Annotated in this window: 123 protein-coding genes, 2 tRNA genes and 1 other RNA gene; 82 read left to right on the top strand and 44 right to left on the bottom strand. The window is 67.7% G+C overall.

Going from position 1 to position 110,601, the window contains the following annotated elements:
• The first annotated feature begins 11 nt into the window (after positions 1-11).
• Genes ybeY through JOF42_RS12845 form a run of 4 tightly spaced genes read left to right on the top strand, consistent with a single transcriptional unit; the run spans position 12 to position 3,595 of the window.
• A complete protein-coding gene (gene ybeY, locus JOF42_RS12860; protein WP_056307252.1) occupies positions 12-470 on the top strand; it encodes an rRNA maturation RNase YbeY in 459 nt (152 codons plus the stop codon).
• Positions 467-1,762 (top strand): hemolysin family protein, encoded by a 1,296-nt coding sequence (locus tag JOF42_RS12855; RefSeq protein ID WP_210098197.1) that lies wholly within the window; start codon positions 467-469, stop codon positions 1,760-1,762. The genes ybeY and JOF42_RS12855 overlap by 4 nt, the downstream gene beginning before the upstream one ends.
• Positions 1,755-2,651, top strand: a complete 897-nt coding sequence (gene era, locus JOF42_RS12850) for a GTPase Era (protein ID WP_343849474.1) — start codon at positions 1,755-1,757, stop codon at positions 2,649-2,651. Before JOF42_RS12855 ends, era begins: the two co-directional genes overlap by 8 nt.
• Positions 2,651-3,595 (top strand): quinone oxidoreductase family protein, encoded by a 945-nt coding sequence (locus JOF42_RS12845; protein ID WP_210098195.1) that lies wholly within the window; start codon positions 2,651-2,653, stop codon positions 3,593-3,595. The genes era and JOF42_RS12845 overlap by 1 nt, the downstream gene beginning before the upstream one ends.
• Here JOF42_RS12845 and JOF42_RS12840 read toward each other — a convergent pair.
• Positions 3,592-4,230 (bottom strand): hypothetical protein, encoded by a 639-nt coding sequence (locus JOF42_RS12840; protein WP_210098194.1) that lies wholly within the window; start codon positions 4,228-4,230, stop codon positions 3,592-3,594. The two genes, JOF42_RS12845 and JOF42_RS12840, sit on opposite strands and share 4 nt — an antisense overlap.
• A gap of 196 nt (positions 4,231-4,426) precedes the next feature.
• Here JOF42_RS12840 and leuA point away from each other — a divergent pair, with 196 nt between their 5' ends.
• Complete coding sequence (gene leuA / locus JOF42_RS12835; protein ID WP_210098193.1) at positions 4,427-6,181, top strand: 2-isopropylmalate synthase; 1,755 nt, start codon at positions 4,427-4,429, stop codon at positions 6,179-6,181.
• A 74-nt stretch (positions 6,182-6,255) separates the two neighbouring features.
• Here the strand turns inward: leuA and JOF42_RS12830 are convergent, their stop codons facing one another.
• A complete protein-coding gene (locus JOF42_RS12830) occupies positions 6,256-6,951 on the bottom strand; it encodes a trimeric intracellular cation channel family protein (protein ID WP_210098192.1) in 696 nt (231 codons plus the stop codon).
• Positions 6,952-6,985: 34 nt separating this feature from the next.
• On the opposite strand from JOF42_RS12830, the gene recO reads away from it, so the two are divergent.
• Both recO and JOF42_RS12820 read left to right on the top strand, forming a co-directional pair.
• A complete protein-coding gene (gene recO, locus JOF42_RS12825; protein WP_210098191.1) occupies positions 6,986-7,732 on the top strand; it encodes a DNA repair protein RecO in 747 nt (248 codons plus the stop codon).
• Entirely contained in the window at positions 7,729-8,532 is an 804-nt protein-coding gene (locus JOF42_RS12820) for an isoprenyl transferase (RefSeq protein WP_210098190.1), read from the top strand. The genes recO and JOF42_RS12820 overlap by 4 nt, the downstream gene beginning before the upstream one ends.
• Here the strand turns inward: JOF42_RS12820 and JOF42_RS12815 are convergent.
• Positions 8,472-9,086: a P-loop NTPase family protein gene (locus JOF42_RS12815; RefSeq protein ID WP_210098189.1), complete on the bottom strand. Its 615-nt coding sequence runs from the start codon at positions 9,084-9,086 to the stop codon at positions 8,472-8,474. The two genes, JOF42_RS12820 and JOF42_RS12815, sit on opposite strands and share 61 nt — an antisense overlap.
• A 53-nt stretch (positions 9,087-9,139) precedes the next feature.
• On the opposite strand from JOF42_RS12815, the gene JOF42_RS12810 reads away from it, so the two are divergent.
• Positions 9,140-9,832 (top strand): DsbA family oxidoreductase, encoded by a 693-nt coding sequence (locus JOF42_RS12810; RefSeq protein WP_210098188.1) that lies wholly within the window; start codon positions 9,140-9,142, stop codon positions 9,830-9,832.
• Here JOF42_RS12810 and JOF42_RS12805 read toward each other — a convergent pair.
• Together JOF42_RS12805 and JOF42_RS12800 are read right to left on the bottom strand one after the other, a co-directional pair.
• Positions 9,829-10,578, bottom strand: coding sequence for a phosphotransferase (locus JOF42_RS12805; protein ID WP_210098187.1), 750 nt, complete (start codon positions 10,576-10,578; stop codon positions 9,829-9,831). The two genes, JOF42_RS12810 and JOF42_RS12805, sit on opposite strands and share 4 nt — an antisense overlap.
• 40 nt (positions 10,579-10,618) lie before the next feature.
• Positions 10,619-11,113, bottom strand: a complete 495-nt coding sequence (locus JOF42_RS12800; RefSeq protein ID WP_056307270.1) for a glutathione peroxidase — start codon at positions 11,111-11,113, stop codon at positions 10,619-10,621.
• Between the two features lie 59 nt (positions 11,114-11,172).
• Here JOF42_RS12800 and dusB point away from each other — a divergent pair, with 59 nt between their 5' ends.
• From dusB to JOF42_RS12775, 5 genes are all read left to right on the top strand, one after another.
• A complete protein-coding gene (dusB, locus tag JOF42_RS12795; RefSeq protein ID WP_210098186.1) occupies positions 11,173-12,327 on the top strand; it encodes a tRNA dihydrouridine synthase DusB in 1,155 nt (384 codons plus the stop codon).
• Positions 12,317-13,711: a deoxyguanosinetriphosphate triphosphohydrolase gene (locus JOF42_RS12790; RefSeq protein WP_210098185.1), complete on the top strand. Its 1,395-nt coding sequence runs from the start codon at positions 12,317-12,319 to the stop codon at positions 13,709-13,711. Before dusB ends, JOF42_RS12790 begins: the two co-directional genes overlap by 11 nt.
• Positions 13,711-15,579: a DNA primase gene (dnaG, locus tag JOF42_RS12785; RefSeq protein WP_210098184.1), complete on the top strand. Its 1,869-nt coding sequence runs from the start codon at positions 13,711-13,713 to the stop codon at positions 15,577-15,579. Before JOF42_RS12790 ends, dnaG begins: the two co-directional genes overlap by 1 nt.
• 36 nt (positions 15,580-15,615) lie before the next feature.
• Positions 15,616-16,389 (top strand): ATP-binding cassette domain-containing protein, encoded by a 774-nt coding sequence (locus JOF42_RS12780; RefSeq protein WP_210098183.1) that lies wholly within the window; start codon positions 15,616-15,618, stop codon positions 16,387-16,389.
• Between the two features lie 97 nt (positions 16,390-16,486).
• Positions 16,487-16,562 (top strand) — tRNA-Asn (locus tag JOF42_RS12775).
• Between the two features lie 146 nt (positions 16,563-16,708).
• Here JOF42_RS12775 and JOF42_RS12770 read toward each other — a convergent pair.
• On the bottom strand, positions 16,709-17,224 hold the full coding sequence (locus JOF42_RS12770; RefSeq protein ID WP_210098182.1) for a septum formation family protein: 516 nt from the start codon (positions 17,222-17,224) through the stop codon (positions 16,709-16,711).
• 121 nt (positions 17,225-17,345) lie between these two features.
• Positions 17,346-17,912, bottom strand: a complete 567-nt coding sequence (gene def, locus JOF42_RS12765; protein WP_210098181.1) for a peptide deformylase — start codon at positions 17,910-17,912, stop codon at positions 17,346-17,348.
• A 61-nt stretch (positions 17,913-17,973) separates the two neighbouring features.
• On the opposite strand from def, the gene JOF42_RS12760 reads away from it, so the two are divergent.
• A complete protein-coding gene (locus JOF42_RS12760) occupies positions 17,974-18,972 on the top strand; it encodes a DMT family transporter (protein ID WP_210099203.1) in 999 nt (332 codons plus the stop codon).
• A gap of 10 nt (positions 18,973-18,982) precedes the next feature.
• Here the strand turns inward: JOF42_RS12760 and pgl are convergent, their stop codons facing one another.
• The 6 genes from pgl to tkt are packed head-to-tail and all read right to left on the bottom strand — an operon-like array spanning position 18,983 to position 27,082.
• A complete protein-coding gene (gene pgl / locus JOF42_RS12755; protein WP_210098180.1) occupies positions 18,983-19,768 on the bottom strand; it encodes a 6-phosphogluconolactonase in 786 nt (261 codons plus the stop codon).
• A complete protein-coding gene (locus tag JOF42_RS12750; protein WP_210098179.1) occupies positions 19,768-20,703 on the bottom strand; it encodes a glucose-6-phosphate dehydrogenase assembly protein OpcA in 936 nt (311 codons plus the stop codon). The genes pgl and JOF42_RS12750 overlap by 1 nt, the downstream gene beginning before the upstream one ends.
• Positions 20,700-22,250 carry a glucose-6-phosphate dehydrogenase gene (zwf, locus tag JOF42_RS12745; RefSeq protein WP_210098178.1) on the bottom strand — a complete coding sequence of 517 codons (1,551 nt, stop codon included), beginning with the start codon at positions 22,248-22,250 and terminating at the stop codon, positions 20,700-20,702. Before zwf ends, JOF42_RS12750 begins: the two co-directional genes overlap by 4 nt.
• A gap of 22 nt (positions 22,251-22,272) precedes the next feature.
• Complete coding sequence (locus tag JOF42_RS12740) at positions 22,273-23,880, bottom strand: glucose-6-phosphate isomerase (protein WP_210098177.1); 1,608 nt, start codon at positions 23,878-23,880, stop codon at positions 22,273-22,275.
• Positions 23,877-24,989, bottom strand: coding sequence for a transaldolase (gene tal / locus JOF42_RS12735; RefSeq protein WP_210098176.1), 1,113 nt, complete (start codon positions 24,987-24,989; stop codon positions 23,877-23,879). Before tal ends, JOF42_RS12740 begins: the two co-directional genes overlap by 4 nt.
• On the bottom strand, positions 24,986-27,082 hold the full coding sequence (gene tkt / locus JOF42_RS12730; protein WP_210098175.1) for a transketolase: 2,097 nt from the start codon (positions 27,080-27,082) through the stop codon (positions 24,986-24,988). The genes tal and tkt overlap by 4 nt, the downstream gene beginning before the upstream one ends.
• Before the next feature lie 347 nt (positions 27,083-27,429).
• On the opposite strand from tkt, the gene JOF42_RS12725 reads away from it, so the two are divergent.
• On the top strand, positions 27,430-28,344 hold the full coding sequence (locus tag JOF42_RS12725) for a heme o synthase (protein WP_372443576.1): 915 nt from the start codon (positions 27,430-27,432) through the stop codon (positions 28,342-28,344).
• On the opposite strand, the gene JOF42_RS12720 is transcribed toward JOF42_RS12725, so the two are convergent.
• Positions 28,290-28,748, bottom strand: a complete 459-nt coding sequence (locus JOF42_RS12720; protein WP_210098174.1) for a hypothetical protein — start codon at positions 28,746-28,748, stop codon at positions 28,290-28,292. The two genes, JOF42_RS12725 and JOF42_RS12720, sit on opposite strands and share 55 nt — an antisense overlap.
• An 86-nt stretch (positions 28,749-28,834) precedes the next feature.
• The gene (locus tag JOF42_RS12715; RefSeq protein ID WP_210098173.1) at positions 28,835-29,944 is read right to left on the bottom strand and encodes a COX15/CtaA family protein; all 1,110 of its coding nucleotides are present in this window, start codon (positions 29,942-29,944) and stop codon (positions 28,835-28,837) included.
• 233 nt (positions 29,945-30,177) lie between these two features.
• Between JOF42_RS12715 and sufB the strand changes: the two genes are divergently transcribed.
• The 6 genes from sufB to JOF42_RS12685 are packed head-to-tail and all read left to right on the top strand — an operon-like array spanning position 30,178 to position 35,394.
• On the top strand, positions 30,178-31,596 hold the full coding sequence (gene sufB, locus JOF42_RS12710) for a Fe-S cluster assembly protein SufB (RefSeq protein ID WP_053096457.1): 1,419 nt from the start codon (positions 30,178-30,180) through the stop codon (positions 31,594-31,596).
• Position 31,597: 1 nt separating this feature from the next.
• On the top strand, positions 31,598-32,803 hold the full coding sequence (gene sufD / locus JOF42_RS12705) for a Fe-S cluster assembly protein SufD (RefSeq protein ID WP_210098172.1): 1,206 nt from the start codon (positions 31,598-31,600) through the stop codon (positions 32,801-32,803).
• A complete protein-coding gene (locus JOF42_RS12700; protein ID WP_053096453.1) occupies positions 32,800-33,126 on the top strand; it encodes a non-heme iron oxygenase ferredoxin subunit in 327 nt (108 codons plus the stop codon). Before sufD ends, JOF42_RS12700 begins: the two co-directional genes overlap by 4 nt.
• Positions 33,127-33,897 (top strand): Fe-S cluster assembly ATPase SufC, encoded by a 771-nt coding sequence (gene sufC, locus JOF42_RS12695; protein ID WP_210098171.1) that lies wholly within the window; start codon positions 33,127-33,129, stop codon positions 33,895-33,897. It abuts the gene before it with no gap.
• A gap of 10 nt (positions 33,898-33,907) precedes the next feature.
• Positions 33,908-34,237, top strand: a complete 330-nt coding sequence (locus tag JOF42_RS12690; protein ID WP_105672990.1) for a metal-sulfur cluster assembly factor — start codon at positions 33,908-33,910, stop codon at positions 34,235-34,237.
• A 2-nt stretch (positions 34,238-34,239) separates the two neighbouring features.
• Positions 34,240-35,394, top strand: coding sequence for a MalY/PatB family protein (locus JOF42_RS12685; protein ID WP_210098170.1), 1,155 nt, complete (start codon positions 34,240-34,242; stop codon positions 35,392-35,394).
• Positions 35,395-35,427: 33 nt separating this feature from the next.
• Here the strand turns inward: JOF42_RS12685 and JOF42_RS12680 are convergent, their stop codons facing one another.
• Entirely contained in the window at positions 35,428-36,015 is a 588-nt protein-coding gene (locus JOF42_RS12680) for a TetR family transcriptional regulator (RefSeq protein ID WP_210098169.1), read from the bottom strand.
• Between the two features lie 55 nt (positions 36,016-36,070).
• Here JOF42_RS12680 and JOF42_RS12675 point away from each other — a divergent pair, with 55 nt between their 5' ends.
• The 6 genes from JOF42_RS12675 to JOF42_RS12650 all read left to right on the top strand — a co-directional run bounded on the left by JOF42_RS12675 (position 36,071) and on the right by JOF42_RS12650 (position 40,885).
• Positions 36,071-36,658 carry a biotin transporter BioY gene (locus JOF42_RS12675; protein WP_210098168.1) on the top strand — a complete coding sequence of 196 codons (588 nt, stop codon included), beginning with the start codon at positions 36,071-36,073 and terminating at the stop codon, positions 36,656-36,658.
• On the top strand, positions 36,648-37,340 hold the full coding sequence (locus tag JOF42_RS12670; protein WP_307803603.1) for an energy-coupling factor ABC transporter ATP-binding protein: 693 nt from the start codon (positions 36,648-36,650) through the stop codon (positions 37,338-37,340). Before JOF42_RS12675 ends, JOF42_RS12670 begins: the two co-directional genes overlap by 11 nt.
• Positions 37,337-37,930 carry an energy-coupling factor transporter transmembrane component T family protein gene (locus JOF42_RS12665; RefSeq protein WP_210098167.1) on the top strand — a complete coding sequence of 198 codons (594 nt, stop codon included), beginning with the start codon at positions 37,337-37,339 and terminating at the stop codon, positions 37,928-37,930. The genes JOF42_RS12670 and JOF42_RS12665 overlap by 4 nt, the downstream gene beginning before the upstream one ends.
• Positions 37,931-38,054: 124 nt before the next feature.
• On the top strand, positions 38,055-38,561 hold the full coding sequence (locus JOF42_RS18235) for a CHY zinc finger protein (protein WP_307803602.1): 507 nt from the start codon (positions 38,055-38,057) through the stop codon (positions 38,559-38,561).
• Between the two features lie 74 nt (positions 38,562-38,635).
• Entirely contained in the window at positions 38,636-40,234 is a 1,599-nt protein-coding gene (locus JOF42_RS12655; protein ID WP_210098166.1) for an ABC-F family ATP-binding cassette domain-containing protein, read from the top strand.
• A gap of 36 nt (positions 40,235-40,270) precedes the next feature.
• The gene (locus tag JOF42_RS12650) at positions 40,271-40,885 is read left to right on the top strand and encodes a pyridoxamine 5'-phosphate oxidase family protein (protein WP_210098165.1); all 615 of its coding nucleotides are present in this window, start codon (positions 40,271-40,273) and stop codon (positions 40,883-40,885) included.
• A 6-nt stretch (positions 40,886-40,891) separates the two neighbouring features.
• Here the strand turns inward: JOF42_RS12650 and JOF42_RS12645 are convergent, their stop codons facing one another.
• The 4 genes from JOF42_RS12645 to JOF42_RS18230 are packed head-to-tail and all read right to left on the bottom strand — an operon-like array spanning position 40,892 to position 43,004.
• Entirely contained in the window at positions 40,892-41,704 is an 813-nt protein-coding gene (locus tag JOF42_RS12645; RefSeq protein WP_210098164.1) for an SURF1 family cytochrome oxidase biogenesis protein, read from the bottom strand.
• Positions 41,701-41,895: a hypothetical protein gene (locus JOF42_RS18305; RefSeq protein WP_259162709.1), complete on the bottom strand. Its 195-nt coding sequence runs from the start codon at positions 41,893-41,895 to the stop codon at positions 41,701-41,703. Before JOF42_RS18305 ends, JOF42_RS12645 begins: the two co-directional genes overlap by 4 nt.
• Positions 41,892-42,248: a DUF3099 domain-containing protein gene (locus JOF42_RS12640; protein ID WP_210098163.1), complete on the bottom strand. Its 357-nt coding sequence runs from the start codon at positions 42,246-42,248 to the stop codon at positions 41,892-41,894. The genes JOF42_RS18305 and JOF42_RS12640 overlap by 4 nt, the downstream gene beginning before the upstream one ends.
• 51 nt (positions 42,249-42,299) lie before the next feature.
• Positions 42,300-43,004 (bottom strand): DUF4190 domain-containing protein, encoded by a 705-nt coding sequence (locus tag JOF42_RS18230; protein ID WP_307803601.1) that lies wholly within the window; start codon positions 43,002-43,004, stop codon positions 42,300-42,302.
• A 134-nt stretch (positions 43,005-43,138) separates the two neighbouring features.
• Between JOF42_RS18230 and JOF42_RS12630 the strand changes: the two genes are divergently transcribed.
• Positions 43,139-43,846 (top strand): beta-ketoacyl-ACP reductase, encoded by a 708-nt coding sequence (locus JOF42_RS12630; protein WP_056516934.1) that lies wholly within the window; start codon positions 43,139-43,141, stop codon positions 43,844-43,846.
• A 14-nt stretch (positions 43,847-43,860) separates the two neighbouring features.
• On the opposite strand, the gene JOF42_RS12625 is transcribed toward JOF42_RS12630, so the two are convergent.
• From JOF42_RS12625 to glgC, 3 genes are all read right to left on the bottom strand, one after another.
• A complete protein-coding gene (locus JOF42_RS12625) occupies positions 43,861-44,559 on the bottom strand; it encodes an alpha/beta fold hydrolase (protein WP_210098162.1) in 699 nt (232 codons plus the stop codon).
• Between the two features lie 32 nt (positions 44,560-44,591).
• Positions 44,592-45,227 carry a phosphoserine phosphatase SerB gene (gene serB, locus JOF42_RS12620; RefSeq protein ID WP_210098161.1) on the bottom strand — a complete coding sequence of 212 codons (636 nt, stop codon included), beginning with the start codon at positions 45,225-45,227 and terminating at the stop codon, positions 44,592-44,594.
• A gap of 61 nt (positions 45,228-45,288) precedes the next feature.
• Entirely contained in the window at positions 45,289-46,530 is a 1,242-nt protein-coding gene (gene glgC / locus JOF42_RS12615) for a glucose-1-phosphate adenylyltransferase (RefSeq protein WP_210098160.1), read from the bottom strand.
• Positions 46,531-46,599: 69 nt separating this feature from the next.
• On the opposite strand from glgC, the gene glgA reads away from it, so the two are divergent.
• The 3 genes from glgA to JOF42_RS12600 all read left to right on the top strand — a co-directional run bounded on the left by glgA (position 46,600) and on the right by JOF42_RS12600 (position 48,936).
• Complete coding sequence (gene glgA / locus JOF42_RS12610; RefSeq protein WP_210098159.1) at positions 46,600-47,784, top strand: glycogen synthase; 1,185 nt, start codon at positions 46,600-46,602, stop codon at positions 47,782-47,784.
• Positions 47,785-47,801: 17 nt separating this feature from the next.
• Positions 47,802-48,587, top strand: a complete 786-nt coding sequence (locus tag JOF42_RS12605; RefSeq protein WP_210098158.1) for an ABC transporter ATP-binding protein — start codon at positions 47,802-47,804, stop codon at positions 48,585-48,587.
• 91 nt (positions 48,588-48,678) lie between these two features.
• The gene (locus JOF42_RS12600; protein ID WP_028501712.1) at positions 48,679-48,936 is read left to right on the top strand and encodes a type B 50S ribosomal protein L31; all 258 of its coding nucleotides are present in this window, start codon (positions 48,679-48,681) and stop codon (positions 48,934-48,936) included.
• Between the two features lie 74 nt (positions 48,937-49,010).
• On the opposite strand, the gene JOF42_RS12595 is transcribed toward JOF42_RS12600, so the two are convergent.
• The 3 genes from JOF42_RS12595 to JOF42_RS12585 are packed head-to-tail and all read right to left on the bottom strand — an operon-like array spanning position 49,011 to position 52,598.
• Positions 49,011-49,292, bottom strand: a complete 282-nt coding sequence (locus JOF42_RS12595; RefSeq protein WP_210098157.1) for a hypothetical protein — start codon at positions 49,290-49,292, stop codon at positions 49,011-49,013.
• A 53-nt stretch (positions 49,293-49,345) separates the two neighbouring features.
• Positions 49,346-50,593 (bottom strand): alpha/beta fold hydrolase, encoded by a 1,248-nt coding sequence (locus tag JOF42_RS12590; protein WP_210098156.1) that lies wholly within the window; start codon positions 50,591-50,593, stop codon positions 49,346-49,348.
• Position 50,594: 1 nt separating this feature from the next.
• Positions 50,595-52,598 carry a DUF262 domain-containing protein gene (locus JOF42_RS12585; RefSeq protein ID WP_210098155.1) on the bottom strand — a complete coding sequence of 668 codons (2,004 nt, stop codon included), beginning with the start codon at positions 52,596-52,598 and terminating at the stop codon, positions 50,595-50,597.
• Between the two features lie 173 nt (positions 52,599-52,771).
• Here JOF42_RS12585 and JOF42_RS12580 point away from each other — a divergent pair, with 173 nt between their 5' ends.
• The gene (locus JOF42_RS12580) at positions 52,772-53,545 is read left to right on the top strand and encodes a hypothetical protein (protein ID WP_210098154.1); all 774 of its coding nucleotides are present in this window, start codon (positions 52,772-52,774) and stop codon (positions 53,543-53,545) included.
• 188 nt (positions 53,546-53,733) lie between these two features.
• On the top strand, positions 53,734-54,237 hold the full coding sequence (locus JOF42_RS12575) for a DUF3145 domain-containing protein (RefSeq protein ID WP_053096393.1): 504 nt from the start codon (positions 53,734-53,736) through the stop codon (positions 54,235-54,237).
• Positions 54,238-54,378: 141 nt separating this feature from the next.
• Here JOF42_RS12575 and yczR read toward each other — a convergent pair whose 3' ends face one another.
• Positions 54,379-55,782 (bottom strand): MocR-like transcription factor YczR, encoded by a 1,404-nt coding sequence (yczR, locus tag JOF42_RS12570; protein ID WP_210098153.1) that lies wholly within the window; start codon positions 55,780-55,782, stop codon positions 54,379-54,381.
• A 95-nt stretch (positions 55,783-55,877) separates the two neighbouring features.
• On the opposite strand from yczR, the gene yczE reads away from it, so the two are divergent.
• Positions 55,878-56,534, top strand: a complete 657-nt coding sequence (gene yczE / locus JOF42_RS12565) for a membrane protein YczE (protein ID WP_210098152.1) — start codon at positions 55,878-55,880, stop codon at positions 56,532-56,534.
• A gap of 70 nt (positions 56,535-56,604) precedes the next feature.
• Here yczE and JOF42_RS12560 read toward each other — a convergent pair whose 3' ends face one another.
• The 6 genes from JOF42_RS12560 to aceE all read right to left on the bottom strand — a co-directional run bounded on the left by JOF42_RS12560 (position 56,605) and on the right by aceE (position 64,239).
• A complete protein-coding gene (locus JOF42_RS12560) occupies positions 56,605-57,843 on the bottom strand; it encodes a beta-ketoacyl-[acyl-carrier-protein] synthase family protein (RefSeq protein ID WP_210098151.1) in 1,239 nt (412 codons plus the stop codon).
• 90 nt (positions 57,844-57,933) lie between these two features.
• Positions 57,934-58,182: an acyl carrier protein gene (locus tag JOF42_RS12555; RefSeq protein ID WP_017202249.1), complete on the bottom strand. Its 249-nt coding sequence runs from the start codon at positions 58,180-58,182 to the stop codon at positions 57,934-57,936.
• A 69-nt stretch (positions 58,183-58,251) separates the two neighbouring features.
• Positions 58,252-59,253 carry a beta-ketoacyl-ACP synthase III gene (locus tag JOF42_RS12550; protein ID WP_210098150.1) on the bottom strand — a complete coding sequence of 334 codons (1,002 nt, stop codon included), beginning with the start codon at positions 59,251-59,253 and terminating at the stop codon, positions 58,252-58,254.
• Positions 59,250-60,170 carry an ACP S-malonyltransferase gene (locus JOF42_RS12545; RefSeq protein WP_210098149.1) on the bottom strand — a complete coding sequence of 307 codons (921 nt, stop codon included), beginning with the start codon at positions 60,168-60,170 and terminating at the stop codon, positions 59,250-59,252. The genes JOF42_RS12550 and JOF42_RS12545 overlap by 4 nt, the downstream gene beginning before the upstream one ends.
• A 105-nt stretch (positions 60,171-60,275) precedes the next feature.
• Positions 60,276-61,481: a PucR family transcriptional regulator gene (locus JOF42_RS12540; protein WP_210098148.1), complete on the bottom strand. Its 1,206-nt coding sequence runs from the start codon at positions 61,479-61,481 to the stop codon at positions 60,276-60,278.
• 31 nt (positions 61,482-61,512) lie between these two features.
• A complete protein-coding gene (gene aceE, locus JOF42_RS12535; protein WP_210098147.1) occupies positions 61,513-64,239 on the bottom strand; it encodes a pyruvate dehydrogenase (acetyl-transferring), homodimeric type in 2,727 nt (908 codons plus the stop codon).
• A gap of 154 nt (positions 64,240-64,393) precedes the next feature.
• Between aceE and JOF42_RS12530 the strand changes: the two genes are divergently transcribed.
• Positions 64,394-64,466 (top strand) — tRNA-Val (locus JOF42_RS12530).
• Here JOF42_RS12530 and JOF42_RS18300 read toward each other — a convergent pair.
• The 4 genes from JOF42_RS18300 to JOF42_RS12515 form a co-directional block, all read right to left on the bottom strand.
• Positions 64,426-64,761, bottom strand: coding sequence for a DUF6510 family protein (locus tag JOF42_RS18300; protein WP_372443575.1), 336 nt, complete (start codon positions 64,759-64,761; stop codon positions 64,426-64,428). The genes JOF42_RS12530 and JOF42_RS18300 overlap by 41 nt on opposite strands.
• Positions 64,761-65,486: a ferredoxin reductase gene (locus JOF42_RS12525; RefSeq protein WP_210098146.1), complete on the bottom strand. Its 726-nt coding sequence runs from the start codon at positions 65,484-65,486 to the stop codon at positions 64,761-64,763. The genes JOF42_RS18300 and JOF42_RS12525 overlap by 1 nt, the downstream gene beginning before the upstream one ends.
• Positions 65,483-66,073, bottom strand: coding sequence for a molybdopterin-dependent oxidoreductase (locus JOF42_RS12520; protein ID WP_210098145.1), 591 nt, complete (start codon positions 66,071-66,073; stop codon positions 65,483-65,485). The genes JOF42_RS12525 and JOF42_RS12520 overlap by 4 nt, the downstream gene beginning before the upstream one ends.
• Positions 66,074-66,221: 148 nt before the next feature.
• Positions 66,222-66,728, bottom strand: a complete 507-nt coding sequence (locus tag JOF42_RS12515) for a hypothetical protein (RefSeq protein ID WP_210098144.1) — start codon at positions 66,726-66,728, stop codon at positions 66,222-66,224.
• A 199-nt stretch (positions 66,729-66,927) separates the two neighbouring features.
• On the opposite strand from JOF42_RS12515, the gene JOF42_RS12510 reads away from it, so the two are divergent.
• From JOF42_RS12510 to JOF42_RS12335, 36 genes are all read left to right on the top strand, one after another.
• A complete protein-coding gene (locus JOF42_RS12510; RefSeq protein ID WP_281070751.1) occupies positions 66,928-67,785 on the top strand; it encodes a sigma-70 family RNA polymerase sigma factor in 858 nt (285 codons plus the stop codon).
• Positions 67,786-67,902: 117 nt separating this feature from the next.
• Entirely contained in the window at positions 67,903-68,763 is an 861-nt protein-coding gene (locus JOF42_RS12505) for a flagellin N-terminal helical domain-containing protein (protein ID WP_210098142.1), read from the top strand.
• A gap of 104 nt (positions 68,764-68,867) precedes the next feature.
• A complete protein-coding gene (fliD, locus tag JOF42_RS12500; RefSeq protein WP_210098141.1) occupies positions 68,868-70,235 on the top strand; it encodes a flagellar filament capping protein FliD in 1,368 nt (455 codons plus the stop codon).
• 41 nt (positions 70,236-70,276) lie between these two features.
• Positions 70,277-70,693 (top strand): flagellar export chaperone FliS, encoded by a 417-nt coding sequence (fliS, locus tag JOF42_RS12495; RefSeq protein ID WP_245340800.1) that lies wholly within the window; start codon positions 70,277-70,279, stop codon positions 70,691-70,693.
• Positions 70,694-70,699: 6 nt separating this feature from the next.
• Entirely contained in the window at positions 70,700-70,978 is a 279-nt protein-coding gene (locus JOF42_RS12490; protein WP_210098140.1) for a hypothetical protein, read from the top strand.
• A 109-nt stretch (positions 70,979-71,087) separates the two neighbouring features.
• Positions 71,088-71,435, top strand: coding sequence for a flagellar basal body rod protein FlgB (locus JOF42_RS12485; RefSeq protein ID WP_210098139.1), 348 nt, complete (start codon positions 71,088-71,090; stop codon positions 71,433-71,435).
• Complete coding sequence (gene flgC / locus JOF42_RS12480; RefSeq protein ID WP_210098138.1) at positions 71,432-71,824, top strand: flagellar basal body rod protein FlgC; 393 nt, start codon at positions 71,432-71,434, stop codon at positions 71,822-71,824. The genes JOF42_RS12485 and flgC overlap by 4 nt, the downstream gene beginning before the upstream one ends.
• Positions 71,824-72,144 carry a flagellar hook-basal body complex protein FliE gene (fliE, locus tag JOF42_RS12475; protein ID WP_210098137.1) on the top strand — a complete coding sequence of 107 codons (321 nt, stop codon included), beginning with the start codon at positions 71,824-71,826 and terminating at the stop codon, positions 72,142-72,144. Before flgC ends, fliE begins: the two co-directional genes overlap by 1 nt.
• Positions 72,144-73,784: a flagellar basal-body MS-ring/collar protein FliF gene (gene fliF / locus JOF42_RS12470; protein WP_210098136.1), complete on the top strand. Its 1,641-nt coding sequence runs from the start codon at positions 72,144-72,146 to the stop codon at positions 73,782-73,784. Before fliE ends, fliF begins: the two co-directional genes overlap by 1 nt.
• A complete protein-coding gene (gene fliG / locus JOF42_RS12465; protein WP_245340799.1) occupies positions 73,781-74,863 on the top strand; it encodes a flagellar motor switch protein FliG in 1,083 nt (360 codons plus the stop codon). The genes fliF and fliG overlap by 4 nt, the downstream gene beginning before the upstream one ends.
• Before the next feature lie 134 nt (positions 74,864-74,997).
• Positions 74,998-75,639: a FliH/SctL family protein gene (locus JOF42_RS18225; RefSeq protein ID WP_210098135.1), complete on the top strand. Its 642-nt coding sequence runs from the start codon at positions 74,998-75,000 to the stop codon at positions 75,637-75,639.
• A gap of 2 nt (positions 75,640-75,641) precedes the next feature.
• Positions 75,642-76,964 (top strand): FliI/YscN family ATPase, encoded by a 1,323-nt coding sequence (locus JOF42_RS12455; RefSeq protein WP_210098134.1) that lies wholly within the window; start codon positions 75,642-75,644, stop codon positions 76,962-76,964.
• Positions 76,961-77,386, top strand: a complete 426-nt coding sequence (locus JOF42_RS12450) for a hypothetical protein (protein WP_210098133.1) — start codon at positions 76,961-76,963, stop codon at positions 77,384-77,386. Before JOF42_RS12455 ends, JOF42_RS12450 begins: the two co-directional genes overlap by 4 nt.
• On the top strand, positions 77,383-77,733 hold the full coding sequence (locus JOF42_RS12445) for a hypothetical protein (RefSeq protein WP_210098132.1): 351 nt from the start codon (positions 77,383-77,385) through the stop codon (positions 77,731-77,733). Before JOF42_RS12450 ends, JOF42_RS12445 begins: the two co-directional genes overlap by 4 nt.
• The gene (locus tag JOF42_RS12440) at positions 77,730-79,061 is read left to right on the top strand and encodes a hypothetical protein (protein ID WP_210098131.1); all 1,332 of its coding nucleotides are present in this window, start codon (positions 77,730-77,732) and stop codon (positions 79,059-79,061) included. The genes JOF42_RS12445 and JOF42_RS12440 overlap by 4 nt, the downstream gene beginning before the upstream one ends.
• A gap of 12 nt (positions 79,062-79,073) precedes the next feature.
• The gene (locus JOF42_RS12435) at positions 79,074-79,523 is read left to right on the top strand and encodes a flagellar hook capping FlgD N-terminal domain-containing protein (protein WP_210098130.1); all 450 of its coding nucleotides are present in this window, start codon (positions 79,074-79,076) and stop codon (positions 79,521-79,523) included.
• Positions 79,524-79,553: 30 nt separating this feature from the next.
• On the top strand, positions 79,554-80,720 hold the full coding sequence (locus JOF42_RS12430; protein ID WP_210098129.1) for a flagellar hook protein FlgE: 1,167 nt from the start codon (positions 79,554-79,556) through the stop codon (positions 80,718-80,720).
• 123 nt (positions 80,721-80,843) lie between these two features.
• Positions 80,844-81,059 carry a flagellar FlbD family protein gene (locus JOF42_RS12425; protein WP_210098128.1) on the top strand — a complete coding sequence of 72 codons (216 nt, stop codon included), beginning with the start codon at positions 80,844-80,846 and terminating at the stop codon, positions 81,057-81,059.
• 2 nt (positions 81,060-81,061) lie between these two features.
• A complete protein-coding gene (locus JOF42_RS12420) occupies positions 81,062-81,862 on the top strand; it encodes a motility protein A (protein WP_210098127.1) in 801 nt (266 codons plus the stop codon).
• Entirely contained in the window at positions 81,859-82,668 is an 810-nt protein-coding gene (locus JOF42_RS12415) for an OmpA/MotB family protein (RefSeq protein WP_210098126.1), read from the top strand. Before JOF42_RS12420 ends, JOF42_RS12415 begins: the two co-directional genes overlap by 4 nt.
• 4 nt (positions 82,669-82,672) lie before the next feature.
• Entirely contained in the window at positions 82,673-83,590 is a 918-nt protein-coding gene (locus JOF42_RS12410) for a flagellar motor switch protein FliM (protein ID WP_210098125.1), read from the top strand.
• Complete coding sequence (locus JOF42_RS12405) at positions 83,590-84,246, top strand: FliM/FliN family flagellar motor switch protein (RefSeq protein ID WP_210098124.1); 657 nt, start codon at positions 83,590-83,592, stop codon at positions 84,244-84,246. The genes JOF42_RS12410 and JOF42_RS12405 overlap by 1 nt, the downstream gene beginning before the upstream one ends.
• Before the next feature lie 3 nt (positions 84,247-84,249).
• The gene (locus tag JOF42_RS12400; protein ID WP_245340798.1) at positions 84,250-84,672 is read left to right on the top strand and encodes a flagellar biosynthetic protein FliO; all 423 of its coding nucleotides are present in this window, start codon (positions 84,250-84,252) and stop codon (positions 84,670-84,672) included.
• 127 nt (positions 84,673-84,799) lie between these two features.
• Positions 84,800-85,636, top strand: a complete 837-nt coding sequence (gene fliP, locus JOF42_RS12395; RefSeq protein WP_372443555.1) for a flagellar type III secretion system pore protein FliP — start codon at positions 84,800-84,802, stop codon at positions 85,634-85,636.
• The gene (gene fliQ, locus JOF42_RS12390; protein WP_210098123.1) at positions 85,636-85,911 is read left to right on the top strand and encodes a flagellar biosynthesis protein FliQ; all 276 of its coding nucleotides are present in this window, start codon (positions 85,636-85,638) and stop codon (positions 85,909-85,911) included. The genes fliP and fliQ overlap by 1 nt, the downstream gene beginning before the upstream one ends.
• A complete protein-coding gene (locus tag JOF42_RS12385; protein WP_210098122.1) occupies positions 85,911-86,672 on the top strand; it encodes a flagellar biosynthetic protein FliR in 762 nt (253 codons plus the stop codon). Before fliQ ends, JOF42_RS12385 begins: the two co-directional genes overlap by 1 nt.
• Positions 86,669-87,772: an EscU/YscU/HrcU family type III secretion system export apparatus switch protein gene (locus tag JOF42_RS12380; RefSeq protein ID WP_210098121.1), complete on the top strand. Its 1,104-nt coding sequence runs from the start codon at positions 86,669-86,671 to the stop codon at positions 87,770-87,772. Before JOF42_RS12385 ends, JOF42_RS12380 begins: the two co-directional genes overlap by 4 nt.
• Positions 87,773-87,820: 48 nt before the next feature.
• The gene (locus JOF42_RS12375) at positions 87,821-89,887 is read left to right on the top strand and encodes a flagellar biosynthesis protein FlhA (protein WP_210098120.1); all 2,067 of its coding nucleotides are present in this window, start codon (positions 87,821-87,823) and stop codon (positions 89,885-89,887) included.
• 70 nt (positions 89,888-89,957) lie between these two features.
• Positions 89,958-90,224 carry a carbon storage regulator CsrA gene (gene csrA / locus JOF42_RS12370; protein ID WP_307803600.1) on the top strand — a complete coding sequence of 89 codons (267 nt, stop codon included), beginning with the start codon at positions 89,958-89,960 and terminating at the stop codon, positions 90,222-90,224.
• 143 nt (positions 90,225-90,367) lie between these two features.
• Positions 90,368-90,829 (top strand): flagellar export chaperone FlgN, encoded by a 462-nt coding sequence (flgN, locus tag JOF42_RS12365; protein WP_259162952.1) that lies wholly within the window; start codon positions 90,368-90,370, stop codon positions 90,827-90,829.
• Between the two features lie 7 nt (positions 90,830-90,836).
• Complete coding sequence (gene flgK / locus JOF42_RS12360; RefSeq protein WP_210098117.1) at positions 90,837-92,243, top strand: flagellar hook-associated protein FlgK; 1,407 nt, start codon at positions 90,837-90,839, stop codon at positions 92,241-92,243.
• Positions 92,244-92,260: 17 nt separating this feature from the next.
• Positions 92,261-93,148: a flagellar hook-associated protein FlgL gene (gene flgL / locus JOF42_RS12355; RefSeq protein WP_210098116.1), complete on the top strand. Its 888-nt coding sequence runs from the start codon at positions 92,261-92,263 to the stop codon at positions 93,146-93,148.
• Positions 93,145-93,540: a flagellar assembly protein FliW gene (locus JOF42_RS12350; RefSeq protein ID WP_210098115.1), complete on the top strand. Its 396-nt coding sequence runs from the start codon at positions 93,145-93,147 to the stop codon at positions 93,538-93,540. Before flgL ends, JOF42_RS12350 begins: the two co-directional genes overlap by 4 nt.
• 73 nt (positions 93,541-93,613) lie before the next feature.
• Entirely contained in the window at positions 93,614-94,129 is a 516-nt protein-coding gene (locus JOF42_RS12345) for a hypothetical protein (protein ID WP_210098114.1), read from the top strand.
• A gap of 232 nt (positions 94,130-94,361) precedes the next feature.
• Positions 94,362-94,676, top strand: coding sequence for an HU family DNA-binding protein (locus JOF42_RS12340; protein ID WP_210098113.1), 315 nt, complete (start codon positions 94,362-94,364; stop codon positions 94,674-94,676).
• Positions 94,677-94,847: 171 nt separating this feature from the next.
• Positions 94,848-95,651 carry a sigma-70 family RNA polymerase sigma factor gene (locus JOF42_RS12335; RefSeq protein WP_210098112.1) on the top strand — a complete coding sequence of 268 codons (804 nt, stop codon included), beginning with the start codon at positions 94,848-94,850 and terminating at the stop codon, positions 95,649-95,651.
• A gap of 36 nt (positions 95,652-95,687) precedes the next feature.
• Here the strand turns inward: JOF42_RS12335 and JOF42_RS12330 are convergent, their stop codons facing one another.
• Positions 95,688-96,776: an AAA family ATPase gene (locus JOF42_RS12330; RefSeq protein WP_210098111.1), complete on the bottom strand. Its 1,089-nt coding sequence runs from the start codon at positions 96,774-96,776 to the stop codon at positions 95,688-95,690.
• A 130-nt stretch (positions 96,777-96,906) separates the two neighbouring features.
• Here JOF42_RS12330 and JOF42_RS12325 point away from each other — a divergent pair, with 130 nt between their 5' ends.
• Positions 96,907-97,287, top strand: a complete 381-nt coding sequence (locus JOF42_RS12325; protein ID WP_210098110.1) for a hypothetical protein — start codon at positions 96,907-96,909, stop codon at positions 97,285-97,287.
• 19 nt (positions 97,288-97,306) lie between these two features.
• Here the strand turns inward: JOF42_RS12325 and JOF42_RS12320 are convergent, their stop codons facing one another.
• Positions 97,307-98,140 (bottom strand): putative endonuclease domain-containing protein, encoded by an 834-nt coding sequence (locus JOF42_RS12320; protein ID WP_210098109.1) that lies wholly within the window; start codon positions 98,138-98,140, stop codon positions 97,307-97,309.
• 103 nt (positions 98,141-98,243) lie between these two features.
• On the opposite strand from JOF42_RS12320, the gene JOF42_RS12315 reads away from it, so the two are divergent.
• Positions 98,244-99,134, top strand: a complete 891-nt coding sequence (locus JOF42_RS12315) for a TIGR01777 family oxidoreductase (RefSeq protein ID WP_210098108.1) — start codon at positions 98,244-98,246, stop codon at positions 99,132-99,134.
• A 23-nt stretch (positions 99,135-99,157) separates the two neighbouring features.
• Here the strand turns inward: JOF42_RS12315 and JOF42_RS12310 are convergent, their stop codons facing one another.
• Positions 99,158-99,922, bottom strand: a complete 765-nt coding sequence (locus JOF42_RS12310) for an SDR family oxidoreductase (RefSeq protein ID WP_210098107.1) — start codon at positions 99,920-99,922, stop codon at positions 99,158-99,160.
• A gap of 100 nt (positions 99,923-100,022) precedes the next feature.
• On the opposite strand from JOF42_RS12310, the gene JOF42_RS12305 reads away from it, so the two are divergent.
• Positions 100,023-100,859 carry a helix-turn-helix transcriptional regulator gene (locus tag JOF42_RS12305; RefSeq protein WP_210098106.1) on the top strand — a complete coding sequence of 279 codons (837 nt, stop codon included), beginning with the start codon at positions 100,023-100,025 and terminating at the stop codon, positions 100,857-100,859.
• On the opposite strand, the gene JOF42_RS12300 is transcribed toward JOF42_RS12305, so the two are convergent.
• Entirely contained in the window at positions 100,831-101,766 is a 936-nt protein-coding gene (locus tag JOF42_RS12300; RefSeq protein WP_210098105.1) for an isoprenylcysteine carboxylmethyltransferase family protein, read from the bottom strand. The genes JOF42_RS12305 and JOF42_RS12300 overlap by 29 nt on opposite strands.
• Before the next feature lie 23 nt (positions 101,767-101,789).
• Positions 101,790-102,629: an aldo/keto reductase gene (locus tag JOF42_RS12295; protein WP_210098104.1), complete on the bottom strand. Its 840-nt coding sequence runs from the start codon at positions 102,627-102,629 to the stop codon at positions 101,790-101,792.
• Between the two features lie 22 nt (positions 102,630-102,651).
• Between JOF42_RS12295 and JOF42_RS12290 the strand changes: the two genes are divergently transcribed.
• The 4 genes from JOF42_RS12290 (at position 102,652) to rnpB (ending at position 105,947) form a co-directional block, all read left to right on the top strand.
• Positions 102,652-103,074 carry a YchJ family protein gene (locus JOF42_RS12290; RefSeq protein WP_307803599.1) on the top strand — a complete coding sequence of 141 codons (423 nt, stop codon included), beginning with the start codon at positions 102,652-102,654 and terminating at the stop codon, positions 103,072-103,074.
• 34 nt (positions 103,075-103,108) lie between these two features.
• On the top strand, positions 103,109-103,840 hold the full coding sequence (locus JOF42_RS12285; protein ID WP_210098102.1) for a zinc ribbon domain-containing protein: 732 nt from the start codon (positions 103,109-103,111) through the stop codon (positions 103,838-103,840).
• Between the two features lie 25 nt (positions 103,841-103,865).
• Complete coding sequence (locus tag JOF42_RS12280) at positions 103,866-105,560, top strand: bifunctional 3'-5' exonuclease/DNA polymerase (RefSeq protein ID WP_307803598.1); 1,695 nt, start codon at positions 103,866-103,868, stop codon at positions 105,558-105,560.
• 30 nt (positions 105,561-105,590) lie between these two features.
• Positions 105,591-105,947, top strand: an RNA gene (gene rnpB / locus JOF42_RS12275) — RNase P RNA component class A.
• Between the two features lie 27 nt (positions 105,948-105,974).
• Here rnpB and JOF42_RS12270 read toward each other — a convergent pair.
• Together JOF42_RS12270 and JOF42_RS12265 are read right to left on the bottom strand one after the other, a co-directional pair.
• The gene (locus JOF42_RS12270; RefSeq protein ID WP_245340796.1) at positions 105,975-107,168 is read right to left on the bottom strand and encodes a tyrosine-type recombinase/integrase; all 1,194 of its coding nucleotides are present in this window, start codon (positions 107,166-107,168) and stop codon (positions 105,975-105,977) included.
• A 5-nt stretch (positions 107,169-107,173) separates the two neighbouring features.
• Positions 107,174-107,947: a hypothetical protein gene (locus tag JOF42_RS12265; protein ID WP_210098101.1), complete on the bottom strand. Its 774-nt coding sequence runs from the start codon at positions 107,945-107,947 to the stop codon at positions 107,174-107,176.
• Between the two features lie 121 nt (positions 107,948-108,068).
• Between JOF42_RS12265 and JOF42_RS12260 the strand changes: the two genes are divergently transcribed.
• The 4 genes from JOF42_RS12260 (at position 108,069) to JOF42_RS12245 (ending at position 110,569) form a co-directional block, all read left to right on the top strand.
• Positions 108,069-108,269: a helix-turn-helix domain-containing protein gene (locus tag JOF42_RS12260; RefSeq protein WP_210098100.1), complete on the top strand. Its 201-nt coding sequence runs from the start codon at positions 108,069-108,071 to the stop codon at positions 108,267-108,269.
• Between the two features lie 316 nt (positions 108,270-108,585).
• The gene (locus JOF42_RS12255; RefSeq protein WP_210098099.1) at positions 108,586-109,185 is read left to right on the top strand and encodes a hypothetical protein; all 600 of its coding nucleotides are present in this window, start codon (positions 108,586-108,588) and stop codon (positions 109,183-109,185) included.
• Positions 109,185-109,496, top strand: a complete 312-nt coding sequence (locus JOF42_RS12250; protein WP_210098098.1) for a hypothetical protein — start codon at positions 109,185-109,187, stop codon at positions 109,494-109,496. Before JOF42_RS12255 ends, JOF42_RS12250 begins: the two co-directional genes overlap by 1 nt.
• Before the next feature lie 239 nt (positions 109,497-109,735).
• Complete coding sequence (locus JOF42_RS12245) at positions 109,736-110,569, top strand: helix-turn-helix domain-containing protein (protein ID WP_210098097.1); 834 nt, start codon at positions 109,736-109,738, stop codon at positions 110,567-110,569.
• The last annotated feature ends 32 nt before the right edge of the window (positions 110,570-110,601 follow it).

The following is a 110,601-nucleotide window of genomic DNA, read 5'->3' as shown; positions in this document are numbered from 1 at the left end:
CGAGCACAGCCATGATCGAGATCAACAACGAGTCGGCGATCGACGTCGACGAGACCGTGCTGCAGCGGCTCACCGATTTCAACCTCGCGCAGATGCACGTGAGCCCTGACGCCGAGGTCGCGATCGTGCTCGTCGACGAGGGCGCCATGGAGGCTCTCCACGTCCAGTGGATGGACGAGCCCGGTCCCACCGACGTGCTCAGCTTCCCGATGGACGAGCTGCGCCCCGGCACCGAAGACCGCCCGACGGCCCCCGGGCTGCTCGGCGACATCGTGCTCTGCCCGCAGGTCGCCGAGGCTCAGGCACAGGCAGCCGGTCACACGCTGATGGACGAGCTGATCCTCCTCACGACCCACGGGCTGCTGCACCTGCTCGGGTTCGACCACGCCGAGCCCGACGAGGAGCGCGAGATGTTCGGACTGCAGAAGGAGCTCATCCAGGGCTTCGCCGCGGCTGAACGTCGACGATGACCGCTGCCTTCCTGCTCGCGGGCGCCGTTCTGCTCGTCGCCTTCGGCGGTCTGATGGCGGCGATCGATGCGGCTTTCGGTGTGACCTCGCGCTCCGACATCGAGGAGATGGGGCTCGAGGGACGCAACGCCCGGCAGTTGACGCGCATCGCCGCTGACCCCGACGCGCACGTCAACGCGGTCGCGTTCATCCGAGTGCTCGCCGAGACCGCAGCCGCCGTGCTCGTCACGGTGGCCTTCAGCATCCTGTTCGAGAACATCTGGTGGGCGATGCTCGCCGCGGCCGTTCTGATGACCGGAATCAGCTTCGTGCTCGTCGGAGCGAGTCCGCGCTCGTTCGGTCGTCATCACTCCGAGGGCATGCTCCGAGCCAACGCTCCGGTCGTCCGCGGGCTGCGCATCATCCTCGGACCACTCGCGCAGGGCCTCGTGGTGCTCGGCAACCGGGTGACCCCCGGGCGCGGACGCAGCTCGTTCACGTCGGAGGAGCAGCTGCTCAGCATGGTCGACGAGGCGGCGTCGAACGACCTCATCGAGGCCGACGACCGCGATCTCATCCACTCCGTCTTCGACTTCACCGACCAGTTCGTGCGTGCGGTGATGGTTCCCCGCACCGAGATGGTGACGGTCGACGCGACCGCCACCACGAGCGAGGCGATGACCCTGTTCCTGCAACGGGGTGTCTCGCGCATGCCGGTCGTCGACGACGACGCCGACGACGTTGTCGGTGTCCTCTACCTCAAGGACCTCGTGCTGTTCGCCTTCCGAGACGAGAACGCGTGGCGCACGGCATCCATCCGTCCCATCTCGCGCCCGGCGACCTTCGTGCCCGAATCCATGCGCGCGGAGACGCTGCTGCAGCAGATGAAGCGGGATGCCGTGCACGTGTGCCTCGTGATCGACGAGCACGGCGGGATCTCGGGGCTCGTGACGCTCGAGGACCTCATCGAGGAGCTCGTCGGCGAGATCTCGGACGAGTACGATCAGGTATCCGCAGAAGTGGTCGAGCTCGGTGACGGACGCTACCGTGTGAGCTCCCGCCTCTCGCTCGAGGACGTGGGAGACCTGTTCGGCCTCGAGCTCGAGGACGAGGACGTCGACTCCATCGGCGGACTTCTCGGCAAGGCTCTGGGGCAGGTCCCACAGCCCGGTTCGACGGCGACCGTCGAGGGGCTGACGCTCACCGGCGGAGCCTCCCGAGGACGAGGACGCGGAATCGCGACGGTGTTCGTGGAACGTGCGGCACACGACGCGGATGACACCGCAGACGAGAGAGACGGAAACGATGACTGAGCAGACACGGAGCGGGTTCGTGACGTTCGTGGGGCGCCCGAACGTCGGCAAGTCGACTCTGACGAACGCGCTGGTCGGCGAGAAGATCGCGATCACGAGTGAGAAGCCGCAGACGACCCGCCGGGCGATCCGCGGGATCGTCAACCGCCCCGAGGGGCAGCTCGTCATCGTCGACACCCCGGGCATCCACAAGCCCCGCACGCTCCTGGGCGAGCGTCTGAACGATCTGGTCGAGCAGGTGCTCGGCGACGTCGATGTGATCGGTTTCTGCGTGCCGGCGACCGAGAAGGTCGGTCCTGGTGACCGCAGGATCGCGGCCTCACTCGACGGATACCGACGGGCGAAGAAGATCGCGATCGTCACGAAGACCGATGCGGCCGGCCGCGATGACATCACCGAGCGGCTCATGGAGGTCGATGCGCTTCGCGAGGACTGGGATGCCGTGATCCCGATCTCCGCGCTCACGAATGACCAGCTCGAGGTGCTCGCCGACGAGGTACTCTCGCTGATGCCTGAAGGGCCTGCGCTCTACGGCGAAGGTGTCACCACCGATGAGTCGGAGGAGGACCGGATCGCGGAGATGATCCGCGAGGCGGCTCTTGACGGCGTCCGTGACGAGCTCCCGCACTCGATCGCTGTCGTGATCGACGACATCGCACCGCGCGAGGGCACAGACCTGACCGACGTGCATGCGTCGATCGTGGTGGAGCGCGACAGCCAGAAGGCGATCATCATCGGGCACAAGGGCAAGCGCCTCGCCGATGTCGGACGTCGTGCACGCGTCGGCATCGAGGAGCTCCTCGGCACTCGCGTGTTCCTCGGACTGCACGTCAAGGTCGCGAAGGAATGGCAGCGCGACCCGAAGCAGCTCGGACGTCTCGGCTTCTGATGGCGCGGCACTGGATCGCCACGTCGTGGGGCTCGCCGGATGCGTGGCAGTTCGTCGAGTACGAGGTGCCCCGGCCCGGTCCGGGTGAGGTGACGATCAGGATCCGCGCGTCGGGCGTGAACCCTGCGGACGCGAAGCATGTCGCGGTTGAGCGGGCGGGCGCCGACCTTCCCGTGCCCATCGGCTATGAGATCTCCGGCGAGATCACAGCGCTCGGACCGGACACCCTGATCGGATCCGGATCCGCGCAGATCGGCGACGAGGTCATCGCGTTCCGGGTGAGCGGAGGTTATGCCACCGAGATCACCATCCCCGCGGAGAAGGCCTTCGCGAAGCCGTCGCCGCTGACCCACCCGGAGGCGGCGAATCTCCTTCTCGCCGGCACCACGGCGGCCGAGATGCTCGCCGTGACGAGAGCCGTGCCCGGCGAGACGATCCTGGTGCACGGGGCGTCCGGCGCGGTCGGGGTGAGCGTGCTGCAGCAGGCGGCGCGTCGCGGCATCCGCGTGATCGGCACTGCGAGTGAGGCGAGGTTCGACGTCGTCCGTGCCTTCGGCGGCCTTCCCGTGCACTACGGACCGGGCTTGGCGGACAGGGTCAGAGAGATCGCCGCAGGCGCGGAGGTCTCTGCCGGGCTCGACGCCGTCGGCACCGACGAAGCGGTCGACGTGTCGCTCGAACTCGTCGCCGATCCCGGTCGCATCGTCACGATCGCCGCCCCGACGAGAGCTTCGTCCGACGGCATCCGGTGGATCGCCGGCTCGATGCCCGACAGTGCTCGCTTCCGCGATGCCGTGCGGGGCGAGCTGGTTGCGCTGGCGCAGTCGGGGGAACTCGTCGTCCCCGTGGCGCAGACGTTCGCGCTGGAGGATGCTCCGGCGGCGCTCGCCCTGCTCGCCGAGGGACACCCCGGCGGCAAGCTCGCGCTGATCCCGTCGGACTAATCGATCTCACGCAGCGCCGAGGTGACGATCACCACGTCGTCGCCGTACTCCGCGTCGAGCGCATCCTGCAGCGTCCCGTCATCCCAGACGACGTTCACCCAGACGTAGCCGCGCTCGATCCAGAGCGAGAGCGCCTCGCGACCGAGGGACGACGCGAGTTCGTCCTGGATGCGGGCGAGGTCTGCCTCCGAGCTGGTGCCGTCGACCCCGCCTGCCGGGTCCTCCGGACGGATGGGGTCGTACAGCGCGAGCATGATCGGCGGGTCTGTGACCGTGTACCGGTCGCCGTCGAAGGTGCCGTACACGGCGTAGGTGCCCCACTGTGTGTCTCCGCTGGTCTCACTGCCGTCGACGCCCTCCCACGTCCACCCGTCGAGCGGGATGCCGGTGCACTGGGGAGGGTACGACTCGGCGACGGCACCGAGACACAGCTGCGCGTCTCCCGCCACATCGAGAACCGTGCCCGTCCCGATCACTCGGCCATCCGGAGGTGCGGCACCCGAGATGTCGCCGGTCGACGAGGCGGAGCTCGTCGGGGCGGGGGAGGAACCTGGCCCGGCGGCGCATGCGGCAAGACCGAGCACCCCCGCGAGGGTGGCGGTGGCGAGAAGCATGCGACTGTGCGATGTGCTCATGCATGACAGTGTCGCGCGTGGCCGGATCGTCTCAGGAGCGGTCGGAGCGGTTCCGCATCCCTGCTACCATGGCCGCATGCCTTTCGGCGGTCTGCTTCTTCTTAGCTGCCGCGACGAGTCCTAAAGCTAGGGCCTTCCTCGTCGCGGCGCTTGTGTTGGCCCGTTCACATTTCTGACGAAGAGAAGAAGCCCCATCATGCAGAACACTCAGCGCCCGTCTGCGATGCCGATCCACAAGTACCGGCCGTACCACGAGCAGATCACCGTCCACCTGCCTGACCGCACCTGGCCCGACGCCCGTATCACCGAGGCTCCCCGCTGGTGCGCCGTCGATCTGCGTGACGGCAATCAGGCGCTCATCGACCCGATGTCGCCCGAGCGCAAGCGCGTCATGTTCGAGCTTCTCGTCAGCATGGGCTACAAGGAGATCGAGGTCGGATTCCCCTCGGCGAGCCAGACCGACTTCGACTTCGTGCGACAGCTCATCGAAGAGAACCTGATTCCCGACGACGTCACGATCCAGGTGCTGACCCAGGCTCGTGAGCACCTGATCGCCCGCACCTACGAGTCGATCGCCGGAGCGAAGCAGGCCATCGTGCACCTGTACAACTCGACCAGCGTGCTGCAGCGCGAGGTCGTGTTCCGCACCGACAAGCAGGGCATCATCGACATCGCCCTCGAAGGGGCGCGCCTGTGCCGCCAGTACGAGAAGACGATCCCCGACACGCAGGTGTACTACGAGTACTCGCCTGAGAGCTACACGGGCACCGAGCTCGAGTTCGCCGTCGACGTCTGCAACCAGGTGATCGAGGTCTTTGAGCCGACGCCCGATCGCAAGGTCATCATCAACCTGCCGGCGACCGTCGAGATGGCCTCGCCGAACGTGTACGCCGACTCGATCGAGTGGATGAGCCGCAACCTCGCCCACCGCGAGAACGTCATCCTCTCGCTGCACCCGCACAACGACCGCGGCACGGCGATCGCGGCGGCCGAGCTCGGCTACATGGCCGGCGCAGATCGCATCGAAGGATGCCTGTTCGGCAACGGCGAGCGCACGGGCAACGTCGACATCGTGGCGCTGGGCATCAACCTCTTCACACAGGGCATCGACCCGCAGATCGATTTCAGCGACATCGATCAGGTCAAGCGCACGGTCGAGTACTGCAACCAGCTGCCGGTGCCCGAGCGCAGCCCCTGGGCCGGAGACCTGGTCTTCACCGCGTTCAGCGGATCGCACCAGGATGCGATCAAGAAGGGCTTCGAGGCGATGGCCGCGCGCGCCGACGCCGAGGGCGTGACGGTCGACGACATCGAGTGGGCCGTGCCGTACCTGCCCGTCGACCCGAAGGATCTCGGTCGCTCGTACGAGGCCGTGATCCGTGTGAACTCGCAGTCCGGCAAGGGCGGCGTCGCGTACCTGCTGAAGGCCGACCATGCGATCGACCTGCCGCGCAAGCTGCAGATCGAGTTCTCGGGCGTCGTGCAGACGAAGACCGACGCCGAGGGCGGCGAGGTCACCAGCGAGCAGATCTGGTCGATCTTCAACGACGAGTACCTTCCTGCCGCCGACACCGAGGCCAAGTGGGGCCGGTTCGAGCTCCTCTCGACGCAGACCCGTAGCGACATGTCGGGCGACGTGGTGCTCGATGTGACGCTGCGCGACGACGACCAGCAGGTCGCCGTCGCCGGAAACGGCAACGGGCCGATCGCCGCATTCATCGAGGTGCTGCGCGCCCAGGGCTTCGACATCACGCTCTACGACTACGTCGAGCACGCACTCAGCGCGGGTGGCGACGCGCAGGCCGCTGCCTACGTCGAGCTGCAGGTCGGCGACCAGCGTCTGTGGGGCGTCGGCATCGACGGTGACATCTCGACCGCGTCGCTCAAGGCGATCGTCTCCGGGGTCAACCGCTCGATCCGCACCCGCCAGCAGGAGCTCGCCGCGGTCTGAGCCTCCGAATGAACGAACGCCCCACCCGTTGTCGGGTGGGGCGTTTCGTCTGCCTCGCTGACGACGGGCTGTGGTCACTCGGCGCTGGGCTTGATGATCGGGATCACGCCGGTCTCGGCGGCGACCTTGCGACGGTAGATCCGGCGCTGCTCGGGCAGGGAGACGTCGAAAGTGACCGCGAGGATGCGGATGACGCTCGTCACGGCGATTCCGATGACCGCCGCGAGCGTGATAGGCATGCCGAGGGCGACCGCGATCACGATGAACGTGCACCCCGCGCCGGCGGCCACGGCGTACAGCGAGCCGACGTGCATGATCGCGGTCGGCAGCCCCATCAGCATGTCGCGGAGCACGCTGCCCCCGACCGCGGCGCAGACGCCGATGAAGACAGCAGGAACCTCGGGGATGCCGAAGGCGAGCGCCTTGCTCGTGCCGAATGCGCCGAACATCCCGATGACGACCGCATCGAGCACGACGATCGCCGTGTTCAGTCGGGTGAACAGCCCGGCGAGGAGCATGCCGAGCAGGGCTGCTCCACCGGCGGTGACCAGATACCACTGGTTCTGCAGCGTCGCCGGAGTCTGACCGAGCAGGATGTCGCGGATCAGACCGCCACCCATGCCGATCATGATCCCGATGATCGCGACGCCGAGCCAGTCGAGCCGTCGCTGCCCTTGGAATCCCGAGGCGAACATCGCCCCCTGGACGCCACCGAGGCCCACGCCGAGCAGGTCCGCCCAGAGCGGAATGATGAAGAGCGGTTCGGTCACGCCCCTATTCTCCCGCACGGAGGATAATCGAACGGTGCCCACCTACCGAGACGAAGCGGTGATCCTGCGCACCCACAAGCTGGGTGAGGCGGATCGCATCGTGACGATGCTGTCTCGGCGGCACGGCAAGATCCGCGCGGTCGCCAAGGGGGTTCGGCGCACGTCGTCGAAGTTCGGCTCGCGGCTCGAACCCTTCATGGTCGCCGACGTGCAGCTGTACCAGGGCCGCTCGCTCGACATCGTGCAGCAGGCCGAGTCGCTCGGCTCGTACGGATCCGACATCGCGGCGCACTACGACCGGTTCACCTCAGCGAACGCGATGGTCGAGACCGCCGACCGGCTCAGTGACTCCGAGGCGACGCCCGACCAGTACCTGCTGCTCGTCGGCGGGCTCCGCGCGCTGTCTCGCGGCGAGCACTCCCCGCGGAGCATCCTCGATTCCTATCTGTTGCGGGTGATGGCACTGTCGGGATGGGCCCCGTCACTCGGGGACTGCGCCCGATGCGCAGCTCCCGGACCGCATACCCACTTCGTCGGTCAGCTCGGCGGGGCGGTCTGCGTGAACTGCGCGCCCGCAGGCAGTCCGAAGGTCGCCGAGAAGACCCTGTCGCTCCTGCGGTCGCTCATGGCCGGTGACTGGAGCGTGATCGACGCCGCACCGCACGCCGACAACGCCGCAGCATCCGGTCTCGTCGCCGCCTACGCCCAGTGGCACCTGGAGCGCGGCATCCGTTCGCTCTCGCACCTCGTCGCCGACATCCCCCGAGAAGGAGCACGGTGAGCCCCAAGCCCTACACGCACAAGGACGCGGTGGCGTACCGCCCGCTCGACTGGACGGGTGTGTACCCGCCCGTGTTCCCGGCCGTGCCCGAGCACGTCGCGATCGTCATGGACGGCAACGGGCGCTGGGCGAACCGTCGGGGCCTGAACCGCATCGAGGGGCACAAGGCGGGGGAGGAGGTGCTTCTCGACGTGGTCGCCGGTGCGATCCAGGCCGGCGTGAAGCACCTCTCGGTCTACGCCTTCTCGACCGAGAACTGGGCGCGGTCTCCTGAAGAGGTCCGGTTCCTGATGGGGTACAACCGCGACGTGCTGCACCGCCGACGCGATCAGCTCAACGAATGGGGCGTCCGGGTCCGCTGGGCCGGCCGCAAGCCGCGTCTCTGGGGCAGTGTCATCAAAGAGCTGCAGCACGCGGAGCAGCTCACCAAGGACAACGACGTGCTCACGCTCACCATGTGCGTGAACTACGGCGGGCGCGTCGAGCTCGTCGACGCGATGCGGTCGATCGCTGCCGACGTCGCGGCCGGCAAGGTCAAGCCGAACGCGATCAGCGAGAAGATGATCCGCCGCAACCTGTACGTGCCCGACATGCCCGACGTCGACCTGTTCGTGCGCAGCTCAGGAGAGCAGCGCACCTCGAACTTCCTGCTGTGGCAGGCGGCCTATGCCGAGATGGTGTTCCTCGACACGCTCTGGCCCGACTTCTCGCGCGAGGAGCTGTGGCGCTCGATCGGCATCTATCTGTCGCGCGACCGTCGCTTCGGCGGGGCGATCGACACGCCTGACGCTCCGGCCTGAGCGCGAAGCCACCGTTCGGTCTCACGAGGGTGACGCAGTCGCACGATCGTGAGGTGCGGGTGGCGCTCTCGTCGGAGGGGCATCTGGGTCGCCCAGAACATGCGCGTCTTCTTCTGCCACGCGAGGATGCTCCGATCAGGATCCCTCGTGGTCAGAAGCTGCCACACCGGCTTCTCGACATTCCCGTTGTACATCTCGGTACGCAGGATGCTGCGGCTCAGAGTGCGACGCAGCAGACGTGTGCGCACGATCGGCCAGGGATAGTCGAGCCAGATCGCGAGCTGCGCACGCGGCGTCATGATCTCATCGGTGCCCTTGCTCGTGTACTGCCATTCGGTGACCCAACGATCGGTCGCCGCGAACGCGCGCACGTCGTCGAGGAACGACGGACGCGGCGTCCAGTTCTCACCGTGGAACAGCCCGTCGATCTCGACATGACGAAGATCCCAGAGCTCGGCGATACGTCGCGCGAGCGTCGTCTTGCCCGATCCGGTGACGCCGGCGATCAGGACTCTCTCCGGCCGGAACAGCAGCGGATCGGCGGCGGAGAGCATCCGAGAATCCTACCGACGGAATAGCCCATAGGTGCATACGGTTGGATGACTGTGTGACTGAAGCCATCTCGATCGACATCTGGTCCGACATCGCCTGCCCGTGGTGCTACATCGGCAAGCGCAACCTCGAGAAGGGGCTCGAAGCCGTAGCCTCCGACGACGACGCCCCGCAGGTGGACATCACCTTCCACTCGTTCGAGCTCTCGCCCGACACCCCGGTCGACTTCGACGGCGACGAGATCGACTTCCTCGCCGGTCACAAGGGGATGCCGCGTGAACAGGTCGAGCAGATGCTCTCGCACGTCACGGGTGTCGCCGAAGGTGCAGGCCTGGCGTACCGCTTCGATCTGCTGCAGCACACGAACACGGTCAAGGCCCACGAGCTGCTGCATTTCGCCAAGGCGCAGGGCGTGCAGCACGAGATGGAGGAGCGCCTCATGTCGGCCTACTTCACCGAGGGCAAGCACGTCGGCCGCATCGACGACCTGGTCGAGCTCGCGGTCGAGGTCGGACTCAACCCCGACGACGCGCGTGAGGCGCTCGTCTCGGCCCGCCACCTCGCCGACGTCCGCCAGGATCAGGCGCAGGCCCAGGCCTACGGCATCCAGGGCGTGCCCTTCTTCGTGATCGACGGGCAGTACGGCATCTCCGGCGCGCAGCCGCCCGCAGCGTTCGAGAACGTGCTGCGCGACCTCTGGGCCAAGCGCGGCGACGCCGCGGCCGAGCCCGAGACCGCGGCGGTCTAGCGGGTCAGTGCATCGAGCCAGACGGCTCGGTGCGTTCCCACATAGTCGACGACAGCGGCCCAGTGCGAGCCGTGGCCATCCGCGAACATGGATGCCCACGGCTCGCGGTGTTCCTCGTGTGCAGCGGTAAGCATGTCCAGCATCGCGGCGGCACGCCGATGCATCGCTGAGGGAAGTCGTCTGCGAAGCTCGAGGTCGGCACCGTAGCCGTCGACGAACGCCCGCAGACCGGCCGCCGCACGTGCAGGGGAGGCGTCAACCTCGGAGAGTGCGAAGCTCTGCGCCGCGTATGCGAGATCCCAGAGACGAGTGCTCGGTGCTGCGGCATCCCAGTCGATGAAGACCCACCGGTCTCCGACAATGAGATTCCAGGGCGCGAGGTCGTTGTGGCACACGAGATCCGCACCGGGAGCAGCGATCGCCGTCTCCCACGTGATGTCGGCCGGAGGGGAGAAATCCTCGCTGGCATCATGGATCGCCCGGATCATCGCCCCGACTCTGTGCAGTTCATCGTGCGTCAGGGGTGACGCATCGATGGCGAGGGAGCCGGGCACGTATTCGATGATCTGACGTGCGGTGTCGTCCCGGCCGAGGGGTGAGGGAACATCGACACCACGCTCATGCACATGCACCATCAGGGCATGGACGCCGGGCGTCGCAGCGGTCCAGATCTTGCGGACCGTATCGCCGACCTTGACGACGGGGCCGCTGGCGTTGCCACCCGAGAGCTCGTACTCGTGACCCACGTGCCGCCACCGTCCAGATCGCGATTGACGCCGCGGTCGCCTAGCGGGTCAGCGCGGCTTCGATCGCGCCGACGATCTCGGGGTCGTTCGGCTTCTGCTTCGGGCGGAACCGGACGACCTCGCCGTCGGGCAGCACGAGGAACTTCTCGAAGTTCCACTCGACGCGGCCGGCCTTGCCGCCCGCATCCGGGGTCTCCTTCAGCGACTTGTAGAGCTCTGTGGCGTTCTTGCCGTTGACCTTGACCTTGTCGTTGATGGGGAAGGTCACGCCGTAGGTCGTCGAGCAGAACTCGAGGATCTGGTCGACGGAGCCGGGCTCCTGGCCGAAGAACTGGTTGCAGGGGAATCCGACGACACTGAATCCGCGGTCGCTGTACAGGCGCTGCAGCTCCTCGAGCTGCTCGTACTGCGGAGTCAGGCCGCACTTCGAGGCGACGTTCACCACGAGCACCACATCGGCACCCAGATCGTCGAGCGTCTTCTCGTTGCCGTCGGCGTCGGTGAAGGGGATGGAACGGACTGCGGGATCGGTCATATTCACAGCTTAGGTCGATGCGCCGAGACGGGCTCCGTGTCTGGGAGAATGGAAGGGACATGACTCTCGCCACCGCCTCCGCTCGCACCCTCAACATCGGTCCGATCGCTCTCGACGTACCGGTCGTCCTCGCACCCATGGCGGGCATCACCAACACCGCGTTCCGTAGGCTCTGCCGCGAATACGGCGCGGGGCTCTATGTGAGCGAGATGATCACCTCACGCGCGCTCGTCGAGCGCAACGAGACGACGATGCGTCTGATCCGTCACCACGAGTCCGAGACTCCCCGGTCGATCCAGCTCTACGGCGTCGACCCGCACACCATCTCCGAGGCCGTCCGCATCATCGTCGCCGAAGACCACGCCGACCACATCGACCTGAACTTCGGATGCCCGGTGCCCAAGGTCACGCGCAAGGGTGGGGGAGCGGCGCTGCCGTGGAAGAGCTCGCTCTTCTCGCAGATCGTCACGCAGGCCGTGAAGGCCGCTGGCGACATCCCGCTGACGATCAAGATGCGCAAGGGCATCGACCCCGATCACCTCACGTTCCTCGACGCTGGTCGTGCCGCGGAAGACGCGGGCGTCGCGTCGATCGCTCTGCACGCCCGCACCGCGAGCGAGTTCTACTCGGGCTTCGCCGACTGGAACGCGATCGGTGAGCTCAAGCAGGCCGTGACCAGCGTGCCCGTTCTCGGCAACGGCGACATCTGGTCGGCCGACGATGCCGTGCGCATGATGCAGCAGACCGACTGCGATGGCGTGGTCGTCGGACGCGGATGCCTGGGACGGCCCTGGCTCTTCGGCGAGCTCGCCGCGGCCTTCGGCGCCGAATCGCACCCGGTCGTTGCGACCCTCGGTTTCGTGGCCGACGCCTTCCGTCGTCACGCCGAGCTCCTCGTCGAGTTCTTCGAGGACGAGGATCGCGGATGCCGCGACGTGCGCAAGCACGTCGCCTGGTACTTCAAGGGGTACCCGGTCGGCGGCGACATCCGCACGGGGCTCGCGACGGCATCCAGCCTCGCCGAGATCGATGACCTGCTGGGCCAGCTCGACCACACCGCTCCGTACCCCGGGGAGGACGCCGAGGGTCAGCGCGGTCGGTCGGGTCGCCCGAAGCGCCCGGCGCTGCCGGACAAGTGGCTGGAGTCGCGCGAACTCGCGGCGTCGGCATCCGAGATGATGCGAGGGGCGGAGATCGAGAACAGTGGCGGTTGATCCTCAGGTGAACCCGGCGCGCGGGCGCTCGGACGGATACGACCCGCGCGACGCCGAGCGATTCTTTGCCGAGACTCATCGATCCGAACGCGACGACTTCGCTCGCGACCGCGCGCGCGTGCTGCACTCCGCAGCGCTGCGGCGCCTGGCCGCCAAGACTCAGGTGCTCAGCCCCGCCAGCACGGCGGACTTCGCCCGCAACCGCCTCACCCACTCGCTCGAAGTCGCGCAGGTGGGCCGGGAGCTGGCGACCGCGCTCGGGGTCTCCGCAGACGTCGTCGACACCGCGTGCCTCAGCCACGACCTCGGACACCCGCCCTTCGGGCACAACGGTGAGCGGGCGCTCAACGAATGGGCCGAGCCCATCGGAGGCTTCGAGGGCAACGCGCAATCGCTGCGCATCCTCTCTCGCCTCGAGGCCAAGGCCATCGACGACGACGGGCGATCGGTCGGCCTCAACCTGACCAGGGCCAGTCTCGACGCGACCTGCAAGTACCCGTGGACGGTCGACAGTCCGGTGCCCGACCCCGGTGGTCGACTGAAGTTCGGCGTCTACCCCGAAGACGAGGCGGTCTTCCGGTGGATGCGCGAGGGGATTCCGGGTCGGCGCCGCTGCATCGAGGCCGAGATCATGGACCTCTCCGACGACATCGCCTACTCGGTGCACGACTTCGAGGATGCGATCGTCAACGGCTACGTCGACGTCGCCCAGCTCTCCGACCCGCGTCAGCACGAAGCCTTGATCGACCGGATCCAGCAGTGGGTCGGCTACGACTTCACGCGAGACGACCTCGCTGACGCGCTCTATCGCCTCGCCTCCCAGCCGATGTGGCTGCAGTCGTTCGATCGCTCGCGTCAGGACCTGGCCCGGCTCAAGAACCTCACGAGCGACTTCATCGGTCGCTTCGCCCGCGCCGCCGTCTCCGCGACCCGCGCGGCGTACGCCGGCCCGACGCTCGTGCGGTACAACGCGCACGTCGTGGTGCCCCGCGTGATCGAGGCCGAGATCGCCGTGCTGAAGGGCATCATGGGGCAGGCAATCGTGACGATCGACGCGCGCAAGGGCGTCTACAAAGAGCAGCGGCGCGTGCTGAAGCGGCTCGCCGACGCGCTGTGGTCGACGGACACGCTCTGGTCGGCCGGTGCGGATGTGCTCGAGCCCGCGTTCTCGGCCGATTTCCGTTCCGCGACGACCGATCACGAACGCGCGCGGGTCATTGTCGATCAGATCGCGAGCCTCACCGATCAGAGCGCCATCGACTGGCACAACCGGCTGGTCGGCGAGATCGATCCGGCCGAGGTGGGCATCTGGACGCCGCGTCACGCGCGGCCCGGCGCCCGACAGCACACCCCGCGGCAGGCGGTCATCGAAGGGGCCGGCTGATGCCCCGCATCCGTCAGGCCGATGTCGACGAGGTCAAGGCCCGCACCAACATCGCCGATATCGTCGGCGAGCGCGTCGCGCTCAAGAACGCGGGAGTCGGCTCCCTCAAGGGGCTCTGCCCCTTCCACGACGAGAAGAGCCCGAGCTTCCATGTGCGGCCCCAGGTCGGCTACTACCACTGCTTCGGATGCGGTGAGTCGGGCGACGTCTACTCGTTCCTCCGTGAGATGGACCATGTCAGCTTCACCGAGGCCGTCGAACGCCTGGCGGGTCGCATCGGCTATGCCCTGCACTACGAAGACGGCGGATCGGCTCCCGAGACGAGCGGCCGCAGCCGCCTCTACGCCGCCAACACCGCCGCCGCCGAGTATTTCCGGGGCCAGCTGCTGACCGCGGATGCCGAGGCAGGGCGACGCTTCCTCGGGGAGCGCGGCTTCGACGCCGGCGCCGCCGCGCACTTCGGTGTGGGGTTTGCGCCGCGCGGCTGGGACAAGATGCTCAAGGCGCTCACGGCTCAGGGATTCACCCGCGACGAGCTGAGTGCCGCAGGTCTCGTCTCGACCGGTCAGCGCGGCGTGTACGACCGCTTCCGCGGCCGCCTCGTGTGGCCGATCCGCGACGTCTCGGGTCAGACGATCGGGTTCGGCGCGCGCAAGCTGTTCGACGACGACCAGGGCCCGAAGTACCTGAACACCCCGGAGACCCCGATCTACAAGAAGGCGCAGGTGCTCTACGGGCTCGACCTCGCCAAGCGCGACATCTCGCGCGGCGACCCTCGCCGGGTCGTCGTGGTCGAGGGGTACACCGATGTGATGGCGTGCCACCTCGCCGGTCTCACGACGGCGATCGCGACCTGCGGCACGGCATTCGGAACGGACCACATCAAGGTGCTGCGCCGTGTCATGGGCGACGACAACGCCTCGGGTGAGGTCGTGTTCACGTTCGACGGCGACGAGGCGGGGCAGAAGGCGGCGCTGCGCGCGTTCACCGAGGATGACCGCTTCAACGCGCAGACGTTCGTCGCGGTCGCTCCCGACGGGCTCGACCCCTGCGATCTCCGACTGCAGCGCGGTGACGCCGCCGTGCGGTCGCTCATGGAGACCAAGCAGCCGATGTTCGAGTTCGCCATCGACCGCAAGCTCTCCGGCTTCGACCTCTCCACCGTCGAGGGCCGAGTGGGGGCTCTCCGCGCCGCGGCGCCCATCGTCGCCGAGATCCGGGACCGCCTGCTGCGCCCGGGCTACGAGCGGGTGCTGGCTCGACGCCTGGGCATGGACCCCACCGAGGTGCACAACGAGGTCGAGCGTGCCGCACGGGGCGGATCGCAGACGTCCCGTCACGAGCCGAGTGCCCGTCACGAGACACCGATCGATCCGGCTACCGGTGCCCCCGCCCTCGTTCCCGTGACGCTGGCGAGCCTGCCGCGGACGGCGGACGTCGCCGTCGAACGCGACGCGCTGATGGGGGCCTTGCAGTACGGTCACCAGATCGACCAGGCGCTCCTCGCTCGAGCCCTCAGCACCCCGTTCCGCACTCCGGGGCTCGACGCGGTGCGCGAGGCCGTCGCATCCGCCGCCGACCGCACTCGTGCAGGCTGGGTGACGGATGCCGTGAACTCGGTGCGCGAACCGTATCGGTCGCTCGCCGGCGAGCTGCTCATGACTCCCTTCCCGGCGCGCAACGAGGCTGGAGCGGTCGCCTCGACGACTGATCTCGCGCGCAGGCTCATCATGCGCAGCCTGGAGCACGACAAACAGGAGCTCCTCGGGGCCGTGCAGCGCGTGCCTGCCGACTCCGACGGCGGGCGAGCGCTGCGCATGCGGCTGCGGGACATCGACGTGGAGCGTCAGCGGTTCGCCGAGTCGTAACGGCCGCTCTCCAGCGTTGCAGGGCAGGATGGAGGAATGTTCTCCCGGCCCGAATCGACGAACGCGATCGACAGCTCCGACCTCGTGATCGACAGGGTCGGGCACAGCGGTCCGACGCGGGCGATCGACGGGGTGAGCTTCACGCTCGCTCCCGGTGATCTCATCTGCGTCGCGGGGCCGACCGGTTCGGGCAAGTCGACGCTCGTCGCGGCTCTCGCAGGATCCACGGATCCGTCGGTCCGTGTGGTGGGCGGCAGCGCGCAGGTGTGTGGCGTCGACATCCGCAGGCCGGGGCGGAAGCACCGCCTGCTCACCTACCGCACCGGATTCGTCCCTCAGGGCGCAGGGGCCGATCTGCCCCCGCAGCTCACGGTCAACGAGGTGATCGCCGAGCCGATCCTCATCCGCGAGAAGCGCGTCAACTCCAAGGCACTGTCGATCAGGGTGGCGACGCTGCTCGACGAGCTGCACCTGCCGTTGGGCACGGCGGCGAAGTTCCCGTACGAACTGAGTGCCGGCATGCGACAGCGCGTGGCGATCGCCCGATCGTTCGTGCTCGAGCCCCGCGTGCTGATCGCCGACGAGATCCTGGCGAACCTCGACCTCGAGGTGAGACCGGTCGTGTTCGACGCGATCACACGTCGTCGCAAGGAGCAGGGGATGGGAGCGCTGCTCGTCACGAACGACGCCGACTTCATCCGTGAGCTGAACGCTGAGACGCTGATGCTGCGCGGCGGCCATGTCGTCGCCCGCGGTGTCGGAAAAGACCTCCTGTGGGCGCCGAATGCGGAGGCCGATTCGCAGCACTGAGCGTCTGCGCGGACGACACGCCCGATGTGCGGCCCGTGTCGAGAGCACGCTCCGGAGTTTGCTAGGATTGACGAGTTGCCCGCGCAGCGGAGCACATTCCTCGGTAGCTCAATTGGCAGAGCAGCCGGCTGTTAACCGGCAGGTTCTTGGTTCGAGTCCAAGCCGGGGAGCCAATGAAAAGCCCCTCTTCGGAGGGGCTTTTCCCTTTCTATGGGCGCGACGCGCACGTACGGCCTCACCAGGGCGAGCGGCAACGCGTCGTACCTCGGATACGAAAAAGGCCCCGTCAGTGACGGGGCCTCTTCGAATCGATCTCAGATCAGCGTGCTGCGCCCTTGAGCGAGCCCGTGGTCTGGCCATCCGGGTCCGAGATCACGCACTGCACGACACGGTCGTTCAGCTCGTCCCAGGTCTGCTGCGTCGGGGTGATCGGGTAGACCTCGAGCACGGAGTCGTTGAACGCGATACCGACGAAGCTCGTGTAGGCATCGCCGATGCACTCCTGCGAGGCGGCGTCGATGTCGTCCTCGGAGAACTCGCCGTCGTCCATCGTGATCTCGTAGTAGACCTCTTCGTCGTGCGGCTGGTCGCACGGTACGACGTCCGCATCCTCGATCAGACCGCTCGCGCTGGCCATCTTGCAGTCGCCGAGCTTGAGCGAGAAGATGTCGATGTTCGAGCTCTCGGTCACCTGTCCGGTGTCCTCGTCGCGGTCGGCGTCTCCCGAGCCGCCGCCCAGGATCCCGTTCAGAGCGCTACAGCCGGTCAGTGCGACCGACAGCGCCACCGCAGAACCTGCAAGCGCCAGTGCGCGTCGCGTGCGCAGTTTCATCATGATTTTCCCCTCCCAGAGCCTCTTGGTGCGCGGTATATCAAAACACCGCCTCAAGCACGCTATCCGCCCCGGAGTCTGTGATGCAACTCCGAGAAGGCTTTGATTGGGCTGGGAAGTGAGGTCAGCCTTCGAGGTCGTCGACTCCCGGCATCCACCGGGCGCCCGGCTTTCCCCATCCGCGCTTCTTCGCGATCTTCTGCACGGTCTTCCAGTCGCCGTCGGAGAGACGGTCGATGTAGAGGATGCCGTCGAGATGATCGAACTCGTGCTGCATGATCCGCGCACGCCAGCCGTCGACGGCGATCTCGATCGGGGCCCCGTCGAGATCGACACCGGTCACGCGGACCCGCTCGGACCGCCGAAGGGGGAAGCGTTCCCCGGGGAAGGAGAGGCATCCTTCGGACTCGAGGTCGTCGTCGGGGTCGCCCGGCTCCAGCGGCACCATCCACAGCTCGGGGTTGATGATGACACCGCGCCACGGCTGCTCATCATCGTCGACGTACGCATAGGTGTAGATCCGCAGCGGTACGCCGACCTGAGGTGCGGCGAGACCGACACCCGGGGCCGTGTCCATCGTCTCGAACATGTCGGCGACGAGCGTGCGGATGTCGTCGGTGATCTCTTCGACGACGGAGGCGGGGGAGTGCAGGACGGGGTCGCCCATGATGCGAATAGGAAGAACAGCCACGCCATAACCCTACTCGGCGCATATCGCCGGGTAGGGTCGTAGGGTGAGCATCTCCGTATGGATGACTGGGGCGGAAGACGTCACCGAGCAGCTGGTCGGTGTCTTTCAGAACCCCAAACTGCTCCTCGGCATACCCCTTGCGCTGGCAGGTGCCGTCTTCATGTCACTCGGGGCGCAGTACCAGTACCGTGGTGTCGAGAAGGTCGAGCGACTCAGCGGCGCAGACGGAGCCAGCGGTCTCAGCGCCGGACAGCTCAAGGCGCTGCTGACCCGGCCGTCGTGGATCGCAGGCACACTCATGCTGGCTCTTGCCATCGTGTGCCAGCTGGCAGCCCTGTCGCAGGCGCCCCTGATGGTCGTTCAGCCCCTCGGCGCGATCGCGCTCGTCATCACGACCTTGCTCAACGCCCGGATCTCGGGGCACTCACCGACCAGACAATCGATCACCGCGATCATCTGCTGCGTCGGCGGTATCTTCCTCTTCGTCTTCTTCGCCGCCATCTATGCGACCGAACGACCGATCGCGAACAACGAGCTGTTCACGATCCTGACGATCCTGCTGGTGGTCATCATCGTGCTGGGGGCATGTTGGCTCGTGCTGCGTCGACGCATGCGCGCCCTGTTCTACGTGATCGGGGCCGGTATCCTCTACGGCTTCGTCGCCACGCTGGCGAAAGCTGTCATCAACCGGATCGAAGCGGGCAACTTCGAGTGGATCACGCTCGTGTGCGTGATCGCTCTGATCGCGGCCGGTGCTGTCGGCGCCTACTTCGTGCAGACCGCGTACAGCTCGGGCCCGCCGGACCTCGTGATCGCAGGTCTGACGGTCGTCGACCCGATGATCGCCGTGCTGATCGGCATGGTCGTGCTCGGTGAAGCGGCCGCCGCCCCGCCGTGGGTTCTCGTGATCTTCGCCGTCGCCGGGGCGATCGCGATCTGGGGAGTCGTGGGACTCGCGAGATATCACCCGCAGGTACTCAGCGACAGTCAGGACCTGGGGATCACACGCGGCAGCGACGGGGACGCGAAAGGCCCCGAGGCGAAGAGCCCCGAGGCCTGATCACCACGGCTCAGTAGGCCGGGTCGATGAGATCCGGTGAGACCTCCGAGGCGGCAGCCTCGTCGACGAAGAACACCGTGCGCTTGCGCCCCTTGGCGCCCGCTGCGGGCACGTTCGTGTAGCTGGCGCCGGCGAGGGCGAGGCCCAGCGCCGACGCCTTGTCGGCGCCCGTGAGGACGAGCCAGACGCGCTTCGAGGCGTTGAGCACCGGACGCGTCAGCGTGACGCGCTCCGGCGGCGGCTTGGGGGAGTCGCGTACGGGCAGGGCCGCGGCATCCGTCACCGTCACCTCGGGGCGATCGGGGAACAGCGATGCGATGTGGCCGTCGGGGCCGACGCCGAGGAAGCACACGGCGAACGATGGCCACGGGTGCTCGTCGGTGCTGAAGCGTGCGAGCTCCGCCGCATAGGCATCCGCGGCCTCGTCGAGGGTCAGTCCCTCGCCGGCGGCTGCGACCTCGTGCACGTTCTCTTCGGGAACAGGGATGTGGTCGAGCAGCGCTTCTCGCGACTGTCGAGCGTTGCGGTCGGTGTCGTCGCGAGCGACGAAGCGCTCATCGCCCCACCAGAAGTGCACGAGCGACCAGTCGATCTGAGACGACCGCGGATGCGCGAGCGTCGCACGCAGGACCGCACCGCCCATCGAGCCGCCCGTGAGGGCGACGTGGGCGATGCGGCCGTTGCGCGTGCGAGCACGAAGACGCGTCAGGAACCTGTCGGCGACACTCGCCGCCAGTGCGGCGGGAGTGGGTTCGACCACGACCCGCTTCTCTGCGGGCGCTGTCTGCGACGACATCATTCTCCTGTCTCGGGCGGACCCAGCTTCTCCCAGCCCTCCGTGATCACTCGACCGTACAGGACGTCAGGGTCGAGTCGACGCAGCTCCTCGGCGAGGCACTCGCGCAGCGTGCGCCGGGGAAGGTGCAGGTCGTGGTCGGGCTGATCCGGCTGCGTCAGGACGGCGACGCCCGGGGTGGGACGCTCGAGCAGGATGTCGCCCGATGCGCGATGGAGCCGCACCGACTTGATGCCCTCCTGCCAGTGCTCGGGGTCTTCGTACGACCACGTGACGGGAACCTCGAGTGCCATCTGCAGCCAGGCGGCGAGCAGCGCGGTCGACGGCGAGGCGGACCCGCCTCGCACCTCGACCGCGGTGACCTCTTCGAACGGCGGCTGGTCGAGAACCGCGGCCAGCTGCTCACGCCAGTGCGTGAGGCGCGTCCACGCGAGGTCGGTGTCACCGGGAGCGTGCGAATCGCCGAGGAGCGCGAGGCGATCGCGTACGTCAGGTGCGGTCGCGGCATCCGTGATGCGTCGCTGCGCGATCTTGCCGAGCGGGGAGTCGGCAGGTGAGGTCGGCGCCTCCTCCGGCCACCAGGCCACGACGGGAGCATCCGGAAGAAGCAGACCCGTGACCAGGCTCTCCTCGTTGCTGGCCGCGTCGCCGTAGGCGTGGAGCACCACGACCTCGCTGGCGCCGGCGTCGCCGCCGACGCGGATCTGCGCGTCGAGACGCGCTTCTCCGTCGCCGGTGGTGAGCACGATCACGCGCATGGGATGCTCGCGAGAGGCGTCGTTGGCAGCGTCAATCGCCGCTTCGGCGACGCCGTTGCGGGCCGAGATGATCAGCGTCAGCACGCGTCCGAGGGCGACAGCGCCACCCTCTTCGCGCACCTTGACGAGCTGCTTGGCGACCTGGCTGACGGTCGTGTCGGGAAGGTCGATGATCACGGGCGTCTCCAGACTCGTCCGTCACGGGCAAGGAGGTCGTCGGCGGATGCCGGACCCCACGAGCCGGGTGCGTACTGGTCGACCGGGCCGCCTTCGGCTGCCCAGAACTTCTCTACAGGGTCGAGGATCTTCCACGAGAGCTCGACCTCTTCGTGCCGCGGGAACAGCGGCGGGTCGCCCAGCAGGACGTCGAGGATGAGCCTCTCGTACGCCTCGGGGCTCGCCTCGGTGAAGGCGTGGCCGTAACCGAAGTCCATCGTGACGTCGCGCACGTTGGAGCCGTTGCCGGGGACCTTCGAGCCGAAGCGGATCGTGACTCCCTCGTCGGGCTGCACGCGGATCACGAGCGCGTTCTGGCCGAGCTCGGATGTGTTCGAACGACCGAACAGGTGCTCCGGGGCCTTCTTGAACACGACCGCGACCTCGGTCACACGGCGTCCCAGGCGCTTGCCCGTACGCAGGTAGAAGGGCACATCGGCCCAGCGTCGCGTGTCGATCTCGAGCTTGATCGCCGCGTAGGTCTCGGTGCCGGACTCGGGGTTCATGCCGTCCTCATCGAGGAAGCCGGTGACCTGCTCGCCGCCCTGCCATCCGCCGGCGTACTGACCGCGCGCGGTAGCGAGGGAGAGATCCTCGGGAACGTGCACCGCGGCGAGGACCTTCTCCTTCTCTGCGCGCAGGTGCTCTGCCGAGAGACTGATCGGCTCTTCCATGGCGGTGAGAGCCAGCAGCTGGAGCAGGTGGTTCTGGATCACGTCACGCGCGGCACCGACACCGTCGTAGTAGCCCGCGCGCCCGCCCACGCCGATGTCCTCGGCCATCGTGATCTGCACGTGGTCGACGTAGTTGCGGTTCCAGATCGGCTCGTAGAGCTCGTTCGCGAAGCGCAGCGCCAGGATGTTCTGGACCGTCTCCTTGCCGAGGTAGTGGTCGATGCGGAAGATCGAGTCCGCCGAGAACGCGACTTCGAGGGCCGCATTCAGCTCACGGGCCGACTCGAGGTCGTGGCCGAACGGCTTCTCGATGACGACGCGACGCCAGCGCTCGTCGTCATCGTCGTTCGCGCCGACGAGTCCGGAGTCCTTGAGCTGCTTCGCGACGAGTGGGAAGTCCTTCGGCGGGATCGACAGGTAGAACGCGTGGTTGCCCATCGTGCCGCGTTCGACATCGAGCTGGTCGACGGTCTCGCGGAGCTTGCGGAAGGACTCGGGGTTGTCGAACTCGCCGGAGACGAACCGGATGCCCTGCAGCAGCTGCGCCCACGTCTCCTCGCGGAACGGGGTACGTGCGTGCTGCTTGACGGCGTCGTAGACGACCTGCGCGAAGTCCTGGTCCTCCCAGTCCCGTCGGGCGAAGCCGACGAGAGCGAATCCGGGGGGAAGGAGTCCGCGGTTGGCGAGGTCGTAGACCGCGGGCATGAGCTTCTTGCGTGACAGGTCTCCGGTCACACCGAAGATCACGAGGGCACTGGGCCCCGCGATCCGGTTGAGGCGGCGATCATCGGGGTCACGCAGCGGGTTGTGCCCGCGCGAGATGGGAACAGACATCGGTGGGGGATTCTCCTGGCTGTTACTTCTGTGCTGCTTCGAAGAGGGTGAGGACGTCAGCCGACGAATCGGTGATCGTCAGGGAGACGACCGGACGGCCGTGCTCGGCGAGGACGCCGGCGTCGCCGGCAGCCTGCGCTTCGATGAGCTGCCCGAACGTGAAAGGCCTCTCAGGGATCTCGAGGTCGACCTCGGTGCGCTCCAGGATCTGCAGGAACACGCCCTGGGCGGGACCGCCCTTGTGGTACTGACCCGTGGAATGCAGGAACCGGGGTCCCCAGCCGAATGTCGTGGGACGACCGGAGTCGGCGGCGACGAGCTCGCGGAGGCCCTGCAGCTGCGGGACGTCGAGCCGGTTGACGTATGCCTGGATCGAGACGTAGCCGTCAGACGGCAGCTCAGCCCAGAGCGCGTCGAGCACGCCTTCGACCGTTCCCGACACCGCGAGGGCGGCATCGGACACGCGCACCTCGACGCCGTTCTCGACGAACGCCGGGGCCGTGGGCTCCGGGCGGGCGTCCAGGAGGCCACGGGCGGCGACCTTGGCCGACTCGACGTCGGGCTGGTCGAACGGGTTGATGCCCAGCAGGTACCCGGCGATCGCGGTGGCGTACTCCCACACGATCAGCTGCGCACCCAGCGATCCGCTGACGAGGATCTCGTCCTGGTGGCGCTCACGGAGGTGGAACTCGTTCGCGTCATCGACGAACCGCACGATCTGCAGGTCGGCCGGCTTCGAGTCGAGCTCGGGCGACACGGGAAGCAGGACGACGGGCAGGATGCCGGTGCTGTCCTTTCCCGTGGACTCGGCGATGAGCTGCTCGATCCAGTCGGGGAGGCCGTTGATGTGCGTGCCGTCGGTGATCAGGCCCAGCTTGTCGCGGCGAGGCGAGGTGGCGGAGATCGCCGCGGCCAGCCGCAGGGCGGGGTTGTCGGCGGAGTCGATCGCGACCTCGAGGAGCGAGGCCTCGGCCTCGTTCAGGAGCTCGTCGATGTCGGCGCCGGCGAGGCCTGAGGGCACGAGACCGAACGCGGTGAGCGCCGAGTACCGACCGCCCACGTTCGGGTCCGCGTTGAAGACGCGGTATCCCGCCTCACGGGCCGACGCGTCGAGCGGGGAACCCGGGTCGGTGACCACGACGATCCGCTCGACCGGGTCGATGCCCACGTCGCGGAACGCTGCTTCGAACGTGCGGCGCTGCGAATCGGTCTCGACGGTGGAACCCGACTTCGACGACACCACGAGCACGGTGCCCTCGAGGCCCTCGTCCAGCGCGGCGAGCACCTGGCTCGGCGCGGTGGAGTCGAGGATCGTGAGCGGCACGCCCGCAGTCTGGGCGATGACCTCCGGAGCGAGCGAGGAGCCGCCCATGCCGGCGAGCACCACGCGCGTCACACCCTTGGCGTGGAGATCCGCGCGCAGCGCGGAGATCTCGGCGACCAGCGGGCGCGAGACGGAGACCGCCTCGATCCATCCGAGGCGGATCGACGCCTCGGACTCGGCTGCCGGACCCCAGAGGGTCGCATCGCCGCCGGTCAGGCGGGAGGCGATGAGGTCGTGGACGAGAGCGGGAACCGTCTCGTCGATCGCGACCCGAGCCGCGCCCGAGGCGTGGATCGCGAATGTCATCGCTGCGCCTCGAGGCCCTCTGCCACCTGCGTGAGCAGGTCGTGCCAGGAGTCGATGAACTTGGCGACGCCCTCGTCCTCGAGCACCTGGGTCACGTCGGTGAAGTCGATGCCGAGGTCGGCGAGGCCGGCGAAGACTGCGCGGGCCTCTTCGTAGCCACCGGTGATGGTGTCGCCCGTGACGACGCCGTGGTCGAAGGTCGCCTCGAGCGTCTTCTCGGGCATCGTGTTGACGACGTCCTTCGCGACGAGCTCGGTGACGTAGAGGGTGTCGGGCAGAGCCGGGTCCTTGACGCCGGTCGAGGCCCAGAGCGGACGCTGAGCGTTCGCACCGGCCGCGATCAGGTCCTGGGCGCGCTTCTCGGCGAACTTCTGCTCGTAGAGCTCGTAGGCGAGACGGGCGTTGGCGAGCCCGGCCTTGCTCTTGAGCGCCTCGGCCTCGTCGGTGCCGATCGCCGACAGTCGCTTGTCGGTCTCGGTGTCGACGCGCGACACGAAGAACGAGGCGACGGAGTGGATGGTCGACAGGTCGATGCCGGCGCTGTGCGCCCGCTCGAGTCCGGTCAGGTACGCCTCGATGACCTCGGCGTAGCGCTCCAGGCTGAAGATCAGGGTCACGTTGACGCTGATGCCCGAGGCGATGGCCTCGGTGATGGCCGGGAGGCCGGCCTTCGTCGCGGGGATCTTGACGAGGAGGTTCGGACGGTCGACCTTGGCCCAGAGCTGCTTGGCCTGTGCGACGGTGCCGTCGGTGTCGTGCGCGAGGTCGGGGGAGACCTCGATCGAGACGCGGCCGTCGACGTGGCCCGACTTCTCCCAGACGGGGCGGAAGACGTCGAGCGCCGCCGCGACGTCCTGCGTGGTCGCGGCGAAGACGGCTTCTTCGGCCGTCGCACCGGACGCTGCGAGCTCGGTGACCTGAGCGTCGTAGGAGGTGTTGTTCTTGTCGGTGATCGCGTTGGCGAAGATCGTCGGGTTGGTGGTGACGCCGACGACGTTGCGGGTCTCGATCAGCTCGGCGAGGTTGCCGGAGGAGATGCGGGTGCGCGACAGGTCGTCGAGCCAGATGCTGACACCGGCTGCTGCGAGGTCTGCGGTGGGGGTGCTCATGCGTTCTCCTTGATGGTCTCGCGTGCGGCCGCGATGACGGCCTCTGTGGTGATGCCGAACTTCTCGAACAGGGTCTTGTAGTCGGCGGAAGCGCCGAAGTGGTCGATGCCGACCGAACGGCCGCGGTCGCCCACGATGCCGCGCCAGCTGAGGACGGAACCCGCCTCGACCGAGACGCGCGCGGTGACCGCCTTCGGGAGCACCGACTCGCGGTACGCCTCGTCCTGCTCGTCGAACCACTCGAGCGAAGGAGCGGAGACGACGCGCACGCCCACACCCTCCTCGGCCAGGGCCGCGCGGGCGTCGACCGCCAGCTGGACCTCGGAACCGGTGGCGATGATGATCACGTCGGGTGTGCCGTGGGGAGCCTCGGCGAGCACGTACGCGCCCTTCGAGACACCGTCGGTCGACGCGAAGACGTCACCGTCGGCCGCACCCTGGCCGCGCTCGAACACCGGGATGTTCTGACGGGTCAGGGCGATGCCCGCCGGTCCCTCGTGGCGGCGCAGGATCTCGAGCCAGGCGGCCGAGGTCTCGTTGGCGTCTGCCGGGCGGACCAGGGTGAAGTTCGGGATGGCGCGCAGCGTGGCGATCTGCTCGACCGGCTGGTGCGTCGGGCCGTCTTCACCGAGCGCGACGGAGTCGTGGGTCCACACGAAGATGCTGGGGACGTTCATCAGGGCGGCGAGACGCACCGGCGGGCGCATGTAGTCGCTGAAGATGAGGAACGTGCCGCCGAAGGCGCGGGTGGGGCCGTGCAGCACGATGCCGTTGACGATCGCGCCCATGGCGTGCTCGCGGATGCCGAAGTGAAGCACGCGGCCGTAGGGGTCGCCCGACCATTCGTGGGTCGACCACTCGGCGGGGATGAAGGACTTCGAGTCCTTGATGGTGGTGAGGTTCGACTCGGCGAGGTCGGCGGATCCGCCCCAGAGCTCGGGGAGCTCGGCGGCGAGTGCGTTGATGACCTGGCCGGATGCCGCGCGCGTCGAGACGTCCTTGCCGCTGGCGAAGACCGGGAGAGCGGACGTGATGTCGGCAGGGAGCTCCTTGGCCTCGAGGCGGTCGAGGAGCGCCTTGCGCTCGGGGTTGGCCGCGGCCCACGCGTCGAACGACGTCTGCCAGGCGGCGCGCGTCTCGGCGGCGCGGTCTGCGAGAGCACGTGTGTGGGCGATCACGTCGTCCGCGATGGCGAAGTGCTCGTCGGCGTCGAAGCCGAGGACCTTCTTGGTCGCGGCCAGCTCGTCGCCACCGAGGGCGGAGCCGTGGATCTTTCCGGAGTTCTGCTTGCCGGGCGACGGCCACCCGATGATCGTCTTGAGGATGATGAGCGACGGCTTCGAGGTCTCGCCCTTGGCGGCCTCGATCGCTGCGTTCAGTTCTGCGACGTCTTCGACGTACTCGCCGGTCTTCTTCCAGTCGACGATCTGCACCTGCCAGCCGTAGGCCTCGTAGCGCTTCGCGACATCTTCGGTGAAGGCGACGTTCGTGTCATCCTCGATCGAGATCTGGTTGGAGTCGTAGATCGCGATGAGGTTGCCGAGCTCCTGGTGACCGGCGAGCGACGACGCCTCGCTGGTGACGCCCTCCTGAAGGTCTCCATCGCCGGCGATCACGTACACGAAGTGGTCGAACGGGCTCGTGCCCGCAGCGGCCTCGGGGTCGAAGAGGCCGCGCTCGTAGCGGGCGGCGTACGCGAAGCCGACGGCCGAGGCGAGACCCTGGCCGAGCGGGCCGGTCGTGATCTCGACGCCCTTGGTGTGGCCGTACTCGGGGTGACCCGGCGTGAGCGAGCCCCAGGTGCGGAGTGCCTTGAGGTCGTCGAGCTCGAGACCGAAGCCGCCGAGGTAGAGCTGCACGTACTGCGTCAGCGAGGAGTGTCCGACCGAGAGGATGAAGCGGTCGCGGCCGAGCCAGTCGGTGTCGGTCGGGTCGTGGCGGAGTACCCGCTGGTAGAGGAGATACGCGGCCGGAGCGAGGCTCATCGCGGTGCCGGGGTGGCCGTTGCCGACCTTCTCCACGGCATCCGCTGCCAGAAGACGGGCGGTGTCCACCGCACGTCGGTCGATCTCATCCCACTGCAATTCCGACACTGTGAAGCCCTTCTGCAACTGTTCGAGAGCGTCCGGAGAGCACGATCGCAGACCGCAACTTTACGGGGGTGTGTGATGTGCGCCGGGCGCGCGAGTCATTTCAGCATAGCGCCGTGGTGTGACCCGTTACCGCTTCTTACAACGCGTCACCGACCCAGGAATTCCATGATCTTCGACAGTGTCGCCCGCTCGTGGAACTGCGGATCAGATCGACTGGAACGCGGTGTCCTCGTCTCGGGAGAGTCCCTGTCCTCGCCCGTCACGACTCACGAGGTGGGCCGGCCCCGCGTCGAGCGTGCCCTAGACTGGGAAACGCTGTCGTGACGCGTGTGGAGGAGGCGATCGAGATCTCGACGATGTCTGATCAGACCGTTGTGAAGAAGTCCATCGGTCGTACCGTGAAGGCGTACGTCGCCCTCACCAAGCCGCGCGTCCTCGAACTGCTGCTGGTGTCCACCGTCCCGGTGATGTTCCTGGCCCAGGGCGGACTGCCGGACATGTGGCTGGTGCTCGCCACCGTCATCGGCGGCTCGTTGAGCGCGGGCTCCGCCGCGGCGTTCAACATGTACCTCGATCGTGACATCGACGCCCACATGCATCGCACCGAGAATCGTCCGCTCGTGACGGGTGAGATCACTCCGCGGGGAGCGCTCATCTTCTCGTGGACGCTCGCCGTGCTCTCGACGGTGTGGCTCTGGTTCACGACGAACTGGCTGGCGGCGACGCTGTCGGCATCCGCGATCTTCTTCTACGTCGTGATCTACACGATGATCCTCAAGCGCCGCACCGAACAGAACATCATCTGGGGCGGCATCGCCGGATGCTTCCCGGTGCTCATCGGCTGGGCGGCCGTCACCGGTTCGCTCGACTGGCCGGCGTTCATCCTCTTCGCCCTGATCTTCCTCTGGACGCCGCCGCACTACTGGCCTCTGTCGATGAAGTACAAGGATGACTACGACGATGTCGACGTGCCCATGCTCGGCGTGACCCGCAACGCCTCGCAGGTCGGCCTCCAGGTCATCCTGTACGCCTGGGCGACCATCGCCTGCTCGCTGCTGCTGATCCCCATCGCGAACATGGGCCTCGTCTACACCGTCTCCGCCCTCGTGTTCGGCGGCTGGTTCATCTACGAGTCGCACCGCCTGTACAACCAGGCTGTGCGGGGGAACGAGGCGCGGCCGATGCGAGTCTTCCACGCCTCGATCACCTACTTGACGCTGATCTTCGTGGCCGTCGCGGTCGATCCGCTGCTTCCGTTCTGAGCCTCGTCGGTCTCGTCGGCTGATTCTCCGGCATCCGACAGGTCAGTCGCGCTGTGCGCGGTCGCAGGATCGACCAGGGTCTCGGCCCCTTCGGCGTCGTCCGACTCCGCGGTCCAATCGATGGGCTCCACGACGACGGGTGCGGTCGAGGGCATGAGTGCCTGCACCGCGGTGAGAGCGATCGCGATCAGGAGGCCGAGGACGCCGGCGCCCAGGAGTGCCGCGCCGACCACGACGAGCGACTGGCCGACATAGACCTCGATGCCCGTGGCGGTGCCGTCGAGAAGCGTGCTCGTCATGGTGCCGATCTGTCCGGCGATCAGCCATCCGCCGACGCCCGCCGACGCGAGCGAGAGCACGAGGAGGAGCCAGAAGCCGATGCTGCGTGTCAGTGACTTGTTCATGTCAGCCACGGTGCACGACGAACTGATGAGCCTCTGATGTCGCAGCTATGCATCCACTGTGCCGGCCATGCGACCGGCGATCGCGCTCAGTCCTGAGCGGCGACGGGCTTCTTCAGGTGCAGCACCACGACGGTATAGGTCGCAGCGGACAGAGACGCGAGCACCATGTGGATGCCCACGAGGAGCGGCGGGAGGCCTTCACGTGCCTGCCAGATGCCGACGCCCACCTGCACGACGATCGCGAGCACGAGCACGAGCAGCCACTTGCGCGGCTCGAGGCGAAGCGCCCACGCGGAGATCGTCAGAGCGGCGACGAGTGCGGCGAGGATGTAGCCGGGCCACGAGTGCACGTGGGCGAGGATCGTGGCATCGAACCCGTGACGGAACACGTCGGCATCACCCGAGTGGGGTCCCGAGCCCGTCGTCAGGACGCCGAAGAGGATCGTGACGGCGAGGGCGAGGCCGGTGACGTGACTGAGGATGGCGAACCACGTCGGGACGGCGCTCACGCGGGGGCCGACCGCGGCGTAGAGCCTCACCAGGAAGGCCGCGGTGACGCACACGAGCAGCAGCGACGAGACGTAGTGGAACCCGACGATGAACGGGTTGAGCCCTGTGAGCACGGTGATCCCGCCCACGAGTGCCTGCGCGACGACTCCGACGAGGACGATCCACGCGAGGACGACGAGGTCGCGCCGCTCTGAAGAGAGCCGGACCGAACGGACCATCGCCGCGATCACCGTGACGAGCAGCGCCCCCATCGCGAACGGCGTGGCGGGAAGAGAGAAGAGCGAGACGAGACCGAAGACGATCCCGGCGGCCACGATGCCGCTCGCGGCGAATCGCAGCGCGGAGAACACCAGGCCTCTGCCGCCGACTCGTGCCAGCACGAGCAGGAGGACGGCGAGTGCGATGATGCCGACGACGCCCGTCATCACGCGGTTGCCGAACTCGATGAGCCCGTGGATGCCCTGATCGGCATAGATCGGAACGAGCGACTCGGGCGTGCAGAGCGGCCACTCCGAGCATCCGAGACCCGACCCGGTGAGCCGCACGGCGCCGCCCGTGCCGATGATGATCGTCTGGGCGAGAAACGACAACCAGGCGGAGATCCGCAGCGCGCGCCCCCAGAGAGCGGCGTGCGTCGAGGGCGCGGCCGGTGCATTGGTGGGGGAGGCGATCGATGGATGGGGCATTAGTCTCTCCGAACCGCGGCGGACACGGCGAGCGGCCCTGTCTTCAGGCGGAACCTGTAGAATCGGATTGTTGTGATGAGCGCTGACCGCGCTGCACCATCACTAACAGTTTAGGCGCGATGAAAGCGCCGGTGATGAGGGCCCACCAACGGCACCCGCTCCCGCAGACTCGACGGGGATCAGGTGTGTCGGGGCGGATTACACCGTTTTGGGACCTGTGAGGAGAGTGTGTGATGTCGGATGTGCTGATCGACCGCCCGGAGCTCGATGGCCTGGGGGTGTACGAATTCGGATGGCATGATGAGGACGCCGCCGGAGCGATCGCCAAGCGCGGGATCTCCGAAGAGGTGGTCCGCGGGATCTCGGCGCTCAAGCACGAGCCCGAATGGATGCTGAAGACCCGTCTCAAGGGATACCAGCTCTTCGGACGCAAGCCGATGCCGACCTGGGGCGCCGACCTCAGCGAGATCGACTTCGACAACATCAAGTACTTCGTGCGCTCCACGGAGAAGCAGGCGCAGTCCTGGGAGGACCTGCCCGCGGAGATCCGGGAGACGTACGAGCGCCTCGGCATCCCCGAGGCCGAGCGCCAGCGTCTCGTGGCCGGCGTCGCGGCTCAGTACGAGTCCGAGGTCGTCTACCACCAGATCCGCGAGGACCTGGAAGAGCAGGGTGTCATCTTCATGGACACCGACACCGCTCTGCGCGAGCACCCCGAGTTCTTCGAGGAGTACTTCGGTACGGTGATCCCGGCCGGCGACAACAAGTTCGCTGCGCTGAACACCGCCGTGTGGTCGGGCGGATCGTTCGTGTACGTCCCCAAGGGCGTGCACGTCGAGATCCCGCTGCAGGCGTACTTCCGCATCAACACCGAGAACATGGGCCAGTTCGAGCGGACCCTGATCATCGCCGACGAGGACAGCTACGTCCACTACATCGAGGGCTGCACGGCTCCGATCTACAAGTCGGATTCCCTGCACTCGGCCGTCGTCGAGATCATCGTGAAGAAGAACGCGCGCGTTCGGTACACGACGATCCAGAACTGGTCGAACAACGTCTACAACCTCGTCACCAAGCGTGCGGTCGCGCACGAGGGCGCGACGATGGAGTGGGTCGACGGCAACATCGGCTCCAAGGTGACGATGAAGTACCCGTCGATCTACCTGATGGGCGAGCACGCCAAGGGCGAGACCCTCTCGGTCGCCTTCGCCGGTCCCGGTCAGCACCAGGATGCCGGCGCGAAGATGATCCACATGGCTCCCTACACGCAGTCGTCGATCGTCTCGAAGTCGATCGCGCGCGGCGGCGGACGTGCCGGATACCGTGGCGAGGTGCGGGTGGACGCCAACGCGCACCACTCCGCGAACACCGTGCGCTGCGACGCCCTGCTCGTCGACACCAAGTCCCGCTCCGACACATACCCGGCGATCGACATCCGCGTCGACGACGTGCAGCTCGGCCACGAGGCCACGGTCTCGAAGGTCAGCGAGGAGCAGCTCTTCTACCTCCAGTCCCGCGGCATGCCCGAGGACGAGGCGATGGCGATGATCGTGCGAGGCTTCATCGAGCCGATCGCTCGCGAGCTGCCCATGGAGTACGCGATGGAATTGAACAAGCTCATCGAAATGGGCATGGAAGGATCGGTCGGCTGAGATGACGGCCCAGACGACGACGCCGACGGCGTCGCATCATTCGAGCGCGCATGTCGACCCGGCCGCACAGGTCGCCGACGCCGGATTCGTTCCGGTGCAGACGCGCTCCGAGCGCCCGCATTCGTTCGAACCCGCTGACTTCGGCTCGCCCACGGGCCGCGAGGTCAATTGGAAGCACACACCCGTCGCGAAGCTCTCGCCCCTCTTCGAGGTCGCGGGCTCTGCGGAGGGAGTGAGCTACACGTTCGGCGCCGGCGAGCAGTACGTCTCCGCCCCGCTCGCCGCCGGCGACGCACCGCGCGGAGAGGTCTTCCTCGCCGAGGACATCACCGCGGCTGTCGCCTGGCAGGGTTCTCCCGAGGCGCTGCACATCCGCGTCCCTCGCGAAGAAGAGGTCGCGGAGCCGATCCTCGTGTCGATCGACGGTCACGGTGCCGAGCTGCGCGCCGACGCCCACATCGTGATCGAGGCGCTCGAGCACAGCTCGGCCACCGTCGTGCTCCAGCACACCGGAGCCGCGCAGTACTCGCAGAACGTCGAGATCATCGTGCGCGACGGGGCGAAGCTCACCGTCATCAGCCTGCAGCAGTGGCAGGACGCGGCCGTGCACACCTCGGCGCACCAGGCGCGCGTCGACGCGGATGCCACCCTCAAGCACTTCGTCATCAGCTTCGGCGGCGGCGTCGTGCGCGTGAACCCGAGCGTCGAGCTCGCGGGCGCCGGATCCGAGGGCTACCTCTACGGTCTGTCCTACGCCGATGCGGGTCAGCACCTCGAGAGTCAGGTCTACCTTCACCACAAGGGACCCCACACGAAGGGCGACGTGCTCTACAAGGGTGCTCTCCAGGGTGAGGGTGCGCACAGTGTCTGGATCGGTGACGTGCTGATCGGCGCCGACGCGACGGGCACCGACTCGTACGAGGCGAACCGCAACCTGGTGCTCACCGAGGGTGCCCGCGCCGACTCGATCCCGAACCTCGAGATCGAGACCGGAGACATCCTCGGGGCCGGCCACGCCAGCGCGACCGGTCGTTTCGACGACGAGCAGCTGTTCTACCTGCAGGCCCGGGGCATCAGTGAAGAGGAAGCACGCCGCCTCGTCGTGCTCGGCTTCCTCACCGACATCGTTCAGCGCCTGGGCATCCCGGCGCTGGAGACCGAGCTGCTCGACGCGATCGAGACGGAGCTTGCCGAGGTGAACGCGTGAGCGCCGAGCGCGTGTGCGGCGTCGCGGAACTCGAGCAGGACATGCCGATCCGCGTCGAGCCCAACGGTGTCCCGATCACCGTGATCAAGGACTCCGAAGGCGTCATCCACGCCATCGGAGACACCTGCACGCACGGCGACATCTCTCTCGCCGAGGGCTTCGTCGAGGGCGACACGGTGGAGTGCTGGGCCCACGGCTCCGCATTCTCCCTGCTCACCGGCAAGCCCCAGAATCTCCCCGCTTATGAGCCCGTTCCGGTCTACGTCGTCGAGATCGACGGCGACGACGTGCTCATCGACCCGACTGTGACGAAGGAAGTCTGAATGTCTGTTCTTGAAATCCGCGACCTGCATGTGACGGTCGAGACCGAGGCGGGGACCACCCCGATCCTCAACGGCATCAACCTCACCATGAACACGGGTGAGACGCACGCGATCATGGGCCCCAACGGCTCGGGCAAGTCGACCCTCGCGTACACGATCGCCGGCCACCCGAAGTACACGGTGACCTCCGGTTCGATCACCTTCGACGGCCAGGACGTGCTCGAGATGAGCGTCGACGAGCGCGCTCGCGCCGGCCTCTTCCTCGCGATGCAGTACCCGGTCGAGATCCCCGGTGTGACGGTGACGAACTTCCTCCGCACCGCCAAGACGGCACTCGACGGAGAAGCGCCGGCGATCCGCGGCTGGACCAAGGACGTCAAGGCGGCCATGGCCAACCTGCGCATGGACCCCAAGTTCGCGCAGCGCAACGTCAACGAGGGCTTCTCCGGCGGCGAGAAGAAGCGCCACGAGATCCTCCAGCTCGAGGTGCTCAAGCCGAAGTTCGCGATCCTCGACGAGACCGACTCGGGTCTCGACGTCGACGCGCTGAAGATCGTCTCCGAGGGCGTCAACCGCGCCAAGGAGTCGACCGGTCTCGGCGTTCTGCTCATCACGCACTACACGCGCATCCTCCGCTACATCCGCCCCGACTTCGTGCACGTGGTCGTCGCCGGAAAGATCGTCGAAGAGGGTGGCCCGGAGCTCGCAGACCGGCTCGAGGACGAGGGATACGACCGTTTCCTCGACCCCGCAGCCCCCATCGAGGCGTAGGCTGATTCGCATGACAGCCACCCTCACGGACGAGAAGTACGACGAGGTCACCGAGGCTCTCAAGGACGTCATGGACCCGGAGCTCGGGATCAACGTCGTCGACCTCGGCCTCATCTACGACCTCGCGTGGGATGACGAGAACGATGCTCTCGTCATCCACATGACGCTGACCAGTGCCGGCTGCCCCCTGACCGACGTGCTCGAAGACCAGACCGCACAGGCTCTGGACAACGTCGTCGATCGCTTCCGCATCAACTGGGTGTGGATGCCGCCGTGGGGCCCGGAGAAGATCACCGACGACGGCCGTGACATGATGCGCGCCCTCGGCTTCGCCATCTGAGGATGCTCGAGGTCACGGCTCTGCCCCTGGCCGAGCTTCGCGAGCGCAGCAGCGAGAAGTGGCGGGAGTATCCCGCCGACGTGCTTCCTCTGTTCGTCGCCGAGACCGATTTCCCGCTCGCACCCGCGATCTCGACGGCCCTTCACCGGGCCGTCGAGTCGGGCGACACGGGGTATGTCGCGTCGAGGACGCCGCTGGCCTCCGCGTATGCCGCATTCGCTCGGCGCAGATTCGGGTGGAGCGTCGACCCTGCGCGGATGCGCAGCACCGCAGACGTGAGCATGGGCATCGTCGAGATCCTCAGGCGCGTCACGCAGCCGGGGGAGCGCGTCGTCGTGACGCCTCCCGTGTATCCGCCGTTCTACGATCTCGTCTCGGAGGCGGGCGCCGAGGTGCAGCGGGTTCCGCTGCGAGACACGGGCACGGCGTGGGAGCTGGATCTCGACGGCATCCGCGCCGCGTTCGAGGACGGCGCGACCTCGATCCTGCTCTGCAACCCGCACAACCCCACGGGCACCGTGCACAGCCGAGACTCGCTCGTCGCGCTGGCGGAGATCGCCGACGAGTTCGGCGCTGCCGTGGTGTCGGACGAGATCCACGCGCCGCTGGTTCAGCCCGGCACGCCGTTCACCCCGTTCCTCGACGCGGGCGATGCCGCCGAGCGTGTCGGCTACGCGGTCGTGAGCGCGAGCAAGGCCTTCAACCTGGCCGGCCTGAAGTGCGCTCTCATGGTCACAGCGGCCGATGCGACCACTGCCGTCGTGCGCGGTCTGCCGATCGAAGTCGAATGGCGCACCGGGCAGTTCGGTCTGCTCGCCGCGGTCGCGGCCTTCTCGGAGGAGAGCGACGAGTGGCTCGACGGTCTGCTGCGAACGCTCGACCAGAATCGTGTGCTGCTCGAGGATCTGCTGGCCGCGCGGCTCCCGGAGGCGCAGTATCGCATACCGGATGCCGGGTATCTGGCGTGGATAGACCTCTCGGGTCTCGGCTGGGGTGAGAACCCCGCTCGTCGGATCCTGAAGGAGGCGAAGGTCGCCCTGCACTTCGGTCCCGCCTTCGGCGATGAGGGCAGGGGACACGTGCGGCTGAACTTCGGCACGAGTCCTGAGATCATCACCGAAGCCGTCGAGCGGATCGCGGCGCTCGTCGCCAGGTGACCGCGACGATGTGAGACGCAGTGCTCTGCCGGGTCACGACCGGAGCTGTCGCTCGCTGATCCCGTCGTCGACGGTGCCTGCGGCCAGGCCGGTCACGCCCAGGTCGAAGATGCGGTCGAGGCCGGAGGTGACGTCGACGGCTTCTCCGGCGGGGAGGGCTCCGTGGCTGTCGGCGTGCATGCGCTGCTGCACGAGCGTCGCGTGGCCGAGAACGAAGTGCAGGAGCGCGACCGCCCGCTCTTCGGCATCCGCGGATCCCTGCCGTCGCAGGGATCGTTCGAGAGCGGCCTGCGCGTGCGAGGAACCGAGCTGCAGCGCGTACGTGCTGAGCACCAGCTCGGCTCCGTCCCGGTAGGTGAAGAGCGCATCGCGGATGCTGCGTGCGGTGGTCAGCACATCCGCAGCGTCAGACGGGATCGTCGAGGTGATCCGATCGGCGAGCTCTGCGAGGAGCTCCTGCTTGCTGGAGAAGTGCCAGTAGAGGGCGCTCGGCTGCACATCGAGCCTGCTCGCGATCCGGCGCATCGAGAGGTCGGCGAGCCCGACCTCGTCGAGGAGCGCCAGCGCCGCACGCGCGACGCCGTCGCGATCGTGGCGGGTCGAGTTGTGATCGGGACTCATGTTCTCACTATAGTGAACACCGTTCAGGTGAACGGTGTTCAGGAAGGTGTCGGACATGACGCAGCAGCGAGGCGACCTCGGTCGCGAACTGGCCAGAGTGGCGATCTTCGCCGCCCTCATCGTGGTCCTCGGGATGGTGACGATACCCATCCCCGGCGGAGTGCCCATCACCGCGCAGACTCTCGGGGTGATGCTCGCGGGCGCCGTCATCGGCCCGCGGCTCGCGCCGCTCTCCGTCCTGCTCGTGCTCGCTCTGGCGGCCGTCGGTCTTCCGGTGCTCGCCGGAGGGCGCGGCGGCCTCGGCGTGTTCGTCGGCCCCACAGCCGGGTATCTGCTCGGGTGGGTGGCCGGAGTCGTCGTGATCGGACTGATCGCGCATCGAGGCAGGCTCACCTGGTGGCGCATCGCGCTCGGAACGGTGATCGGCGGCATCCTGGTCGTCTATCTGTGCGGAATCCCCGTGACGGCGTGGGTACTCGGCCTCGATCTGACCCCGACGGCGGTGGCGGCTCTCGTGTTCCTCCCGGGGGATCTGTTCAAGGCCGCAGCTGCGGTGGCGCTGACCCTCGCGCTGCGGCGCGCGTATCCGAGGGCATTCGGCTCTCGCGGCTCTGTCTTGTCGGCACCCGTCCGTGCGGTCTGAGACGAGCATCCGGCGGATCGCGCTCGAGGGTGTGACCGTCGAGCGCGACGGTCGGCGGATCCTCCGAGACGTCAGTGTCGATCTCACGGCGCGGCGTATCGGGGTCATCGGCGCGAACGGATCGGGCAAGTCGACCTTCGCGCGGCTGCTCAACGGACTCGTCACGCCGACGTCCGGGAGCGTGAGCGTGCACGGCCTCGACACTCGACGTGACGTCGCGGCGCTGCGTCGACGCGTCGGCTTCGTGTTCACCGACCCGCAGGCTCAGATCCTGATGCCGACACCCGCTGAGGACCTCGCGCTGTCGCTGCGGGGCCTGCCCCGGACCGAGGTCGATGCGCGGGTGACCGCCGCACTCGCCGAACACGGACTCACGGATCGTGCGGATGTCGCCGCGTCGGACCTCTCGGGTGGTCAGAAGCAGCTCCTCGCACTCGCATCGGTGCTGATCACACAACCGGAGCTGATCGTCGCGGATGAGCCGACGACGCTCCTCGATCTGCGCAATGCCGCGCGCATCGCGGACCTCCTGCTCGCGCAGACGGCGCAGGTGGTCATCGTCACGCATGATCTCGAGCTCGCTACGCGCTGCGATCAGGCGGTGCTGTTCGACGACGGAGCCGTCGTGGTCGCCGGTGAGCCGGGTGCCGTGGTCGCCGCCTACCGAGACCTGTGCCGATGATCCAGATGTACCGGCCGGGCACGAGCATCGTCCATCGGATGTCTGCGGGGGTCAAGCTCGCGATCTTCGCCGCGCTCGCGATCGGTCTGTCCGCCTATCCGCACGATGCCTGGAGCATCGGCGTCACCGTGATCGGCGTCTGCGTACTCTTCGTTCTCGCACGCCTGCCGCTGCGCGTGCTGGCCGCTGAGGCGTGGCGCCTCCGCTGGCTCGTGCTCGTGCTCGGAGCAGCGCTGTGGATCTTCGTCTCGCCGCTCGCGGCCTGGATCAGCACCGCACGCGTCCTCTCGCTCGTGCTGCTCGCCTCGCTGCTCACCATCACGACGCGGATGGGCGATCTGCTCGGCGTGCTGCACAGGATGCTCCTGCCGCTCCGACGCCTCGGAGTCGATGCCGACGCCGTCTCGATGACGATCTCGCTCACGCTCACGATGATCCCGGTGGTGACATCGTTCGCCGGCGAGGTCAGGGACGCGCAGCGGGCACGGGGAGTCCGGCTGAGGGTGCGAGGTGTCGTGCCGCTGATGGTCCGGACTCTACGCCACGCGGACGAGGTGGGCGACGCTCTCGCCGCTCGCGGACTCGTGTGAGCGGCATGCCAGCCGCAGCACGGACGGCTCAGCCACCGCCACGTGCCATGACTGTCATCCTGCCGGTTGCGCAACGGGTGCATGTCGCCGGCGAATGGCCGTGACCCGGTCGATGATCAGCCCGATGACGAGCGCCACGATGATCCCGATCCCTGCGCTGACCAGTGGCTGGTCCGTGACCCACGAGTTGCAGAATGAGGTCGTTGATAACATCCACCCCAGAAGGCTAGGAAGCAGGTGGCACGTGGGGCATCACCCTGAGGTATCGACCGCATCCCCCTGGAGAGGTAGATCAGGCGACCGCGTGGCGCGCGTCGGTGAGACCACGGTGCACGGACTCATGGTCGACGGCGAGACCCGCTGTGAGCATTATCACGGTCCGCTCGATGTGATCGCGCTCCGGTTCGCCTGCTGCGGCGACTGGTACCCGTGTCATCTGTGTCACGAGGCGATCGCCGACCACGACGCCCGGCAGTGGGCGCGCGATGAGCGCGAGACGCCGGCGGTCCTGTGCGGTGTGTGCGGAGCGCTGCTGAGCATCCACGCGTACCTCGACGCGCAGCGGTGTCCCGCGTGCTCCGCCGGGTTCAATCCGGGATGCCGGACGCACCACCATCTCTACTTCGACTGAACACCCAGCCGAGCGATCTATACTGGGAGTTTGGCCGCTCGGCCGATTCCCCTTGAACGAACGGACATCCCGCTGTGCTTGCCGTGCACGAACTCGAGATCCGCGTGGGCGCACGCCTCCTTATGGAGAACGTGTCGTTCCGTGTGAGCGACGGAGACAAGATCGGTCTCGTCGGCCGCAACGGTGCAGGCAAGACCACGCTCACCAAGGTGCTGGCCGGTGATGTCCTCCCGTCGGGCGGGAACGTGACCCGTTCGGGAGAGCTCGGCTATCTGCCGCAGGACCCTCGTTCGGGCAACCCCGAAGACCTGGCGCGCACGCGCATCCTCGACGCGCGTGGGCTCGGTCAGCTCAACCTGGGGATGACCGAGGCGTCGATGGCGATGGGGTCGGACGACCCTGCTGTGGCCGACAAGGCCATGAAGCGCTACGCGCGCCTCACCGAGCAGTTCGAGGCGCAGGGGGGATACGCGGCCGAGGCCGAGGCCGCATCCATCGCGAACAACCTTTCGCTGCCCGACCGCATCCTCGACCAGCCGCTGTCGACGCTGTCCGGTGGCCAGCGCCGCCGCATCGAGCTGGCCCGTATCCTGTTCTCCGACGCCGAGACGATGATCCTCGACGAGCCGACCAACCACCTCGACGCCGACAGCGTGGTGTGGCTGCGTGAGTTCCTCAAGAACTACAAGGGCGGGCTGATCGTGATCAGCCACGACGTCGAGCTCGTCGGCGAGACCGTCAACCGCGTGTTCTACCTCGATGCGAACCGCCAGGTCATCGACACGTACAACATGAACTGGAAGAACTACCTGCGTCAGCGGGTGGCCGACGAGGAGCGTCGCAAGAAAGAGCGCGCCAACGCCGAGAAGAAGGCCACCACACTGCAGCTGCAGGCGGCCCGCTTCGGGGCGAAGGCGTCGAAGGCTGCGGCCGCTCACCAGATGATCGCTCGTGCCGAGAAGCTGCTCGCCGGGCTCGATGACGTCCGCCAGGAAGACCGGGTCGCGAAGCTGCGCTTCCCGAAGCCTGCTCCGTGCGGGAAGACGCCGATGATGGCGACCGGACTCTCGAAGTCGTACGGCTCGCTCGAGATCTTCACCGACGTCGACCTCGCGATCGACCGCGGTTCGAAGGTCGTCGTTCTCGGACTCAACGGTGCCGGCAAGACGACGCTGCTGCGGATGCTCGCGGGGGTCGACAAGCCCGACACCGGACAGCTGGAGCCCGGCCACGGGCTCAAGGTCGGCTACTACGCGCAGGAGCACGAGAACCTCGACGTGAACCGCTCGGTGCTCGAGAACATGGTGTCGGCGGCTCCGCACATCACCGAGATGGAAGCGCGCAAGGTGCTCGGCTCGTTCCTCTTCACCGGGGATGACGTGCTGAAGCCTGCCGGAGTCCTCTCCGGTGGAGAGAAGACGCGCCTGTCGCTCGCGACGCTGGTCGTGTCATCCGCCAACCTTCTGCTGCTCGACGAGCCGACCAACAACCTCGACCCCGCGTCGCGCGAGGAGATCCTCGGCGCGCTCGCCCACTACGAGGGTGCCGTCGTGCTCGTCTCGCACGACCCCGGGGCGGTGCAGTCGCTCAACCCCGAGCGCGTGCTGATCCTCCCGGATGGCGTCGAGGACATCTGGAGCCAGGACTACCAGGACCTGATCGAGCTCGCCTGACCTGCGTCGTCCGCGGTCGGTGGCATAGTCGAGAGCGTGACACACGAACTCGACTCGCACCTCCTCTCGCTCAACGACTGGCTGAGGGGCAGGCATGCCCTCACCGGAACAGCTCCGGAGTGGGATCTCGATGTGCTGCCGGATGACCCGAGCGCGCTCTTCGCCGAATGGTTGCGGGCCGCCTCGGATGCCGGTGTGGCCGAGCCGCACACCGTCACCCTCGCGACCGTGGACGCCGACGGGATCCCGGACGCGCGCACCCTCATCCTGAAGCGGATCGATGACCGGGGGTGGGCGTTCGCGAGTACCAGATCGTCGCGCAAGGGTGCCCAGCTCGCCGCCGCCCCTGCCGCGGCGCTGAACTTCTGGTGGCAGCCGCAGGTGCGGGCTGTGCGGGTGCGCGGGCGAGTGGAGGAAGCGACGGCCGAGGAGAGTGCCGCCGACCTCGCCGCGCGTTCCGCGTCAGCGCAGGCGGACATCGCCGACGGTGACTGGGTGCTGTGGCGGATCGTCCCCACCCGCATCGAGTTCTGGCAGGGCTCGAGAGACCGGCGACACACGCGCGTCATCTATGAGGCCGCCGGAGCGGAGTGGTCTCGAACGACCATCGGCGGTGCCGTGGGCGGACTGAGCGGGATCCGCTCCGTCTGATTCGCGTCAGCGGGCGTCGAGGAGCTCGTCTTCGACATCGGCATCCCGGTCGCGCCGCCGAGACTTCTTCACCGGCGTGGGGATGCCCTCGACCTCTTCGCGGTGCTTCACGATCTCGGTCCGGATGATGTAGCCGATGAACACGAAGCCCATCAGCGCGAACAGGATCCACTGGATCGCATACGAGAGATGCGGGCCCGGATCATCGGTGGGTGAGTCGAACCCGCCCAGTGTCCCTTCGCCGGCAGGATTCTCGCTGACGATCTGTCCGTACGCGCTCGTGATGACATCGCCGCCGACCAGCTCGGCGATCGAAGGCAGGTTGATCGTGGGCACCTGGCCCTCAGGGGCGCCTCGCCCGGACGCCGGGAGCTGCTCACCCGGGCGCAGCCGGACGATGACCTCGACCTCGCCGCTCGGGGGAGCCGGCACCGCATCGGGGGCATCGCCGTCACCCGGAGGCACCCACCCGCGGTCGACGATGAACACGCGACCGTCGACGTCGCGGAACGGCACCAGCACTTCGAACGCGCTCGTGCCGCCATGCGGTCGGTTGCGCACCAGCAGCTGCTCGTCGTCGAGGTACTCCCCGGTGAGCACCACCGGATGCCACACGTCGCCGGGGTCGAGTTCGCCATCGGTGCCGATGAGCTCTGCGAGCGGCACGGCATCCGCGTCGTAGTTCTTCTCGACGAGTGCGATCTGCTCCGATCGGTTCTCATTCCGATCGAACTGCCAGTGCGACAGGAAAGCGCAGGCGATGGCGAAGCCGATCGCGATCAGCACGTACACGGTCCAACGACCCATCCGGGCACTCATGAGGGGACACCATCTCTCACTGTCACGGGGAAGTCTCTCGCTGCCAGATAGTCGCGGAGGAAACCGACATGCTCATCGCACGCGAGCCAGACCTTCTCGCGGTCAGCCGCGTGGATGCGCGGATTGCGCCACACCACCTGCATGGTCGCCGCGGACCGGCATCCGGCCCGCGAGCACTCCAGTCCACTCACTCGCGATCCTGGCGGCTCTCGTGGATGGTGATGATCCCGGGATCCGTGATCGTCTCGACGGGCGTCGGGGTCGTGGCGATCGGAGCCTCGATCTGCTGCACCGGCGACTCCGCGGTCGTCTCCGTGCTGTCGCTGCCCGCGTTCGCGAAGACCACGGCGATGTACGGCAGGACGGCGGCGGCGAGTGCGAAGACCCAGGTGTACCAGCCATAGGGCTGGACGAACATCATGAGTGCGAAGCACACGATGCGGATCGTCATCGTCAGTGCGTACCGGCGGACACGGTGATCAGCCTCGGCCTGCGGCGACTGCGGCAGCGAGGTGACAGCAGGAACCAGCGGTTTGCTCTTCACGATGAGACAAGCCTACGCCGGTGAGGGGGCGCCGGGGTGCCCCGCGACCTGTCAGGACGAGAAGATGAACGGCAGCGTGAAGGCGCCGAAGAACGCGAAGCTGACGACTGTCATGACGATCGTGATGGCGAGGACCGCGACCATGATGTAGCCCATGATGAGCCCGGCGAAGGCCAGACCACGGCCGCCGATGGCCGGGTTGTTCTTCGTCTGGCGCAGAGCCATGTGCCCGGTGATCACGGCGACGATCGACGCGACCATGGGAATCACCGCCCAGAACAGGACCAGCCCGGCGATGCCGCAGATCAGCGATGTGATCGCGAGCCCGCTCGCCGGACGCGGAGCGGGGTAGACCGGAGCGGCGTAGGCGGGATACCCGGCACCGGGCTGACCGGGCGCGGAGTACTGCGGTTGCTGAGAGGCGGCGCCGTAGGGCTGGACGGCAGCCGCGCCGTAGGGCTGCTGCGCGGGTGCTGACACGTACGGCTGCTGAGCCGGTGTTGCGCTGTAGGGCTGTGCACCATGGGGCTGCTGTGCGGGTGCGAACGTCGGCGCGGCGCCGGGGTACGCCTGCGTCGGCGCGGCGCCGGGGTATGCCTGGGTCTGCTGCGTGGGCGCGGTGCCGGGGTAGATCTGGGGCGGCTGCGCCGGGGCGGCCTGGTGGGGATATGCGGGCGGTGCGGGCGCGAGCGGTGGCGCGGGCGGGGGCGCCGGCTGTTCGGCGCCCGGAGAGGTGGGGATGCTGTTGTCGCTCACGGTGGTGCCCTTTCGTCGGGTTCAGCGTCCCAGTCCGGGAAGGCGCTGTCAAACGTCGCGGGACGCACGCGGCATCATCGGTAGGATCGATGACGACCCGGCCCGACCCCCACCGGCCAGATCAGGAGTGGAAAATGAGTTCTCGCGTCGTCCTCGTCACCGGAGGCAACCGCGGCATCGGCCGTGCGATCGCCGAACGATTCGTCCGTGACGGGTACCGCGTCGCCGTCACCGCACGCAGCGGTGAAGGTCCGGAGGGCACCCTGACGGTGCGCGCAGACGTCACCGATGCCGCTGCGCTCGATGCGGCGTTCACCGAGGTCGAGCAGCAGCTCGGACCCGTGGAGATCGTCGTCGCCAATGCGGGCATCACGAAGGACACGCTGCTCCTGCGTATGAGTGAGGATGACTTCGACAGCGTCGTGGCCACCAACCTCGGCGGCACCTTCCGCGTCGTCAAGCGCGCATCGAAGGGGATGCTGCGCGCGCGCTTCGGCCGCGTGATCCTGATCTCGAGCGTCGTCGGTCTCTACGGCTCGGCCGGGCAGGTGAACTACTCGGCGTCGAAGAGCGCACTCGTGGGCTTCGCGCGATCGCTCACCCGCGAGCTCGGCGGCCGCGGCATCACCGCGAACGTCGTCGCCCCCGGTTTCATCGAGACGGACATGACGGCTGAGCTCCCCGAAGAGACGCAGAAGCAGTACAAGGCGAACATCCCGGCAGGACGCTTCGCCACTCCCGACGAGGTCGCGGGTGTCGTCACGTGGCTCGCTGGCGACGACGCGGGATACATCTCCGGTGCCGTCATCCCGGTCGACGGCGGACTCGGAATGGGGCACTGAGCCGACTCGCTGCGTCAGCGGCGGGTGACCGCCGCATCGATGAGTTCGGCGAGCCGGCTCGGCATCGAGAACTGCGGCCAGTGACCTGAGCCGATTCGCACGACCTCGGCGTCAGCGATCGCCCGGAACTCGTCGGCGTACGGGCCCCACTGCTCGAGCTCGGACTCGAGGGTCTCGCGGTCCATGCCGCCCATGAGCAGCGTCACGGGGACGGAATGCCGGGCCCCTGGACCGAGTGCGATCTCATCGGTCGGCACCTTGGCCGGCACGCTTCGTGCGAGGGGCGCGGTGCGCGAGCGGGTGTCTTCGTCGAGATCGTCGACGTCTTCGGCGGGGAAGAAGTCCCAGCCGGGAAAAGGCACGACGCCGTCGACGACCTCGAACTCGCTGATGCCGAAACCCGACGGCGGAGGCACAGTGTCGACGAACACCGCTCTGGCCACGGCGTCGGGGCGTGCGTCCGCGACCCCCCACGCGACATTGCCTCCGCCGCTGTGACCGACGACCACGACGGGGCGTCCGACCGCATCGACCGCGGCCACGGCGGCATCGACCCACTCCGAGATGCCGATCTCGGACGATTCCGACGCGGGTACCCCGACGCCCGGCATCGTGAGCGGATGAACCGTGTGACCGGCGCGCTCGAGTTCGGTCGTGACGTCGTTCCAGCTCGAGGCATCGAGCCAGAGGCCCGGGATGAGGATGATGTCCATGGCCCGACGATAGACCGGGCTTCGGACATCCGCTACGGCAGCAGGGCGATGACCTCGGACAGGTTCTGCGGGCCGACGACCAGGCTTGCGGCCGCGCGCACGGCAGGCTTCGCGTTGAACGCGACTCCGAGCCCGGCGACAGACATCATCCTCAGGTCGTTGGCTCCGTCGCCGATCGCGATCGTCGCGTGGCGCGGCACTCCGAGCTCGTCCGCCCAGGCGAGCAGCGATGCGGCCTTGGCAGCAGCATCGACGATCTCGCCGTCGACCCGACCAGAGAGCGCGCCGTCGGTGACCTCCAGGCGGTTCGCGCGCCAGCGGTCCACGCCGAGCCCGGGGGCGACGTCGTCGAGGATCTCGTGGAAGCCGCCGGACACGACACCGACGACACCACCGCGTTCATGGACGGCGGCCGTCAGCTCATGGACGCCGGGCGTCGGCTCGATGCGGGTGAGCACCCGGGCGAAACCCGACACCGGCACGCCCTCGAGGGCTGCGACCCGCGACCGCAGACTCGTCGCGAAGTCGATCTCGCCGCGCATCGCGGCCTCCGTGGCTGCCTGCACTTCGTCGCGACGCCCAGCTTCGTCGGCGATGAGTTCGATCACCTCATTGCGGATGAGTGTGGAATCAGCATCGAGGACGACGAGGAAGCGCGCAGCAGTCACGCTCCCCAGCGTATCGACAGCTGCGCTCGTCGACGTGCGGTGCGGGACTCCGATGACCCGGTCACCGTTCGATGAACAGGCCCTTGCCGACCACGGTGATGCCCGACTCCGTCACGGTGAACCCCCGGGCGAGATCGCGCTCTCGGTCGACGCCCACGGTCGCGCCGTCGGCGAGGACCACGTTCTTGTCGAGGATCGCGCGATGCACTCGAGAACCCGCTCCGACCCGCACCCCGTCGAAGACGACGGAGTCGGTGATCGTGGAGCCGCCGCCCGCGAGGGTCCACGGCCCGACGACGCTGCGTTCGAGATGTGTTCCCGACAGCACGGACCCGAGTGACACGATCGAGTCGATCGCGTTGCCGATGCGGCCCACCGAGTCGCGCACGAACTTCGCGGGCGGCGAGTTCACGGCCTGCGAATGGATCGGCCACTCCATGTTGTAGAGGTTGAAGATCGGCAGCGTCGAGATCAGATCCATGTGGGCGTCGAAGAACGAGTCGATGGTACCCACGTCGCGCCAGTACGAACGATCGCGGGGAGAGGAACCCGGGACATCGTTCTGCTTCATGTCGTAGTAGCCGGCCTCACCGCGGTCGACGAAGTACGGCACGATGTCGCCACCCATGTCGTGGCCGGAGGTCGGCGATTCGCCGTCGGCCTCGACGGCGGCGATCAGAGCGTCGGCGTCGAAGATGTAGTTGCCCATCGAGGCGAGCACCTCGTGCGGGGAGTCCTCGAGGCCGGCGATGTCGGTCGGCTTCTCGAGGAACTGCTTGATGCGTCCGGTCTCGGTGTCTGCATCGATCACGCCGAACTGCGACGCCATCGAGAGGGGCTGGCGGATGCCGGCGACGGTGGCTTTGGCGCCGGACTCGATGTGCGCCTCGAGCATCTGACGGAAGTCCATGCGGTACACGTGATCGGCGCCGATCACGACCACGATGTCGGGCTTCTCGTCGTTGATCAGGTTGAGGCTCTGGAGGATCGCGTCGGCGGAGCCGGAGAACCAGCGCTTGCCGAGTCGCTGCTGCGCGGGCACCGATGTGACGTACGAGTCGAGCAGTGCTGACATGCGCCACGTCTGCGAGATGTGCCGGTCGAGGCTGTGCGACTTGTACTGCGTGAGGACGACGACCTGACGAAGCCCCGAATTTATGAGGTTCGAGATCGCGAAATCGATCAATCGGTACTGTCCGCCGAAGGGCACTGCAGGTTTCGCGCGATCAGCCGTGAGGGGCATGAGACGCTTTCCCTCGCCGCCGGCGAGGATGATGCCGAAGATCTTCTTTGGTGCGGACATGCACCCACCATAGAGGCGAATCGGCCCGGCGAACTAGCATCTGGACAAGTGAGTCACTACCGTCTAGACATGCGCGTCGAGATGATCACGAAGGAATACCCGCCGGAGATCTACGGAGGTGCGGGCGTCCACGTCGCCGAGCTCGTCACGGCCCTGCGGCAGAATATCGATGTACAGGTTAGAGCCTTCGGTTCTCCGCGTGATGAGGCGGGTACTTTCGCGTATCGGACGCCCTCGGAACTCGCCTCCGCGAACGCCGCTCTGCAGACGCTAGGCACGGATCTCGAGATCGTCTCGGCCATCTCCGACGCCGACCTCGTGCACAGCCACACCTGGTACGCGAACTTCGCCGGGCACATCGCCTCCCAACTGCACGGGATCCCGCACGTGCTCACCGCGCACAGCCTCGAGCCGCTGCGCCCGTGGAAGGCCGAGCAGCTCGGCGGTGGATACGCGGTGTCGAGCGGCATCGAGAAGCTCGCCTACGAGAATGCGGCGGCGGTCATCGCGGTGAGCGCGGGCATGCGCGCCGACATCCTGCGCAGCTACCCGTCGGTCGACCCGGCCAAGGTGCGCGTGATCCACAACGGGATCGATGTCGAACGGTGGCGGCCGGTGCAGAACCCCGCCTTCCTCGAATCCGTCGGGATCGACCCGGCCCGACCGTCCGTCGTCTTCGTCGGGCGTATCACCCGGCAGAAGGGCCTGCCCTACCTGCTGCAGGCCGCTCGTCTGCTGCCCCCTGAGGTGCAGCTGATCCTCTGTGCCGGCGCCCCGGACACTCCCGAGATCATGGCCGAGGTGCAGGAGGGCGTGAAGCTCCTGCAGCAGACCCGCGACGGTGTCGTCTGGATCGAGCGGATGCTGCCGCGCGACGAGCTCTCGGCGATCCTCACGGCCGCGACGACCTTCGTCTGCCCGTCTGTCTACGAGCCGCTGGGCATCGTGAACCTCGAGGCGATGGCATGCGGGGCAGCGGTCGTCGGCACGGCGACCGGGGGCATCCCCGAGGTCGTCGCCGACGGCGTCACCGGGCGACTCGTGTCGATCGAGCAGCTGCAGGACGGCACGGGAACCCCCGTGGACCCGGAGCGGTACATCGCCGATCTCGCCGACGTGCTCACCGAGGTGACCTCCGATCCGGAGCGCGCACGGGCATACGGCGAGGCCGGTCGGGAGCGCGCCCGCGACGAGTTCAGCTGGGGTGCGATCGCCGACACCACGCGCGCGCTGTACGCGGAGCTGACGTCCTGAGCCGATAGGCTGGGAGCATGTCGAGCGCTCTGGAATTCACCGACGTCGTCGTGCGCCGCGAGGGCCGCAACATCATCGATCACGTGACCTGGCAGGTCGACGACGATCAGCGATGGGTGATCCTGGGCCCGAACGGCGCGGGAAAGACGACCCTGCTGCAGTTGGCCGACACGCTCATGCACCCGACCTCCGGAACGGTGACCGTGCTGGGGGAGACCGTGGGCCGCACCGACGTGTTCGAGGTGCGGCCGCGCATCGGCTTCGCGTCCTCCGCGATGGCGAAGCGCGTGCCGCGTGATGAGACGGTGCTCAACACCGTCCTCACCGCCGCATACTCGGTGCTCGGCCGATGGAACGAGAACTACGAGGACATCGATGAGCGTCGCGCGCTGCGCGTGCTCGGCGACTGGCGTCTCGAGCACCTCGCCGAGCGCACGTTCGGGACACTGAGCGACGGCGAGCAGAAGCGCGTCCAGATCGCTCGCGCCGTGATGACCGACCCCGAGCTGCTCCTCCTCGACGAGCCGACGGCGTCGCTCGATCTCGGGTCACGGGAAGAACTGCTCGCCCTGCTCAGCGGCTACGCGTCGTCGCCGACGACGCCCGCGATGCTGATGGTCACGCATCACGTGGAGGAGATCCCGGTCGGCTTCACCCATGCGCTGCTCATGCGCGAGGGGCGCATCGTCGCCGCGGGGCCGGTCGCCGAGACCCTGACCGCCGAGACGCTGACCGAGACGTTCGGTATGCCGATCGTGCTCAGCAGCGAAGACGGTCGCTACGCCGCGCGCGCGGCGTCCTGATCGCGATCTGATAGAATCGATCCTTGGTGCTCTCTGCACCGCAGACTTCCCTCGTCCCTGGCACAATCCAGGGCAGCAACTAAGGAATCCCATGAAGACTGACATTCACCCCGAGTACAAGGCTGTCGTGTTCCGCGACCTGGGCTCGGGAGAGACGTTCCTCACCCGTTCGACCGTGACCGGCGACAAGACGATCGAGCTCGACGGCGTCGAGTACCCCGTCATCGACGTCGAGATCTCGTCGGCATCGCACCCGTTCTACACGGGCAAGCAGCGCATCATGGACTCGGCCGGCCGCGTCGAGAAGTTCAACCAGCGCTTCAAGGGCTTCGGCGGCTCGTCCAAGTAACGACCACCGCGTCAGAAGGCCCCGGTTCCTCGGAACCGGGGCCTTCTTCGTGTTCACCTGGAGGCGAGCGGTCCTCAGAGATCGATGACGATGCGTTCCCCGTCTATCCGGCTGGGCGGGTCGCCGGGGGAGGGCGCGGGGGCCGTGCGCTTGGTCTGGCGGTCGCGCTCGATGCCGGCCTCGTGGGCCGACGGCATCCAGACCGCCTCGAACGACCCTCCGAGTCCGCCACCGGCACTCTCGTACTTCTTCTCGAGGGGCACCCTGGCATACGCCGCCACGATCACCACGACGATCGCGGTCACGACGATGAGGAGGATCGCGATCGTCAGGAGCATCCCGAGTGTGTCGGCCATGGAATCAGGCTATGCGGCTCCGGACGTGGGGGCATCCGCCTGCAGGGGGATCCTCAACGGACGCGGCGACCGTGGGCGAGATCGAAGAGGCGGGTCAGCACGGGGCCGGAGCGTACGCCGTTGTGCTCGTGCTCGCTGGTCACCCAGAGCGTGACGCCGGGCAACAGACGAGCGGTCTCGAGGGAGAACTCCATCGGCACGTACACGTCGTTCACGTACACCGCCGCAGCGCCCGTCGCACCGGACGTCGCGATGGCGACCTCGTCGTAGATGCGCGGCCACTCGAACTCCGCCAGCGCGAGCGTGACGTCGCGCCAGGGCTGAAATGCCGGCACCGTCTCGGTCCACTCGCGGCGGATGTGCTCGCCTGTGAAGAGCGTGACGTCGTCGCGGAAGTCCTGGGGCTCCGTGCGCTCCGCCGACCACTGCGTCGCGTGCCCGCTCGCGTAGCTCGATTCATGGAACGCGAAGTAGAGCGGGTTGCGGCCGCCGTAGGGCATCGCGTGCATCAGATCGTGACGGAAGGCGTTGGACGCGGGATCGCGCTCGAGCAGCGACCACACGGCTTGCCAGCCGTCGTTCGTGCCGAGCGCCGAGCCCACGGAGCGCAGCCTCGACGGTGAGACGATCTCGCCGTCGGGCAGGATGATGTCACCTGCCGCGGCTCGATCTACGAGACGCCGCATGGCATCCCTGTGCTCGGGGAACCGACGGTAGTACTGCTCGGAGGCCGCGCGCATCTTGTCGTAGCAGAGCGCGTACACCTCGTCCGGGTGGCGGCTCACGGTGCTGAGCCCACCCGTGATGAAGACGTCGGCCAGCGAGTCGGCGTCGGTCGACAGGTAGGCGAGGGTCGTGAATCCGCCGAACGACTGACCGAGCACGCTCCACGTCTCGGCGCCGAGGTGTTCGCGCATCGCCTCGCAGTCGCGGACGATCGAGTCCGCGCGCAGGTGCGTGAGGTGCTCCGCGACCGCGGCCGATCCGCGCTCGAGGTCGGCATCGCCGACCGGCGTCGAGAGTCCGGTGCCTCGCTGGTCGAGCATCACGACCCGGTAGTGCGCGAGCGCCTCGTCGAGCCAGGCGGGCGACGTCGACGAGTGGAACGGACGGGGTGCTTCGTGACCTGGTCCCCCCTGCAGGAAGACCAGGTAGGGGAGCCTCTCGCCTCCCTCGCGGGTGACGACGCGGGCGAAGACGTCGATCGTGCGGGTGTCGGCCGGGTCGCCCCACACGAGAGGGACGGTGAGCGTGTGCTCCTCGACAGTGAGGTCGAGCAGGCGGCGGATGGTGGTCGTCATGTCACATCACATTCCCGATGTAGGAGTACTTGACGAACACCTCGGAGGCGATGCCGGCCTCCTGGAGCACGCCCTGCACCGCGTTCATCATGTAGTTCGAGTCCCATCCCATGTACAGGTGGTGCGACTCGTCGAGCTGGTCCCACTGGCCCTTCCAGGCCATGTCGTCGTAGATCGGTCCGCCGTGGGTGGCGCAGTACGTCACAGCCGCATCGCGTGTGTCGGTCCAGGCACGGCGGAAGACCCGGTTGAACAGGTATCGGACGTCGAAGACCTCCCAGCGCTCGCCCCGGTACTCGACGTACTCGAACTCGCGCTCCCACCCGGCGGGCCAGCCACGGCGACGCACCGCGTCGAGGATGGGGGTCAGGCCGTCGTCATCGATCTCGGGCAGAGCGGGCCTCGCCCAGATGCGCAGCAGCTCTGCGGTGAGGCGGATGGTGCGTTCCGAGATGGCGGCGGTGCCCCACATGTCGGTCGCTTCGAGCGCCTTCGTCTCGGCGACGGAACTCCTCGCATAGGCGGAGTCGCGCTTGGCTGCGAACGACTCGCCGAACACGCGCTCTGCGAGGTGCTGCTCGAGGAGCGTGAGGTTTCCGAGCGTCGGTGCGAGAGCGCGATGCGCATTGCGCTCGTCGTCGGAGTAGTCGATCCACGGGCGTACGCCGTCTCCTGACCAGCTGTCGCTGGGCACGGTCGGCACGATGTGCTCGACGTCGAAGTCGCCGGCGTCGTCGACCCCCTCCAGACGTCCGAGCACGTACGCAGGATGCGGGAGCTCGCTGTACTTCAGCACGGCGCTCACACGCTCGTCCGAGGGGGTGATCCGAGCGAAGGCGCGGGCCAGTGCGTCTCTGCCGCCCCGCCGCGCGCGGCAGAGACGCGCGACGAGACGCTCATTCGGAAGATTCACGAGGGTGCGGCGCAGGTACATCGTCTGGATCCACTCGAGCGTCTGCAGGAGCTCATCGCGTCCGATGAGCCCTCGCGAGTGATCGCTGTAGACGCTCAGCACCAGGGGGTACGACGCCCGCCCGAAGGTGTTCACGAACCGCAGCTGCCGCGCGATCTCGGAGTCGTTCTCGAGCGTGGGGTCGAGCAGGATGCCGTAGATCTCGGCGTAGTGGCGCCAGACCTCGGCATCCGCCTGCAGATGATCGAGGTCGACACGGGGGAAGGAGCGCCGGAAGGCGCTGTAGACGCCGTGCTCGCCGTTCGCGGCGACCTCTCGTCCTGTGGTCATCACGAGGTAGTGCCGCCAGAACGCACCGATCGTCTCTCCGGTGTGGCGTTCGATCGGCATCCAGAACCGGGTCTCGACATCGAGCTGCTCGGCGTGGGTGAGGCCCATCAGGATGTAGTTGTGGATGAGCTCGTGATCACGCAGCGGTTCGCCGGTGGAGTTCAGGCTCTCGAAGATCTGCTGCGCATTCGCCTCTGTGCCGAGCGTGATCGACACGTGCTCGAGCCTCTGCAGTCCGCGCCAGATCGAGGGCACCTCGTCGACGTGCACCTGGCTGCGGAAGAACGCGTAGTTGTCGTCGAAGCGCGACTCACGGTCCGCGTGGTCGCCGCGTTCGAGCACCACCGACTCGTAGAGCTCGGCCCAGGCGTCGTGCGGGCGCAGCTTGGTGCGGGTGGGGTCGTCCGGACGCACGAGAACACGATCGAGCTCGGCGGCCAACTCGAGGGAGGAGTCCTGCACTGCGTGCCGCAGAGCCGCGACGAGCAGCATGAGCGTCGTGATGCGCTGCTGCCCGTCGATCAGGACGAGCTCTGTGTCGGCGTCCGAGTCATCGGAGGCCGACAGGATCGACCCGATGAAGTGGCGGTGGGACTCGTCTTCGCGTGCCACGGCTCGAACGTCGGAGAGCAGCTGCTCGCATCCGCCGATGTCCCATCGGTACTGACGCTGATACACCGGCACAACGATGGTGGTGGAGTCCTCTGCGAGCCACTCGATCGTGTTGACAGCTGTCGCCTCGACGTTGGTCGCAGTGCTCATGCTGGTGTCTCGTCCTCCCGTAACGCCCGGCGCCGAGGAGTCGCCAGGCGCCCGATTCAGTCTATTCGCTTATTCACGGCGACCCTCTGCGGCGCTCCAGAGGCGCCCTGTTAGGCTTGCCTTATCAGGGCCTGTTAAAACGTGCTGGCCCCCGATGAAAGGACATCTCAGTCATGGGATACATCAAGTCAAAAGCCCTCGAAGACAAGGGCTTCGTCGTTCTCGACAGCTACGACCAGGAGCTCGACCCCAAAGAGTGGCTCGACATCGAGTACAACGACTGGAAGTCGTCGGGTGACACCCGCTTCGCTCCGCTCGCCAGTGCCAAGGGCGAGATCGAGTGCAACGGCTTCTGGAACCACAAGCCGCCGCGCACCGACAAGGACGGCGTCTGGATCGACGAGCAGACCGCCAAGGCGCCGAACCTGACGCGTCGCGCGCAGGAGCCGGGTGCCAACGTCGGTCGTTGCCGTGTGATCGAGCTGCAGCCGACGCCGTACGGCGAGTGCCTCTACAACCTCCACCAGGACGACAACAACCGCCTGAACCCCGACGGCACCGGTTGGGTCGTGCGCGGATTCTTCAACCTCAGTGACGACAAGGACAGCTTCTTCGTCCTGCGCGAGAACCGCACCGACCCGAGCATCGAGTACCGCATCGCACTGCCGGCCGGCGCGCAGCTGATCGTCGACACGCAGCGTCTGTGGCACGCCGCGACGCACGTCGGCACCGAGCCGCGCTACTGCCTCATCACGTCGTGGACGTCGGGCCCCGAGCTCGACGCCTACATCGAGAAGTACAACGGCACGCAGGATGTGCCGAACGTCGACGTCCCGCAGGACGTGCTCGAGGCCGGCTACGCCGAGCAGGCTCGTCGTGACGCCGCCCGTGCCGCGTACTACGCCGCCAAGGGCCAGCAGGTCAAGCAGGCGATGAGCGAGGCCTGAGCCTCCTCCGATTCAGGACCGGTGACGGTCCGAAGGCCCCGGTCCTCGTGACCGGGGCCTTCTTCGTCGAATCACATGCTTGTGATTTCGCCTGGTCTGGGCGAGAATAGCCCCATAACCGCATATTCACGCCAGTTCTCGTTGTTTCAGGTCGTTGGGGAAGACGCACCTGATGAAACGGAGAGATCATGGCGACGGCTTACGCACGCGGAGTGGTGTTCATCCACTCTGCACCTCGCGCGCTCTGCCCGCACCTGGAATGGGCGGTAGGACGCGCCATCGGTCGTGCGGTGAACTTCGACTGGAGTGACCAGCCGGTGCTCGACGGTGCTCGCCGTGCGGAGTTCTACTGGGACGGTCCCGTCGGAACCGGTGCTGCTCTCGCCACGGCTATCCGCGGCTGGGAGCATCTCCGCTTCGAGGTCACGGAGGATCCCACTCCGCGGAGCGATGGCGGCCGTTGGCTGCACACCCCCGACCTCGGCATCCACTACGCGCAGACCGATGCCGCCGGCAACATCGTGATCGGCGAGGACCGCATCCGCTACGCGATGGAGATCGCGGCCGGCAGCGCCACGGAGTTGCAGCGCGAACTCGACATCGCTCTCGGCTCGGCGTGGGACGAAGAGCTCGAGCCGTTCCGCCACGCGAGTGACGACGCCCGGGTCGTCTGGCTGCACAAGGTGGGCTAGTCGGCCGCGGCGCACAGACCTGGAACGGGAAGGCGTGAGTATCGGATGCCGGTGAGTGATCCCGGACGCTGAGAATGCGAATCCCTGTTCCACATGACGAGGACCCCGCCCCTGATCCAGGGGCGGGGTCCTCGTCTGCTCTCAGATGACGGCTGAGCTCGGCACCTCCCGAGGTGCGGACGCTCCGCCTGCCATGACGTCATTCCAGGCGAGCTGCAGGCGTCCCATCGCGTCGGCCATCCGCTCGGGGGGAAGAGTGATGGGGATGCGCAGGCGGCGCTCGAGGACTCCTCCGGTGGTGAACCGCGGGCCCGGCGGAAGGATCAGCTGATGGTCGCGCGACGCGAGCGAGAGCGACGTCGAGATCGGAGCGCCCAGGTCGAGCCAGGCGGAGAGGCCACCGCTCGTCGGCGGCATGGAGAGGCCGCCGATGGATGCGAGGCCGGTGGCGACCGCCTCGCGGCCGGCTCGCAGGCGCGCCGTGACGTGCGCGGTGAGCGCCGGCATGTCCTGTAGGAGCTCGACGGCGATGCACTGCTCGAGCAGAGCCGTGCCCAGCTCGAACGAGGGGCGGGTCGCGAGCAGTCGGGCGATGAGCGAGCGCTCAGCGCGGATCCAGCCGATGCGCAACCCGCCCCAGGCGATCTTGGACATCGAGCCCACGGTGATGACCTGCGGACTGAAAGCGGCCATCGGGAGCGGCGACCAGCCGCGATCGATGTCGAGCTCGGCGGTGGTCTCGTCGACGACCACGTGCGTGCCCGAGTTCCTCGCCGTCGTCGCGATGCGGGACCGCTCGGCATCGCTCAGGCTGGCTCCGGTCGGGTTGTGGAAATCCGGGATGAGGTACGCGACGTGCGGGCGGCTGCGCAGAAGCGTGTCGCTGAGGTGACGCTCGTCCCAGCCTGTGACATCCACGGGGGTGGGGAGAAGCCGGTATCCGTGCCGGTGCAGGGCTTCGAGCGCGTGCGGGAAGGTCGGCTGCTCGACCAGTGCCCGTTCTCCCCGCCGGCCGATCGTGGCGAGGACGAGGTGGAAGGCATTGAGCGCGCCGGACGTGATGATGATCTCGTCGGCGTCCGTCTCGACGCCGCGTTCGGTGAAGCGGCGCGCGACCGCTTCACGCAGTTCGGGGAGTCCGCGCAGCGAATACCCGCTCGTCCCGCGGAGCGCGGCCAGCCGGGGGAGCGACCGCACCGTGGCGTCGTACAGCCCAGGCGTCGAATCCATCGAGGCGATGGAGAGGTCGATGGCTGCGTCGTCGTCCGTGTTCGTGGCGGTGGGTGGGGAGTGCGGGAGGGCGACTCGGGTGCTGCCGCCGTGCAGCCGAGACACGTATCCGTCGCCTTCGAGGAGGCTGTACACGCGGGTCGTGGTCGAGCGTGAACGGCGCAACTCGAGCGCGAGCGCCCGCTCACTGGGCAGCCGCTCTCCGACGGTCAATCGGCCGTCGAGGATCAGGGCACGGATCTGCTCCGCGAGCGACGCAGCGGTCGCCCCGGCGACGCTCTGGGCGCCGAGTTGCTCGACGAGTCGGGAGGTCATCTCCCCAGCATGCCGCAAAGTGGCCTGGTTACGGCAGGCCACTTTTCACAGACTGGCCTCGGCGTCGCGTCGTCCACCGGGGCCACGATGGAACAATGCACCTGCGTTCGGTCTTCCTGCCCATCGCCGCCACGAGCCGGCGCGACGTCGTCGAGCGCATCGTCCAGCTGCTCGTGGGCCTGTTCCTCTACGGCGTCGCCCTCGGCCTGATGGTGCGCGGTGGAATCGGCGTCGCCCCCTGGGACGTGCTCGCTCTCGGTATCGCCGGACAGGCGGGGATCGGTTACGGATTCGTCACCGTCCTCGTGTCAGTGCTCGTGCTGGTGCTGTGGATCCCGCTCCGCCAGCGCGTCGGCCTCGGCACTCTGCTGAATGCACTGCTCGTGGGACCGAGCGCCGACGTGGCCCTCTTCGTGATCCCCGCACCGCCGTCGATCTGGGTGGGCGCCCCGATGTTCGTGGCGGGCCTGCTTCTCCTCGCATTCGCGACCGGCCTGTACATCGCCGCGGACTTCGGCCCAGGACCCCGAGACGGGCTGATGACGGGACTCGTCGCGCGCACCGGCCGGCCCGTCTGGCTGGTGCGCACCCTCATCGAGGGCAGCGTGCTGCTGATCGGCTTCCTTCTCGGAGGGCCGGTCGGCGTGGGAACGGTGCTCTTCGCCTTCGGGGTCGGACCGCTGGTCGGCTGGTTCCTGCCCTGGACCACCCGTCTGCGAGCGGCTCGTTCGCGGCAGCTCGCCCGGGCATAGCCCCGAGAGGGCGGAAGACGAGAACGGCCCCCGGGATCACCCGGGGGCCGTTCTCGTGCGTGTCTGAGGGTCAGTCGGCGCTCGCGAAGACCGCGACGGCGTTGTGGCCACCGAAGCCGAACGAGTTGCTGATCGCGTACAGCTGACCGTCGCCGAGAGGCTGCGCCTCGCCCGAGAGCTTGAACGGCACGGCCGGGTCGGGCTCCGTCATGTTGATCGTCGGCGGCGCCACGCGGTCGCGGAGCGCGAGCAGAGAGAAGATCGCCTCGAGTGCGCCGGTGCCACCCAGCAGGTGACCGGTCGACGCCTTCGTCGCCGAGACCGGGATCTCGTCGATCCGGTCGCCGAAGACCTTCTTGAGCGCGACGTACTCGTTCGGGTCACCGACCGGGGTCGACGTCGCGTGCGCGTTGATGTGGGCGACCTGATCGGCGGTGATGCCGGCCTCTTCGAGAGCCTGGGTGACCGCACGTGCTGCGCCGTTGCCCTCGGGGTCGTTGCCCGTGATGTGGTACGCGTCAGCAGTCACTCCGCCGCCGAGGACGTAGCCGTAGATCTTGGCTCCGCGAGCCGTGGCGTGCTCTTCCGTCTCGAGGATCAGCGCCGCGGCGCCCTCTCCCATGACGAAGCCGTCGCGGTCGATCGCGCCGGGGCGGGATGCGGTGGCGGGGTCGTCGTTGCGGCGCGACAGCGCCTGCGCCGAGGCGAAGGACGCCATCGTGATCGGGTGGATGGCCGACTCGGTTCCACCGGCGATCACGACATCGGCGAGACCGTCCTGCAGGTGGTGGAACGCGTGGATGATCGACTCGGTACTGGAGGCGCACGCACTCACGACCGTCTGGGCGTAGGCGCGTGCCTGGAACTGCAGCGACAGGTTGCCCGCTGCGGCGTTCGGCATCAGCATCGGGACGGTGAGGGGCATCACACGGCGGGGCCCCTTCTCGCGCAGCGTGTCCCACGCGTCGAGGAGGGTCCAGAGGCCGCCGATGCCGGTGGCGAAGTCGACACCGAGGCGCTCGGGGGCGACCTCGGGGGATCCTGCATCCGCCCAGGCCTCACGAGCCGCGATGAGCGCGAACTGGGAGGAGGGGTCGAGCCGCTTCGCCTCATGGCGGGGCAGGACCTCTTCGGGGCGGACGATCGCCTCTGCGGCGAAGGTGACGGGCAGCTCGTACTGCTGAACCCAGTCGTGTTCGAGGGGTCGGGTTCCGGACTGTCCTGCGAGCAGGTTGGTCCAGTTCTCGGGAGCTGTCCCGCCGATGGCGGACGTGGCGCCGATGCCGGTGACGACGATGCGCTTGGTCATGTGTGGTTCCTTGTCAGGCGGGTCGAGCAGAAGGCGGGCAAGGCGGAGGATGCCACGCCCCGCAGGCGCGGGGGTGGCATCCTGCGTGGATTACTCCTGGCCGGCGACGATGAAGTTGACGGCGTCTCCGACGGTCTTGAGGTTCTTGACCTCGTCGTCGGGGATGGTGACGCCGAACTTCTCCTCGGCGTTGACGACGATCGTCATCATCGAGATCGAGTCGATGTCGAGGTCGTCGGTGAACGACTTCTCGAGGGCGACCTCGGAGGCGTTGATGCCGGTCTCGTCGGTGATCAGCTCTGCGAGGCCAGCGAGGACCTCATCGTTGGTGAAAGCCATGTGGTCTTCCTCTTTCTTACGGGTTGTGTATCGGAACCGTGGAACAGTCTAGGGAAGGTCGGCGCGTTCTCAGGGGAGGACGACGACCTGGGCGGCGAACACGAGGCCCGCGCCGAAGCCGATCTGCAGCGCGAGACCGCCCGAGAGCTCCGGGTGCTCGGCCATGAGCCGGTGGCTCGCGAGGGGGATCGAGGCGGCCGAGGTGTTGCCTGTGGTCTCGATGTCACGTGCGATGACCGTGGACTCCGGCAGCTTGAGCTGCTTGGCGAACTCGTCGATGATGCGCATGTTCGCCTGGTGCGGGATGAACGCGGCGATGTCGGTCGGCTCGACGCCGGCCCGGTCGAGAGCTTCGCGCGCGACCTTCGCCATCTCCCACACCGCCCAGCGGAAGACCGTCTGGCCCTCCTGGCGCAGGGTCGGCCACGGCACTTCGCCGTCGCGGAACTCGGTGAGAGTGCCGTTCATGCCGACGGCGTCTGCCTTCGAGCCGTCGGAACCCCACACCGCAGGGGCGATGCCCGGCGTGTCGCTCGGTCCGATGAGCGCGGCACCCGCGCCGTCACCGAGCAGGAACGAGATGCTGCGGTCGGCCGGGTCGACGATGTCCGAGAGCTTCTCGGTGCCGATCACGAGGGCGTAGCGTGCCGCTCCGGACCTGATCAGGGCGTCGGCCTGGGTGACGGCATACGCGTATCCGGCGCAGGCGGCGTTGATGTCGTACGCAGCGGCGGGGTTCGCGCCCACGCGGTCGGCGACGATCGCGGAGACCGAGGGCGACTGCTTGGGGTTGCTGATGGTGGCGACGATGACGAGATCGACCTGGTCGGCCGAGATGCCGGACTTCTCGATCGCCTCGGCGGCTGCGACGGTCGCGAGATCGATCGCATCCGTGCCCTTGTCGGCGCGCACGCGGGTCACGATGCCGGTGCGCTGGCGGATCCACTCGTCGCTGGAGTCGATCGGGCCGATGAGGTCGTCGTTCGGGACGGCGTTCTCGCCACGGGCCGCGCCGTAGGAGTAGATCCGTGTGTACGCGGGACCGGTGACCTGGTTCAGGGTGGGGCTCATGCGGCTTCTCCGTTCAGCAGCGCGACGGCCGCATCGAGGTCATCGGGGGTCTTCACGGCGACTGTCGGCACGCCGCGCAGACCGCGCTTGGCGAGACCGGTGAGTGCGCCGGCGGGGGCGAGCTCGATCAGGCCGGTGATGCCCTGGTCGGCGAAGGAGGCCATGCACAGGTCCCAGCGCACGGGCGAGGAGACCTGGTCGACCAGGTAGCTCAGTGCCTGCGACCCATCGGTGACGACGGAGCCGTCGCGGTTGGTCCACAGGGTGATGTCGGGGTCTGCCGGAGTCACGGTCGAGACGGCGTCGCGCAGGGCGGAGACGGCCGACTCCATGTACGAGGTGTGGAACGCACCGGCCACCTGGAGTGGGATGACGCGGGTGCCCTTGACCGGCTCGGACGCGAGAGCGTCGAGTCCTGCGAGCTCGCCGGCCACGACGAGCTGGCCGCCGCCGTTGTAGTTGGCGGGGGAGAGGCCGAGCTCGGTGAGCCGCGTGAGGATCGTCTCCTCGTCTCCGCCGAGCACCGCGCTCATGCCGGTCGGGGTCTGTGCTGCGGCATCCGCCATCGCACGACCTCGGATGCCGACCAGGCGCATTCCGGTCTCGGCGTCGATCACACCGCTGCCGACGAGTGCTGCGATCTCTCCTACCGAGTGGCCGGCCACACCGTCTGCGCGGCGACCTGCACGCGCCGTGAGGGCGTTGGCGGCGATCAGCGAGGCTGCGACGATCAGCGGCTGCGCGATGCGCGTGTCACGGATGGTGTCGGCATCCGACACCGTGCCGTGCTGCTGGAGATCGAGATCAGCGGCCTCGGAGTACGCGGCGAGGTTCTCGGCCACGCCGTCCAGCTCGAGCCAGGGAGAGAGGAAACCGGGGGTCTGCGAGCCCTGTCCTGGGCATACGACGACAATCACAACCCCAGTCTGCCAACGATCTGGCGGAAGCGGTGGATGATCCATCACAAGATTCCGAAGATCCCTTGTGTGTGGCGTACAGCAGATCGGTGTTCTGCGCGTCGTTCAGCGGGATTGGCGTCGCAGCGGCGGACGACGGCGGACCTGCTCCGCCGCGCCGATGGATCCGAGGATGAGCGCTGTCTGAAGGATGAGGGCCTCGCGGGGGCCGGTGGCATCCCAGCCGATGACCTCGCTGACGCGCTTCAGGCGGTATCGGACGGTATTGGGGTGCACGAACAGCTCGCGCGCCGTCGCCTCGAGAGACCGACCGTTGTCGAGATAGCTCCAGAGCGTGGTCACGAGGTCGGTGGAGTGCGCCTGCAGGGGGCGATAGATGCGCTCGATCAGGGTCTGCTTGGCGAGCGGATCGCCCGCGAGGGCGCGTTCGGGCAGAAGATCGTCGGCATCGACGGGCCGCGGGGCGCCGCGCCAGGCGCGCGCGACGGCGAAGCCGGCGAGAGCCGCTCGCGCGCTCTGGCTGGCATCGACGAGGGCGGCGACCGCCGGGCCGAGCACGACGTAGCCGGGACCGAAGGAGGGCTCGAGCCTGGACGCGATCTCTTCGAAGCCGAGTTCTTCCTCTTCGCCCTCGACGGGTTCCTGACCCGCGATGCGCGCACGACCGATGACGAGCACGAGGCGCGAGCCCTGCACACCGATGAGCACATCGACCGCGAGCTTGCGGGCGGTGCGGCGCACCAGATCGACGTCGAACTGCGGGGGAGTCGTGCCGACCAGAACAGCGACTTCGCCGTGGCCGTGCCAGCCGAGCGCGGCGATCCGGCTCGGGAGCTCTTCGTCTGCTTCACCCGTGAGGATCGAGTCGACCACGAGTGCTTCGAGGCGCGCATCCCACAGGCCACGGGCCTCGGCGGCACGGGCGTACACGTCGGCAGCGGCGAAGGCCACGTCGCGCGAATACAGCAGGATCGCCTCGCGGAGGTCCTCGCCACGACCGGCCACACGCTCTTCCGTCACCTCAACGGTGACGCGGATGAGCTGCAGCGTCTGCTGCAGGCTGACGCTGCGCAGGAGTTCGCGCGGAGCCGCCGCGAAGATGTCGGCGGCGATCCAGGGGGTCGAGGTCGGATCCTCGTACCACTGGATGAAGGAGGTGATGCCGGCCTGGGCCACCAGCCCGACCGCAGAGCGGCGGGCTGGTGGCATGTCGGCGTACCACGGCAGGGTGTCCTCGAGGCGCTTGATCGTCACCGAGGCGATGTCACCGGAGATCCGGCGCAGCCAGGTGAGCGTGGCGGACTTGTCCATGCCGCGCGAAGAGGAACCTGTCACCGATGGCTCAGCTTTCGCCGCCCGCGTTGCCGCTGGTGCCGGCGTTCACGTCGTGCAGGCTGTACTTCTGGATGGCCTGCGCGGCGAGAGAACGGTCGACGACCCCGTCTTCGGCGAGCGACTGCAGCGTGCGGACGACGATCGACGGACCGTCGATCTTGAAGAAACGACGGGCGGCTGCACGCGTGTCGGAGAATCCGAAGCCATCGGCACCGAGCGTCGCGAAACGCTGCGGAACCCAGGGGCGGATCTGGTCCTGCACGGCGTGCATGAAGTCGCTGACCGCGACGACCGGACCCTCGGCGCCCTGCAGCTTCTGCGTGAGGTACGCGGTGCGGGGCTCCTCTTCGGGGTGCAGGAAGTTGTGCTCGTCGGCAGCGAGGCCGTCGCGGCGCAGCTCGGTCCAGGAGGTGACCGACCAGACGTCGGCGATCACACCCCAGTCGTTCTTCAGCAGCTGCTGCGCCTCGAGGGCCCAGGGGAGTCCGACACCCGATGCGAAGAGCTGGGCACGGGGTCCTTCGCCCTCGCCGACCGAGACACGGTGGATACCGCGCACGATGCCGTCGACGTCGACGTTCTCCGGCTCGGCCGGCATCACCATCGGCTCGTTGTAGAGCGTGATGTAGTACATGACGTTCGGGTCTTCGTGGTTTCCGCCGTACATGCGCTCGAGACCCGAACGCATGATGTGCGCGATCTCGTAGCCGTATGCCGGGTCGTACGAGATCGTCGCCGGGTTGGTGGCGGCGAGCAGGTGCGAGTGGCCGTCGGCGTGCTGCAGGCCCTCACCCGTGAGGGTGGTGCGACCTGCGGTGGCGCCCATGATGAATCCTCGGGCCATCTGGTCTCCGGCGGCCCACTGGGCGTCGCCGGTGCGCTGGAATCCGAACATCGAGTAGAAGAGGTAGATCGGGATCAGCGGCTCGCCGTGCGTGGCGTAGGACGTGCCGGCCGCGGTGAACGCCGCGAGGGCGCCCGCCTCGTTGATGCCGACGTGCACGATCTGACCCTGCGGGCTCTCCTTGTAGGCGAGGAGGAGCTCACGGTCGACCGACGTGTAGTGCTGGCCGTTGGGGTTGTAGATCTTCGCCGACGGGAAGTACGCGTCCATGCCGAACGTGCGCGCCTCGTCGGGGATGATCGGGACGATGCGGTGGCCGAAGTCCTTCGAACGCAGCAGGTCCTTCAACAGGCGGACGAACGCCATGGTCGTGGCGATCTCCTGCGTGCCGGAGCCCTTCTTGGGAAGGGCGTACGCCGTGTCGTCGGGAAGCGACAGTCCGACGTGCGTCGAGCGGCGCTCGGGCAGGAAGCCGCCGAGTGCCTGGCGGCGCTCGAGCATGTACTGGATCGTCTCGTCCTGGGCCCCGGGGTTGTAGTACGGGGGCAGGTACGGGTTCTCCTCGAGCTGCGCATCCGTGATCGGGATGTGCATCGCATCGCGGAACGTCTTGAGGTTGTCCAGCGTCATCTTCTTCATCTGGTGGGTCGCGTTGCGGCCCTCGAAGTGCGGACCCAGGCCGTAGCCCTTGACGGTCTTCGCGAGAATGACGGTGGGCTTGCCCTTGTGCTCGGTCGCGGCCTTGAACGCGGCGTAGACCTTGCGGTAGTCGTGGCCACCGCGCTTGAGGTTCCAGATGTCGTCGTCGGAGTAGTCCTTGACGAGGGCGGCCGTGCGCTCGTCGCGGCCGAAGAAGTGCTCGCGGACGTACGCGCCGGACTCGGCCTTGTACGTCTGGTAGTCACCGTCGGGGGTGACGTTCATCAGGTTGAGCAGTGCGCCCTCGGTGTCGCGGGCGAGCAGGTCGTCCCATTCGCGACCCCACACGACCTTGATGACGTTCCAGCCGGCTCCGCGGAAGAACGACTCGAGCTCCTGGACGATCTTGCCGTTTCCGCGCACGGGACCGTCGAGGCGCTGCAGGTTGCAGTTGACGATGAAGGTGAGGTTGTCGAGTCCTTCGTTGGCCGCGACCTGCAGCTGACCGCGGCTCTCGACCTCGTCCATCTCGCCGTCGCCGAGGAAGGCCCAGACGTGAGACTGCGACGTGTCCTTGATGCCGCGGTTCTCGAGGTACTTGTTCGACATCGCCTGGTAGATGGCATTGATCGGACCGAGACCCATCGAGACGGTCGGGAACTGCCAGTACTCCGGCATCAGACGCGGGTGCGGGTAGGAGGGGATGCCGTGCGGTGCGTGCGACTTCTCCTGACGGAACCCGTCGAGCTGGTCTTCGCTCAGGCGTCCTTCGAGGAACGAACGAGCGTAGGTGCCGGGGGAGGCGTGGCCCTGGATGAAGATCTGGTCTCCGCCGCCTGCGTTGTCGGCGCCCTTGAAGAAGTGGTTGAAGCCGACCTCGTAGAGGGCCGCGGACGATGCGTACGTCGAGATGTGTCCACCGACGCCGATACCGGGGCGCTGCGCGCGGTGCACCGTGATGGCCGCGTTCCAGCGGATCCAGGCGCGGTAGCGACGCTCGATCTCTTCGTCACCGGGGAACTCCGGCTCGTTCTCGGCGGCGATCGTGTTGATGTAGTCGGTGGTCGGGACCATCGGCACGCCCAGGTGCAGCTCCTTCGAGCGCTTCAGCAGGCTGAGCATGATCTCGCGGCCACGACCGTGGCCCTTGGCGTCGACGAGCTCGTCGAGCGACTGCTGCCACTCGCCCGTCTCTTCCGGATCGCTGTCGAGGGGGCCCTGGGAGTACGGATCCTGGTCGTGCACAGTCACGGGGGAGCCTTTCGTCAAGCTGGCAGGTCATGCCATTGAAACGGGAAGCGACGCGGGCAGCCTTGTCGGCTGTGCACAACGCGTGCCTCCCTCACCCTATCCCCCTTCCACGGCATCAGCGCGCACCGGGCCATCTGTAGACTGGGGGTCACCAGGGCCTTTAGCTCAGCTGGTAGAGCGCCACGTTTACACCGTGGATGTCGTCGGTTCGATCCCGGCAGGGCCCACCGTCAAGCCATCCGAGCCCGGAGACCACCGCAGCCTGGTGAGTCCGCCGATGGTGAGCGTCTGCTCGCCCTCGACGCGCAGGTATGTCAGCAGTGTGTGATCGCAGCCGCGGCAGAGCAGGATCACTCCGGCGTCGTCGACCTCGGCGACGGCATCGGCCAGTGCGGCCTCCTGTGCGCAGTACCGGCACGTCGCTCGTGCGGTCGTCATCTCTCTGCCGAAGATCTCGAGCAGGAGTCCTCCGGCGGCGTTGCCGTCGACTCGGTGGTGATGACCCGGGTGGGTGGTGTTCATCAGGCACCTCCGAAGCGTTCTGTGCGGATGCGGTCGGGGGAGTGTCCCGCCGCCACGAGCAGGTCCGCGACGGCCTCGACGAAGCCCGTCGGTCCGCACACGTAGACCGACGGCTGCTCCGTCGGGGGAATCGTGGATGCGGCGATCGTCGCCGCATCCACACGTCCGGCCGGTCGGATGAACCCGGGAGGCGTCGAGCGCGTGTATGCCCAGTCGAGGACGAACGCATCACCTTCGAAACCGGTGAGTTCGTCGGCGTAGAAGGCGTCATCCTGCGAGCGCACCGAGTACAGCATCCGCATCGGAGCACTGCTGCCTGTGAGAGCGTGAACCCGTGCCATCGCGACGAGAGGGACGATGCCCGATCCTCCTGCGATCAGCTGCACGGGCTCCGGACGGTCGGGAGTCCACACGAAGTAGGCGCCGATCGGGCCGCGGACCTCGAGCTCGTCTCCGGGGAGCACGTCTTCGACGAGATAGGGCGAGACCTCTCCGTCGGGGAGCTCGTCGACGGCGAGTTCGAGGAGTTCGGATTCTCCGGATGAGGCGAGCGAGTACGAACGGACGGCCTGATAGCCGTCTTCGGCGGTGAGTCGGACGTCGACGTGCTGCCCCGCCAGGTTTCCCGGCCAGCCCTCGACGCGCAGGCGGAGCACTCTGCCGTGGGGGGTCGCCGGTCGGGTCTCGACGACTCGGGCGACGAGCCACGGTGACGAGGTCGTCACCAGTACCGCTCCTCTTTCCAGGGATCTCCGTACATGTTGTAGCCGTTCTGCTCCCAGAAGCCGGGTTCGTCCGTCGTCAGCATGTCGAGACCGTGCACCCACTTCGCGGACTTCCAGAAGTACAGGTGCGGAACCAGGAGGCGTGCGGGGCCACCGTGTTCGGCGGCGAGCGGCTCGCCCTCGAACTCGAACGCGATCCACGCCTTGCCGCCTGACAGGTCTGCCCGCGGGACGTTGGTGGTGTACCCGCCGTAGGAGAACACCCGCGTGAACGCGCCGTCGCCGGCATCCGCCAGCAGATGATCGAGCGAGACTCCGCGCCATCGCGTGCCGAGCTTCGACCAGCGGGTCACGCAGTGGATGTCGGTGGTGATGTCGTCGACAGGGAGGTCGTGCAGCTGATCCCACGACCAGGTGCGGCGGATGCCGTCGAGGCCGACGATCGCGAACTCCCACGTGTCGGTGGAGACCCGCGGCGTGGGGCCGGCGGAGAGCACGGGGAAGTCCTCGGTCAGGTACTGCCCCGGAGGGAGCCGTTCGTCGGACTCTCTGCGCCGAGCGCCGAAACCGCGGGAGATCACAGCCATGTTCGTCTTCTTTCGTCGGTCCAGTGAGTCCAGCCCGTCGACCGGGAAGATCCGTCCTCCAGCTCTCGAAGGTCGGCCCGCGCAGTGACGCACCGATTCTAGGGCGGCCTCGCTCGCGGGCGCACGTGCCCGAGACCGGAGCGTGCCGTCAGCCCACGCGGAGCACGTTGAAACCCGCGGCGTCGAGCGACCCCAGCACGAGACGCTGTCGTATGGAGCGATCCCGTGCACCGGCGGTGACCGGTGCGAGCGCCACCGTGATCTGGAACAGGATCTCGGATGCGAGCAGTCGCTGCAGCTTCGCGGGAGCGATCCGCGCCCGGCCGCTGCGTATCACGGCGATCCGCAGAGCATCCGGCGTCACGGTCTCGGGGGCTGACCTCAGCAGTGTGTTGATCTTCAGCAGTGACGATCGTCCGTCGCCCTCGATCGCGAGGATGACGATCTGCGCCGGTTCCGTGGCCGTGTCGAACGTCTGGAGCAGCACTCCTTCCTGCAGGGCGCTCACCTGCAGGTCACGCACGAGGTCGTGAGCATCGCCGTCGATCACGATCGCCGTCGTGTCGAGGCGGTCGGCGACATGGGCGCCGCGATCGGCGCGTGCGCGACGCGGACGCCAGATCCCGCGACCCTTCGCCCGCGGGTTGCGGTTCATGAACGGGCCCCGACCCGCGGTGCCGCGGAGAAAGGCCGGTCGATTCCACGATGCGCGCCCATCGATCGATCATCTCAGACCCCGGACAGATCGGGATGCCGATCGCCGCACAGGAGAAAGCGGGTGCGTTTTCTACTCATAAACGCGAGGTTCGTGCTAGCTTCACTCGTAAAACAGTTGTCCTAGCCTCGGAGTCGCATTGCTGAGTAATTCTGCTTTTTCTGCTGATTCCAGCAGCGCTGACGTCCTGGCCGCCACACCGGACCAGCTTGCGCGCGACAACATGCCGCTCGCGACGTTCCTCGCGGTCGAGAAGGCGCGCTCGGCGACGCACCTCGACCTCGACGACCTGCTCTCGGCTGCTCGCTTCGGCCTGGCGCGCGCGGCGCTCTCGTACGACGCGTCCCGCGGCATCCCCTTCGGAGCGTTCGCCAGCAGCCAGATCAACTGGGCGATGCTCTCGGAGATGCGTCGGGCCGACCCGGCGGGGGAGCGCGCACGCGAGAAGATCGAGCGAGTGCGGCTCGCGGCGGAGACGCTGCTGGCTCGCATGGGACGGCCGGCGACGATCCCGGACCTCGCGAAGGAGACGGGCCTCTCGGCCGACGCGGTCGCCGAGATGCGCCAGCTCGACGAGATGGTGCGCACGGCGACCAGTTTCGAGGAGCACTTCGACGCCGAGACCGGTCGTCAGGCCACAGATCTCACGGACAGCGTGATCCTTCCCGAGCACGCGGTCGAGCAGTCCGAGACGCGGGCGATGGTCAACCGTGTCGTGGATGCGCTCCCTGGGGCGATGCAGAAGGTCGTCCGCGGCATCTACCTCGAGGATCGCATGGTGAAGGACCTCGCCGAGGAGCTCGAGGTCAGCCACGCCTATGTGTCGAAGCTGCGCTCTCGCGGGCTCATCCTGATGCGTGAGGCGATGGAGGCCTGGGAGAACGGCACGACCGGCGACCGCTCGACCGCGGCGAAGACGGAGTTCTTCGAGGCGCTGTTCGGGCCGGCCAGAGTCGATGCGATGCCGCGATCGGGCGCACTTCTCGCGGCCGTGTGACGACGAGTCCGGAATCTTCCGCACCGGTGGTTACGCCGATGTCGCATGTCGCGAATATCGGTTGTGCAGGTCCACGGATGGGCCCGCATTCAGTCCCATAACCACGGAGGAACACTCATGGGTCTTCAGATCGCAACCAACGTCAGCGCGCTCAACTCGTACCGCAACCTGTCGGCGAACCAGAACGACGTCTCGAAGTCGCTCGAGAAGCTCTCGAGCGGTCTGCGCATCAACCGCGCAGCCGACGACGCCGCCGGTCTCGCCATCTCCGAGGGCCTGCGTTCGCAGGTCAACGGCCTGAACGTCGCAGCCCGCAACGCTCAGGACGGCATCTCGGTCATCCAGACCGCGGAAGGTGCACTGACCGAGGTCCACTCCATCCTGCAGCGCGTCCGCGACCTCGCGGTGCAGGCAGGATCCGACTCCAACAACGCCGACTCGCGCAAGGCGATCACCACCGAGGTGACGCAGCTGGTCGACGAGCTCGCCCGCATCTCCGACAGCACCAACTTCAACGGCATCAAGCTGCTCGATGCCTCTGCCGGTGCCGCAGGCGACGGTGTGCTCAGCTTCCAGGTCGGTGCTGACGGCGCCGCCTCGAGCCAGATCACGGTGAACCTCGCGTCCGCCGACATCAAGACGCTCGCGACGGACCTCAAGGCCGACATCGTCACCACCGACGGCTTCGCCACGCCGACGCTCGCAGCGGCGACCATCACCACGGTCGACGCGGCGATCAAGAGCGTCTCGTCGGCTCGCGCCGACCTCGGTGCGGTGCAGAACCGCTTCGAGTCGACGGTCAACTCGCTGCAGGTCTCGGCAGAGAACCTGTCGGCGGCGAAGAGCCGTATCGCGGACACCGACATGGCCGCCGAGATGGTCAAGTACACGGCTGCGAACATCCTCGCGCAGGCCGGCACGGCGATGCTGGCGCAGGCCAACCAGTCCGGCCAGGGCGTGCTGCAGCTTCTCCGTTGAGTCGCTGCGCCTGAGGCGCTCGGGGCGCCCGAGCGGAGTCATCTCCGCTCGGGCGCCCTGCTCTAGGACCGACACGATCCGCACCACTGGGAAGGCATCCGAGGATGAAACTCGACGGCTTGATCTCCGGCCTGAAGACGGGCGAGCTCATCGACGCGCTCATGGACGTGTCGGCGATCCCCAAGAAGCTCATCACCACGAAGATCACCGATCGCAACTCGATCATCACGAACCTGCAGTCGCTCAACACCTCGCTGCAGGCCCTCGTCGCCAAAGCCAAGGCGGCGACGGGCCCGACATCGCTCGCCGCTTTCACCGCGACCGCATCCGCCGAGACCGTCAAGGTCACGGCCGGTGCCACCGCGAGCCCGTTCTCGACCGGCGTGGTGGTCGACGCGATCGCCTCGGCCCACTCGGTGGTCACCGCGGCAGCGGGCGCCGACGCGTGGGCGGGCACCTTCACCCTCGTGGCCTCGGACGGCACGAAGACCGAGGTCACCCCGAACGGCGCCACGCCCCAGGACCTGGCCAAAGCCATCAACGCGGCGAAGACCGGCGTCACCGCGACGGTCGTCCCCGCGGGAACGGATGCCGACGGCAAGCCGCTCTCTCGCATCCAGCTGACCTCCGCCGAGACCGGCGAAGAGGCGCGCTTCACCCTGCACCGGGGTACGGGCGCCGACGTCGACGCCGGATCGTCGGTCGACGTCGCGACCGAGTCGGGTGCCGCCGTACTGACGCAGGGCAGCGATGCGCGCATCCGCATGTTCGCCGGAACCGCGGCCGAGCAGACCCTCAACAGTGCCAGCAACACGTTCACGGTGAGCGAGGGCGTCGACGTCACGGTGTCGAAGGTCAGCACCGACCCGGTGACCGTGGTCGTCGCACTCGATGCCAAGGCGCAGACGACATCGGCCGAGGCCTTCGTCAAGGAGATCGCCGCACTGCTCACGCGCATCGACAACGGTTCGAAGGCGACGATCGGCGCTGTGGGGGAGACGACGACCCTGGGCGTCTTCACCGGCGACAGCACCGTGCGGAATCTGCGCGGCGCGCTCGCGAGCGCGATGCAGCATCCGGTCGACGGCGTCTCTCCCTCGACCATCGGGATCTCGATCAGCGACAAGGGCGTGCTCTCATTCGACGCCGAGAAGTTCGGTGCGGCGCTGGCCGACGACCCCGAGAAGACCCAGGAGCTGTTCTCGGCGATCGCGGGGCGTGTCGAGACCGTGACGGGTCAGTACTCCGACAAGTACGACGGACTGCTCACCCAGCGCATCACCGGTCAGGAATCCGAGGTCAAGACCCTCAAGACCCAGGTCGAGAGATGGGACATCCGGCTCGAACAGCGACGGGCGACACTCGAGCGCACGTACTCGCAGCTCGAGGTGCAGCTGTCGAAGCTGCAGTCCCAGTCCTCGTGGCTCACCTCCCAGCTCGCCGGCCTCACCAACACGACGTCGTCGTCGTGACCTGAGAACCCTTCACCCGCACCGCATCGGAGTCACACACCATGCCCATCACCTCCCTCGACCGCGCGAAGCAGCAGTATCTCGAGCAGCAGGTCGCCTCCGCCTCACCGGAACGGCTGCTCATCCTTCTGTACGACCGTCTCCTCGTCGACATCGAGCGCGCGGGCGCATCGCAGGATGCCGAAGACTGGACGACCGCCGGGAGCCACCTCACGCATGCCCAGCAGATCGTCGCGGAACTCAACGGCTCTCTCACCGACGCGTGGGACGGCTCGGCCGAGCTGCGCGGCGTCTACACCTACCTCACGGGCCGCCTCATCACGGCGAACATCGCGCGCGATCGCGCGGTGACCGCCGAGTGCCGCGACCTCGTCGTCCCGCTGCGCGACGCGTGGCACGCGGCTGCGGCGGCGGCGACGACCTCGGCTCCGTCGTCGTCGACGTCGGCGCTGGCCTGAGCGATCGTGTCCGACAACCTCTCCGCCTGGCTGACCGTTCTCGATCAGTTCGAGCGGGCTCTCGACGCCGCCGACGAGCAGATGGAGGAACAGCCGTTCGCTCCACCTCCGGGTCCTGTGCCCGATGAGCTGCGTGAGCGTGCCGAGGCGGTGCTCGCCCGTCAGCAGCTCATGATCAACGGCCTGGTCACCTCTCGAGCCAACGTCGCGCGTGAGATCGCCGCACTGCGCCGGGTGCCGACCGGACCCGGCGACGCCCCCGTGTATCTCGACGTCCAGGGGTGAACGCGGTCGGTTACGGCGAGCGACCACTGTCGCGATAGTCCCCACAGAGCACGGATCGCTCGACGATTGGCCACGGATAGGCCTCTCCACCAACATCCGGAGTGCCCCCGTGCTCGAATCCGTCACCTCCTCCGCGCTGATCAGCGCCCTCGACGGGCTGGCTCTGCGCCAACGCTCGATCGCCGAGAACATCGCGAACGTCAACACCCCCGGTTACCACGCCCAGCGGGTCCAGTTCGAGGACGAGCTGCGCTCCGCCGTCGAGAGCGGCTCGGGAAGCGTCGCCGCCACGGTCGAGCGGTCGCTCGAGCCGACGCGTCTGAACGGGAACAACGTCAACCTCGACACCGAGACTCTGTCGAACATCGACACGGTGCTGCGATTCCAGTTCGCCAGCCAGGCGATCGGCGGTCAGGCCGCCTCGATCACCAAGGCGATCGGCCAGGCGTCCGCATGACCTTCGACGCGATCGGCATCGCCGGGACCGGTCTGACCGCCCACCGCAAATGGCTCGATGCGCTCAGCGACAACATCGCCAACGTGAACACGGCGACGCCGGCAGGCCAGGAGGCGTTCCGTGAGAAGTTCGTCACCGTGCAGGCCGGCACCGAGAGCCCTGGCGTATACGTCGCGGGAGTGGTGGAGTCGGAGGCCGAGGGCAAGCTCGTCTACGACCCCGAGCACCCGTACGCGAACGAGGACGGGTACGTGCAGTACCCCAACGTCGAGCTCGGCGACCAGATGAGCATGTTGATCCTCGCCCAGCGCGGCTACGAGGCGAATGCGGCCGTGGTCGATCGCGCCAAGACGACGTACGAGGCCGCACTGCAGATCGGCCGCAGCTGATGAGCGCCGGGATCGAGCCCGTCTCCGCCGCGGGAGTGACCCCGCTCGCACCCCTGAGCTTCGAGAGCGGTGCCGATGGCGCGGGGGCTTCCGGCTCGGCCGGCGCCTTCGCGACGTCGATGACCGGCGCGGTCGAGAACCTGCAGCAGCTTCAGTCGACCTCGAACGAGCTCGCCGTGCAGGCGGTCACGGGTGATCTGCAGGACATCCACCAGGCGATGATCGCCTCGACACGCGCCTCCGTCACGCTCGACCTGGTCGTGGCGGTCCGCGACCGCAGCGTGTCGGCATTCAACGAGATCATGAGGATGCAGGCCTGATGCCGAAGATGCTCACGACCTACTACGACCGTGCCAAGCAGGTCGTCGGAGGATTCACGCTCGCACAGCGCACGATCGCCATCATCGGCGTCGCACTGCTGGTGATGGGCGCCATCGCACTGGGGGCCTGGCTGACCAAGCCGCAGATGAGCCCGCTCTTCACCGGCCTCAGCGCCGGCGACGCCTCGGCCGTCGTCGAGCAGCTCAAGTCCGCGGGCGTCGGCTACGAGCTGACCGAAGGCGGAGCGACCATCCTGGTGCCCGACGACCAGGTGTACCCGCAGCGGCTGGCTGCGGCCTCGGCAGGCCTTCCGAGCGACACGAGCGAGGGCTACACGCTGCTCGACAAGATGGGGGTCACCGCCAGCGAGTTCCAGCAGTCGGTCACGTACAAGCGCGCCATCGAGGGCGAGCTCGCGGGCACGATCGGCGCGATGGACGGCATCTCCACGGCATCCGTGCAGCTCGCGATCCCCGAGGAGAGCGTGTTCGTCTCGGAGCGGCAGAGCCCGACGGCCTCCGTCTTCGTGAAGACCCGGAACGGTGCGACGCTGAGTGACGAGAAGATCGAGGCGATCGTGCACCTGACCAGCGCCGCGGTGCCGGGGATGACCCCGGAGGATGTCGCGGTGACGGATCAGGACGGTCGGGTGCTGTCAGCCGTCGGAACCGGACTCACGGGCAACTCGTCGAAGCAGGCGACCGAGCACGAGGCGAAGGTCGCGGCATCGGTCAGTAAGATGCTCGACACGATCGTCGGTCCGGGCAACGCCACGGTCACGGTGTCGGCGGACGTCGCGAACTCGACCTCCGAGCGCATGGAGGAGACGTACTCGGCTCCAGAAGGCGAGCTCAGCGCGTCGGAGCAGACCAAGACCGAGACGTACACCGGCGGGGAGGGCGGTGGCACAGGCGTGCTCGGTCCTGACAACATCGCTGTGCCGAACAACGCTGAGGGCAGCGGCGCGTACGAGTTCGAGGAGACGTCGCGCGACAACGCCGTGAACAAGTCGACGGAGAAGACCGTCACCCCCGCGGGCGAGGTCACTCGGCAGACGGTGAGCATCGCGCTGAACCGGGGCACCGTGACGGGTGTCACCGCGAACCAGATCGAGGCGCTCGTGGCATCCGCCGCGGGAATCGACGTCGAGCGCGGTGATGAGATCGCCGTCGAGTTCGTCGAGTTCAACCAGACCGGGGCGACGGCGGCCCAGGCCGCCCTGCAGGCCGCGGAGGCGGAGCGCAGCGCGCAGATGCAGCAGGAGCTCCTGAAGTCGGCCATCATCGGCGGTTCGATCCTGCTCGCAGTCATCATCCTCGTCGTGTTCCTCGTCGTCCGACGAAGGATGAAGCGCCGTGTGCTGTACACCGACGACGGTCCGATCGAGTACTTCGCCACCGTCACCGAGAGCGAGGAGCAGAAGCTCAAGTCGCTCAGAGGGCTCAAGGACGCCGACGCGATCGTGCCGACCGCACCGACCAGGCTGCTCCCATCGGCGTCGGTCGACTTCGATGACGAGCCGGAACCCGACAAGGTGCTCGTCGAACGTCGGCGACGTGAGATCGACGAGCTCGCCAAGCGCGAACCGGATGCGATCGCCACTGCTCTGGCCGATCTGATGGATGAGGCGACGGTATGAGCCTGCTGACCGACGTGCTGGATGCCCAGGCCGACACCGTCGAGGTGTCGACCGGCGCGGGGTCCGTCGCCGCCCCCGTGGCGGCGATGAGCGGTCTGCGCAAGGCCGCGATCGTGCTGATGAACATGGACAGGGCCGCCAGCGCCGAGGTGCTGCGTCACCTGGGTGAGGAGCGCGCCGAGATGCTCGCCGCCGAACTCACCCAGCTCGGTGGGGTGGACGTCGCCTCGACGGCAGCCGCCCTCGGCGAGTTCCGTCGCATCGCGACCGGCGGCTCCGTGCCGTCGCGGGGTGGCCAGGAACTGGCCACGGGCCTGCTCGAGACGGCGTTCGGACGCGAGAAGGCCGTCGGGATGGTCGGCCGTGTGATGTCGCAGGGATCGGTGTCGTTCGACTTCCTCAATGCCGCCGACCCTGCCCAGCTCGCCACGATCATCGAGGGCGAGCTGCCGACGACGGTCGCGGTCGTGCTGGCGAATCTGCGCGCGGACCGTGCGGCGTCCGTGCTCGCCGCGCTGCAGGATCCGCTGCGCACCGACGTCGCGCAGGCGATCGCCACCATGGGCACCGCCACGCAGGAGGCGATCTCGATCGTCGCGGACTCGCTGCGATCGCGCACCGGTGTGTTCGCGATGCGCGACAACCACGAGTCGATCGGGGGAGTCCAGCCTCTCGTCGAGATCATCAACCGCTCCGACACCGCGCTCGAGAAGTCGCTGCTCGCGAGTCTCGAGGGACGTGACCTCGCTCTCGCCGAGGACATCCGGAGCCGCATGGTGACGTTCGCCGACATCGCCCGTCTCGAGGATCGCGACGCGCAGCGGGTGCTCCGGGGCATCGACCTGCGCATGCTCGCCCTCGCGCTCAAGGGCGCGGACGAGCAGATCACCGACAAGGTCAAGGGCAACATGACCGAGCGCAATCAGGAGAACCTGGCGGAGGAGACCCGCGTGCTCGGCCCCGTGCGGATGCGTCAGGTCGACGAGGCCCGCGCTGAGATCGTGCGCATCATCCGCGAGCTGGAAGCGGCCGAGGAGATCACGATCTCGCGCGAAGACGAGGACGAGCTCATCGAGTGATCCCTCTCACGGCGCGCGAATCGGTCGGGATGGTTACGGCTGCAGACGACTGTCGCGATAGTCGACAGGGAGCACGGATAGCTCTCCCTTCGGGCCACGGACAGGCCTCGCCCTTCGATTCCGAGGTGTCCTCCGTGCTCGATTCCGCCTTCACACCACTCGTGGTGCCACGCGTGGGCGAGACTCCGATCGACATCCGCGGCGAGGCCGACAGAGCTCGCACCCGGGGATACGCCGACGGCTTCGCGGAGGGGCGACGGCTCGCGCTCGACGAGGCCCGGCAGCAGCAGATCGCGCAGCAGCAGCGGATGCACGAGCTGCAGGAACTGTATCTGCACGAGCGAGGCTCGGCGCTGCGCGCGATGGACGCGGCGCGGACCGCGCTGGACCACAGGATCGACGAGGTGAGCACGCTCGCGACGGAACGGATCGAGGATCTGGCCGTCGTCCTCGCGTCGACCATCCTCGGGGTCGAACTCTCGGATCCGGCGCGGTCGGCGGCGCACGCGCTGCGTCGGGCGCTCGCGGAGATGCCGGTCGATCGATGGACACGCGTCTCGTTCAGCGAGCAGGACGTGCGCACCCTCGAGGCCGACGCGCCGGCGATCGAACCGCTGCGCGGCATCGACATCGTCGCGTCGCCCGCCGTGGACGCCGGAGGCGCGATCGTCGAGATCGAGGACGGTGCGGTGGACACCCGGATCACGGAGGCGCTCGCTCGCGCGGCTGCGGCGCTGCGCGGCGACGAGGAGAGCGACGCGGGGGTGATCGTGTGACCGTGGCGACGGCATCATGGCGGCGCGCTCTCGACGCCGCTCGACCGGAGCGCTCGGGAACCGTGAAGGCGGTGCGGGGGCTGGGGGTCGAAGTGCTCGGCATCGACGCCGCGGTGGGCGACCGCATCCGCATCGACGCGGTGCCCGGACGCTCGGTCGACGCCGAGGTGGTCGCCGTCGACGGAGCATCCGCCCGCTGCATGCCACTGGGTCGTCTCGACGGCATCACCGCGCGCGCCCGCGTGCGACACGGCGGAGCCCCGTTGCAGGTGCCCACGGGACGCGCACTCCTCGGACGCGTTCTCGACGGACTCGGTCGCCCCATCGACGGCAAGGGGCCGCTCGACACGACCACCCTCTACGCCCCGCTCGACCACGATGCGCCGAGCATCATGGATCGGCAGCGCATCGACAGCCAGCTCGGGCTCGGTGTGCGAGTGCTCGACACCATGACCCCGGTGGGCACGGGGCAGCGCCTCGGTCTCTTCGCCGGTTCGGGGGTGGGCAAATCGTCACTCATGTCGATGATCGCCCGCGGCTCGACCGCAGACGTCAACGTCATCGCGCTCGTGGGCGAGCGCGGTCGCGAGGTGCGGGAGTTCCTCGAAGACGATCTGGGGCCGGAGGGCCTCGCCCGGTCGGTCGTGGTGGCCGCGACCTCCGACCAGCCGGCGATGGCGCGCCTGCGGTCCGCGTTCGTCGCCACGCGGATCGCCGAGGGGTTCCGCGACGACGGTCTCGACGTCGTCCTGATGATGGACTCCCTCACCCGTGTCGCGATGGCCCAACGCGAGATCGGGCTCAGCGCGGGCGAACCGCCGGCCACGCGCGGATATCCGCCCTCGACGTTCTCGGTGCTCGCCCGTCTGCTCGAGCGCGCAGGCACAGGACCGGTGGGTTCCATCACCGGGCTCTACACGGTGCTGGTCGACGGCGACGATCACAACGAGCCGATCGCGGACGCCGCTCGCGGGATCCTCGACGGCCATGTCGTGCTCGACCGAGCACTCGCCGTCCGCGGACACTTCCCCGCGGTGGACGTGCTGGGCTCCGTCTCCCGTGTCGTGTCGAAGATCACCAGCGCGCAGCAGCGGCAGGATGCGGTGACGCTGCGCAGCGTGCTGGCCGCTCGCCGCAGTGCGAACGACCTGATCGACATCGGTGCCTATCGGGCCGGCGCGAATCCGCGGGTCGACGCCGCGCTCACGCATGACGCAGCGATCTCGCGCTTCCTGACTCAGAGCATGGACGACCTCATGACATCCGACGATTCCTGGCAGCAGCTCGCCGCCCTCACCACTGACTTCGGAGGACTCATCCCATGACCTTCCCCCTGGCCGGCCTGCTGCGCGTGCGCGGCGCCCAGGAGCGCGTGGCCGCCGAGCAGCTGTCGCGTGCGAGCGCGGATCGGGCAGCGGCAGAGGCCGCCGAGCAGACCGCGATCTCGAGCCTCGCCGACATCAGCGCGCAGATCGACGACCCTCGAGCACTGATGGCCATGGCCGCTGCCCGCGCCGCCGGTCGCAGCACGCTCAGCGACCTGCAGGCCATCGTCGACATGCGGCGCGGTGCGGAGTCGGAGGCGAAGTCAGCCCATGTCGACGCACGTCGCGAACTCAAGGGGCTCGAGCGGCTCGAGGCCGGCCACCGAGTGGAATCCACCCGAGCGGAGCTGGCCGCGGAGCAGTCGGTCCTCGACGAGATGGCGGTCGTGAACGCCTCGCGCCGTGAAGGGAGTGCGGCATGAGCGGCCTCGGAGCGGTGATCGCTCGCATCGACGCGATCGAGAGCCAGATCGTCTCGCTCGACCCGGTGGCTCGTGCGGCGGCAGCGACCGAGTCGACATCGGAGACGGGTACGACCGACGCGGCCAGCGCTGCCACGTTCTCCAGCGTGCTGGAGGCGGCGAAGGCGGCGGCGAGCACCGGCACCACGACACCGGAGTCTGTGGTCGGTGCTGTCACGGATGCCACGACGGGCGAGAAGAACGCGGAGCTCGTCTCTGCCCTGCAGACGCTGTTCTCGGCGAGCGCGTCCGGATCCTCCTCCTCGTCGTCGGCATCGATGCAGAAGCTCATCGAGATGATCGGATGACCGCGGTGAGCCTGATCGGAGTGATGCTCGGCGCGCAGACGGACGCGGACTCCGCTCGCACGGAGGGCGGCTCAGGAGCTCTCTTCGGGGATGCGCTGATCGCCGCAGGGCAGATGCTCGACGACGCCGAGAATGCTTCGTCGTCCTCATCCGATCTCGCAGGGGAGAGCGGCAGGGATCCGCGCGACGCACCGGCCGGGGAGTTCGGGACACCCGTCGAGGTGGATGCCGCGACCACCGCCATGCTCCAGCTCGCCGCGCAGCTCGTTCCCGGCATCCGGGCTGCGATCCCGCCGTCAGCAGACGGAGCGGCGCCCGAGAGCAGCAGCGAGGGCGAGTCCACGTCGACCGCCGCGCTGACATCGGTCGAGCCGCTCATCGTTGCGACGACTCCGACCGCTGCGTCGGCTCCGACAACTGCGTCGGCTCCGGCGGCCTCGGACCCGTCACCGAGCAGCCGAATGCTCACACCCGACGAATCGACAGCATCCGTGGCCCCCTCCGCGCCGGTCGGCGACGTGGTAGCCGCTGTCGCTGTCGCCACGACGTCGGCGGGAACCGTCGCGCCGGCTTCGGCACCGGGCACCTCCGCGTCTGCGTCTGTCTCAGGGGCCCCGTCGGTGCGCAGCGAGGTCGCCGGGCAGCCTGCCACGGCCACGGTCTCCGCCCTGCCGTCCATCCCTGTAGCGGTCGTCGGCGAGGCAGGCGCAGGCGCGGTCCCGCGAGACCAGGTGACACGCGTCGACTCCGGCGAGCGCGCCCCGTCGGCATCACCTGCGACGAGCGCCCCTCCCGTCGCCGTGCCCTCATCTTCGGTGGCCCCGGCCGCTCCGGTCTCGACACCGGAGACCGCGGCGGCGAACCGCGCCGTCGCGGCCCAGGTCTCGCCGGTCGTGGTGAGCATCGCCCAGCGTCCGACGGGGACGCATCATCTCACCATGACGGTGAACCCCGACAGCCTCGGCCCCGTCACGGTGCGCGCGCACATCAGCGCGAGCGGCGAGGTGCAGGTCGAGCTGAGCGGAGCGACGGATGCGGGGCGCGATGCGCTGCGCGGCATCCTCATCGATCTGAGACGTGACCTGGCCACGGTGATGCCGCACGCCACGCTGAGCATCAACCAGGGCACGGCATCGGACGCGAACAGCGCCCGCAGCGGCCAGGAGGGCGCGGGCGGCACCGGGGGAGACCAGGCCGCCGGCGATCGCGACTCGGACCGTGGCCGCTCGCCGCAGCGCACCGGCGCGGAACGCGCCCCCGAGGTCGCCCGTCCGATTCCGACCACATCCCACGCCGGCGTCGGCGCGGGTCTCGACATCTTCGCCTGAGAGGAAGACCACATGACCGTCGACGCCGTGAGCGCCCCGAGCTCGATCCACACCGGAGGAACGACCGACCCCGCCGCACGTAAGCAGGTGCTGGACGGCGAGGTCTTCCTCAAGCTCCTGGTCACGCAGCTGACCCATCAGGACCCGTCCAGCCCGATGGACACGAACGAGATGATCTCGCAGACGACCCAGCTCGCCATGATGGAGCAGCTCACGACGCTCGCGGACAACGGTGCCGAGGCCTTCGCGCTGAACATGCGCCAGGCGGCGAGCGCCCTCATCGGCCAGGAGGCGAGCTACAAGGACGCCGATGGCAAGGCGGTCTCGGGCGTCGTCACCAAGGTGTCGTTCGACGGTCCCATCCCTCAGGTGACGATCGGCGACAAGACCATCGCCCTGGATGCCATCACCGGCGTCGCCTCCCCGACCACCCCTGCGTCGCCGACCCCGGCCGCAGCCTGACCCCCGTCTCACACAGGAAGAGAGAAACACATGCTTCGCTCGCTCTACTCCGGGATCTCCGGACTCCGCTCGCACCAGACGATGCTCGATGTCACGGGCAACAACATCGCGAACGTCAACACGGCCGGGTTCAAGGGCTCGTCGGTGCTGTTCCAGGATTCGCTGTCGCAGCTCATCGGCAACCCCGGCATCCCCGACGACGAGGTCGGCGGTCGCAACCCCGCGCAGGTCGGCCTCGGCGTGCAGGTCGCGGGCGTGCGCACGAACTTCGCGCAGGGATCGGCTCAGGCCACAGGGCGCGGGGGAGACCTGATGATCTCGGGTGACGGCTTCTTCGCGGTTCGCTCGGGCGGGGAGACGCTGTACACGCGGGCGGGCGGCTTCTCGTTCGACCCCACCGGCAAGATGGTCACCGCCGACGGTGCGGTCGTGCAGGGATGGTCGGCGCAGAACGGCGTCGTCAACACGGGTCAGGCGACCGGCAACATCGTGCTCCCGCTCGACGCGGTCTCGCCGGCCAAGGCGACGACCGGTGCCACGGTCACCGGAAACCTCCCCTCCACCGCGGCCGACGGTGACGAGCTCGTCCGCGATGTGACGGTCTACGACGCGCAGGGCACCCCGTCGACGCTGAGCCTGACCTTCACGAAGACGGCGACGGGCTGGGACGTCACGGAGCCGGTGAGCGGAGCGACCGGTTCGCTGACGTTCACCGACGGCAAGCAGGCGGGCGCGGGGCTCACCCTGACGGCGGGCGCCGTGAGCGTCGACCTCGGCGCGGTCACCGGGTACGCGAACATGTCGACCGTCGCGGTGTCGGGACAGAACGGTTCGGCTGCGGGGTCGCTCAAGTCGTACAGCATCACCGGCGACGGGTCGATCGTCGGCACGTTCAGCAACGGCGCCACGCAGACGCTCGGCAAGATCGCGATGGCGACCTTCGCGAACCCCGAGGGTCTCGAGAAGGCCGGTGGCACGGCATACCGGGTCTCGGTGAACTCGGGTGCGGCTCGCATGGGCGAGCCGGGCCAGGCGGGCTTCGGCGATCTCGTCTCCGGTGCGCTCGAGATGAGCAACGTCGACCTCTCGCAGGAGTTCACGAACCTGATCGTGGCCCAGCGCGGCTTCCAGGCGAACGCGCGCATCATCACGACCAGCGACGAGGTGCTCCAGGAGCTCACGCAGCTGAAGCGCTGATCGACTCGACGCGTTCGCGCGCCTCCCGCTGTGCACGCGGCCCGTCCCTGGTTACCGGGGGCGGGCCGCGTCGCGATAGTGGGGGCAGACTTCCCCCTCTCGTCCGATCCCGGAGACCCCGCGATGATCATCGTCACCCGCCTCGACCGCACCCGGTTCGCGGTGAACCCCGACCTGATCGAACGCATCCTCGCATCGCCCGACACGACTCTGCACATGGTCGACGGCAAGGTCCACGTGGTCGAGGAGACGCTCGACTCGGTGATCGACCTGATCGTCGCGTACCGCGCACGCGTGCTCGGCGCAGCCCACGCACTGACCCCGCAGACGGGGATGTGACCGTGGATCCCGCATTCATCATCGGCGTCATCCTGGCGTTCGGCGCCCTCGTCGCCATGATCACGATGGAGGGCGCGAGCTTCGAGGCGCTGCTCATCCCCGCCCCGATGATCCTCGTGCTCGGCTCGACCATCGGTGTCGGCATCGCCAGCCACACGATGCGCGACACCATCCTCGCGGTCAAGAGTCTCGGCCGCATGGTCCGCGGTCCGAAGATGACCCCGGAGGCCGTGATCCCGTTCCTCGTCGGCTATGCCGAGAAGGCGCGCGGCGAGGGGCTGCTCGCTCTCGAGCAGGAGCTCGACGGTGCTCCCGACGCGTTCACGAGACAGGCCCTCCAGGCGCTCGCGGACGGCACCGATGCCGAGGATCTGCAGATGGTGATGGATGACGAGATCGCGGCGACCTCGTCGCGCAATCGCGTCGCCTCGAAGTTCTTCGGGTCTCTCGGCGGCTACGCGCCGACCATCGGAATCGTCGGAACGGTGGTCTCCCTCACTCACGTGCTCGAGAAGCTCGACGAACCCGATCACCTCGGCCCGATGATCGCGGCGGCCTTCGTCGCGACGCTGTGGGGTCTGCTGTCGGCCAACTTCATCTGGAACCCGATCGCCGGTCGTCTCAACCGCATCGGGGCGGTCGAGCTCGAGCGCATGACCCTCGTCTCCGAAGGAATGCTCGCCATCCAGGCGGGCAGCGCCCCGCATCTGCTGCAGGAGCGCCTCGAAGCTCTGTCGAGCGTGAAGCCCAAGGCGGCGAAGAAGACGCGTGAGCAGGAGTCGTCCGTGGAGGACATCCTGTGAGCCCGGCTCGACGCGCGCGCGGCAGAGGACACGAGGACGACTCGCACGACGAGCCGGACGAGCGATGGGCCGTGTCCTACGCCGACATGGTCACTGTCCTGATGTGCCTGTTCATCGTGCTGTTCGCCGTGTCGAACGTCGACAAGACGAAGTTCGAGCTGCTCGCCAACAGCCTCGCGACCGGATTCGGTCAGGAGAGCACCGAAGGAGGGGCGGACACCGCAGAGGGGCTGATCGTGCCGCCCGAACTGCAGGACGATGACGGCGTGGTCGATCTGTCCGCCCGAGCCGAGGCCGAGCTGGAGTCGCTCGAGGAGCTGCGTGATCGCATGAGCTCCGCCCTGGCGGCGCAGGGGCTGCAGGGAACCGTCGAGTTCGTGATCGACGACCGCGGGCTCCAGGTCGGACTCGTCGGCGCCGAGACCTTCTTCGCCGACAACAGCACAGCCCTGTCGGCGAAGGCGAATGCCGTGCTCAACACGATCGGCGACGTGCTCGTCACGGTCGACAATCAGGTCAGCGTCGAAGGCCACGCCGACCACCGTGTCTCCGCTGCTCCGTTCCCGACCAACTGGGAGCTCTCGGGAGGACGCGCCACGCAGGTGGCCCGGTTCCTCGTGGAGCACGAGGGCGTCGGCGGACCACGGGTGAAGGCGACCGCCTTCTCGGACACACGCCCGCTCGCTCAGGGCGACACCCCGCAGGCGCTCGCCAGCAACAGACGCGTCGACATCGTCGTCGAGTCCGACGAGGAAGAGCAGGTGCGAGCACTGATCCCGGCTCTCGCGGCTGCGGCGAAGGGCTGAGCACATGACCATCACCGTCGAGGAGACCCCCATGACCACAGGCGCCGTGCTCGAGGACACCGCTCGTCACCCTGCCTATGACTTCGGTCGCCCCGCCCAGCTCGGTCGGGAGAGCACGCGGCACCTGGAGGCGGCCTTCGAGTCGTTCGCGCGGCTGTGGTCGTCGCAGCTCACCGACAAGATCCGGGTGCGTGCCCATCTGGCGCTCGAATCGGTCGACCTCGTGTCGTACGAGGAGTACTCCGAGACGCTCCCCGGGACCACCGCGATGGTGGCCGGCGCGTTCGCCGACCGCGACGAGCCCTGCGTCGTGCAGTTCGGTCTCGACACAGCCCTGCTGTGGGTCGTGCAGATGATGGGTGGGCGGAGCACATCGCTGCCCGAGGCGCGCACGTTCACCCCCATCGAGCTGGCTCTGGTCCGCAACCTGATGGAGGGCACGTTCGAGCACCTGCACGCGAGTCTCGATGCGCTGCTTCCGGGGGCGCCGCGGTTCAGCGCGGTGCACTACAACCCTCAGTACATGCAGGTGATCGCAGCGACCGCTGCCGTCATCGTCGCGCGACACACGATGCGGCTCGGCGACTCGGAGACGACGGCGACGGTGATGCTCCCCGCATCCGCGGTCGTCGACCGGCTGGCGGCGACGGGTTCGGATGCGAGCGCCGCCCATACGGCCGAGCAGACGCTGGAGCAGCTGCGCAGCACACCCCTGGAGATCACGCTGCGCCTCGCTCCGATCACGATCGGCGCCGGCGAGATCCTCGATCTCGCCCCCGGTGATCTGCTGCGTCTGCCGCACCCCGAGACCAGACCGTACGAACTCGTGGCCGGGGGCACCAGGATCGCCCTCGCGACACCCGGCAGCAGGGGCTCGCGCCTCACCTGCAAGATCACGACCACCCCTGAGGAGACCCACTGATGAGCACCTTCCACGAGACCGCCATCGCCGCGGCGATCGCCGGCAAGCTGCCGTTCGGCTACCCCGTGATCCCGACGCCGTCGACAGACCCCGGAGCATCAGGGCAGGCTGTCGCGGTCACCTTCACGGGCAGCCCCGGTGCGCGTCTCGCGATCCAGGTGGTCGATCCGTCGCAGCTCGAGGACGGCTCGAAGGACGCGCCTCTGGCCGATCGACTGCATCCGATCTTCGAGGCGGCGGTCGCCGTTCTCGGTGGAGGTGCCCTCGGCGACGGCGAGCAGGTGGATGCCGTGGAGGTCTTCACCGACGCCGGCACCCAGGTGTTCGACATGGTCGACGCGGCGGGGAGCGTCGTCGCGCGAGCCGCCGTGCGCATCGACGGCTCGAGGGCCGCTGCCTCCACCGGCCCACAGCGCCTGAGCCGTATCGCCGGTGTCGAGATGGAGCTGGTCGTCGAGATCGGACGCACGCGGATGCCGGTGCGCGACGTGCTCTCGCTGGAGCCCGGCCGGGTCGTCGAACTCGACCGTGCCGCAGGCTCGCCCGCCGACATCAAGCTCAACGGTCGGCTGATCGGGCACGGCACCGTCGTCGTCGCCGAGGGCGATTTCGCGATCCGGGTCGAGCGCATCCTCGACGGCGCAGAGGCCGTCTGACCCATGGACGACATCCTCGTCGCGCTGCGTGCGATCGTCGCATTGGGAGCGGTGCTCGGTCTGCTGCTCTTCCTCAGTCGCCGCCTCCAGAAATCGCAGGCGAAGGGCGTGAGCCCGCTGGCGGGTCTGATGCCGAAGCTCGCCAAGCTGACGGAGCTCAGGCCCACGCGCCCGGCCGCAACCCCGCGAGTGCGCCCGGAGAAGATCACGGTCGTCGCCCGGTCGGGCATCGGTGGCAAGGCTCAGCTCGTGGTGGCCGAGTTCGGCGGCATCCGCTACGTCCTCGGAGTCACCGAGCACGGCATCAACGTGGTCGACACCCAGGAGGCCCCGCCTGTCGAGGAGGAGTCGACGACCGACGTGTCTCCGCTCGACGACGACCAGTCGAACGACATCGTGGATCGCGCACTCAAGTCCGTGGCCTGACCTGCTCGGAGACTCGAGCGCTCCCGGTTACGCCTGCGCCCTCCTGTCGCGATAGTCGACTGCGAGCACGGATAGCTCGCCCCTCTGGCTACGGATCGGCCACGTCACCCAACTTCGGAGTGCCGCCGTGCCCGCATCCGCCGCCTCGCCGCCTGCGCGAGTGACGTCTCCGTCGCGGCGTGTGTGGATCCTCCTCGCCGCCGCTCTCGGCATCGCGGCCGTCCTCGTCCTGGTCGGTGCGACGGGCGCCCATGCCGCGTCGGTGTCGGCGCTGGTGCCGAGCGAGACCGGCGACGGCGACGGCGTCACCATCAACGGCATCAACGGCACGCCGTCCGACAGCATCATGACGCTGCTGGGGATCACGGTGCTCAGCGTCGCCCCCGCCCTGCTGCTGATGATGTCGAGCTTCACCAAGATCTTCGTGGTGCTGGCCCTCACCCGCAACGCGCTCTCACTGCCGTCGATCCCGCCGAACCAGGTGCTGGCAGGTCTCAGCCTGTTCCTGACGCTGTTCATCATGTGGCCGGTGCTCACCGACATCAACGCGGTCGCCGTCGCCCCTTTCAGCGCGGGCCAGATCGACTTCGGGCGGGCCTTCGAACTCGCCCAGGAGCCTCTGCGGCAGTGGATGCTCAACTACACGCGGGAAGAGGACATCGCCCTGATGCACCGGGCGGCGCAGATGGAGAACCCCACGGATCCTGCTGCGATCCCGCTGCAGACGCTCGTGCCGGCTTTCATGATCAGCGAGCTGCGCGCCGCCTTCCTGATCGGTTTCATCATCTTCGTGCCGTTCCTCGTCATCGATCTGGTCGTCGCCAGCGCACTGATGTCGATGGGAATGATGATGCTCCCGCCGGTGATGATCTCGCTGCCGTTCAAGATCCTCCTGTTCCTGCTCATCGACGGCTGGGGCATGGTCATCACCGCGCTGATCCAGTCGTACAACGGGGGTGGCTGATGAGCCCGGAAGCGGTCATCGACATCGGCCAGGCGGCCCTCATCGTCGGGGCGAAGCTCTGCGCGCCTCTGCTGATCACGGCGCTCGTGGTCGGGTTCGCGATCTCGCTGCTGCAGTCGATCACGCAGGTGCAGGAGATGACCATCTCGTTCGTGCCGAAGCTCGTCGCCGTGGGCATCGCGCTGCTGATCAGCGGTCAGTGGATGATCGCCGAGCTGATCGCCTTCACGAACGAGATGTTCGCACGGATCCCCTCGCTGCTGAACGGCGGCTGATGAACATCCCGATCGATTTCATCTGGCTCGAGGCCACCTCGCTCGCGTGCGTGCGGATCACGGCCTTCCTGGTGCTCGCCCCGCCGTTCAGCCACGGCACGATCCCGATGCGGGTCAGGGCGATGCTGGGCGTCGGGCTGGCTCTGGCGGTCTCACCCGTGGTCACCGCCGGCTACGAGCGCCTCGACACCGGAGCGTTCATGCTCGCGCTGGCGGGTCAGGCCCTGACCGGAGCCCTGCTCGGATTTCTGGTGATGGTGCTCTTCAGCGCCATCCAGGGCGCCGGACACCTGGTCGACACGTTCGGCGGCTTCCAGCTGGCGCAGGCGTTCGACCCGGGGATGGCCATCAACGGTGCGCAGTTCACGAGACTCTTCCAGATGACGGCCATCATGCTGCTGTTCGCCTCCGACGGATACCAGCTGGTGCTGGGCGGGCTGTTCCGCTCGTTCGACGCCGTCCCCGTCACGGGCATGATCGATCTCAGCAAGCCGGCGGAGGCGCTCGTGGGCGCTGCGGGGCAGATGATGCTGAGCGCAGTGCAGATCGCGGGTCCTCTGCTGATCGTGCTGTTCCTCGCCGACGTCGGGCTCGGTCTCGTCAGCCGTGTGGCACCCGCGCTCAACGCGTTCGCGATGGGCTTCCCGATCAAGATCGGGCTCACCCTGCTGCTCGTCGGATTCGTGTACGCGGCGCTTCCGAGCGTGGTCGCGGTGATCGCCGAGGACGCCGCGCGACTGCTCCTGGGGGTGACCCGATGAGCGAGAGCGACAGCGGGGAACGCACCGAGAAGGCGACCGAGCGCCGCCTCAAGGAGGCCCGGAAGAAGGGGCAGATCGGCCGCAGCCAGGACTTCACCGCGTGGGTGTGCATCGCGGCGGCCGGGGTCATGATGGTGCCGACCATCGGATCCGGGACACAGGTGCTCACCGAGCTCTTCCTCGCGGTCGCGCCGGTCGCGAAGAACCCCACAGACGGTGCTGCCGTCGACGTGCTCGGATCGGCGATCTCATCGCTCGGCGGCATCCTCCTGCCGATGCTCGTGGTCGTCCTCCTCGCCACGACCGCGACGGCGGTCGCCCAGGGCGGCATCCATCTGCGGGGTGTGACGATGCGCACCGAGCAGTTCAACATCGTCTCGGGTCTCAAGAGGGTGTTCGGCCGACAGGCCCTGTGGGAGGGGGCGAAGGCCCTGCTCAAGACGGCGGCGATCGGTGTCGCGCTGTGGATCGTCGTGTCCGGTCTCGTGCCGGTGCTCATGGCGAGCGGCAGCCACAACATCACCTGGCTGCTCGAGCAGGCCGCCGGGGGAGCCGTCGCCCTGCTGCAGGTGGCCGTCGCCGTCGGCATCCTCCTCGCGGCGATCGATGTGGCGGTGGTGATGCGGCGCAACCGCAAGCACACGCACATGACGAAGAACGAGGCGAAGGACGAGCACAAGAAGAGCGAGGGCGACCCGCTGGTGCGCTCCCAGCGTCGTTCTCGCCAGCTCGCCATGAGCCGCAACCGCATGATCGCCGCCGTCGGCGACAGCGACGTCGTGCTGGTGAACCCCACGCACGTGGCGGTGGCGCTGCGATACGAGCCGGGCAAATCGGCCCCGCGAGTCGTCGCCAAGGGCGCAGGAATCGTGGCGCAGAAGATCCGCGAGAAGGCGGAGGAGGCCGGGGTGCCGATGGTCCGAGACATCCCGCTGGCGCGTGCGCTGCACGCGGCCTGCGAGCTGGGCAGGGAGATCCCTGAGGAGCTCTACACCGCGGTCGCGCAGGTCCTCGCCTTCATCGAGTTCCTGAAGCGGCGTGGCACGGCTCGCGGCACCCACACCATGCCCTTCGCGAGCACCCGAGACCGCGGCCTCTGAGCCGCCGCACAGTGACGAACGAGTAGAGAGAACGAGAAGGCGAGACCCATGATCGGTCAGATCCTGTCCAAGGGCGCGGTACCCGTCGGCGTCGTCGGCATCATCCTCCTGCTCATCGTGCCGATCCCGACCGGGCTTCTCGATGTGCTCATCGTCCTGAACATCTCGTTCGCGCTGCTGATCCTGCTCACGGCGATGTTCGTCAAGAAGCCGCTGGACTTCTCGGTGTTCCCGAGCCTTCTCCTGGTCGCGACGCTGTTCCGACTCGGGCTCAACGTCGCCTCCACCCGCCTGGTGCTCAGCGAAGCCCACGCGGGCCAGGTGATCCAGGCGTTCGGGCAGATCACCATCAGCGGATCCCTCGTCATCGGCGCCGTGATCTTCCTCATCCTCACCGTCATTCAATTCGTCGTGGTGACCAAGGGCGCCGAGCGCGTCGCCGAGGTCGGTGCCCGCTTCACCCTCGACGCCATGCCGGGCAAGCAGATGGCGATCGACGCCGATCTGAACGCCGGGCTCATCACCGACACGGAGGCGCGCAGGCGTCGCGCCGAGGTCGCCGCGGAGGCCGACTTCTACGGTGCGATGGACGGTGCGTCGAAGTTCGTGAAGGGAGATGCGATCGCCGGGATCGTGATCGTCGTCATCAACTTCGTCGGCGGCATCATCATCGGCATGGTCCAGCACGGCATGGAGGTGGGGGATGCGCTGGAGACCTACAGCATCCTCACCATCGGCGACGGCCTCGTCACCCAGATCCCGGCACTCCTCATGGCCGTGTCGACGGGCATGATCGTCACGCGCGAGAACGCCGAGACCGAGATGGGGCAGGCGGCAGGTCGACAGCTCATGCAGTCGCGCAACGCACTGGTGATCACCGGCCTCGCCGCGATCGCGATGGGCTTCATCCCCGGGATGCCGCTGCTGGTGTTCCTGGTGATCGGCTGCGTGCTCCTGTTCGCGGCGTCCCGGGTCAAGGCCAACGAGGACCGCGATGCGGCACTCGAGGCCGACGCCCTGCAGCAGGAGGCCGAGGAGGCGGGGGCCGAGGGGCCCGAGGAGCTGATGGATCGGATGCGTGTGCACGCCCTCGAGATCTCGCTCTCTCCCGACATCGTCGACCTCGCCTCCGGGGGAGCGGGCGACCTGCTCACGCGGGTGAAGTCGCTCCGTCGCAAACTGGCCCTCGACATCGGCATCCTGATGCCGCCGGTGCGCACCCGCGACAACATCGACCTGCCGGCGCAGACGTACTCGATTCTCATCGCCGGCGTCGAGGCGGGGCGCGGAGCCGTGCCGCGCGGCCATGTGCTCGCGATCGGCACCGGGCTCGAGCAGCTGCCCGGCACCGCGGTGGTGGACCCGGTGTTCGGGCTCGAGGGCAAGTGGGTTCCGGCCGAGATGTCGCACGCCGCCGACATGGCCGGTGCCACGGTGATCGATCGGGCCAGCGTCATCATCACGCATCTCTCCGACATCGTGCAGAGCCAGGCCGACCGGCTGCTGTCGCTCGAGGACGTCCGTCAGCTGACCGAGCACCTCAAGCAGTCGAGCCCCGCGACGGTCGAGGAGCTCACACCCGCCGTGCTGTCGCTCGCCGGCATCCAGCGCGTCCTCGCCGGGCTGCTCGCCGAGCGGGTGCCGATCAACGATCTCGCCCGCATCTACGAGGCCCTCGCCCTCCGCGGCAAGACGTCGACCGAGACGGCAGGGCTGATCGATGCGGCACGAGCCGCGCTCGGTCCGGCCATCGCCGCTCGGTTCGCCGAGGACGGTCGGATCCGCGTCGTGATGTTCGAGCCGATGCTCGAGCAGCAGATGCTCGAGGGGATGCGTGTGGTCGAGGGGCAACCGCAGATCGTGTTGACGCCCGAGGCGACCATGCAGGTGCTCGAGAACGTGCGGCGCACGGTCGCCGAGCTCGATCAGATCGGACCGGAGCCGGTGCTCGTGTGCGCTCCGTCGCTGCGGCAGGCGGTGCGGCGGATGGTCTCATCGCAGGTCGGCGGGCTCCCCGTGCTGTCTTACGACGAGGCGGCGGCCGGCGGTCTCGCGACTGATGTCGTCGGGGTCGTCCGCATGACGCAGTCTGCTCTGCCCAGCGCTGCGGTATAGGTGCAATTCTGCTCATTTACGAGTCGAGTGCGGTACGTTTGTGAGCAGAGGGCGCGACAGCGCTCACGCCATGGAAGGCAGACGACGCATGCTGGTACTCACGAGACGCGCCAATGAGAGCATCGTGATCGGTGATGACATCACCGTGACGATCCTGGCGGTGACCCCGAGTGGGGTTCGTGTCGGCATCGACGCCCCGCGGGACAAGCGCATCAACCGTGCAGAGATCGTCCTCGCGGTGAGCGATGCCAACCAGGAAGCGGCGCAGACCTCGTCCGGTGAGACGGCTGAGGCTCTGCTCCTGGGGGCCCTCGGACGCACAAGCACCACCTCCTGACATCTGTCAATGGGGAGTTCTCCCCATGCGCTCCGAGTTACTGGTCCGCACGTTGTCGCGATAGTCGTGGATGTGACGGGCGATCCCGTCACGGAAACCGTGACATGACGAGGTGACGAATCGTGGCCGCTCACGACCTGAGCATGCAACTGATGCGAGAGCGCGATCTGCTGGAGGTGCTGCTCTTCAAGCTGGACGAGCAGCAGATGCTGCTCGCGACCGGACGCAACCGCTGGATCCACCATGCGGCGAACGAGATCGAGCGCGTTCTGGCGGCGATGCCGACGGTCGCCCTCTCTCGCGACACGCTCGTCATCTCCGTCGCTGACGAATGGGGTGTCCCCGAGGCGACGACCCTTCGCGATCTGATCGACGCCGCGCCCACCGATGCCTGGCGCGAGGTCCTCTCGGGGCACCTCGACGCCATGACGGCTCTCGCCGACGAGATCGGCGACATGAAGAAGGTCAACGAACAGCGACTGCGCACGGCGATCCGGGTGACGCAGGAGACCATCGCCGGACTCGGTGTGCCCACCGGCGAGTACGACCCGCAGGGCGATGTCGTCCGCGGCGCCGACGCCCGACTTCTCGACACCCGGGTGTGAGGGGACCATGTCTTCCTTCGCAGGGCTCCGGCTCGCAGAGTCCGCTCTCTCCGCCGCACGGGCGGGTATGACCGTCACCGGTCAGAACATCGCCAATCAGGCGACACCCGGATACACCCGCCAGCGCGTCGATCAGGTGTCGGTCTCGGCACCCGGTCAGACGGGGCTGTGGCCGTCGGGCCTCGGCATCGGCGGTGGCGTCGGGGTGACCGGCATCGCCCGGCTCGGTGACGACATCCTCGACGCCCGCGTGCGCGATGCCCTCGCGACGTCCGGCTTCTGGGTGGCTCGTGCAACGGCGGCCGGGCAGGCGGAGGACGTGCTCGCCGAACCCACCAAAGCCGGGCTCGCAGCCAACCTCGATCGGTTCTGGGCGGGGTGGTCGGACCTGACCAACACGCCGGATCCCGCAGCAGCGCAGGTCGTGCTCACCAACGCCAGCGTGCTCGTGGGCCAGATCGCGGCCGGGTACCAATCGATCGCGGGGCAGTGGAGCGACCTGCGCGGTCAGGTCGACAGTCAGATCGCCGACGTCAACGCGGTCGCCGGGCAGGTGGCGACGCTCAACGGGCAGATCAGGGATGCTCTGCAGTCGGGCCGGAACGCGAACGAGCTGATCGATCAGCGCAACGTCCTGGCGCAGCAGCTCTCGACGGCAGTCGGGGCGAAGGGGAGCGTCGAGGCGGACGGCACGCTCACTCTGCGTGTCGACGGGAACGCCCTCGTCTCGGGCGACAGCAGTCGTGCGCTCATCGCGAGCGGCCCCCAGGACATCGCCGACGGAGGTCGCATCGGTGTCGCCTGGGCTGATCGACCGGGCCTGGCCGTGTCGGTCACCGGAGGAATCATCGGCGGCACGATCAGCTCTCTCGCTCCCGCGTCGGAGGGCGGAACTCTCGCAGGCGTGGCAGCGGCATACAACGAGACCGCCGCCGCTCTCGCCACGGCGGTGAACGACGTGCATCGCACCGGAGTGACGTCGTCGGGCGCCGCGGGAGGCGACTTCTTCTCGGTCGCCGGCGCAGGACCCGCGGCTCTGGGGCTCGGCGTCGTGCCCACGGGCCTCGACGACCTCGCGCTGGCTGCTCCGGGTGCCGGCGCGAAGGACACCACGATCGCCGACCGCATCAGCACGCTGGGATCGTCGGCGACGGGGCCGAGCAAGACCTGGTCGAGTTTCGTCACCGGATTCGCCGTCGCCGTCGCCGGCGACAGGCAGCGTGCCGACATCGCCGATATGGGCGCCGTCGCGGCCGTCACCGCGCAGCAGTCGAACGCGTCGGTCGACGGCGACGAGGAGACGATCAACCTCCTCACCTACCAGACCGCCTACCAGGCCGCGGCGCGGGTGCTCACTGCCGTGGATGAGGCGCTGGACCTTCTGATCAACCGCACAGGCCTCGTCGGCCGCTGACTCTGGGGAGAGCCATCATGATCGGACGCATCACGAGCAACACGATGACGCAGCAGTCGCTGCGGACTCTGCAGGCGAACCTCGCCGATCGCGAGCGACTGCAGAACCAGGCCGCGTCACAGCGTGCCTTCCGCACACCCAGCGAGGATCCGGCCGCGGCCGCGACCACACTCGGCGTGCACGGCGATCAGTCCCGTGTCGCGCAGTTCGCCCGCAACCTCAGTGATGGGATGGCCTGGGTGACCACGGTCGACACGGCACTCGGGGCCAGCACCGACCTTCTCAATCGAGCGCGCGACCTCACCGTGCAGGGCGCGAACTCCGGGGCGCTCAGCCCGACCGCGCGCGAGTCCATCGCGCAGGAGCTCGAGACAATCAGCGCCGAGCTGCTCGCCCAGGCGAACACCACCGTGCTCGGGCGCAGCGTGTTCGCGGGCACGAGCGATTCGGGCACGGCGTTCGACTCCGGCACCTTCGCCTTCAACGGCATCCCGGGTGAGGGAGTGCGTCGGCGCATCAGTGACAACGAGACCGTGCGCGTCGACTTCGACGGCGCGCAGGCGTTCGGCCAGGGTGCCACCAGCGCTTTCGCGCTGCTGAACGACATCGCCGCGGAGCTCCGTGGCGGAGCGGATGTCGGCGGACGTCTCGACGACATCGACGCTCGGCTGAAGGACGTCGTCTCCGCCCGAGGAGCCACCGGTGCTCGTCAGGCGCAGCTCGAGCGCGCCGCGTCGCAGAACCTGTCGGCGTCGACCGACCTCGAGGCGCGTCGCGCCGAAGTCGAGAACGTCGACAGTCTCGAGGTCCTGGTCAAGCTGCAGTCCGCCGAGCTCGTGTTCCAATCAGCCCTGCAGGTGACCGCGCGATCGCTGCAGACCAACCTTCTGGAGTTCCTGCGATGAGCACCACCACCGCCGAGACGACGAGCATCCGCGTCGAGTTCCGCTCTCCGATGCTGGGTCTCAGCCCGTACCGGGCCTTCGCCCTCGAACCGATCACCGGGGCCGACGGGCTGTACGCGCTGCGGGCGACCGACGCCGATGTCCGACTCTTCGTCCTGGATCCGCGCTCGGCCGACCCGGGGTACGCCCCGGTCGTGTCTGCGGACGTGTTCGCAGAGGTGGATGCCGTCGACTCCTCCGAGGTCGATGTGTTCGTCGTGGCGAATCCGTCGGCGGACGGGGTGCACGTCAACCTGCGAGCGCCGATCCTGATCCACCGTGAGACAGGACGCGCGACGCAGACGATCCTCGACGACCAGACCTATCCGATCCGGGCGCTGCTCGGCGGTTGATCGCCCTGCCCACCGCATCACCGGTGATCGGCGTGAGCCGCATCCGCCGACCAGAACGCACAGGAGAGATGACGTGGTCGATCTGCGATCCCGCACGCACGGCCCCGGCGCGACCCAGGGGGTGAACCTCGTCGTCATGGCGTACGACGATCGCGTGGTGTCGGATCAGGACGGCGCGGTGACGTACTATCTCGACGCACGGGTGCACCCCGCCGATCGGCGTGCTCCCGGGCAGACGAATCTCGCGCTCGTGTCGAAGACGAGCGCCGAGGCAGTGACCCGTTTTCCGAACTCGGCGCGCTACTCGCCGCTGCAACTCGCCTCCATCGTCGAGACGGCGGCGGGCAACACCGCCGCGCTGACGGATCCGACCGGCTCGGTGATCGGCATGGCGTACGGGGTCAGGGCAGACCTCCTCATCAACGACGGCGAGGTCGTCGTCAACACCAAGACGTTGTCGACGACGGAGCTGTCGGTGCGAGCGGACGAAGACGGCATGGACATCCGTGCGCAGATCCGAGTCTCCGTGATGTCGGCGAGGAAGGCGCGGGAAGCCGTACGCGCCGGTGCCGTCGCACAGACGGTCTAGGCCGCTTCGTTCGACGGAGCGACAGGCATCCCACGGGTGGGGAAAGCAGAGAATATCGAGATTCACCGCATATACCAAGGAAGAGCCCGTAGGCTCTGAAGGCACAGGCTGGGGTACTGGCAGATCCCGGCGTCGTCGCAGGAGATGGGATCCTGCGCGCGCCATGGATGGCTGGTAGGGGTACAGCGCAAGGCGTTCGGCGACGAGCGCATTCCATGGGACGGAAGACGACATGAGCACATCAAGGACGCTCGAGACCAACCGGGTGAGCAAGCGTGAATTCGTGCAGAGGTTCGCGCGACGCGGGGGCATCTCGGTGCAGGCGGCACAGACGGCATACAGCGCGATGATCGACGAGCTGCTCGATCTCGTGGGCCGGGGGAACACCGTCACTCTCACCAACTTCGGCAAGTTCTACCCGCAGACCCACAAGGGGCATCGCGTGCAGTTCGCGAAGGATGAGGGCGACGCCGAGGTGAACGACTACACGGTGCTGAAGTTCTCGGCGACGCGTGAGGTGAACCGCCGCGTCAAGGTGAACGACTAGTCATCGTTATCTGAACGTAAACGAAGATCCCCGGTGGTTTTGGCCATCGGGGATCTTTCGTGCCAGTCTCGGCCCTAGCATGTAGATGAAAGTAGTTCTGGCCACTGGGGAGAGGTCGCACTGTGAGTCGCTGGGGAGGGCTTGCACTTACAGTGAGAAGAGGCGGATCCGATGCCGATGCGTGCGCGCAACCAGCTCGTGGTCGATCACCTGCACATCGTCGGAGCAGCGACGGCCTACGTCGCCTCTCGACTGACTCATGTCTCCCGTGACGATCTGGCCTCCGCCGGCGCGTTCGCTCTCGTGCGCGCCGCCGAGAAGTTCGATGCCACGCTCGGCGTCCCGTTCGGCGCGTTCGCGCGCGGGCGCGTGAACTGGGCGCTGAAGGACGAGCTGCGGGCGATGGACTGGGCGCCCCGTGAGGTGCGGGTGCGGGCGAAGGCGACGGCGAAGGTCCGGCAGACGCTCACCTCGGCCCTGGGACGCACTCCCTCCGTCGCCGAGATCGCTGCCGCCATGGGTGTGGACACGGCCACGGTGCGCGAGGGACTCGCCGACGCCGAGCGGATGGTGACGAGCCTCGACGCGCCGGACGCCCCCGAGATCGTCTGGACCGGATACCTTCCCGAAGAGCTCGCCATCGCCTCAGAGCGCGATGAGTTCCTCCGCCGTGCGGTGGATGCCCTGCCCGATCGCAAGCGCGACGTCGTCCGTGCGATCTACTTCGAAGATCGCACGGTCACAGAGATCGCCGACGAGCTCGGCGTCTCGCACGCGGCTGTGTCGCAGCAGCGCGCCGAGGGGGTGCGGATGCTGAGGGATGCCCTCGACCGTCACTACGCAGATTCGCCTGCCGTCGACGCGCCGCCGACATCGCGTTCCTCGGCGTCGGTGCTCGACGCCTACTTCGAGAGGCTCGCCGAGGGCGGTCAGCGTTTCACGCGTGCGATCCTGTCGCACGCCGTCGGCGTCTGACGCCCCTGAGCGCCGCGGCCGTGGGGCCTCGACGATTCAGAGTCCGAACCCGTAGCTCGCCTGTCCGACCAGGATGAGGCTGACCGTGGTGGGGTAGACCTCGGGTTCCTCGTCCTCGTCGTCGAGCAGGTCGAGCTTGTGGATCGGCACGAAGATGCTGCCGTCCGGTTCGAAGATCAGATCCTTCGGCACGAACGACGCGAAGATCGAACGGGTCGAGTTGCGGAGCTCGTAGGTGCGACCGACGTCGCCGCGCTCGAAGAGGTTCATCTCGACCTCATCCGACCAGACCTTGCCGTCGGGGAACCGCGCCTCGATGCGGTAGGTGCTCGGCTCGACCGACTTGATGTTGAGATCCTCGACGATCTCCGAGAACAGGGTGTCCGGTTGGTCGAGCTCGAACGCGATCGCGCGGAGGTGATCGTAGTTCAGTCGTGCTCGGCGGGAGAAGAGCGCGACGTTCTCGATCTCGTCGGGGTCGGCGTGCGGGGCCTGGTCGAGCAGGTACTGCCTGACTTCGTCGGGGCCGGGGTACTCGAAGCGCATGTGGTAGTGGAATCGCCCGGGGCGATTGACGATGTACGTGCTGACATCGGCGATGTCGTTGACCGTGAGGCAGTAGATGCGTTTCACCGACGAGAGCCCGTCGAAGAGCGACAGGAACTGGTTTTGACGGTTGGTCCCGTCGGCGATCCCGCGACGCCCTGCGGGGAAGTTCTTCTCGAACTCATCGAACACGATGAGGCATTCGTCCAGGCTGTCCAGGAACTCGACGATGCCGTCGTTGTCCTCCGACACGATCACGACGGGAAGGCACTGCTCTCGGGCCTCCTCCGCGACCATGCGCAGGAACAGCGTCTTGCCGATTCCCTTGTCGCCGGACAGCATCACACCGAGACTGCGATCCGAGAGCGCGTACGACCGGAAGATCTTGTCGACCTTCTTGTCGCGTCCGCCGTAGATGCGCTCCGTCCCCACGGTCAGGTCGTCGACCTTGATGAGACTGAAGCCCTCTTTCGAGGTGAAGTGCACCCGATAGGTGCCGAGAGGGAAGACCTGGTGGGTGCGCACGGCGTCGTCATAGACGCGTACATGCCCGCCGGTCTCGATGTAGGTGCTGGTCACGGTCCTCCTCCTTCGCTCCCCGTTGTAGATATCGGTCGTAGTTCACGAACCGTAAGTCCTCTCGCGGACGAGTTTTCGCAGTAGCCTGTGCGGATAGCGGGCGTGGGGACGCCCGGGTCAGGGGACCGTCATGGACGGGGACGCAGGGGTGGAGCAACCGGTCGACGGTTCGATCGTCATCGTGGTCGAGGCGGCGCCACAGGGACTCATGCAGTACACGCTGGATCCGGATGCTCGACAGCCGATCTGGCAGGCAGTGCTCATCGCTCACGACGACGCGGTCATCGGCGCGGCGACGTCGCCCGAGCAGACCGCCGACCTGCTCGTGCGGGGCAGCGTCGAGTGCATCCGGCGCAGCGTGCCCAGCCTCGACGTCGGCGGGCTGACGATGCGCCCCGAAGTCGGGCCGAACGACAACGCCCAGATCGTGGCCGCGGGCGATGCGCGGTTCCTGAGGTCCGAGTGGGATGCGGTCGTACGCGAGATCGAGGAAGAGGCCCGAGGAGACTAGGGGCGAGCGATGCGCTGCCTCAGTCGTCGACCAGGTAGGCGTCGAGCATCAGCGACCCTCGAATGTCGCGGAGTGTGTCGAGCAGTCGATCGAGACCGCGGGCGGTGAACGACGGCATCTGCAGATCGTGGGGACCCAGCGGCTCGAGCTTTCCGGTGCGGATGCGAACGACCTCCCAGCCGGTGGCACGCAGGGCCCGATCCTTGCGCAGATCGGCATCCTGTCGCTTGCCGACGTGCTCGAGCCCGTGTCGGCCGACGGTGTCGTATTCGATCGCGACCCGCAGCTCGGGCAGGAGGATGTCGGGCCAGACTTCGGTGTGGCGGAAGAACGGACGTGAGATCTTGACCGCGTTCATTCCCGAGACGCATGCCAGTCGTCGGGTGAGGGCAGCGCGCACCCTCGCCTCGGCGGCTGAGGCCACGGCGGGAGCGCACACGCTCACGAACGCCTCTCCGGCGGGGAGATCGGGCGTCTTCGTGCACAGCGTCGTCGTCGGCTTCGGCCGTCGCGGGATCGCGCGGGCTTCGCCGAGGATCACCGGTTGCGGGCGGGCGAGTGACGCGCACTCAGGACACCACGACGACTGTCGGCGCACGCGTCCGGGTCGTTCGCGTTGCTCGGTGGGCGTCGCGGCGAAGCGGTGCCCGAGCCGGCACTCCCAGCACAGGAGCACATCGGCCGCCAGCGGCACCTGCGAGAGCACGATGCCGTGGTTGAGTTCGGGGTGGTACTGGCGGATCAGCTCGGGGTAGGCGGCCCATGCCGAGCGATAGGTACCGACGTCGTACGGCACGTCGCGCCCGCGGGAGAACTGGCGTCTCGCCCACCACTGCTGCACGGGTTCGGTCACGCTCGGAACCTACCTGCCGGCTCCGACATCGCCGGAGAGCGAGCGGACGTGACAGACTCGCGGAGACGGGCGCGAACTCGGTCGTCGGAGAGAAGGAGCAGCCATGACGCAGCGGATCGTGATCAGCGGGGCATCCGGTCTCATCGGCACGGCGCTGGCGGCGTCGCTGCGGGCTGACGACGTGGAGGTGACGACGCTCGTGCGTCGGACGTCGCGTGGGCCGTCCGAGGTCGAGTGGAGACCGGGAGAGCGTGAGCTCGATCCCGACGTGCTGGCGGGCGCCGATGCCGTCGTCGCACTCGGCGGCGCGAGCGTCGGCCGGCTTCCCTGGACTCGCCGGTACCGCCGTGAGCTCGCTGAGTCCCGCCTCACGACGACCCGCACACTCGCGACAGCTGTGCGCGCACTGCGCGACGACGCACCGGCGTTCGTCTCGGCATCCGCCGTCGGCTACTACGGCTCGGCACCGGGGGAGACCCTGACCGAGGCGTCCCTCCCGGGCGACACCTTCCTCGCCCAGCTCTGTGTGCGGTGGGAGCAGGAGGCGCTGCGCGCGGGTGAGCACACGCGCGTGTCGCTGTTGCGGACCGCGCCGATCATCCATCGCCAGGGCGTCCTCAAACCGCTGATCCAGCTGACCCGGTTCGGCGTCGCGGGTCCGATCGGACCCGGCACCCAGATCTGGCCGTGGATCTCGCTCGACGACGAGGTCCGCGGCATCCGGCATGTGATCGACTCCCGTCTCGAGGGCCCGGTCAACTTCACCGGTCCCTCACGGGCCTCGGCGAACGACATCGGTCGCGCCCTCGCGAAGAGGATGCGGCGTCCGTTCTGGATTCCGGCTCCCAGCTGGGCACTCCGCCTCGCGCTGAGCAGCGCCGCCGCCGACTCGCTGCTCCTGTCGGATGCGGACGTGCGACCGGTTGCACTCGAGCGATCGGGCTTCGAGTTCACCCACACGACGGCGCAGCAGGCGGTCGACGCGGCGCTCTGACAGCCCGGTCGGCGCCCTCCGGCTCAGCGAGCGTGCGGATCGCGCCGATTCAGCGTCTCCACGACCTGCGCGTAGTCGCCACGCGCCTCGCCGTACCGGAGGAACCTGACGTTCTCGACCTGGATCTCGGTCGCGTCCGGCTGAGTCTCGATCAGCTCCACGACCTCGTCGATGAAGGCCTCGAGCGGCATCGCGAAGTCGCTCGACTCCTGGCCGGGCATGAGGGAGGTGCGCACTGCGGGCGGCTCGAGCTCGAGCACGCTCACGCTCGTGCCTGCCAGTTGCAGTCGCACCGATTCGCTGAGCATGTGGATCGCCGCCTTGGTCGCGTTGTACGTCGGTGTCACTCGCAGCGGGGCGAAGGCGAGACCGGAGGAGACCGTCATGATCGTCGCGTCCGGCACGGTGCGCAGGTGCTCGATGAAGGCGGCGATCAGTCGGATCGGGCCGAGCAGGTTGGTCGTCACGGTCGCCTCCGCGGTCTCAAGAAAGCCTGCGGGCGCCGTCCAGTCCTCGGTGCGCATGATGCCGGCCATGGTGATCACCACGTTGAGACTCGGGTGCCGGGTCACGACGGTCTCCGCTGCGGCGCGGATGCTGTCGGCATCCGTCGTGTCGATCTGCACCGTGTCGATTCCGGGGTTCTCTGTCGCGATCTGCTCGAGCAGCGCCGTGCGGCGCCCGCCGACGATGACCGTGTTGCCGCGCGCAGCGAGGCGCTGGGCGAGGGCGAGTCCGATTCCGCTCGTCGCCCCGGGGATGAAGATGGTGTTTCCGCTGATGTTCATGACTCCACTCTCCGGGCCGGCGCACGGGCTCACCAGAGAGCGTCCATCCAGGGATCCGCGATCCCTGGATGGGCGACGGGTCGCGCGAGATACTGAGGGGGTGGACAGACAGGCACTGGCAGAGTTCCTCCTGCGGCGCAGGGAGCAGCTGAAACCGTCCGACGTCGGTCTCGGCGCCGGGGCACGACGCCGTACGCCCGGTCTCCGCCGCGAGGAGGTCGCTCAGCTGGCCGCGATGTCGACCGACTACTACGCACGTCTCGAACAGCAGCGGGGGCCGCAGCCGAGCGTGCAGATCCTCGCATCCCTTGCCAGGGCCCTGAGACTCACTCCCGATGAGCGGGACTATCTGCACCGCATCTGCGGACACAGTGCTCCCGACCGCACGATGTTCACCGACTACGTGCACCCCGGCATGCTGCGCGTCCTCGACCGTCTCGACGACACACCGGCGTTCGTGGTCTCCGTGCTCGACGAGGTGCTCATCCAGAACGACGCGGCGCGGGCTCTCCTCGGCGACGCGAGCGGCCTCGAGGGACTCGAGCGCAGCGGCATCTACCGGTGGTTCGCACACCCCGACGACGAGCGCGGTCGTTACCCGCTGGCCGACCATCCCCGGCACAGCCGCGTGCTCGTCGCATCGCTCCGCGCGGCGTACGGCGCTCTGGGCGAGCGCTCGCGAGCGGGAGACATCGTGCGGGAGCTCTCCTCCGACAGTGCCGAGTTCGCCGAGCTCTGGGACGTGCACGAGGTGCGCCGGCGCTTCGAGGACCACAAGGTGCTCATCCATCCGGAGATCGGGCCGATCGAGGTCGACTGCCAAGCGCTCTTCACCGAGGACGAATCGCAGGCGCTGATCGTCCTGACCGCCGCGCCCGGCAGCGACGCCGAGAGCAAGCTCGAACTTCTCAGAGTGCTCGGGACGCAGCGGGTCTGACCGGCACCCAGCAGGCGACGCGGCGGCGATACGCGACGAAGTCCGACCCGAACCTGGCGTGCAGGTCCGCCTCCTCGAGCGGCCGCACGACCGTGTTCCAGAGCACCGAGCCGAAGAGCGAGTACGCCACCACCATCCACGACCCGAGCAGCAGGCCGACCGCGACACCCTGAGCGATGCCCGCGACCGCCATCGGGTTGCGCACGTACCGGTAGGGGCCGGTGACGACGAGCCGGTGCGCCATCTGCGACGGAAGCGGTGTCCCCTCGCCCTTCACCGACATCGACACGGCCGACCAGATGCCGAGTGCGGTGGCGCAGACCAGCAGGATGCCACCGGAGATCCGCACCGCGAGCGGGAGCTCGACGCGGAGCATCCAGCGCGCTTCGACGATCGAGACGACGACAGGGATCGCGACGAGGAAGGTGCCCCAGAAGAAGAGAGTCTGCATGCCTGTGCGGGCGAGGAGGCGCCCGGTGCCGACGCGATCGGCGGACCGGAAGGCGAGCGGACCGGTGACCATCCATTCCACCGGGACGCGCCCGCAGAGCACGATGATCGCCGCCACGATGCTCGCACCGGCGGCGACCACCATCAGGAGTGCGCCCCAGCCGGCGAGCGAGGTGACCGTCGCATAGACGCACATGCCTGCCGCCACCAGGGCCGTCCACGGCGCCGCCACCCAGAGGGCCCAGCGGACACCTGCGGCGGCCAGTGCGGAGGCGACCACGAAGAGCGGGACGTCGAACATCGCCACCGTGGCGACCGGGAGGTCTCCGAGAGTGGCTCGCCGCACGACGTCGGACAGCGGAACCGCGATCCACCACAGCGCACCGGCGAGAGTCTGGATGCCGAAGTACACCCGTGCCGTCACCGGAGTGATGCGGATTCCCGCGACGACGAGCATGCCCGCCAGTCTACGAGTGGTGCTCAGGACTCCTCGTGCGTCGCCGGGTCGGCGTCGAAGAGTCGGCCGTCGGGGCGTCCGAGCGCGCTGATCGCCTCGACCTCTGCGGCGGTCAGCAGGATCTCGCCGGCGGCGAGATTCGACACCTGATGCTCCAGCGATGACGCCTTCGGGATCGCGACGGTCTCACGCGCGACATGCCAGGCCAGCACCGTCTGTGCGGGGGAGATCCCGTGCGCGGCGGCGACCTCGCCGATCACCTGCTCCTCGATCAGCTCCTTGGCGCGCCCGAGCGGGCTCCAGGCCTCGGTGATGATTCCGTGCTCACGGTGATAGGCCAGCTGCTCGTGCTGCGGGAAGTACGGGTGCACCTCGATCTGGTTCACGACCGGGCGCACCCCCGTCTCGCGCTCGATGCGCTCGAGGTGTTCGGGGAGGAAGTTCGAGACGCCGATCTGCCTGACAGTCCCGCGCTGCTGGGCCTCGACGAGCGCCTCCCAGGCCTGCACGTATTCGTCCTGGTGGGGGTTCGGCCAGTGGATCAGGTGCAGGTCGATGGCGTCGACGCCGAGGCGCGAGCGGCTCTCCTCGATGCTCGTGCGGGCCTTGTCGCGCGGATGGTGGCGACCGGGGAGCTTCGTCGTGACGATGATCTCGGCACGATCGACATCGGCGGCGCGCACGCCCCGACCGACGGATCCCTCGTTCTCGTAGTTGAAGGCCGAGTCGAGCAGGCGGTATCCGGCATTGATCGCCGTGGTCACCGAGTCGGCTCCTGCGTCACCGTTGAGGGCGTAGGTGCCGAATCCGAGAGCGGGAAGCGTGAAGCCGTTGTGCGCGGTGAAATGGGGAAGAGCCGTCATGCCGCCAGCGTACGCTTGTGCCGTGACGGGAGAGCGAGACGCGGCGGTCGGTGACGGCATCCCCGGCGATGCGACCAGATGCCCGTGCGGGTCGGGCGATGTCTTCGGCGGATGCTGCGGACCGCTGCTCGCGGGGGCTGCGGCCCCGACGGCCGAGCGCCTGATGCGGTCCCGATTCACCGCGTTCGCGCTGCGCGATGCGGCATACCTTCGCGCGAGCTGGCATCCTTCGACCCGCCCGGCGGTGCTCGACCTCGATGACGACCTGGTCTGGAAGAGGCTCGTGATCGTCGATCGCGTCGCCGGCGGGCCGTTCGATCGTGAGGGCATCGTCGAGTTCGAGGCATTCTTCCGCCAGGGCCCGGAGCGTGGATCCCTGCACGAGCGCAGTCGCTTCGTACGGGAGGGACGCTCGTGGCTGTACCTCGACGGGCAGGTCGGGTGATGCACGCGACCGCGCAGCGACTAGATTTGAGAGCGTGAACGCCAGCCCAGAACACCAGCGCATCCTGCTCGACGTCGCCGACCTGGACCGGCGCATCGCGCAGGCGGAGCGCGCACGCACCAAGCCCGCACAGGGAGCTCGGATCACCGAGCTCGTCGCCATCCGCCAGGAGCAGCTCCGTGAGCTGACGGCTCTCACCGGCACGCGCGACGACGTACGCACCGAGCTCACGCGCCTCGAGGCCGACGTCAAGCTCGTCGAGCAGCGTCGTGCTCGCGATGCCGATCGGCTCGCGACCGCGACGAACCCCAAGGACGCGCAGGCGCTCGAGCACGAGATCGCCAGTCTCCTGAAGCGCCAGAGCGACCTCGAAGACATCGAGCTCGACGTGATGGGTCGTGTCGAGGACGCCGATGCGGCGGTCGCGGCCCAGCAGGCGCTGCTCGCCACCACCACCGCCGAGGGAAGCGCGCTCACCGCGCAGGCCAAGGCAGACGTCGCTGCGGCCACCGAGCTGGGGGCGCAGCTGACGCGCGACCGCGAGGCGGTCACCGCAGCCCTTCCCGCGCCGCTGCTGGCGGAGTACACGCGGCGGACAGCCAACAGCGCCGGCGCTGCGCTGCTCACCCGCGGTACGTGCGAGGGGTGCCGCATGCTCCTTCCCGGCACCGACCTGAACGACATCCGGAACGCCGCAGACGACCTCGTCGTCTCGTGCCCCGAGTGCGGCTGCATTCTCGTCCGCACCGAGGAATCCGGGCTGTGATCCCCGCGCCGCGCGCGCGGCGGCGGTGAACTCTCAGAGGCCTCCGGAACGCCGTGTCGCACTGCTGGCCCGGGCCGGCGGATACACGGCGGTCGAACTCGGCGCAGACGATTCCGAGGTCGGACGCGTGGAGCTCGCGGCTGCCGAGATGCCGGCGTGGGTCGCGGCTCAGGAACACGAGAACGCGCCGCGCTGGGTGATCCGCAGTGCGCGAGAGATCTACCCGGTGCTGCTCGACGCCGGTGTGCTCCTGGGGCGTTCGCACGACCTGGTGCTCTGTCACGCGATCCTCCGCGACACCGACAAGGTGGCGCGGCCCCTCGCTCCCTCGGCATCGTGGGTGCGACGCGACCCCGTCGACGAGGCCCCGGCACTCTTCGACGTCGTGGAGCAGAGCGACTCGGGTGACCCCGTGGGCGCCGCCCTCGACCAGTATCGCGAGCAGCGCCGGGTGCTTCGCGACGGCAAGGACGGCCGGCTGACGCTGCTCACCTCCGCGGAATCCGCCGGAGGGCTCATCGCCGAGGAGATGCGCGCTGCGGGCGTGCCGTGGAACGAGTCGGTGCACGACGGCATCCTCACGGAGATCCTCGGCACGCGCCCGGTCGCGGGTGGTCTTCCCAGCCACATGGTGGCGCAGGGCGAGCGGGTGCGCTCGATCCTCAGCGACCCCACGCTGAATCTCGAGAGCCAGCCGAAGCTGCTCCGGGCGCTGCACAGGGTCGGAGTCCAGGTCGAGTCGACCAGCCGGTGGGAGCTCGCCCAGCACAGCCACGCGGTCGTCGAACCCCTGCTGGCCTACAAGAAGCTGTCGCGCCTGCTCAGCGCGAACGGGTGGGCGTGGCTCGCCGAGTGGGTGCACGAGGGTCGCTTCCGGCCGATCTACATCACCGGTGGCGTCGTGACCGGGCGCTGGGCATCCGCCGGCGGGGGAGCCCTCCAGCTCCCGCGCAACCTGCGCGCGGCCGTGCGCGCGGACGAGGGCTGGACGCTCGTCGTCGCCGACGTCGCGCAGCTCGAGCCGCGGATGCTCGCCGGCATGGCCGGAGACCGGGCGATGGCGAAGGCTGCGCAGGGCAAGGACCTCTATGCCGGGGTCGTGGAATCCGGGGCCGTCGCGACCCGCGAAGAGGCCAAGTACGCGGTGCTCGGCGCGATGTACGGCGCGACGACCGGCGACAGTGGCCGCCTCGTCCCTCGTCTGCGCAAGGTGTACCCGCGCGCGATGGCTCTCGTCGACAAGGCCGCGCGATTCGGGGAGGACGGGGGAGTCGTCTCGACCTGGCTCGGACGATCCTCGCCTCGTCCGTCCACGGAGTGGGAGGCGATGCAGGCGCGTGCGACGGATGCCGACGCCGATCCCGCAGACGTCGCCCTCGCGCGGCGCCGTGCGAGGGACTGGGGTCGGTTCACCCGCAACTTCGTGGTGCAGGGCACGGCGGCCGAGTGGTCGCTCATCTGGCTCGCCGAGATCAGGCACCGCCTGCAGGCGCTGCCCGATGCGGAGCGGCCCGCGGCGGCATCCGGAGTGTTCCGTTCCCGCGCGCACCTCGCATTCTTCCTGCATGACGAGGTGATCCTGCACGTTCCTGCCGATCAGGCCGAGGCGGCGGCGGATGCCGTGCGCGAGGCCGCAGCCGTCGCCACCCGACGGCTCTTCGGCGGCTTCCCGATCGACGTGCCGCTCGATCTGCGCATTGCGGAGTCGGCCGAGAAGTAGCCACGGCTCGACGTAGACTGGGACTGCGAATGGGTCGACTGGACGGCCGCGTGGCGGGTGACCGCACCGAGGAACGTCCGGGCTCCTCAGGGCAGGACGGTGGGTAACGCCCACCCGGAGCAATCCGCGAGAAAGTGCCACAGAGAGCAGACCGCCCCGCAAGGGGTAAGGGTGAAAGGGTGGTGTAAGAGACCACCGGGGGCCATGGTGACATGGCCCGCCAGGTAAACCTCGTCCGGAGCAAGGTCAGACAGAGGATGTTGACGCGGCTCGCCGAGTCCTCGGGTAGACCGCTAGAGTGCCACGGCAACGTGTCGCCGAGAGAGATGGCCGTCGAAGGGGCGAAGAACCCCGGAACAGAACCCGGCGTACAGGTCGACCCATTCGCATTAAATGACTTGAACAGGTGTTTTTCTACACCGCGCCAGGCAGAGTCCGTGGAGAGTCCGCAGAACTGCCAAGCACGCTGTCAACGGCTTCTCGAGTCCGGTCATCGGAGTCCGCCCACATATGGCCGTACGTGTCCAACGTCTCCGTCGCGGACTTGTGGCCCAGCCGCGCCTGAACTGTCTTCACCGACTCGCCGTATCGGATCAGCAGGCTCGCGTAGTAATGACGCAGCGCGTGCATCCCTGTGCCGGTCTCAGCGCTGAGCCCAGCAGTCTTCGCGATCGGTCGCCAGATGTGCCCGAACCGCTGCCGGGTGAGCGGCTGACCAAGCCACGTGAACAGCAGTTCCCCATCCCTGATGTCATATCGCGCCAGATGATCGTTCAGAGCGGAAACGACGACGCGGGGGAGTGGGATGACCCGATTCGATGCCTCAGTCTTCGGGGGAGCGAACGCCGTGAGCCCACCAGCCTTCGTGACCAACTGTCGATCCACCGTCACCGCAGGGTTCTTGCCTAGCAGGCGCAACCTGTCTCGCGTCAGCCCGAGCACTTCACCCTGGCGCATCCCCGTGCCCGCTGCGAGGATCACCAGCGCCCGCAACTCGGCAGGCAGGGTGTCCGCCAGCAGATCTACCTGCGCGGTCGTCAGCGGTCGTATACGCGTCTTCTCGACGGTCGGAAGCTTGATTCGCGTGCACGGCGAAGTCGCGAGCTTGCGATCGTGCACAGCAGCACGAAAGATCGACGCAACCACCGTGTACACAACACCCACCGTCGCCGGCGCCAGGCCTTTACGACCGCTGTCCGGATCTCCCGTACCCAGGCGCTTGACCCACCCCTGAACCGTTGTCGTCAGGACGCTACCCAGCGGCAGGTCGCCAAGAACTGGGTACACGTGGCGCTCGAGATGCCCGCGGTAGAGCAGCGCCGTCGCATCCTTGTGCACCTGTGCGGCCAACCACGCATCAGCGTAGGTGCGGAAGGTGACCTTCGCAGACTGGGGATCGACATACTGACCCGTGACGATTGACGCCGTGACCTCATTCAGCCACTTCTGAGCCAGCTTCTTCTGGGGGAAGTGTTTCGCGTGCTCCTTGCCCGCAGCATCGAAGTATCGCGCGCGCCATTGCATCCCCGCGCCATATCGGTTCGACCGCACCCGCCTACCGTCATCGCCGCGCCGATGCCAGCGATCTTCGATGTACTGCCTCACCATGTGGACTATCCGTCCGTCGGTAGCTCGATGTTGGATGACCCGAGCATGTAGTCGCCCACCTGAACGCCTGCAAACAGATGCTCGATCGAGAGCAGCTGGGCTGCGAAGTGGTCTGCGGCGTCGCCGCCCTGTGCGACTTCATTACGGTTGAACGTAAGGCTCGCGACCTCACGGATGCCAGATCTCAGCGTCGGCGCTTCACCATAGAGGTTCTCGTAGTTGGCCAGGCTCAAACGGAACTCGAAAGCTTCGTATGCTGCCGAGGCAAGATGATGCCCAAGCCCAATGCCGGCGCGTACGTGGGCAATCGCGCGCTCGACGTGGTCGGCTAGAACCTCACTCCGGGTAATCAGTCGAGAGGTGTCGACCAACCGACCGGGAATGTGCATCATATTCCCGGTCCCAGCCACCGGTAGAGACGTGAATGAGTCAGCGACGAGGGCGTCTGCGGCGCTCAAGAAGACGCCCGGCCTCACCTCGATCTCTTCGCGAGCGGGGTAGACCAGATCCCAGATGGGAACCCCCAGTGCGCGGGAGAGCATCGTCAGTTCCGTGATCGAGACCGTTTTCCGCTTGCCTGCGAAGAGGCCATTTAGCGTGGCCTTCTTGACCGACTCAGGTGCGCCGAGAAATGCGGAGCAGCGGGCGGCCAGCGCCTCGGTTGTGACCCGACGTATCTCCTTCTCGCGGACCACCGCGCGCAGGATCTGCTTGGTGCGGCGCACCTCCCACTCGTCACCTTCGAGCGGTTCCAGTGAGTACTTGGGGAGGCTGTTCACATTCACCACACTACACGGCAACCAGTGTTCGAAAAAGACTTGCTTTTGCAATACGCTCCATGTATGGTGAATACGAACAGGTGGAGCGATCGCTCTTCCAATTTCACTTCAAGGAGGAACGATGACACTCACGTCGGATGTGCCGCAGAAGCGCTTCTACTTCGTGGACGAGGTCGCCACCGAGCTTCGTCGCTCGGAAGCGTCGATCAGATGGATGATCCACACCGAGCAAATCAAGACCGGCAAGATCGGCGGGCGCGTTGTCGTTGCTGCCGCAGAGATCGACCGGATCATCTCGGAGGCTTTCGCGGACGCCGGGTGAGAGATACAGCCTGCGACATGGATCACGTTGCTTCGAGCCGGGATTCACACGACGACGGTTGGCGACCTCCGCACGCGGACCCAACCGGGGAAGCCGCAGTCCGAAACATCATGACCGACTCCCGAGTAGACGACTACGCAGTCGTAGACATCAAGGGTCACGTCTTGTTTCGGATCAAGCCGGAAGTGCTAGCCGGGATACTCCCACACTTGCACTTCACCAAAACACGTCGCGGACGCGAAACCATCCGCGCACATAAGAAGAAAGCCCCCACCGGCCAGGGTGAGGGCGAAGTCACATCAAAGGAGATTCGAAAATGACTGTCGTAATCAGCGTACAGCACGCCACTGAGACCAGCACCTCGAGCTGGTACCAAGACCCAGCGATCGGGCGAGAACTGCGCTTCCTCGCTGAGCGTGGAGTGCAGATCAAGACGGCAGCCGAGTACTTCGATGGGCAGCCGGGACCGCACGGCGAACGGTTCCTCAGCCTTGAGTTCCCGGTCGACATCGATCTCACAGTGTGGTTCGACGACACCCGCAACATGTGGCGGCTCGAAGTCAATACGTGTGACGTGCGTCCGTGTGACACCGCGGCGCAGGTCGCACAGGCCGCGAACATCGCCGAGGCCGCGCGGGTGTGCAGGGACTTCAATAACCGGATCATCCGCCAGACACGGCGAGATGGCAACGCACTCATCACCACCGAGATCAACGCCCTACTCGCAGACCGCGAAGTCGACGTGTTCGACCTCGGACGAGCAATGGACCTCACACCAGGGGCGTTGGCTTCGAAGCTCGCGGGCCGCACCGGGTGGACAGGCGCCGACCTCCTCAGAGTCGCGAACGTGATCGACCCCGACGACCCCGCCGAAATCTTTCAGCGGCTAGCCAAGCTGATGTCCAGGGGTGCGTGATGCAAACGCTGAATCACCCTCAAGTCACGGTGGTGAACGAGGATGCGGCGAGATTCTGTGACACGCATCCAGCGCTCATCGAGAACGCTCCACGATGGGCTCGGCACATCATCTTCACCGAGATCAGCGACGACGGTGGGGCAATGTTCCGCTACGAGTTCCAGGACGACAAGTTCACGGTCATCGAGCAATGGCGCGTCGCGGCTGATGGATCGCTGATCTACGGCCTCAACAACGACAACGAACCAGAGATCCTTTGCCACGACGACGCGCTCTTGGATCTCGTGACCGCATACATCGACGCCCTCTAAGACTCGGTGCCCTCGTTTCGACCAGGGGCACCGTGCCATCTCAACTGAACATCCGACCCCGAGGAAGGGGCACACATGGCTGACAAACCGAAGGAGACCGCCGCACAGAAGCGGATGAAGGCGTTTCGCGAATCACAGTCGCTCATCGCAGCAGCTCGACAGCGGGCGAAGGGCGGTGACGCATGGCACGAACAGACGGATTCGTCAGAGTCCCCAACTGGCTCCTAGACGATCACCCGATGAACCTCTATGAGCTGACGGTATACACCGTCCTGCTGAGGTTCAGGAACCCGAACACGGGCACATGTTTTCCGGGCATGACCACAATCGCGGATCTCGGGCGCATGTCTCTCAAGAGCGCGGAGAGGGCCGTCAGGGGACTTGAGGAGGTGCACGGAGTGATCACGGTGGATCGCCGCTCGACCATCACCAACAACCAACCCAACATCTACACCGTGGCGCTCCCGGCGAAAGAACGTCCTGCTGGCCTCTCCAAGAAGAGCGCTCGTGGCACACGCATCCCACGTCGGGCCAAACCCACAGACTCCGAGTCGGCGGGTAAGCGCGCAAAACAGCTCGACTCAGCACCTGCTGAACACGGCGTGAGGTTCGCACCCACAGACTCCGAGTCTGACCCACAGACTCCGAGTCCGCGCCCCCCACAGACTCGGAGTCTGTCTAACGAGACCAATGAGAAGAAGACCAATGAAGAAGATGTAACACTCACTTTCTCCGAAAGCGAGCATGAGCCTTTTTCATTCGATCTCCCAGACATCAACGGAGCCACCGAAAAGCAGGTCGCATACCTCAAAGACCTCGCCATCCACATCGGATACCGGACAGGCGGCGGCATCCCCAACGAAACGCAATTGCAACGGTGGCGGAAACTCACCCGCGACGAAGCCGACAACCTCATCTACCGGTACAAGAAAGAAATCGGCAGACCCGACGACGCCGAATACTACCCAGAACCCAGCGACCCCGAATACGACGCACTGAGCGCAGCGGGTCAAGCATTCGCAGACTCATTGGGAGACCCCGACAGTGTGTACGACTACACAAAACACGCGTAAGGAGGAACAGCGCATGAAAGCGCCCGCACCGC

This window comes from Microbacterium phyllosphaerae (assembly GCF_017876435.1).
Lineage (GTDB): Bacteria > Actinomycetota > Actinomycetes > Actinomycetales > Microbacteriaceae > Microbacterium > Microbacterium phyllosphaerae.
The sequence above is the reverse complement of the archived record's forward strand: the minus strand, read 5'-3'. Positions and strand labels throughout refer to the sequence as shown.

Bases quoted from the DNA above. Each gene is read 5' to 3' on its own strand.
- ybeY (WP_056307252.1), top strand. From the start codon at position 12: ATGATCGAGATCAACAACGAGTCGGCGATCGACGTCGACGAGACCGTG.
- JOF42_RS12855 (WP_210098197.1), top strand. From the start codon at position 467: ATGACCGCTGCCTTCCTGCTCGCGGGCGCCGTTCTGCTCGTCGCCTTC.
- era (WP_343849474.1), top strand. From the start codon at position 1,755: ATGACTGAGCAGACACGGAGCGGGTTCGTGACGTTCGTGGGGCGCCCG.
- JOF42_RS12845 (WP_210098195.1), top strand. From the start codon at position 2,651: ATGGCGCGGCACTGGATCGCCACGTCGTGGGGCTCGCCGGATGCGTGG.
- JOF42_RS12840 (WP_210098194.1), bottom strand. From the start codon at position 4,230: ATGAGCACATCGCACAGTCGCATGCTTCTCGCCACCGCCACCCTCGCG.
- leuA (WP_210098193.1), top strand. From the start codon at position 4,427: ATGCAGAACACTCAGCGCCCGTCTGCGATGCCGATCCACAAGTACCGG.
- JOF42_RS12815 (WP_210098189.1), bottom strand. From the start codon at position 9,086: ATGCTCTCCGCCGCCGATCCGCTGCTGTTCCGGCCGGAGAGAGTCCTG.
- JOF42_RS12800 (WP_056307270.1), bottom strand. From the start codon at position 11,113: ATGACCGATCCCGCAGTCCGTTCCATCCCCTTCACCGACGCCGACGGC.
- dusB (WP_210098186.1), top strand. From the start codon at position 11,173: ATGACTCTCGCCACCGCCTCCGCTCGCACCCTCAACATCGGTCCGATC.
- dnaG (WP_210098184.1), top strand. From the start codon at position 13,711: ATGCCCCGCATCCGTCAGGCCGATGTCGACGAGGTCAAGGCCCGCACC.
- JOF42_RS12780 (WP_210098183.1), top strand. From the start codon at position 15,616: ATGTTCTCCCGGCCCGAATCGACGAACGCGATCGACAGCTCCGACCTC.
- JOF42_RS12770 (WP_210098182.1), bottom strand. From the start codon at position 17,224: ATGATGAAACTGCGCACGCGACGCGCACTGGCGCTTGCAGGTTCTGCG.
- JOF42_RS12760 (WP_210099203.1), top strand. From the start codon at position 17,974: ATGACTGGGGCGGAAGACGTCACCGAGCAGCTGGTCGGTGTCTTTCAG.
- pgl (WP_210098180.1), bottom strand. From the start codon at position 19,768: ATGTCGTCGCAGACAGCGCCCGCAGAGAAGCGGGTCGTGGTCGAACCC.
- zwf (WP_210098178.1), bottom strand. From the start codon at position 22,250: ATGTCTGTTCCCATCTCGCGCGGGCACAACCCGCTGCGTGACCCCGAT.
- JOF42_RS12740 (WP_210098177.1), bottom strand. From the start codon at position 23,880: ATGACATTCGCGATCCACGCCTCGGGCGCGGCTCGGGTCGCGATCGAC.
- tal (WP_210098176.1), bottom strand. From the start codon at position 24,989: ATGAGCACCCCCACCGCAGACCTCGCAGCAGCCGGTGTCAGCATCTGG.
- JOF42_RS12720 (WP_210098174.1), bottom strand. From the start codon at position 28,748: ATGAACAAGTCACTGACACGCAGCATCGGCTTCTGGCTCCTCCTCGTG.
- JOF42_RS12715 (WP_210098173.1), bottom strand. From the start codon at position 29,944: ATGCCCCATCCATCGATCGCCTCCCCCACCAATGCACCGGCCGCGCCC.
- sufB (WP_053096457.1), top strand. From the start codon at position 30,178: ATGTCGGATGTGCTGATCGACCGCCCGGAGCTCGATGGCCTGGGGGTG.
- sufD (WP_210098172.1), top strand. From the start codon at position 31,598: ATGACGGCCCAGACGACGACGCCGACGGCGTCGCATCATTCGAGCGCG.
- sufC (WP_210098171.1), top strand. From the start codon at position 33,127: ATGTCTGTTCTTGAAATCCGCGACCTGCATGTGACGGTCGAGACCGAG.
- JOF42_RS12690 (WP_105672990.1), top strand. From the start codon at position 33,908: ATGACAGCCACCCTCACGGACGAGAAGTACGACGAGGTCACCGAGGCT.
- JOF42_RS12685 (WP_210098170.1), top strand. From the start codon at position 34,240: ATGCTCGAGGTCACGGCTCTGCCCCTGGCCGAGCTTCGCGAGCGCAGC.
- JOF42_RS12680 (WP_210098169.1), bottom strand. From the start codon at position 36,015: ATGAGTCCCGATCACAACTCGACCCGCCACGATCGCGACGGCGTCGCG.
- JOF42_RS12675 (WP_210098168.1), top strand. From the start codon at position 36,071: ATGACGCAGCAGCGAGGCGACCTCGGTCGCGAACTGGCCAGAGTGGCG.
- JOF42_RS12665 (WP_210098167.1), top strand. From the start codon at position 37,337: ATGATCCAGATGTACCGGCCGGGCACGAGCATCGTCCATCGGATGTCT.
- JOF42_RS18235 (WP_307803602.1), top strand. From the start codon at position 38,055: ATGACGAGCGCCACGATGATCCCGATCCCTGCGCTGACCAGTGGCTGG.
- JOF42_RS12645 (WP_210098164.1), bottom strand. From the start codon at position 41,704: ATGAGTGCCCGGATGGGTCGTTGGACCGTGTACGTGCTGATCGCGATC.
- JOF42_RS12630 (WP_056516934.1), top strand. From the start codon at position 43,139: ATGAGTTCTCGCGTCGTCCTCGTCACCGGAGGCAACCGCGGCATCGGC.
- JOF42_RS12625 (WP_210098162.1), bottom strand. From the start codon at position 44,559: ATGGACATCATCCTCATCCCGGGCCTCTGGCTCGATGCCTCGAGCTGG.
- glgC (WP_210098160.1), bottom strand. From the start codon at position 46,530: ATGTCCGCACCAAAGAAGATCTTCGGCATCATCCTCGCCGGCGGCGAG.
- glgA (WP_210098159.1), top strand. From the start codon at position 46,600: ATGCGCGTCGAGATGATCACGAAGGAATACCCGCCGGAGATCTACGGA.
- JOF42_RS12605 (WP_210098158.1), top strand. From the start codon at position 47,802: ATGTCGAGCGCTCTGGAATTCACCGACGTCGTCGTGCGCCGCGAGGGC.
- JOF42_RS12600 (WP_028501712.1), top strand. From the start codon at position 48,679: ATGAAGACTGACATTCACCCCGAGTACAAGGCTGTCGTGTTCCGCGAC.
- JOF42_RS12595 (WP_210098157.1), bottom strand. From the start codon at position 49,292: ATGGCCGACACACTCGGGATGCTCCTGACGATCGCGATCCTCCTCATC.
- JOF42_RS12590 (WP_210098156.1), bottom strand. From the start codon at position 50,593: ATGACGACCACCATCCGCCGCCTGCTCGACCTCACTGTCGAGGAGCAC.
- JOF42_RS12585 (WP_210098155.1), bottom strand. From the start codon at position 52,598: ATGAGCACTGCGACCAACGTCGAGGCGACAGCTGTCAACACGATCGAG.
- JOF42_RS12580 (WP_210098154.1), top strand. From the start codon at position 52,772: ATGGGATACATCAAGTCAAAAGCCCTCGAAGACAAGGGCTTCGTCGTT.
- JOF42_RS12575 (WP_053096393.1), top strand. From the start codon at position 53,734: ATGGCGACGGCTTACGCACGCGGAGTGGTGTTCATCCACTCTGCACCT.
- yczR (WP_210098153.1), bottom strand. From the start codon at position 55,782: ATGACCTCCCGACTCGTCGAGCAACTCGGCGCCCAGAGCGTCGCCGGG.
- yczE (WP_210098152.1), top strand. From the start codon at position 55,878: ATGCACCTGCGTTCGGTCTTCCTGCCCATCGCCGCCACGAGCCGGCGC.
- JOF42_RS12560 (WP_210098151.1), bottom strand. From the start codon at position 57,843: ATGACCAAGCGCATCGTCGTCACCGGCATCGGCGCCACGTCCGCCATC.
- JOF42_RS12555 (WP_017202249.1), bottom strand. From the start codon at position 58,182: ATGGCTTTCACCAACGATGAGGTCCTCGCTGGCCTCGCAGAGCTGATC.
- JOF42_RS12550 (WP_210098150.1), bottom strand. From the start codon at position 59,253: ATGAGCCCCACCCTGAACCAGGTCACCGGTCCCGCGTACACACGGATC.
- JOF42_RS12540 (WP_210098148.1), bottom strand. From the start codon at position 61,481: ATGGACAAGTCCGCCACGCTCACCTGGCTGCGCCGGATCTCCGGTGAC.
- JOF42_RS18300 (WP_372443575.1), bottom strand. From the start codon at position 64,761: ATGAACACCACCCACCCGGGTCATCACCACCGAGTCGACGGCAACGCC.
- JOF42_RS12520 (WP_210098145.1), bottom strand. From the start codon at position 66,073: ATGGCTGTGATCTCCCGCGGTTTCGGCGCTCGGCGCAGAGAGTCCGAC.
- JOF42_RS12515 (WP_210098144.1), bottom strand. From the start codon at position 66,728: ATGAACCGCAACCCGCGGGCGAAGGGTCGCGGGATCTGGCGTCCGCGT.
- JOF42_RS12505 (WP_210098142.1), top strand. From the start codon at position 67,903: ATGGGTCTTCAGATCGCAACCAACGTCAGCGCGCTCAACTCGTACCGC.
- fliD (WP_210098141.1), top strand. From the start codon at position 68,868: ATGAAACTCGACGGCTTGATCTCCGGCCTGAAGACGGGCGAGCTCATC.
- fliS (WP_245340800.1), top strand. From the start codon at position 70,277: ATGCCCATCACCTCCCTCGACCGCGCGAAGCAGCAGTATCTCGAGCAG.
- flgC (WP_210098138.1), top strand. From the start codon at position 71,432: ATGACCTTCGACGCGATCGGCATCGCCGGGACCGGTCTGACCGCCCAC.
- fliE (WP_210098137.1), top strand. From the start codon at position 71,824: ATGAGCGCCGGGATCGAGCCCGTCTCCGCCGCGGGAGTGACCCCGCTC.
- fliF (WP_210098136.1), top strand. From the start codon at position 72,144: ATGCCGAAGATGCTCACGACCTACTACGACCGTGCCAAGCAGGTCGTC.
- fliG (WP_245340799.1), top strand. From the start codon at position 73,781: ATGAGCCTGCTGACCGACGTGCTGGATGCCCAGGCCGACACCGTCGAG.
- JOF42_RS12450 (WP_210098133.1), top strand. From the start codon at position 76,961: ATGACCTTCCCCCTGGCCGGCCTGCTGCGCGTGCGCGGCGCCCAGGAG.
- JOF42_RS12445 (WP_210098132.1), top strand. From the start codon at position 77,383: ATGAGCGGCCTCGGAGCGGTGATCGCTCGCATCGACGCGATCGAGAGC.
- JOF42_RS12440 (WP_210098131.1), top strand. From the start codon at position 77,730: ATGACCGCGGTGAGCCTGATCGGAGTGATGCTCGGCGCGCAGACGGAC.
- JOF42_RS12435 (WP_210098130.1), top strand. From the start codon at position 79,074: ATGACCGTCGACGCCGTGAGCGCCCCGAGCTCGATCCACACCGGAGGA.
- JOF42_RS12430 (WP_210098129.1), top strand. From the start codon at position 79,554: ATGCTTCGCTCGCTCTACTCCGGGATCTCCGGACTCCGCTCGCACCAG.
- JOF42_RS12425 (WP_210098128.1), top strand. From the start codon at position 80,844: ATGATCATCGTCACCCGCCTCGACCGCACCCGGTTCGCGGTGAACCCC.
- JOF42_RS12410 (WP_210098125.1), top strand. From the start codon at position 82,673: ATGACCATCACCGTCGAGGAGACCCCCATGACCACAGGCGCCGTGCTC.
- JOF42_RS12405 (WP_210098124.1), top strand. From the start codon at position 83,590: ATGAGCACCTTCCACGAGACCGCCATCGCCGCGGCGATCGCCGGCAAG.
- JOF42_RS12400 (WP_245340798.1), top strand. From the start codon at position 84,250: ATGGACGACATCCTCGTCGCGCTGCGTGCGATCGTCGCATTGGGAGCG.
- fliQ (WP_210098123.1), top strand. From the start codon at position 85,636: ATGAGCCCGGAAGCGGTCATCGACATCGGCCAGGCGGCCCTCATCGTC.
- JOF42_RS12385 (WP_210098122.1), top strand. From the start codon at position 85,911: ATGAACATCCCGATCGATTTCATCTGGCTCGAGGCCACCTCGCTCGCG.
- JOF42_RS12380 (WP_210098121.1), top strand. From the start codon at position 86,669: ATGAGCGAGAGCGACAGCGGGGAACGCACCGAGAAGGCGACCGAGCGC.
- JOF42_RS12375 (WP_210098120.1), top strand. From the start codon at position 87,821: ATGATCGGTCAGATCCTGTCCAAGGGCGCGGTACCCGTCGGCGTCGTC.
- csrA (WP_307803600.1), top strand. From the start codon at position 89,958: ATGGAAGGCAGACGACGCATGCTGGTACTCACGAGACGCGCCAATGAG.
- flgN (WP_259162952.1), top strand. From the start codon at position 90,368: ATGCAACTGATGCGAGAGCGCGATCTGCTGGAGGTGCTGCTCTTCAAG.
- flgK (WP_210098117.1), top strand. From the start codon at position 90,837: ATGTCTTCCTTCGCAGGGCTCCGGCTCGCAGAGTCCGCTCTCTCCGCC.
- flgL (WP_210098116.1), top strand. From the start codon at position 92,261: ATGATCGGACGCATCACGAGCAACACGATGACGCAGCAGTCGCTGCGG.
- JOF42_RS12350 (WP_210098115.1), top strand. From the start codon at position 93,145: ATGAGCACCACCACCGCCGAGACGACGAGCATCCGCGTCGAGTTCCGC.
- JOF42_RS12340 (WP_210098113.1), top strand. From the start codon at position 94,362: ATGAGCACATCAAGGACGCTCGAGACCAACCGGGTGAGCAAGCGTGAA.
- JOF42_RS12335 (WP_210098112.1), top strand. From the start codon at position 94,848: ATGCCGATGCGTGCGCGCAACCAGCTCGTGGTCGATCACCTGCACATC.
- JOF42_RS12325 (WP_210098110.1), top strand. From the start codon at position 96,907: ATGGACGGGGACGCAGGGGTGGAGCAACCGGTCGACGGTTCGATCGTC.
- JOF42_RS12315 (WP_210098108.1), top strand. From the start codon at position 98,244: ATGACGCAGCGGATCGTGATCAGCGGGGCATCCGGTCTCATCGGCACG.
- JOF42_RS12310 (WP_210098107.1), bottom strand. From the start codon at position 99,922: ATGAACATCAGCGGAAACACCATCTTCATCCCCGGGGCGACGAGCGGA.
- JOF42_RS12300 (WP_210098105.1), bottom strand. From the start codon at position 101,766: ATGCTCGTCGTCGCGGGAATCCGCATCACTCCGGTGACGGCACGGGTG.
- JOF42_RS12295 (WP_210098104.1), bottom strand. From the start codon at position 102,629: ATGACGGCTCTTCCCCATTTCACCGCGCACAACGGCTTCACGCTTCCC.
- JOF42_RS12270 (WP_245340796.1), bottom strand. From the start codon at position 107,168: ATGGTGAGGCAGTACATCGAAGATCGCTGGCATCGGCGCGGCGATGAC.
- JOF42_RS12260 (WP_210098100.1), top strand. From the start codon at position 108,069: ATGACACTCACGTCGGATGTGCCGCAGAAGCGCTTCTACTTCGTGGAC.
- JOF42_RS12255 (WP_210098099.1), top strand. From the start codon at position 108,586: ATGACTGTCGTAATCAGCGTACAGCACGCCACTGAGACCAGCACCTCG.
- JOF42_RS12250 (WP_210098098.1), top strand. From the start codon at position 109,185: ATGCAAACGCTGAATCACCCTCAAGTCACGGTGGTGAACGAGGATGCG.
- JOF42_RS12245 (WP_210098097.1), top strand. From the start codon at position 109,736: ATGAACCTCTATGAGCTGACGGTATACACCGTCCTGCTGAGGTTCAGG.